This is a genomic window from Leptotrichia sp. HSP-342 (assembly GCF_041199995.1).
Classification (GTDB): Bacteria; Fusobacteriota; Fusobacteriia; order Fusobacteriales; family Leptotrichiaceae; genus Leptotrichia; species Leptotrichia mesophila.
Genome location: NZ_CP165646.1, coordinates 2,076,176 through 2,191,518 on the forward strand (window position 1 = coordinate 2,076,176; position 115,343 = coordinate 2,191,518).

The window sequence follows — 115,343 nt, forward strand, 5'->3', positions numbered from 1 at the left end:
AAAAAATGATATTAATCAAGAAGTAAAAAATGTAATAGGAAGTGGAGTTAAAATTTCATTTGAAAGAAGACAGCCATTTGTTGATGATTCTGGAGCAGGAATTGGAGCAGGGATAGTATACAATGCTTTAAAAGTCAAAGGAGATGGTATAAATAGCGGTTCAGGAAATTTAGTTTCCGTTCCAATTTATTTGACACTAGGATCAGGATTAGACAATGGAATTTATACTAAAGGTTCATTTGGTTTATCACTTTCAAGCGGAAACGTAAAATGGACTGATAAAAACGGTGGTCACGGAGAAATAAAAGCCGCTCCAGTTAGCGGATATGGTGCTATTAGTATCGGTGTTCAAAAAAATAGATTCTCAGCTGGAATAAGCGTTGCTTCAACACCAAAACTTAAAAGAAGCTATTCAAGTCCTACTAAAAACTACAGAGATAAATTTTCAGACGGTCTGATTTCACTAGAATTTGGTTATGCTCCTAGATATGAATAATAAAAAATTCTTTAATAAAATTACAAAAGTAAAAATTTTCAAAAATTAAATATTTATGCAATAAGGAGAATTTAGAATGAAAAAATTATTTTTAATGTTTATGTTATTAACGCCGCTTGCAATGGCATACGGAGAAAGAGAAGAAATTGTTGTAAGCCCTATTTATGGTAAACAAAAAAACAATAATGACAAAAATAGTCCTGTTAAAGGTGTTACAGGAAGTGGAGTTAAAATTTCATTTGAAGGAAAAGCTGGTATTGATGATAATGCTATAATGGGTTTAGGAATGGGAGTAATGTATAATTCTTTGAAAGTTAAAGGAAAAGATATAAATAATAATTCAGGAAATTTGTTTTCAGTTCCAATTTATTTTATGGTGGGAACAGGAACAGACAATGGAATCTATACTAAATTTTCATTTGGTTTATCAGTTGCAAATGGGAGTGTAAAATGGACTGATAAAAATGGTGGTAGCGGAAAAATAAAAGCTATGCCATTAAATGGATATGGAGCTATTGGTATTGGTGTTCAAAAAAATAAATTTTCGTTCGGAATAAATGGTATTGTAACACCAAGACTTAAAAGGCAATATTCTAGCCCTACTAAAAGATATAATGATAAATTCTCAGATAGTGTAGTTTCGCTAGAATTCGGATATCAACCTAATTATAAAGATTAAAAATTTTAATTTGAAAGGAAAAATTAAATGAACAACTTTGAAGAAAAATTAAGTAAATATGCAGAAGTAATTGTAAAAATTGGAGCAAATGTACAGAAAGGGCAGAAAGTCTGGGTAAACTGTACAACTGATGCTTTACCGTTAGTCTATAAGGTTACAGAATTAGCTTATCAAGTGGGAGCAAGTGATGTTCATGTTAAATTGACAGATGATAAATTATCAAGACTTCATGCTGAATATCAATCAAAAGAAGTCTATTCACACATTCCACAATGGGCAATTGACGAAAGAAATGATTATCTTGACAATAATGTCGTATTTATCCACATTTTAAGCAGTTCTCCAAATTTATTTGCTGGAATTGATGCTGAAAAGCTGGGAGCATTGACAAAAAATGCTGGAGAAGCCTATAAACATTACAGAACATGCATTATGACAGATATAAATTCATGGACAATTGCTAGCTATCCTTCAGCAGACTGGGCAAAACTTGTATTCCCAGATGAAGCAAATACTGACATTGCACAGGAAAAACTGCTTGATGCAATATTAAAGACTGTAAGAGTTGATAAAACTGATCCGGTTAAGGCTTGGGAAGAACATAGACAAAATTTGACTGAAAAAGCTGAATTTTTAAACAATAAAAACTTTATAGCACTTCATTATACTTCAAAAGGTACTGACTTGACAGTAGGACTTCCTAAAAATCACATTTGGGTAGCAGCTGGAAGTAAAAATGCGAAAGGGGCGGATTTCTTGCCAAATATGCCGACAGAAGAAGTATTTACAGCTGGAGATAGAGACCGTGTAGATGGTTATGTTTCAAATAAAAAGCCACTTTCTTATCAAGGGAATATCATTGATAACTTTAAATTAACTTTTAAAGATGGAAAAGTTGTGGATTTTGAAGCGGAGCAAGGATATGAGATTTTGAAGCAGCTGCTTGATACTGATGAAGGTTCGAGAAGAATTGGAGAAGTTGCCCTTGTGCCGAATGATTCCCCTATTTCTAACTCTGGGCTTCTTTATTACCAGACATTATTTGATGAAAACGCCTCAAACCATCTGGCATTGGGTGCAGCATACCCAACTACTCTAAAAGATGGTACAAAAATGACTGAAGAAGAACTTGAAAAAGCTCACATTAATCAGTCTATTTCCCACGTTGACTTTATGATTGGTGATGCGGAAATGGATATTGATGGAATTTTGGAAGATGGGACAAGAGTTCCTGTATTTAGAAAAGGGAATTGGGCATTTTAAAAATCATTTAAAATTAATGAAATTAACTGCCTTAAACTATTTATCCAGAATTTTAGGTACGCTTCAACTTTTTATAAAACTTTGAAATATTAAATGAATTTTGATATAATTTAAGTAATTATAAAAAAGCATTGGAGATTTAGCATGTTTTTAGATGAAAGACTAGAAAAAATACTGGAAATTTTAAAAAATGAGAAAAAAGTAAAAGTTACTGACTTAGCCAAGAAATTCAATGTTTCAGAAGTTATTATAAGGAAAAATCTGAAAAGATTGGAACAAGAAGGCAAGCTCAAAAGAACTCATGGAGGAGCAATTCTGCTACAGGAATTAGTTCACACAAGTACCCTTGAGGAAAGAATTATTAATAGAACAACAAATAAGGAAATTATTGCCAGAAAAATCATTGACAATATTACAGATGGGGAAACTGTATTTTTTGATATTACAAGTATAAATTACATCGCCGCCGAATATCTTGCAAATTCCTCAAAGGAAATGACCTTAATAACGAATATGCCCAGCATTACTACTCATTTTAATAAAAATTCAAAAATAGATATTATTATGATTGGTGGGGAGTATAATAAGGAAATCGGTGGAAATGTGGGGATCGAAGCGATTGATTACATAAAAAAATACAATGTTGACAAATCTTTCATCGGAAGTGCCGGAATCGATCTGGAAGCTGGAAAAGTAATGAATTTTGAAGCAAACGATGGAAATACAAAAAAAGAAATAATGAATATCTCCAAAAAGATTTTTCTTGCAACTGAATACCGAAAATTAGGAATTTTGGGAAATTATAAATTTAGTAATTTATCAAATTTTGATGTGTTTATTTGTGAAAAAGACAAAAAAGATTTTTTAGAAAATTACAAAAAATCATTTAATGAATTTGAAGTAAAAATTTTATAATTTATACTAAGCTCCATTGTATCTAGCTTAGAACCTCTATATACTATAAATTTTTATATATTAAAAAAGCCAAACTTGATAATCTGGCTTTTTTTAATATTTTCAAAATCTTTTCTGCAAATAATCAGTCATTTTTCTTACCAACTTATCATCTGTTTCCAAAATTTCAAACTCATCAAATTCTTTTAATCCCATATTTACATTCTGTTTTCTATATTTCATTTTACTTTGCTTAATTTTTTTTGCAGAAAAATGAAAATTAACTGCACCTGTAAAATCCGCTATTTCCTCAATATTTTCAATATTTAGTCCTGCCCCAACAAGTATTCTCGTTTTTTCATTATTCTTATTTGAAAGATCAACCAGTTCTTTTAGCAATTTTTTACCTTTTAGGCAATTTTGTGCCTGTCCAGATGTTAATATATTCTGAATTTTTAGTTCCTGCAGCTGATGAAATGCTTTTATTGGATTTTTACACACATCAAATGCCCTATGAAATGTTATTGGAATATTCTGAGCCTCATCTATAAATTTCTTCATATTATCCACATCAATCTCTCCATCTTTAGTTAAAACTCCTACAACTATTCCATTAACTCCCGCTTCTCTAAATATTTTTATTTCATTCCTTATAATATTTATATCATAGTCTGAATACAAAAAATCTCCAAATCTAGGACGTATTAATACATTTATTGGAATATCTACATTTTTTTTCACTTCTTTAAATAAACTTTTGGTAGGAGTAGTTCCCCCTATTATTAAGTTGCTGCAAAGTTCTAGTCTTGTTGCTCCACCTCTTTGGGCATTTATCGCTGATTTCACACTGTCTACACATATTTCAAGAGTATATTTTTTCATTTTTTCCATCTCCCTAAATAAATTTAATAGTTTGACTATTCTGCTCAAATTACAAGTTTTAATTTTAACAGTCCAATATATGAAAAAACATTAGAAAATACAGTTTATCAGTACTTCTAATGTCTATCCCATTATTATATTTTTTATAATCCTGCTCCAAATTCAAATCCTTTTCCAGAATATTTAAACTGTGCATTTTTTTCAGGGAATGGTGTTATTCCAAATTTAAGAGATACTACTGGATAATAGCCTAGCTTTTTGTTATTTGGCTTATCCCATTTCATTCCTGCTCCAATTTCCCATTCGATATTTTCAAAACGGTGGCTTAAAGTTGCCATTCCCAATGTCAGCTTATTAACTTTCTTAGCATACCACGAACTTTCATAGATTTCAGGATCAGAAGCTTTTTGTGCTCCATTCTGAACATATTGAAGTTTTCCACCAACCCACCAAGGCTTGTCAGGATCTCTTGAAAACATATATTTTCCTTCAAGTTCATGCTTTCTGAAATCAAATGTGCTGTTACGTGTCGGATTATTTCTATATATTCTATCAGGTCTTTCCATTATAAAGGCATATCTGATAAACATTTTTTCCAAATATCCAGCCTCAATCTTGAAGGATAAGTCATTAACTTTGTCAAATCCTTTCATTCCACTTGGATTAGCCGCATCAGATCCATCTATTTGCATGTCCATTCCAATTTGGAAATATTTTTTATGGCTTCTTAAATTCTGTAATTTTGTATTGAAATCATTCAGGCTGAACTTGTTTTGACGATAATTTTCCTCTTCGACATAACTTTTATATGCTTCCTCTTCTTCTCTGCTAAGAAAAAGTCTGTCGTCGCTATTGACAACTATTTTATCAATTGAAGATTTGTTGGCATTATTAATAGAAAATTCTTGAGTATTTGAATTTTTTACTAAGTTTATGTCCTTAATATGATTTTCAGATTCTATAATTTTATTTTCCTTTGTCTTTTCTTTTTTTTCTATATCTACTGCAAACTTCGGTTGAGCATTATTTTCATATCTGTACAGAAATCCTATTGTCGTATAGTCATTTCCACGAATATATCTATCATCAATAATATTTACCGGGGTATTATTCAAGTCTCTATATATCTTTTTACCAAATCCAAAATTTATCCTAAAATAATGATCTGATTCAAATTTTTTATTCTTCATCTTTGATGTATCATAAACAAATCCCAATCTATGATAATTTGTCTTCAATTTTAGTGCAGGATAACCAAAATTTGGATTATCTCCATAAATATCGTTTGCTTTGTTTACGAGATTTGTATATTCAAATCCCCATTCATTGTAGTTTATCCCAAATGTTCTTTCCTTCATGGATTCCTTGTAAACTTTCTGATTCCATCCAAGACTTGTGTTATGAGGGAATAATTGTTTATTCTTTTCTTCAAAACGATAAAGAAAGTTATCTCCTGCATCTGAAAGATACCCATATTGAATCTCTCTATTAAAATCCCTTATAGCCTTGAAGTTTTCAAATTCATATTCTTCATTATTAGCAAAATCAAAGCTTACAAATCTTTTATTTGCAATATCAGCCTTGAAGTAATTTCTGACATATCTATTTTTTAACCAGTTATCCTTAAAATGCCTATCATCTCTCATTGTCAAGTTATAATTAAACGTTACATTTCCTATATGATAATTGAAGTCATTTCTAAGTCCTAATGCGTTTGTAGGCACTTCTACAACATCAAATCCATTGTATGTTGCACTTCCTGCTGTTGTTTTCTGAAATGTAACAGTCGCATCATTTGTAACTTTTACGTCATATTTATTATTTTTCTTTGATGTATTGTCAAAAAATGTTGTAAATAGACGTGTATCCAGCGTAAAGATTCTTATTGAAGGACTTTGTCTTATGATTTCTCCGCTCGAATCCCTCGCTACCCTGTATCCTGTCTGAGAATCTAGATCCTCCACTTTCCGTCCATTAACAAATTCAGGTACCCCTAAGCTACTATAATCCCTGTTCTCAAATGCCATATTATATCCAATATATGAATTCTTAAACGGAATATCAATCCTATCATTCCCCACATTAAACTTTTGAAGCCTGTATTTTTCATAGATAATTTTCTTTGGACGGCGAATTGTTTCATTGTCTTGATAAACTTTGTATATTCTGCTCTCATCAGTAGTTAACGGATTCAAGAATAAAGTGTTGTAATTTTCGTTATCTCTAGTATAGTCATACTCGTATTCTTTTTTTCTTATATCAACTTTCTTTACTTGTACCCCAAAATACAAAGTATTTGTCAGATTCTGATATCTTGTTCTTGGCTGATAGCCAAAAAAATCACTTTCTCTGAATGGATAGTAATTTCCAAAAGTTAGTCCCCACTCTTCTCTTTTGTCATACGCGACATTCTGAACCCAGTGAATCGTTTTATCATCACCACGATCACGCATTCCAAGTAACTCTCCATATTCGTCCTTGTCAGAATCAAAATAATCAAATTTTATTTTCGGTCCTCTAAAATCAATTTCATAGTTACGTTTTTTTCTATATGAATTTAAATCTCCCACATATCCTGGGTTAATATCCCGAAAATCTTCATTATCAACTGTTATCGCAACATTATTGTTTCCATTTGTATATTTTATACTTTTATATAAATCAACATCTGTTCTACGCGGATCTAAATTGTCAGCATCCATAATTTGATCATTTATTTCGGTCAACGCTTTAAGCGCATGCTTGTCCTGCGTCCAGTAATATTTCGCATTCAATTCCCCATTCTGCCCGAGCTCCTGATTGATATTCAGATTCCAGAATCCAATTTGTTTGTACTTATCTACAAATTCAGTATAGTCATCCTTCAGATCGTTTCCATTAACAGCATACATCAAGTTTGTTGTAATATTTTGATAGTTTAAATCCCATATTCCGTATCCTACGTCATAAAATTTCCTGTCTTCTTTTTCTTTTTTAGGAGTATTTTTTACCTTGTGATTCCATTTAAAATCCCATTCCTTATGATGATTTCCAATTGGAACAACGAATCTGTTTATAAATATATTTCCTGAATTATTTCCCCAAAAGGCATAGTCGTTTGAAAATTTTATTGCCAATTTCTGCTTCGTACTTAGCTCAAAGTCCACAAATCCCTGTGCAAGCGGACCTAAATCATAATCAAATCCCATTATTCCAAAAAAGCCCCTATCACTGTCCATTCCAATATATGGAAATAATGTTGCTCTTTGAGTAGAAGGTTTTAGGGACGTCACATAATATGGTAGCTTAAGCCATGTCTTTCCTCCTGCGAAGATTCCAATATTTCTCGCAATAGCCTTTCTGTTGGGATATATTTCCAGCTCTTCTGCATTTATCTTGTAACTTGGATTTTCGTATGGACTCGTTGTAAACCATCCATTTTTTATAAAAACTGCCTTATTTCCCTCAGCTAGAGTCTCCTCGCCACCATAACGTAATTTTAGCTTAGCATCATAACTTTCTGAATTAAATATCTTAGCTAATTTTGTATCCATATCAAAAATAAGGTTATCAGCTTTTATAATTTGAGAACCTTGAGTAAATTCAACATTTCCAGATCCTGAGAGAATATTTTTGTTAGCAATCTTTTTCAGTCTATCTGCATTTATTGTAAAATCTCCATATTTTACGGTAACATTACCTTCGGTATTTATTTCTTCTGTTTCCAGATTTATTGTAGATTTTTGTGTTTCCAGTTCTATTACTTCTCCTGCAGCATCCAGTCTTCCGAGAAGTATTATACAAAACAGCAAAATAAACAATCTTTTATATCTCATTTTTTTCATTTTTTCAACAACCTTTTATATTTAATTATTGCTTGCTAAATTATATCACACTTTTATTCTTATAACAATTTATTTTAGGAAAGTATCACATCCATTAGTTTTTTAGTAATTTTAAACAAAACTACTCACTAAATACAAAAGTTATGATTGTTTTGCAAAGCTTTAAATACATGTAATTAAATAATCCAAAAATCAAAATCTTCGCTTATCTTGTCATATTTCTTGTCTTTACCTAATATATCTGCAAATTCCTTGAAATCTTCCCCTTTTTTTCTCAAATATTCTTCATTTCCAACAACTTCTTCTATTTTTTCCGAAATTCCGTGCCATGCTTTGTAAATATTAGGCATTATTTTAAGTCCTTCTTCCGTTATTTTTGTAAATGAATTCTTTCCAGATTTTTTTCTTTCTACATATCCTTTTGAAACAAGCTTGTCAACAAATCTTGTAACTGTTGAAGGTGCTATGGCAAGTGCTTCTGAAATTTGATTTACTGTAAGTCCATTTTCCTCTTCTTTCAAAATAATCATAAGAAAGCCATGTGTTGGATAAATATCCAATTTTTCGAATGATTCTTCCGCTATTTTGTTTACCATTCTAAACATTTTTGAAATTGTAAAATAAATACATTTTTGAATTTCCATCTTTCCATTGTTAATCATAAACATAATCACATCCTTATTTTTACTTTTTTATTTGTTTTTTTCCATATATTTTTCCCAATAGAATAGCCATGTCAATTTAACTATGATATACACAGGAATAGCAATGAATGCTCCCCCGATCCCAAATAACGCTCCTCCAATAAGAACTACCAAAAGTGTCGTAATTGGGTGCATTTTTACAGATTTTCCTGTCAGCCAGGGTTTTACTATATTCGCCTCTATTGTCTGAACAATCGTAATTAGTACTACTATCAGAATTACCAGCTTAAACGACTTTGTAAAAGCATACAATATTGCTGGAATAAGCCCAATAAACGGTCCAATAAACGGTATTACATTTCCAAACCCTACAATTATCGAAAAAAGCATACTATAATCCATTTTTAGAAAGTAAAATATAACAAATGACACAACTCCGACTATCATACTGTCAAGTGCCGTTACAAGAATGTATTTTCCAATAGTTTCATCCATATGCTTTATAAGGACTATCATGTCCTCCCTGTTCATATTACGTAAAATTCGTTTTACCCCATTTTCAATATTATCATAGCTGAAAATCAGCATTATAGTAAAAATAGGCGTCATAAATAATAAACTAAATGTACTGCTTATCAACGAAAAGCTTGAGCTTACAACTGTTATGGCATTAGATACAATTGCATCCTTAGAACTCATAAGCGAACTTCGTAAATCAATATTATTGCTTTCAAGAAAACCAAAAAAGTTGTTTTGCAGTTTTTCCTGATTTTTTAATAAAAAGTCTATAAGACTTGATATTTGTTTTGTAATTATTGGCACAATCGTCAAAACTATATAAAGAAAAACTATAAAAAATACTGATAATACTATTAAAATCGCAGTAGTTCGATTTAACTTGTATTTTTCTTTTTTATTTTTACTGGAAAGTTCATTGAACAATTTCATTTTTTTACTTCTTTCTTCATTGTCCACACCCATTTTTTCAATTTTTTCGAGCTCATCCAGTTTACTATTCTTTATAAAATTTTCATTTTTATCTTTTTTACTAATCATATCAATAAAAGGCATTAGACAGTACACTATTACAAACGACAAAATAAAGGGAAAAATGGTACTTGTAACCATTCGTATTGATTTTGCAAAATTATCATAAACCTTAAAAAACAATAAAAGTGCCCAAAGTGATAAAACCACAACAATTAGTACATTTCTTAGTTTTAATAATTTTTCTTCATCATAAAACTTCATTTGTTCTTCCTTTCTATTCGTTAATATTTATCCAAAGGACTTGTCACTTTTCTTATTAAACACAATATCAATCGGACACCCTTCAAATCCAAAATATTCTCTTAATTTATTCTCAATATATCTTTGATAAGAAAAATGTATTAATTCTGGATTGTTCGCAAAAAATGCAAATTTTGGCGGTGCCTGACTTACCTGTGTCGCATAATTTATTTTTACTGCCCGCCCTTTTCTTGTAGGTACTGGATTCTGTGCTATCATTTCTGCCAAGATCTGATTCAATAGTCCAGTTGATATCTTTTTATGGTATTCTTCATTGATAAATTTAGCCTGTTCTAGTATATTCAACGTCCTTTTCCCAGTCAATGCCGAAATTGTAACAATTGGAGCATAATCTAAAAATGCTAAGTCTGCTTTTATCAAAGCCGTAAATTCCTTCACACTGTTGTTATCCTTTTCAATCAAATCCCATTTGTTTACTGCAATAATAATCGGCTTTCTCTCCTCATAGATCATCCCTGCAATTCTTTTATCCTGATCTGTCAAAAGTTCTGTTGCATCTAGCATCAACACACACACATCTGCCCTTTTTATAGCTTTTATTGCACGTAACACACTGTAATATTCAATGTCATCTTCCACTTTGGATTTTCTACGGATTCCCGCTGTATCAATTAATGTATAAGTTTCTCCGTTATATCTCAAACTCGAGTCAATCGAATCTCTAGTCGTTCCGGCAATATCACTTACAATCGAACGTTCTTCATTTAAAAGCTTATTTACAAGTGAAGATTTTCCAGCATTTGGTCTTCCAAGAATTGCAATATTAAGTCCTTCTTCTGTCCTTTTTATTTTCTTATTCTCAAATTTATTAATTACAGCATCAAGCAAATCTCCCAAATTAGTCTTATGCTCCCCAGAAATTCCAATAACTTCTTCAAATCCTAGTCCATAAAATTCAAAAATATTTTCCTGGTCACGCATATAATTGTCAATCTTGTTTACAGCTACAACAACCTTTTTATCCTGCCTTCTAAGCACAGTTGCCACATCCTCGTCAAGCCCAGTAATCCCAGCTTTTCCATCTACCAGAAATATAATTACATCCGCCTCGTCAATTGCAACCTGTGCCTGCTGCTTAATTTTCCCCATCATAAAGTCTTCTGTACGTGGCTCAAGCCCTCCAGTATCTACCAAGATGAACTCTTTTCCGCTCCACTCCATCTCACGATAAAGCCTGTCTCTAGTAACTCCTGGCTCATCCTTCACGATAGACAGCCTGTCACCTACCAGCTTATTAAATAACGTTGATTTCCCCACATTAGGTCTACCAACAATCGCTACTGTATGTTTCATATTTTCCTCCAATTTTCTATTTATTTTTTCCCTTTAAATTATTAATTCAATTTTATTTAATTTTCCTAACTTTTATCAATCTCCTCTCAAATATATTCAAATAATTTTAGAAAAATTTGAATATACAATATATTTTATCATATTTTTTGTATTTTTATTAGTCTTTTTAGCTAAAATCCTTTAAAACTTATAAAAAATCACAGCTAACTTAATAACTGTGATTTTTACATTAAAAATATTTAGCCCAATATATAGCCCTTAAATAAAAGTCCTACGACAACTCCTAGTACACTTCCCCAAAATACTTCTATTGGAGTATGTCCCAGCAACTCCTTAAATTTTTCATTGATTATTTCTATTCCTTCGTGATGTTCAATTGCTTCTATAAGTGTATTCAAAGCTTTCGCATGTTTTCCAGCTTGCTGACGTACTCCTGTCGCATCATACAGGACAATTCCAGCAAATACCATGGAAATTGCAAATTCAATGGAATTAAGTCCCTTTAGTAAAGATACACCTGTTACAAGAGAAACAACTGTTGAAGCATGAGAACTCGGCATACCACCAGTCTGGATAAGCCTTGTCCATTGTGGTTTCTGTCCCTTGAACACAGGAAAAAAAACTTTATAGAACTGTGCCGAAAAGCATGAAATCGCCGCAACATCAAGAAGCCTATTTCCAAACAGTATTCCTCCACTCATTTATTTTTTCCTCTCTGTTTTCTTTCTATTTTTTAGTCTTATTTTTTTTAAACTCATTAAATTCAGGAGTAACTTTTGCATCCTTTTTATTTTTAGGCTTAAAAAATATCAGTACTTTTCCTATTTTATCTACAAAAACTGATTTTGTTTTCTGAGCAATTTCATCTCCCATTTCCCTGTCAAATTCAATCGATGAATTTTGCAATATTTTTACTTTTATCAATTCTCTTTTTTTCACAACTTCTGCAATTGACTTTAGTACATTTTCATCAATTCCATCCTTTCCAATTCTTACAATTGGATCCAAGTTATGTGCCAATTTCTTTAAAAAAGCTCTCTCTTTACTTGAAAGCTGTATCATTCTAAACCTCCATTATAATTGGTAAAATAATAGGCTCTCTATCTGTTTCTTTATTTAGGAACTCTCCTATTTTCGCTCTTATTCTCTGTTTAATCTTACCAATCTCTTTTATTCCTTCATTTTCCATGCTGCTAAGTTCCATCTTAATCAGCTCTTTTGTTTCTGATAATAAGCTTTCTGCATCTTTATTATACACAAAACCACGTGTTACAAGCTCAACTTGTTTATTAAACTTACCATTTCTATATTGAGAAATCGAAATAATAACTATTCCGTCATCTGCCAGATTTTGTCTATCTTTCAACACAGCATTCCCAATATCCCCAATTCCAAATCCATCGATAAATGTTGCACCACTAGGTACTTTTCCTGCTGTTCTGAATTTAGTTTTCGACAATTCCAGTTTTGCTCCATTCTCTGATAAAATAACATTTTTTTCAGGTACTCCTACTGCAACTGCCAATTCCTTATGTTTTTTTATCATTGCATATTCTCCATGTACAGGAAGGAAAAATTTAGGTTTTACTAGATTTAACATAAGTTTCTGTTCTTCCTGGCATCCATGTCCTGATACGTGTATTCCAATTCCTTTTTCAAATACAACATCTGCATTACGTTTCATAAGCTGATTTATATTTTTTGTTGCCGCTTTTTCATTTCCAGGAATAGGCGTTGCCGAAATTACAACTGTATCCCCTTCCCTTAGTGAAATATATTTGTGCGTTCCATTTGCAATTCTTGAAAGCGCAGCAAGAGGCTCCCCTTGTGTTCCAGTACACAAAATAAGCACTCTGTCAGCTGGATAAGTTTCAACTTTATCAATATCAATCATTATATCTTTCGGTATTTTTAAATATCCAAGATTTGAACAGATTTCAAAGATTTTTACCATGCTTCTTCCGTCGATTGCAATTTTTCTTCCATGTTTTAATGCAATATTTACGATTTGCTGTAATCTATGCACATGTGAAGCAAATGCAGCTAAAATAATTCTTCCATCAGCCTTTGCAAATTCATCTTTCAAGCTTTCCCCAACTGTTCTTTCTGATGGTGTAAATCCAGGAATTTGTGCATTTGTACTATCTGATAGCAATAAATCTACACCTTCTTCACCTAACTGAGCCAATCTTCCAAAATCAAATCCTTCTCCATCAACGGGCGTTAAGTCTACCTTAAAATCTCCAGAATGTAAAATTGTTGCTGCCGGAGTCTTTATACAAATTGCATAACAGTCTGCAATACTGTGTGTTACACTTATAAATTCAACTGTAAAATATTTTGAGACTTTTAAGATTGTTCTCCCACTAATTACTTTTTCTTTCGGTAATTTTGCATCTTTTTTCTCAAATTTTGCTTTTGCAAGAGCAAGTGTTAATCTTCCACCATACATCGGTATATTTTCTGTCCCTAATTTTTGGTAAAAATAAGGGATTGCTCCTATATGATCTTCATGTCCATGTGTCAAAAGTAAGCCTTTTATTTTGTGTCTGTTTGATTCTAGATATGAAAAATCTGGAATTATGACATCTATCCCCAAATGCTCATCTTCTGGAAAAGTGAGCCCTGCATCCACTACAATAATTTCATCTTTATATTGAAAAGCTGTCATATTTTTTCCAACTTCCTCAATACCTCCAAGTGGAATTACATACATCTTTTCTTCTTTTCCATCCACTTCCTTGTCTATATGTCTATTCCTGTCGTTTACTCTTGGAATATAACGTATTTCATTTTTTTCATCTAAATGTCTTCGATTCGTGCTTTTTCTTCTAAATCTTTTCATTCCAGATTTTATTTTATTAATCTCTTCTTTTTTAGAAAAGTTTCTTTTAAAAGTTTGACTTCCGAACTCATTTTTTTCTTTTTCTGACATTTAGTAAACACCTCCTTATTTTTATTTTATCTTTTTACCAAATTTTTATTATTTGCTTGCTGTTTTTTCTTTTCTTCTTCTTGCTTTTTCTGCATTTCTGCTTGAGCTTTTTTTATAACGTATTTATCTCTGTATTTCAATATAAATTTAAGAGCCATGTTTCCAGAAGCTACTCCTCCATATCCTCCACCTTCAACTATTGATACAAATACAATTTCTGGATTGTCTGACGGAAAATACCCTGCTATCCACGAATGATGATCCTTAAATCCTGAATTCTGTGCTGTACCCGTTTTTGCAGAAACTGGATATCCTTCAATTTTTAATAGCTTTACAGTTCCTCCATAACCACTTACAGGTAGTTTTAAGGCATTTTGCAATAATTTTAGATTTTTTGCACTTACATTCAACTTTCTTTGAATTTTTGGCATATTATTTTCAACTTTTCCAGTATAGCTTACAAATCTATCAATAAGTGTGGGTTTTAGCTGAACTCCATTATTTGCAATTGCCTGATATGCTGAAGCTATCTGTATTGGCGTAACTAGAACATATCCTTGCCCAATTGACATGTTTATCAAATCTCCCGGCAGCCATTTTTGATCCTGTTTTTTCTTAAATCTATTTTTCTTCCATTCAGGACTCGGTAAAGTACCGACCATTTCTCCAGGAATATCAATCCCTGTTTTAGCTCCTATTCCAAATTCCTTTGCATATTTTACGATATTTTTTACTCCAGCCTTTTGAGAAAATACATAATAATACGTATTTACAGATTGCTCAATAGATTTTGCAAAATTAGTAACTCCATTTCCTGATTTATGTGAATCTCTAAAAATAAGATTTCCATATCTGTACTGTCCTGTCGAAGTTACAGTTTCAGTTGGAGAAATTCCAGATTCCAGTATTCCCATCCCAGTAATCGCCTTGAAAGTTGATCCTGGTGGATAAAGTCCTGCGATACCTTTATTTACAAGAGGTTTTGCCTTTGAATTTACAAGTTCATTCCATTGATTGTCAGGTATTCTTGAACTTAAAAGATTTAGACTGATTTCTGGATTACTTACAAATGCAATAATTTTCCCAGTTTTAGCTTCCATTGCGATAAATGCTCCACTTTTTCCTTCAAAAGCTTCTGTCATATATTTCTGAAGCTCCATGTCAATAGAAAGATAAATATTTTTTCCTGCAACGCTCTCACTTGTTTCCACTTGTCTTATAACATTTCCTTTAGCATCAACTTCTACATTTTCTTTCCCGTCCTGCCCCTTCATTTCTTTGTCATAAGAACGTTCCACACCTTTTTTACCAATTAGGTCGCTATTTCTGTAGCCATCCTTTTTCAGCTGCTCGTATTCCTTTTCACTAATTGGTTTTACATATCCAATAACATGTGAAGCAAGTGAATCTTCTGGATAAAATCTTTTATTATATTCAACAATATCAATTCTGTCATTATCAATCTTTTCAATTGCTCTTAATGCCACTTGCTTATCCAAATCTTCAATAACAAGTATCTTTTTATCCGTTCCCATTCTCTGCTGCTTAAAGAATCTATCTATTAAATAATCTACTGGATAAGCTGTTAGCTGGCTTATCTTGTTTATATCAAATATTGTCTCTCTAATACGTTTAGCAACTGCAGGACGTTCGCTAGAAAGTCTTGCATCAATTTCTTGTACTGTTTTCATATTCTTCACTTCATTTAGAAGTGCCAAATCTTTTGGTTCCAGAGTATGAGTATGTGAATGTATCAGTTGGTAACCTGTGGTATTTTTGGCAAGAAGTTTTCCTTCCCTATCATAGATTTCTCCACGTGTTGCTTTTATTATATTTGTTCTAATTCTATTTTGTAACGCTTGTTCTGCATATTGTGAAGCATTTAATATCTGCAATGAAAACAGTTGTATCACCATAATTAAAAAAACTATTCCCACAAGAATGAGAAAGGCGACAAACCGTATGCTTTTTTCTTCTTTATCTAATTCTCTCATAATTTTCCTCTTCATATTTTATTGCATTTTTTCCTCAATTAAACACCTTAAAATACACCATTTAAATAAGACTGTGCCTATTCCCCAACATTTTCATCAATTTCAATATTTTTATCATTTACCCCATTGTAAAAATCATCCAATCTGTAATATTCTCTTGCATCCTTACTAAATACGCTAATAATCAAATCCCCAGCATCAATTAAAACCCAGTTTGCCTCATCAAGTCCTTCCACACTTTTCACATTCTCAAGGCTTTTCTTTATATCAGTTGCTATTGCCTCAATATTTCTAGAAGAACTCCCAGTACATAAAATTGAATAATCAAAAAACGGAGATTTCCCTCTCATATCATATACCTTTATATCCTGTGCTTTCTTATCTTCCATAATATTAATTATCTCTTGAACTTCTTTTTCATAATTATTACTTATTTCACTCATTCTAAAAATTTCCTTTCTTTATTATATTATTTTTATTTATTAAATCTATTTCAATTTTTTATTTTAAAATTTTTTAATTCATCAAAATTTCACAAAAAAATTATTACGATACCACTACTAAGGTATATTATATTATATATTTGACTAATTTTCAATTTATTTCTCAATTTTTAGAAAAATAAAAAATTATATATAAAAATTGGCAATAATACCACACACCACAATTGCCGCAGTTTCTGCTCTTAAAATACGTTTTCCTAGGCTAATTTCTATTGCCTTGTTTTCTTTTAAAAAATTAACTTCCTCTTGGGTAATCCCACCTTCTGGACCAATTATGTATAAAATATTTTTATCTTCTTTTTTTATTATTTCTGACAAAGGTTTTGATTCATCGCTATTTTCATAAGCAAAGATTATTTTATCGTATTTAGAATATTCGATTTCTACAAGTTTTTTCACAGGCGTAATTTCAGTAAATTTTATTCCTCTGCACTGTTTTAGTGTTTCCCTTACAACTACGTCCCATTTTTCTTTTTTTTCATTAATTTTTACAACAACTCGTTCTGTCTTTAAAGGAATTATCTTATTTACACCGATTTCCGTCAGTTTCTGTATTGCCAGATTCATTTTATCATTTTTCAAAATTCCCATTGCAACATCAATATTTACATTTAAAGAGTAGCTGTCTTCTTTTTTTTCCGATATTTTTACAGCAACTTCCTTTTTTGAGATTTCAATAATTTTTGTAAAATATTCATATTCACCATTAATTATCCGTAATTCATCGCCTATATTTAGACGATAAACATTTTGGATATGATTGCAGTCTGATTTATCTTTTATCAGAATCTTTCCATTATTTTCATCAATATTTTCTTTTTCCGCTATTACTGTCAACAACAGTTTTTCACCTCATTTTTTTTACTTTTTATCATATTTTAACCCTATCTACATAAAAATTTTAAAGATTTGAGCAGGCAAAAATAATCATAATTTTTAAGTCTTGTTTCAAAATAATATTATCACATTTTATTCTTTTTCACTAAATATTTTTTCAATTCCTAAATGCTTATAGCCAAATTCGGTTACAACTCTACCACGTGGTGTTCTTTTTATAAACCCTATTTTTACCAAATATGGCTCATAAACTTCTTCTATCGTTCGTCTGTCTTCCCCAAGTAAAAGTGACAATGTTTCAATTCCAACAGGCCCTCCATTATACACATTTATAATTGAAAGCAGGATATTTCTATCTAATTCATCAAGTCCGTTATCGTCTACTCCCAAAAGCCTCAAAATACCATCAACGCTTTCTTTTTCCAAAACACCCGAACCTTCCACCAATGCAAAGTCTCTTGCTCTTTTTAAAAGCCTGTTTGCAATTCTAGGAGTTCCTCGGCTTCTTTTGGCGATTTCCGTAATTCCTTCTTCATCATACGAAATATTAAGAATATTTGCTCCTCTTCGTATAATTTCTTTCAATTCTTCTAATTGATAGTACTCCATTCTATGAGTAACTCCAAATCTGTCTCTAAGCGGTGTACTTAACTGTCCCGCCCTTGTTGTCGCACCGATTAGCGTAAATTGTGACAATTCTACACGAATACTTCTTGCAGACGGCCCTTTCCCGATAAGAATATCCAGTTCCCCATCTTCCATTGCAGGATACAAAATTTCCTCTACCGATGTATTCAATCTATGAATCTCATCAATAAACAAAATATCATTTTCCTCCAAAGAAGTCAAAATAGCCGCTAAATCTCCCGCTTTCTCCAGTACAGGCCCTGTCGTTATCTTCAAGTTCACTCCCATTTCTGTGGCAATAACTCCTGCAAGCGTAGTTTTTCCCAATCCTGGAGGCCCATACAATAAAATATGATCAAGCGATTCATTCCTCATTTTAGCAGCTTTTATAAATATATTCATTTTTTCTTTCAAATCTTGCTGGCCAATATATTCCTTAAAAGTTTTTGGCCGTAAACTTCTTTGAATATTGTCCTCCCCTAATTCCTTTGGTTCCAATATTCTTTCCTCATTCATTCCTTCTCCTCAATATTTTTCTTTTATTCATCTAAACTTTCTCTATTTCATAAATTAATTCTTTAAATACTCTAGTTTAGTTATTTTTATTTAAATTTTATAAAAAGAATTCTTGTTAATAGATATTTTTTCTATATTTTACATGTTATTTCTTTTCTAAATTACAAGGATATATCCTTTTTTTCACAATAATGATTAATTTAATACGATTAACTAGTTATAACCTAATACTAATGACAAAAGTTCCACGAACTCTCCCTGCTTCTCGAATTTTAATCTTATAACAAAAATTTTTATGATTATTAAAATAATAAATTTATCTATTGAATCTTTATCAAAATAATTGTTATGATTAAACATAAAGTGTCGTGATTTTTTGGAAATAAAAATTACTGTTTGAGCGAAGCGAGTTTAATTTTTATTTTCAGAAAATGCTTAGACGAGCCGGGATTGCAAAGGGGATGGCGACTGTTCCCCTTTGCTTTATAAAAAAGAAATAATAAAAAAATCATAGAAAAAACATTTATTAACCAAAATACTCTAAAATAAAATTTTAAAATATTCTTTATATCTGTTTTAATAATAACATTATAAAAAACTGAAATAATGCAATTATTCCTCCTAATACCCCACCGATAATCTCAATATGTTTCAATTCATTTTTAGACACAGACAAAATAATTTTTTCCATTTCTTCTAATGAAAAATTTTTCATTTTTTCAAGCATAATTTCTTTAAAATTTATTTTGTCTTCTGCGATTTTTATTATTTCTTCCACTATTTCCTCTTTATTTTCCAAAATGGACTTTTTAAAGTATGATTTTATTTTTTCAATTAACGAATCATTTAAAAACATCTTTAATAGCGGATTTTTTTCTAACACACTATTTTTAAGCTTTTCTCCTATGACTTTATCAAGCAGTTTATCTAAAACATCATCATTAATAATATTGCTATCTTTTAACTTTGCTGTAATATGCTCTACTGAAATTAGTTCTTTTTCAATTGTTTCAGCGAGATTTTCTGATATTCTGTCCCTATTTTTAGGGATTAGTCCCTGTATTTTAAAAAACAGCAGGTTTACTTCCTTATAAGGTCTAAATAACAATTTTATTGCCAGATAATTCGTAAACCATCCTATAAGAGTTCCAACAAAAACCATTATAGCCAGCTGTATTAATAAATTTCCCAATTTTTCCTCCATATTTATAACTATGAATAATTTTACAGTAATTTATTTAAAATTGATATCAAAAGTTATAATTTTTATTCAAACTATAGATTTTCTCAATTTTATTAATTTATTTTTTAAAGTTAAAATTAACCAACTATTGCTTTTCCATATTCCTTGCATTTCTCAATTTTTTCATCGTCATCAACAGCCAGATGAATTATAAGACCATCATTTACAGTAGAAAATCCTTCATTTATCATTTCTTCACGCCAAGTTTCCATCCAACCACCTTGTCCCCAGTCATAAGAGCCGAAAAGCCCAACTGTTTTCCCGATAATCTGTTCTTTTATCCCTTCAAAGAATTCAACCATTTCTGGTGCAATTTCTTCTGCACCGACAGCAGGCGATCCAAATGCTACAAAATCAGCATTGATTGCACTTTCGTCAGCTTCTTCTACATTTATCAATTTTACATCAGCTCCAGCATTTTCTGCTCCTTCACCAATGTATTTTGCCATATCTGCAGTATTTCCAGTACCTGTGTAATAAATTATATTTAATGTTGCCATTGTTTTCCTTTCTTTGATTGTAAATTATTGTAAAGCCAAACCCTGAAGTTTGGCTATCTGTATTTTTATTTTGTTAATCTATAAGTATCTCTTGCAATTACAAGCTCTTCTGCTGTTTCAATCTTGTAAATTTTAACTAATGAATTTTTTGTTGATAACTCTACATTTCCTGGTAATCTTTGTGCATTTTTTTCTTCATCAAGTTCGATTCCAAAGTATGAAAGCGATTCACATATATGTTTTTTCACTCCAACTGAATTTTCTCCAATTCCACCAGTAAAGGCAATTGCATCAACACCATTCATTGCTGCAACATAAGCTCCAATATAAAGTTGTATTCTATAGCAGAACATTTCATAAGCCAATTGAGCCTTTTCATTTCCGTTTCTTCTTGCTGTATCTAAATCACGAAAATCTGAACTTTCTCCAAATATTCCTAAAATCCCAGACTGTTTATTCATTCTATTGTTCATTTCATCCAAAGAGAGTTCTCTTTTTCTCATAACATAAATAACAGAGGCTGGATCTACATCTCCTGTTCTTGTTCCCATCATAACTCCTGCAAGCGGTGTCATTCCCATTGATGTATCTACGACTTTACCATTTTGAACTGCTGAAATGCTTGCTCCATTTCCAAGGTGACAAACTATAATTTTAGAATCTTCTTTTCCTAACATTTCTCTTGCCACTTCACTTACATATCTGTGAGAAGTCCCATGAAATCCATATTTTCTAACTTTCAAGTCAGTATAGTCTTCATAAGGATATGGATACATATACGCTTTTCCTGGCATTGTTTGATGGAAAGCCGTGTCAAATACAACCACGTTCTTTTTACCGGGAAGCAATTTTTGGACAACTTTTATTCCCATTATATGTGCTGGATTATGTAAAGGTGCAAGCGGTGCTATTTCCTCAAGGTTTTTTATAACTTCGTCATCTACAATTACAGATTTTTCATAGTATTCTCCACCGTGGACAATTCTATGTCCTATTGAATCTATTTCATCCACGCTTGAAATTACCCCTATTTTCTCATCTTGAAGCGTTTTTAGAATCAATTCTACCGCAACTGTATGGTTTTCCATCGGAACTTCCATTTTATCAATTTTTTCTCCAGTAAGCAGATTTTTATAACTGAAAATAGGATTTGCAATTCCTATTCTTTCACAATTTCCTTTAGCTAATGACTGCTCATTTGTCATGTCAATAAGTTCAAATTTTGCTGATGAACTCCCACAATTTATTACCAAAATTTTCATAAATTTCCCTCCAAATTTTTTGTTTGTATTTTTATTTATGTTTTACATTTCTGATTCAACAGCAGTAATTGCAACAACTTCTACAATATCTTCCACGCTACATCCTCTTGAAAGATCGTGAACTGGACGTGCCAATCCTTGAATTAAAGGCCCTAATGCTTTTGCCTTAGCCAATCTCTGTGTTAATTTATAACCGATATTTCCTGAATCTAAGTCAGGGAAAATCAATACATTTGCCTGTCCTGCCACTTTTGATCCAGGTGCTTTTGCAGCAGCCACTTCTGGCACAATCGCAGCATCAAGCTGTAATTCTCCATCAAAGTCAAAATCAACATTTCTAACTTTTAAAATTTCGATAGCTTCTCTAACTTTGCTTACAGACACTCCGTCTGCACTCCCTTTTGTAGAAAATGACAGAAATGCCACTTTAGGTTCTTTTATTCCAGCAGTAAATCTAGCTTTTTCTGCTGCAGAAATAGCAATATCAGCAAGCTGCATAGCAGTAGGACTAGGTATTACCCCACCATCTGAATACACAAGAGTACCATTATCTCCAAACTCAAGCGTATCTGTTATCATAATGAACGAACTTGATACTGTCTTTAGCCCTTCCTTTGGTCCAATTATGTGAATTGCCGCTCTTAGGACATGAGCTGTTGGCGAAGATGAACCTGCTACCATTCCATCCACTCTTCCTTGATGTACAAGCATTGCCGCAAAATATCTTGGATCCGACATAAGTGTTGCTTTTGCAGTTTCTAACGTCATACCTTTTTTTTCTCTTCTTTTTCTCAAAAGTTCTGACATAGCATCAATTGTTGCACACGAATCAGGATTATAGAAAATCGCTCCTTCCAATGAAACTCCCAGTTCAGCCGCTTTTTCCTTTAACTTTTTCTCATCTCCAACCAGTGCTATTTTTGCAATTCCTTCATTAATGATTTTTTCTGTCGCCCGCAAAACTCTTTCATCTTCTGTTTCAGGTAAAATGATTGTCTTGTTCAGTTTTTTTGCTTTTTCTTTTAATTCATTTGCTAATGTGTTCATAATTTCCTCTCCTTTTCAATTTTCTTTTTTTTATTAATCAAACATAGCTTCAACAAATTCCTTTGTATCAAATTCCCGCAAATCCTCTATTCCTTCTCCGACACCTATAAATTTAATCGGTTTTTTCAGCTCTTCTGTAATTGGGAAAATAATCCCTCCTTTTGCTGTTCCGTCAAATTTTGTCAAGATAATTCCTGTCAAATCTACGATTTCATTAAATATTCTAGCCTGTTCCAATCCATTCTGCCCAGTTGTGCTATCAATCACAAGCAAAGTTTCAAAGTCCGTTTCTCCAGACTGTTCACGTATAATTTTGTTTATTTTTTCAAGCTCCTTCATCAAATCACGTTTATTGTGGAGTCTTCCAGCTGTATCCAGTATCGCCACATCAAATCCACGATTTTTAGCAGTTTTTACTGTATCAAAAATTACAGCCGCAGGATCGCTCCCATGTGCCTGTTTTACAACTTCCACTCCAGTCCGTTTTCCCCATTCCTCAACTTGCTCAATCGCAGCGGCTCTAAATGTATCTCCAGCCCCAATGATAACCTTTTTCCCGCTATCCTTCAATTTTTTTGCAATTTTACCAATGGAAGTAGTCTTCCCAACACCATTTACTCCAACAACCAAAAGGATATTAAGTTTTCCATCCTGTAATTTTAATTTTGTGCTGCTTTCATCATTGTAAATAAGTTTTGCTTTAAGCAATTCCTTTAGTTCATCGTAAATTTGCTCCGACGTTTTCAGTTTTTTTCGTGAAACTGATTTTTCCAGCTCCTCCACAAGCTGCATTGTCATATTCATTCCAATATCTGACTGAATAAGCAACTCTTCCAGCTCCTCGTACAAATCGTCATCTATCGCTTTACCCAAAAGCATTTCCTTCAGTTTTCCAAAAAATCCTTTTTTTGGAGTTGCCAGCCTATCTTTTAAAGGCTTTAATTTAAGTTTGCTTTTTGTTTTTTCATCTGATGTTTCTTCTATTTTTTCTATTTTTGTACCTTCATTTTTTTCTTTTCCAATTTCAAAGCTTTTTTCATTATTTTCAGTTTTTTTAACATTTTTCCCTAAGATTTCTTCAGCTGTTTCTTTTATTTCCTTTTCAGTTTCAGCCTTAATTTTATCTATTTCACTTTGACTATCCTCAATTTCTTTTTCTATTTGGTTTTCCAAAGTGTCCTTCTGTTCTTCATCTTTTTTCTTTTTTCCAAATTTAAAAAAATTTTTCAGCATTATTTTTTATCCCTTTCCGCTTGTGATTTTTCCAGATAATCTGGTTTCAGATTAAAAATATCAGTCTTTCTTATCACACCAGCATTTTCCAAATTTTTATCTAAAAGCATCTGCACAAATGTCATCGTATTAATTGCTAAATTCTTATCTTCAAATATTTTTACACAATTTCCCAATTTATCCAATATTTTAGCCTTATAATTAAAAACTGCATCTCCAATTAGATAAACTTTTTTATTATTTTCCTTATTTTCTATTATTTCCTCAATTACATTGTCAAGTTTTGCAACTTCATAATTTTTTATTAATTTCAATTTATTTTCACTTAAAGTTTCATAACCCGCACAATAAATCTTTTCCTTTCGTGAATCAATCATAGAATATATTTTCACATCTTCATCATTTCTCAAACTTATTTTCAAATTATAATACCCTTGAAATCCAAGTGCATCCAACTCATTCACCTCATAAAAATTCACATTTCGTCCAAAAAAAAGACCCTTTACAACTGAAATTGCTATTCTAACACCCGTAAATGAACCAGGTCCTATCGAAACAATTACATTTTCAATTTCATCTAGCTTTTTCCCTGTCCATTTCAAAAGGCTGTCAATCTGCTCCAAAATCGTAGTAGAATGTGTTTTTGCCATTTCCACATGTATTTCCCCCAGCAGTTTATCTTTTTCATAAAGCGACAATCCAGCCAGCTTAGTTGTAGTCGTTATCGCAAATATCAACATATTTTTCTCCATTTTTCAATTTTCTTCACTTTTACAATAAAACTTCTTTAAAATCAAATCCAATAATTAATATTCCGCTCAAAAACTAATTTCACTTAATCCAGTAATCAATTTAGTATAAAATCCAAATATTAAAAACTAAATTATTCTATTTCAAAATCTATTTTTTTATCATTTTTAAGTGTATAAACAGAAACTTCACGAGCCGTATCAGAATAATGATTTATCTCAACAAACACCGCATCCTCAGGCATTTCATCCAAAATCTTGTCCGCCCACTCAATAATCACAACACTCCCATCTTCCCCAATATAATCCTCAAACCCAATCTCATAAATCTCCTCAGAATCATTAATCCTATACACATCAAAATGATACACAGGCATATCTCCAGAACTATACTCAATAACATAAGTAAATGTTGGACTTTTCACATTCTCTGTAACATTGTAACATTCACAAATCTTCTTAGTAAACGTAGTCTTCCCCGCTCCCAAATCTCCAATAAGTCCTAGACAGCCTCCATTTTTTAATTTTTCTGCTAAATTTTTGGCTAATTTATCTATCTCATTAAATGTTAATATCTTATTTTTCATAATTTTTCTCATTTCTAAATATCAATTAAATTCTATTTTTATACTAAAGTCCATTTAAATAACGAATTTATTAAAAACTTTTCTAATTAAAGGATACAAACCTAATATTTTCAAATAATTAAAATATAATTTTCATTTTTTTTATATAGTCTAATTTAGCTAATCTGTCGGAGCATTTTTCTGTGCTGACAAAACTGTTTGAGCATAGCGAGTTTTTTGTCAGTGCAGGAAAATGTCGTAGACTAGCCATAGGTTATTGCGTAGCAATCTTGCCATAATTTTAATTATCAGGATAAACCTTTATTGCAAGATAAGGTTTTGCGGCAATGAGCAATCCTACAAAAATAAAAAAGAAAAAACATAGTAATATGAAAAATATCTATTAATCAAAATATAAAAATAATTTAGTTGAATGATTATAAATTAGTTATTAAACAACCTTATTATAAAAATTTATTTTTATTTTTAAATGAAATTTAGTATTAAATAAAAATATATTTCAATAACAAATATTTCTTCTATAATTTTTAAATTTTTTTATTTTTTATACACTTCAATAATTTTATTAATAATTTCAGTTGTGGAAATATTATCCACGAAGGATAAAATCTTTACTTCTCCGCCATTTTTTTCAACAACTTTTGTTTCTGGCAAGTCTTCTTTTTTGTAATCTCCGCCTTTTACGTGAATATCTGGCTTTAAAATATCCAGCAGTTTTTCTGGTGTTTTTTCATTAAAAATTACTGTATAGTCTACAAATTTTGTACCCAAAAGTACAAAAGCTCTATTTGTTTCACTATTTATCGGTCTTTTATCTCCTTTGTTCACTTTAACTGAAGCATCGCTATTTACACCGACAACCAAAATATCGCCTAAATTTCTGGCTTCCTCCAGATAAGTCAAATGCCCAACATGTAAAATATCAAAAACTCCATTAGTAAAAACTACCTTTTTTCCAGCCTTCTGCAATCTCACTATTTCATCTCTCGTTTCATCAACAGTCAGCAAATTATCTTTAAAACTTTTTTCCAATTTTCTCTCCAATATATTTATCTATTCTATTTATAATTATAATGTTTTTAATTCATAATTTACTCAATCCCTAAGTTTATTTAATTTTAAAAAGGTTCGAGCATACATCAAATTATACCACATTTTTTCCAAAAAAAGAAAATTTTTCTATTTTTTTTCAACTTTTATTTTTTCAAATTTCAACAATTGTATTTTATTATTTTTTGGATATTTCAATTAATAAATGTTTTTTCTGTTTTATTTTCGTAGGATTGTTCATTGTCGCAAAACCTTATCTTGCAGTAAAGGTTTGTATCCTTTATTAAAAAAGTTTGTAATATACTCAAACCTATTTTAAATTAAACTGCTAAAATTATATAAATTTATGGTTTGAGTAAAATAGTCATAGCTTTTGAGTTTAATTTTAAATAAGTTTTACTATAATTTCGTTATTTAAATGAACTTTAGTATACGCATATTCTCACAATTTTTTTATCAAAAAAGAAAAAGAAGCATAAGCTTACTGCTTTTACTTCTCTTAAATTTTAAAATTTTATTATTAGTACCTCTTTATCGAAATATTTTTATAAAACATTTTTGAGTTTTATTACAAGTATAACCTATATTCTCATAAAATTTATGTGCTTCTGAACGATGAGAAGCCGAATTTAATCTAATGAAATTAATATTATTGTTTAAAGCATACTCTTCAACAAAAACCATCAGTTTTTTTCCTATACCCTTGCCTTGAAAATTGGAACTTACTGCTAATCCTAATATATTTAATCCAATATCACTGTATAAACTTTCATACATCTCTGCATGAACAAAACCAACAACCTTACTTGTTTTTTTATCTTCATATACTGCGATAATATGATGTTCATAATCAATAGATAATTTTTCAATTTGCGTCTTGACAGTCTTAATACCAACATTATATCCTAACTCATCTTTACAAATTTCTTGTATATCCTTCGCATCTAGTATATTAATCTCTCTTATCACACTTTTACCTCTATAACTTCTAATTTTTCATATTTACTTTTTTCTATAATAAATACTTCAACTTTAGTATCATTTTATATACATTTATTTAGAGAAATCCGTTATCAGCATTTTCACTTCAATTTTATCTTCAAGCTCCACATCCATAATGTATCCCCATAGTATATTTGTTTGGTCTGCTCCAAATTTTTCATTTATAATCATAGTTATTTCCTGTAAATCCGTTAATCCAATGTCTGGTCCTGCTGTAATGCTTAACAGTATCTTTCTCGCTTTTGGAATATTTTTTGTAAAAGGGCTGTTTGTTATTTGTTCTGTAGCAAGTTTTACCTTATCCTGACCTTCACCTTTACCAAATGCTGTTATGCCTTCCCCTGAATTTCTTAGCATTATTTTTACATCATCAAAATCAAGATTCACTATCCCTTGTTTTTTTATTAGATTTGTTATAAATTCTATATTTTTTATAAAAATTTTATCTCTTTTTTCAAATAATTTATCAAAAGTTGCACTAGAATCTGCTTTCATTAATTTTTTAAGAGGCAAAACTATAACAGTATCAGAAACTTCTTCTAATTTCTTGATTTCTTCAGCTTCTCCATTTGAATTAATTGATGTAGCAACTACAATCACTGTCAATATTCCCATTGTTTTTGCAACTTCTGAAACAATGCAGGCTATTTCGTTATTCTTCTTTTCCGACATTTCTGTCAAAATAAATACTAAATCTGTATTTTTGAATGTACTCTGCACTTTTTCACTTAAATCTTCAGAAGCCAATATTTTTGATCCTACATTCAGTTTATCCAAATTCCCTTGATTTGCATCAATTCCCACAAATTCAACTTCCGCAATCTCTTTTTTCATCATCTTATTCAAGACATCATTTCCCACCGTACCAATTCCAATAACTTTTATTCCAACACCGTCCATATTTTTCTCCTTTATATATAAAGTTTTCTTTTTCCAGATTTTAACATATTTTTACCAAATACATTCTATATATATTTCTACAGAGAATTCCTCCCACCTACCCATCTATGAAAAAGATATATTTTATTTAAGGGATGGAATGGAGGATGGACGTAAAAAAATAAAATCATATAAATCTTGTTTAGAAGAATTAAGAGAAAGTACAGGATATAACGAACACATGAAGCTAGGTAATAAGATTGTTGCTAAAACCTTTGATGAAATAATAAAAGTTTTAGCTGATGTTATGGTATTGAATGCAGAAGATACAGTCACAATAAATCAAACAAAATTACCAGCATATGTTGTTCAAGAGAGATTTAGAGAATTAGATTCTTTGCATATGGAGTATCTTGTAAATGCTTTATCAGAGAACGAATCGAAAATAAGAAATGTAAGAGCTTTTATTTTAACGGCAGCATATAATGCGCCAAGCAATATGGATGCCTATTATACAGCACTTGTTAGTTATGATATGAGGGTAGGAGGTTACTGATGATAAATGAAGAAATTTCTAATAGAGTAGTTAACATTGAAGTTAATGTATTAAAGGCAACTTATCAAGAAATCTTAAGCCAAGTAAAGAAGTTACAACAGAGATCAAAACAACATGGTGGCTTAGATAAACTTATCAAGGCGGAGGGAAATGAAGTAAAACTCAAAGATATGGTTAAGAAAGGTCAGCTTGAAGAAATCAATGTTAAAGATGGTGAATTAAAAGAACTAAAAAAAGAATTGAATAAACATGGTGTTAAATTCTCAGTGATGCAAGATAAGGAAACAGGTACACATGCTGTATTCTTCCAAGCAAAAGATACAAAAGTTATGAATAAAGCTTTTCAAAATGTGCTTTCAAATATTGAAAAGAAAGAGAAAAATAAGGAGTCAATTCATAAAAACATAGAGAAATTTAAAGAGATGGCTAAGAATACTATTTCTAGAGATAAAGTCAAGAATAAACAAAAGGAGCAGGGCCTATGATAGATAAGATACTAAAGGACATCAAATGCTTATTTAAGGTGCAAGATAAGGCAAAGTTTTTCAAGCAGAACATTCCCTATCTTGCATTTTTCTATGTTGGTAATATTTTTTCTCACCATGTAAGAGCATATACTGGTGGCGATGTGATAGACAAAATCTTTCAGGGAATATTAGAGCTTAACACCATGAGCTTTATTCCGAGTATTCATCCAACTGATATTTTAATGGGCGTGGGAGTAGCTGCTTTAATTAAGTTTGTTGTCTATACCAAAGGTAAAAATGCAAAAAAGTTTAGGCAAGGTAAAGAGTATGGATCAGCAAGATGGGGAACGACAAAAGATATTTAGAGTGGTTTATAATAAAGTAATGAATGGACATATTCCCAAATACGAGGCTTCCTTAAAATATTAAATTTTATCCATACTGACCACTCAAGCCATGTGGAGACGGTAGTATTATTGTCAAGAAAATAGAATAACAAGCTATAAAACTGTCGAAATAGGTGGCTTTTAGGATTTTAAAAGAAATCAGTTCTATAATAAATTAAAAATCGTGTTGGTAGAAAAATCGTCTACTTCTACCAACATGATTTTACAAAGAGCCAGTACTTACATCTCTTTTTCTCCTGTAAAACTATTGTATCTTGATACTTTAAGGAGTTTCAATCATTCGATCTGTTAACCGTTATTTTTTGGATCTAAACTTAATAACATAGCATTAATGGCGACGATGACTGTTGACACAGACATTAGGATTGCTCCTAATGCAGGGCTTAATGTGATACCAATAGGAGCTAAAATTCCTGCAGCTAGAGGGATAGCTATAAAGTTATAACCAGCTCCCCAAAATAGGTTTTGTTTCATTTTACGAGTTGTTTTGTGTGCTAATTCAATGAATGATTCAATATCTCCTGGATCGGATTGAGTCAATATGACATCAGCTGAATCCAACGCAACTTGAGTTCCAGCACCTATAGCTATACCAACATCTGCTAAGGCAAGAGAAGGAGCATCATTTACACCATCACCTACCATGATAACTTTCTTTCCTTCATCTTTAAGTGTTTTAACTAACTCATATTTGTCTTGTGGAGATTGATTTGATCTATATTCAATCCCTAAATCTACTGCCGCGCCTTGAGCCGCTTTTTCATTATCACCTGTTGCCATAATTGGTCGAATATTGTTCTTTTTAAGAGCTTTAATTAACTCTTTACTCGTTGGTTTTAATTCGTCCCCTAAAGCTACAGCACCAATGGCATCATCGTTTTCTACTAAGACACTAAGAGTTGCTCCTTTTGGAGTATCCATATCAAGATTACGTCCATAGGCTTTTTGACTGATTAATTGGTAACGGTGCCCACCTGCTTTACCCTCTACTCCAGAACCGGAAATCACATCAATCGAATCAAAAGATGCTGGACGTATATTTTGCTGCTCGGCGAAACTTATAATTGATTGAGCAATTGGGTGGCTAGATCCTCCTTCAATACCTGCCAATAAGGCAATGATTTCCTCTTTTGTATATTTGTCATTAAGAAGTTTTACATCTAATACTTTAAATTCACCAGTTGTTAAAGTACCCGTTTTATCTAAAATCATCACATCTGCATCTTGAGCTATTTCTAAGGCTTGGCGGTCTTTTACTAGTAAGCCACGGCTAGCTCCTAAGCTTGTGCTACGGGCGGTTACCAATGGAATAGCCAGACCCAATGCGTGCGGACAAGCAATAACTAATGTAGTAATAGTAAATATAACTGCCGTTGGGATATCTCCAATAATCATCCACACTACAAAAGCAATTAGCGCGACAATAACAGCAATATAGAAGAGCCACCCTGCAACCTTTTGCGCAATACTTTCTGCCCTGGAAGGCTGACTTTGAGCTTGGCTAATTAAAGTCTGTACTTGAGAGATAAAGGATTGATCACCTGTCTCAAGCACTTTAATATAAAGTACCCCTTCTCCATTTGTTGAGCCCCCTATTACTTCATCGCCAGGGCCTTTTTTAACTGCTTTTGATTCTCCAGTCAAAAGAGCTTCATTTAAACGTGATTCGCCACGCTCGATAATCCCGTCTGCTGGCACATTTTCTCCGGCTTGAACACGAATTAAATCACCTACCTTTAAGTCAGCAACTGGTCGTGTTTCAATTGAATCGTCTTCTAATACAACGTGAGCATCTTTCGGCACTAACTTAGCCAATTCTGCTTGTGCGTCTCCTGCTTCTCCAATAGCTTTCATCTCAATCCAGTGACCTAATAGCATGATTAATAGTAATGAAGCAAATTCAAAGAAAAAGTCCATCACGTGTTCACCCGTTACGTAGGTAATGATCACAGCATAAATACTGTATAAATATGAAACACTTAAACCTAAAGAAACGAGTGCCATCATTCCAGGTTTTTTTTGTTTAAATTCGTCAACTGCACCTTGATAGAATGGACGTCCACCATAAATAATTAATATAGTAGATAAAATAGCTACTACAATATCAGAATATGGAAAAGTAAACTGGAATGGTAGTTCAAATCCATGCAAAGGGACTAAGAGCATAATAATGATTCCTAGTGGCAATGACTTTAAGAAAAGTTCCTTAAAGCTTCCGTGATGATGGTGGGCATGCCCACTGTGCCCGCTATGATCATGCCCAGCATGATGTTCTTGATTTTTATCCTTATGGTCTCCATGTTCATCTGTGATTCCATGCTCGTGTTTTAACTTATCCATGTCGTCATAATCATGGTGATTATGAGACGAATATCTGTTGTCATTATTCATTTTAAATTCCTCCTTATACTTAATGATGATGTAAATGACATTCGCATTGTCCTTCTGGACAATTGCAATCCACTTCTTCTAATGCGAAAGATTTTTTCATCTCTAATATTTTTTCTAGTCGATCTATATCATCGAAGCTTAAAACATGATCTTCAATGATGCTTCCTATTACATTTCCGACTTTCTTATTGCAAATACGGTTAAAAATATCTTCTACATAATCCCTTACAGCTTCTTTCTCTTCAATATTGGCAGTGTAAATAAACTTTCTACCTTCTTGCTCTGTATTTAGTACGCCTTTTTCAACTAATCGACCTAAGATCGTTTTGATAGTGGATTGTGTTCAATCCATTTTTTCTTTCAATACGGAAATGATTTTTTTACTAGTTACTCGATCATTTGCCCAAACTACACGCATGACTTCCCATTCTGCATCTGTAATATGAGTATTAAATTCTATTGTACTCATTCTCCTTTCCCCTAATTGTCTACAGATGTAAACGAACATGCTCAAAATAAGTATACCATTGTAAACGAATTGTGTCAAGTCTTTTTAATAAATGTAAGCAACGCTTATAGCTTTTTATCTCTCCACTTCTTTTCCATAATAATTTTCATAGTTTTTCCTATATTGAACAAGGTTAGAAAATTGTTCTTTATTTAAAGGGGCTGTCTCAAAATGGTTAAAATTTTGAGTTCAGCTTCTATTTTTTTGTTCAAATTAAAAGCTCTCTAAATTTTTTACAGTTATCTGATTAGAATTTTTTCTAATCAAAGAAAAATTGCACTAAAAAATTAGAGAACCTTATCTTTCTTAAAACTTAGTTAATAGCTAATTTATGAAGTTTCATGCCTTCACGTCCTTGAACTTTTTTATGAACATATTTTCTTAAATTATATCCAATAGCAAATAGTAAAACTTCAACTTTAGTTTTAGATCTTTCACGGTATTTAAAACGTTTAAAGTTCATGTTCTGTTTTAACACTCCAAATGCCCCTTCAACCTGAATACTCCTATTCACTCTAAGCATTATTCCTTTTTCTGTTGCTATATTTTCCTGTGACTGTTTTCTAAATCTTAAAAAATTATCTGCTACATAAAGTTTTTTGTTATGAGATGTACTTTTACATTTTACTGCAAAAGGGCATCCTTCACAGTTATTGCATTCATATACTTTCTTTTCTGATATATATCCACTTCTATTTTTTTGTTTTGACGTATACTTAAACTCAAGTTTTTGATTATTTGCACACGTATATGTATCCGTTTCTTCATTAAATGACATGTTTTCCACCTTAGAAATATCATGTTTAAATTTTCGGGTTTTCTGCTTTTCATAATTTTGTGGCTTTATATATGGAGTATAATTATTATTAAAAAGATATTCATAGTTTTCTTCACTTTCATATCCTGCATCTGCAACAATATTTCTAAATTTTAAGTTTTTACTTTCCAATACTGATAAAAATGGAATAAGTGTTCTTACATCTGTAGGATTAGGAAACAAATCCAGGCCCACAATATATTCAGAATTTACGCCTATCTGTAAATTATATGCCGGTTTCAGCTGACCATTTTTCATGTAGTCTTCCTTCATTCTCATAAACGTTGCATCCTTATCTGTTTTAGAGTAACTGTTTCTATTACCACAAATTTTAAGATGCATACTATACTCATTTTCCTTTGCTATGTAGGAAGTTACAGTTTCGTAATCTCTCTGCTGTTGAGTTTTACGGACTCCCTTTCCATAAACAAATTCAATATTCTTATCTAAGATTTCTTTTTCCAGATGTTTTTCTATTTCATAGATATCGTTAAATTCAGTACTGTTATTTTCATTAAATGAATGCCAGAAATCATTTACCTTAATTTTTAATTTTTCATAAAATTTGTTAACTGCCTTCTTCCATACAAATGTATATCTATTTGCATTGGCTTCAATTTTCGTACCGTCAATAAATACATTTTCCAAATCAATTTCATTTAATTCGATTAATTTATTTATCAGCTGATAGAACAGATCTTCAATTTCTATTTTACAGCTGGAAATAAATCTGGCAACTGTGTTATGATCAGGGGCAGAGCTTCTCCTTAAGATCCACATGTAATTAATATTTTCCCTACAATTTTTCTCAATAGCTCTAGTAGTACTGACACTGTCAAACATGGCATATGCAATGATAAAAAACATTTTATCAGCTTCAATTTTATGCTTACGGCCTTTATTTTTAGAGTATGCTTGCATTAAATATCTATAGTCTAATCCCTCCAATAATTTGCTAATTACTCTAACAGGCGATGATTCAGAGATATTCACTCCAATATCCATAGGCAAAAACAATTGATAATTTGGAAAAAATGTAGTAGAATTAGTTGAATGGTTATTGTTTTTTGTCATAATTCAATTATACCATTTTGCCGAGATTTTATCTCGGTTTTTTCTTTTTTCAGAAAAAAAGAAGCTGAACTCAAAATTTTAACCATTTTGAGACAGCCCTTTGCATTTAAAGTTGCTTCATTTTAAGGTAGTGGAACACCTGTTTTTAAACTTTTTCTTTCAATGTAATTATATCATATCTAATTAATTAGTCAATTTTTTTCTTTTTTTATTTATAAATTTTTAAATTATTTTTATTAATTGCGAAAATCTGTTGCAATCAAATATACTTTTACACAGCTCCCTTTTTGTTCAAAATCTTCAGAATTTTCAAATTCAGTTTCTTCAAAGACTGTTCCCCATGCGAGAAATAAATCTGGATTTTCGGTACTTGTGGCTACTGCTGTGGCAATTTGGCTAATTTCTTCAAGCCGTATGTCATTTCCTGAGGTTATGTTCATTAGTATTTTTCCTGCACCTTTTATTGAACGTTCTAAAAGTGGGGTATTTAATGCCTGTTCTACCGCCTTCTTTGCTCTGTCCTCTCCATCTGCTTTTCCAAAACCTAATACTGTTTTGCCTGAATTTTGCAATATAGATTTAATGTCTGCAAAGTCCAAATTTACAATCCCCTGTTTTTTTATTAAGTCCAATATTCCCTTTACAATTGTTACAAAGGCTTTTTCTCCTTTTTCATAGATATTTGCAATTGGAAGATTTACGTATAAATCATTTAATCTTTGATATGGAATGACTATTATAGTATCCGCGAAATGTTTTAATCTTTCCTTTCCCTTTTTAGCAAGTTTTATCTTATTCCGGTTTTCAAAATCAAAAGGCTTTGACACTATTGCAACAGTTAGTATATTCATAGATTTTGCAATTTCTGCCACAGCTGGTGAAAGCAGAGTTCCTGTTTTTTCTCCCATTTCAGCTATTATAAACACCATATCTGCATTTTGAAATTCTTTTTCTGTTTGTTTTCTTAAATCCTCCATTGCTTCAAATGAAGTTATTGATGACACAAATATTTTTTTCGGAGCTTTTGAACTATCTAAATTCAACTTTTCCGTGTCTATCGCTATAAAGTCAGCTTTTACAATGTTATTTAATATCATTTTATTTATTACATTACTTCCTGTTTTTCCCAAAGCCACTATTTTTACTTTTACACCATTTAATGTGTTTTTCATATCAGTCCCCCGACCTCTGTGTTCCTACAAGTGATGTTACCCACTATTTTTCCTCCTAGATAATCTATATTTCAAGACACTATTTATTAATATTTTTCTTTAATCTGTTTATTAATCACAGTTCTTTAATATATCACAAGACCCTTTATTTTTTATTTTAAAAATATTGATTTTATATTTTAACTTAACACTTTTTTAAAATTATATCAAATTTGATTATTAAATAAACAAATATTATAAAATTATAGAAAAATATTACTATATTTCATTTTTTTTTATCAATTTTTGGGCTATACTATTCTTGTAGATACAAAAAATATTTAAATATAAATCGGGAGGCGGTTTTATGAAATCGAGAAGTCTACTATTATTTTTAATACTATCTTTAGCTTTATTTTCAGTAGTATTGTCAAATAAAAATAAAAATCGTAAAAACAGAAATGAAAATAAAACAAAAAAAGAAAATATGATTCAGGCAGGAAACGAAAACATCAGGGAAATCTATCTTGCTGGTGGCTGTTTCTGGGGACTTGAGGCATATATGGAAAGAATTGACGGGGTAAAGGATGCTACAGTTGGCTATGCGAATGGGAAAACTGAAAAAACGAGTTACAACATTGTCGCATCAACGGATCACGCAGAAACAGTTCACGTAAAATATGACGCAAACAAAATTTCTTTGAGCAAACTGCTTAAATATTATTTTCAAGTTGTAGATCCTACTAGCATTAATCAGCAGGGAAATGATAGAGGCAGACAATACAGAACAGGGATTTATTATACTAATCCTAAAGATAAAGAAATTATTTTACAGGAAATTGAAGAAGAGCAGAAAAAATATACAGATAAAATTCAAGTTGAAGTTCAGCCTTTGAAAAATTATATTCTCGCAGAAGAATACCATCAGGACTATTTAAGAAAAAATCCTAACGGATATTGCCACATTGATATTACTAAAGCAGATGAAGTTATCATTGATCCAAAAGATTATCCAAAACCAGGTGATGAAGAATTGAAAAAACGGCTTACTCCACTTCAATACAGCGTTACACAGAAAAAAAATACTGAACATTCTTTTTCAAATGAGTACTGGGACAATCATGAAGCTGGAATTTATGTGGATATAACGACAGGAGAGCCATTATTTTCTTCAAAGGATAAATATGATTCTGGCTGTGGCTGGCCAAGTTTTACAAAACCTATTTCAAAAGATGTCGTAACTTATGCAAATGATACAAGTTTTAATATGGTAAGGACAGAAGTGCTTAGTCGAAGTGGAAAAGCCCACTTGGGACACGTTTTTGATGATGGACCTAAAGACAAAGGCGGGCTTCGTTATTGCATAAACAGTGCTTCAATTAAATTTATCCCATTAAAAGATATGGAAAAAGAGCATTACGGATATTTAATAAAATTAGTTCAATAAAATGAACAAGATAGGAGATAACTTATGTTTAATCAGCCATTACTGGTAGGAAGCGTATTTTTAGGAGGGGTAGCAAGTTTTCTATCTCCATGCATTCTTCCAATCGTTCCTGTATATTTGGGAATTTTAAGCAAAGGAAAAAAAACTGTACTTAATACCTTTTTATTTATTTTAGGACTTTCACTTACTTTTGTAAGCATTGGCTTTAGTTTTAGTTTCCTTACGGGAATTTTCTTTAATGACACTATTAAAGTTTTGGCAGGAATAATTGTAATAATACTGGGATTACATCAGACAGGCATCTTAAAATTTAACTTTTTAGAAAAAAATAAATCTGTAAATTTGGATTTAATTGGGAAAAATTCTTCATTACAGGCTTTTTTGCTAGGACTGACATTTAGTCTAGGATGGACTCCATGTGTAGGCCCTATTCTTGCCTCAGTACTTACTCTTGCAGGAGAAAAAGGATCTGCAGTCTATGGAGGGTTAATGATGTTTATATACGTCTTAGGACTTGCCACTCCATTTGTTCTATTTTCCTTTTTCTCTCAGGAATTGCTAAAAAAAGTACGAGCTTTAAATCAATACACAAACTATTTTAAAATCTTTGGAGGATTTCTAATTATATTTATGGGAGTTTTGCTAATAATGAATAAGTTTTAATAATTTTATTTTTTAAAAATTATAATTTTTTAAATTTTATAAAACAATTAGTAATCAAAATAATTTAAAAAAATAATTACAAAAAATATTTTAAATTTGATATAATACAGAAAGGAAGTAATTTTTATGAAAAAATTAATTGTAGCAATTGCAACTTTATTAAGTTTTGGAGCGATTTCATTCGGAAATACACTGCAGGGAGTTCAGTTAAAGGACATTAATAATAAACCTGTTTCCCTTAACAAGTACAAAGGGAAAAAAATATATATTAAAATGTGGGCTTCATGGTGTCCTATCTGTCTTTCAGGATTAAGCGAAATTAATTCTTTAAGTGCAGATAAAAGTAAAAATTTTACAGTTATAACAATTGCTTCTCCAGGACAAAAAGGAGAAAAACCTACAGCCAAATTTATTCAGTGGTATAAAGGGCTTAATTACAAAAATACTACTGTATTGCTGGATGAAAAGGGGGAAGTGCTAAAAAGGGCAAAAGTTTTGGGATATCCTTCAAACATTATACTGGATGGGAACTTGAATATTGTTAAAACTTTGCCGGGACATCTGACAGCCGCACAAATCAAAGGAGCTGTTAAATAAGTGTATAGTATTTTAATAATTGATGATGAACCGATTATAAGAAGAGGTATTAAAACCTTTATTGATTTTGAAAAATATAAGATAAGTGATGTTTATGAGGCAGAAGATGGTAATTCTGCCTTTAAGACTTTTTCTGAAGTCTTGCCTGACCTTGTCTTGCTGGATATAAATATTCCCTTTAAAAATGGGCTAACTCTTGCCGAGGAGATGAAAGAGCTGAAAAGTGATGTTAAAATAGCCATTATTTCTGGATACGACTATTTTGAATATGCTCAAAAGGCTTTAAAAATCGGAGTTGAAGACTATATTTTAAAACCTGTTTCAAAGACAGATATAAATGAGATAATTTCAAAACTTATCTATAAGCTGGAAGAAGATAAAAAATATAACGAAGCAAGAAAAATTATTAACAAAATTAGCCAAGCTGAGAAATCTGATAAAAATATTTCTCATAGCAAGTATAAAGATATTTTAACAAAAAAAATTGAAGAAAAATACAGTGATGTTTCCTTTAACTTAAATTCTCTGGCGGACGAAATGAATTTGTCTTCTGGATATTTGAGTTCACTTTTTAAAAATTTGTTTGGTATTCCTTTTCAGGACTATTTGAATAATATGCGGATGGAAAAGGCAAAGCTGCTGCTTTTGACAACAGATCTGAAAAATTATCAAATTGGGGAGCTTGTAGGAATGGAAAACTTTAATTATTTCAATTCAAAATTTAAAAAAACTTTTGGAATGACGCCGAAAGAATTTAAGAAAAGTGTGCTGAAGAAACTATGAAATTAAAAAGAACTATGAAAAACTCGATGCTGCTTCAGCTGTTTTTTTATTATATTATTGGAAATCTTCTGTTTGTACTTTTTTTAAGCAGTATTTTTTACTATACTTCAAAATACATCATAATGAACAAGGAAATTGAGTATACTAACGAAAATGTTATAAGCACATCCCGTTATATTACACTCTATGCAGATAAATTGAAAAATATAATTAATCTCTTGTCTGTTGATGCCGATGTTAGAAATTTTTTAATATCAGGAAATGAAGATTCAAAAAAGAGCATTGAAAAAATGATTTATTCTATTCTTGATAGTAATAAAGGAATTAAAAATATTACTGTAATCGGGAAAAATGGTAACATTGTATCCAGTGACAAAAATAATGATATGAAAATATCAGAAAATATGATGAAGGAAAAATGGTATGTCGATGCTATAAATAATTCAGACATGCCAGTTTTTAATCCCAGCAGAAAAAATTCCACCTCCTCTATGAATTCAACTCTCTGGTTTCTTTCAATCAGTCGGGACATAAAAAATTCAAAGGGAGAAAATCTTGGTGTTATTGTTTTTGACATTAAATATGAAATTCTTGAAAGATATTTAAATTCCATTTCTTTTGGAAAACAAATCGACAATATTATAGTAGACAAAAACAACAATATTATTTACTACAAAGATGTGAAATGCTTTGCTGATAAAAAGTGCCTTGCAAAGTTTTCAGAAAAGAATAAAAATAAAGATACATATTTATATGAAACACAGATTGAAAATACAAACTGGAATTTAAGAAGCCTTGCAAACACAAATGACTTAGTTACCTTAAAGAAAAATTTTTCCCACATAGTTATCATTATTTTCCTAGTTTCATTAGCTTTTTCTTCCATTATTACATTTATCGTAATAACAAAGATTCTAAAGCCTTTAATAAAACTGGAAAATCATATGCAAAACTTTGAAAATAATCTACGGGAATTTCATTTAAGTGAAAAAACAGGCTATGAAATTCAGAACCTTGTAGAACATTTTAATGTAATGGTTGAAAAAATAAAATATTTGCGGGAATATGAAATAAAGGCTCTTCACAGCCAGATTAATCCACATTTTCTGTATAACACGCTAGATACTATCATTTGGATGGCAGAATTTGAAGACAATGAAAAAGTAATCAGCATTACAAAATCACTTGCAAACTATTTTAGGCTCTCCCTTAGCAACGGACACGAAAAAATACCGTTAAAAGATGAAATTATGCACACTAAAGAATATTTATTCATACAAAAGCAAAGATACGAAGACAAACTTTCCTATTTTTTCAACATAGAAGATGAAAGCCTTCTTTCCATCGAAGTTCCAAAAATCATAATCCAGCCAATTGTAGAAAACTCCATCTATCATGGAATAAAAAACCTTTCTGGAAACGGAATCATCACAATAGACGTTTACAGAGAAAACAGCACTGTCAATATCTCAGTCAAAGACAACGGAATAGGCTTCGAAAAAGCCAAACAGTTCAAAAAAAGCAAAACTGGCGGTGTAGGAACCCAAAATGTCGATAAAAGAATAAAATTCTATTATGGCAAAAATTATGGCGTATTTATAAATAAAGACAACAAAACCAAAGGAGCAGAAGTAATTATAAAAATTCCTTTTAAATCAAGTTTATAATGTATTCTCCTACTAAACTTCATTTAAAAAATAACAATAAAATTGTATAATGGAGATGATAAATATGAAGAAGTCGTTTTTGATTGTAATTTGCTCTAACTACAATAAGTTGCTAACTTTTTAGTCCTTCAAGATGGGCAGAACATGAGAAAGATAGAGCAAGAAGCGGAAGAAGGTGTTATAGAAATATCTTTTTGTGAAGATGGAAATGGAAATAGTTATTAATAAATCATTATGTGAAGAAGTGGAATTTTTGAGATTCTGCTTCTTTTTGCTTTGGAAGAAGAAAAATTATTATTATACTAAACTTCGTTTAAATAAGAAATTTATTACAAACTTTTCCAATATAATAATAAAAACCTAGTATTTCAAAATAATTAAAATATAATTTTTTCTTTTAATAAACCGACGGAGCTTTTATTTGTTCAGCTACGACTGTTTGACGACTGCAAGGAGGAGTTTCGGAGGTAGACAAATAAAAGTCGGAGTCTAGCCATAGGTGTTGCGTAGCAATCTTGCCATACATTTTAATTCTCAGGATAAACTTTTACTGCAAGATAAGGATTTGCGGCAATGAGCAATCCTACAAAAATAAAAAAGAAAAAACATAGTAATATGGAAAAATATTTATTAATCAAAAAATACCCTAATTGTTTTAATTAGAGCATTTTCCTAAAAAATCCATTTTACTATTTTGTTCCAAATATTCTATCTCCTGCATCTCCCAATCCTGGATAGATATACGCATTTTCATTAAGTCCATCATCAATTGCCGCAATGTATAAGTCAACATCGGGATGTTTTTCAGTAAATTTCTTTATTCCTTCAGGAGCACCAATGATACAAAGCACAGTTATATTTTTTACGCCTTTTTCTTTCAAATAATCAAGTGTGTAAATCATTGAACCACCTGTTGCAAGCATTGGATCTACTACGAAAACTTGGCTCTCGACAACGTTTGTGGGCATTTTTGCGTAATAGTAGACTGGCTCTAAGGTTTCTTCGTTTCTGTAAACTCCCAGATGACCTACTTTTGCATTTGGAAGAAGCTGCAATATTCCATCTATCATTCCAAGTCCTGCTCTTAGGATGGGAACTAATGTTATTGGTTTATCCAGAACTTTTGTAGTGGTTTTCTGAATAGGAGTTTCTGTTTCAATCTCCTTGAGCGGCAAATGTTTTGTTGCTTCATAAACCATAAGTCCCGCTATTTCGTTTAAGCTTTCCCTAAAAAGTTTAGTATCTGTATGTTTATTTCTCAAATTTGAAAGTTTATGTTCAATTAGTGGATGTTTCAATTCAAAAACTGCCATTAATAATCACTCCGTTCTTTTTTATACTCAAACTATTTTTTTTAAATTCATATTTTTTACAAAATAATATCGTCTACTGGTAAAAGTGCCGCTCCCATTGAAATTGACTTTCCTAAATCGATTTTCATAATTTTAATAAGCCGCATAATTTCATTTGCCTGCTCATCTTCCAGATATGTTACAAGAACGCTGTCAGTCCCTGGCCAGACGTGGCTGTTAAAATGTTTTAATGTTTTGCTCCAACGGCTGTAAACTTGTGGAATTATTGTATATTGCTCAATTCCATATTCACGCATTTCCTCTTTTATTTTATCCATAAAGTAAGAATCAAAATATATTTCTACCCTCTTCAAGAAAACACCTCCTTTTCTTTAAAGTTTATTATTATTTATTTTGCGATCTTTCAGCCATTTTTTTAGCTTTTCTTGCTTCTTCTTTTGCTTTTTGTTTTTTTTCTTTTCTTTCCTCAACTATGGAATAAGCCACGGGTATAAAGAATAATGTCAGCAATGTACAGAATGAAAGTCCAAACATTACTGCTACCGCCATTCCTTGATAATAACCCGAACTTCCCTTGCTTGAAAATACCATTGGAATCCATCCAAGCACCGTTGTAAGCGTTGTCATAAGTATCGGACGAAGCCGTGAACCTGCCGCTTCCACAAGGGCCTCACGAATTTCCATCCCTTTTTGTCGCAAACTTGATACAAAATCCAGTAATACAATCGCATTATTAACCGCCATACCAAACAGCATTAGAATACCAATCATAACAAACATGCTCAGCTGTATTCTTGTTACAGCCAGTCCAAACATTACTCCAATCATCGACAACGGCAATGCCAACATCATTATTAGCGGTAAAACAAATGATTCCAGCTGTATTGCCAAGACAACATAAATAAGTGCTACCGAAAGGATAAGGGCATTCATAATTTCTCCACCCATTTCCTGCTGACTTTGGGCATTTCCTGCTGGAGCTATTTTATATCCTGATGCAGGATTTGTCTTTTTAAATGATTCATTTACAAATTTTGCCGCATCATTCAGACCTTTTGATTTATCAAGATTTGCTCCTACTGTTACAATTTGAGCACCATTGTAAGTTTCTATTGAAGCCGCACCTTCCACCTGTTTCATTGTGGCGATGTCTCCTAATCTTACAAATTGTCCTCCATTTGTTTTTATCATTATATTCAGTATTTTGTCAAGTGAATTTTTATACTGCTCTTCAAATTCCATATAAACTTTTAATGTTTCTGTATTTTCAGTAATTTCTATCGGATCTACTCCTAAGACAGTTTGATTTAGCATTCTAGTTATATCTGTAACACTTAGCCCATAACTTTCAGCCTTTACTCTGTTTACTTCAAGTTGTGCCTGAGGGTATCCACCTTCTGATGATGATTTTACATCTTTAAACCATGTCTGTTGTTTCATATCTGCCATAATCGCATTGGCAATTCTGTTGATTTCTTCAGCATTATCCCCTTCCACTTGGAATGAATAATCTTTTGAAACAGAACGTCCTCCAGCTTTTGACGGAGAAACAGCAATTGTAACATTTGGAATATCGCTCATTTTTTGACGCATTCTTTCCATAGCCTTCATGGTGTCTTTTTTTACATCGACATTGACTATTGCCGCCTGAGCATTTACTATAGTAGTATAATTTTTTGTAGCAGGATCTTCTTTTACAATCTGTTCCATCTGCTTAGAAATTTCGTGTGCCACTTCTACATCTAGTCCTGTAGACAGCTGTGCAACTACCGAATACTCATCGTTGTCAATTGTTGGGAAAAATCCTGTTTTTACAGTTTTTCCAAGTCCAAAAACAACTACAAAAAATAGTACAATTACTCCGATTATAACTGCTTTTCTATATTCCAAAGCCTGCTTTACAAGCTCTTTATATTTATCTCTAAACGCATTAAATCTATGTGCTTTCCCTGCCGCTCCTGATATTTTTTCAATATTTAAGAAAAGGCTTGATGCCATTGGAATAAACAGCATTGCTACAACAATCGAAGTTGACAGCGCGAACATCATTGAGAGCGAAATTCCTGCAAACACTTCCTTTGCAAAACCTGGAAATAATACAATTGGCAAGAATACGCAAACTGATGTTGCCGTTGAAGCGATCATTGGAACTATTACTTCATTTGTTCCACGTACCGCCGCAACAAGTGCTGGCTCTTTATTAATCTGAATATGATCAAATATGTTATCTAGCGTAACAACCGCATTATCAACCAGCGATCCTATCGCAAGTGCAAGACCCATAAGTGAAATTAAGTTTAGTGAGATTCCTTGTGTATTTAAAAGGAAGAAAGTAAAGGCAGCAGATATTGGAATTGACATTCCAACCACAAGCGAGGCTCTTAAATCCTTTAGAAACACCAATAAGACAATTACTGTTATTACTAATGCCTGTAAACCATTATTTGTTACATTGGAAATCGCATCTTTTACCCTTATACTGTTATCAACTATTATTTCATACTTTGAACCCGATGGAAATAACGGTTTCATATTTTCCAATTCTTTTTTTGCAATATTTGCAATTTCAACTAGATTTCCATCTTTACTTTTTTGAATTACAACAGAAACCATATCTTGCCCATCATATTTAGAATAAGAAGTTTTATCTTTTGTTCCATATTCAACATTTGCAACATCGCTTAATCTTATTGTCTGATTATTATTGTTTGAAATAATAATATTCTGTATTTGATCCAGCTGCTTTAATTCACCATCAACCCTTAAGATAAATTCTTTTGATCCGTCTTTTACTGTTCCTCCTGGTACAATTGTATGAGCCGCCTTAATTTTAGAATATATTTCACTTGGAGATAAATTGTATGCCTGCAATCTATATGGATCTAGCCTTACCTTTATCTGTCTTGTAGCATTACCAAATACTGATATGTTTCCAACTCCTCTGTTTCTTTTAAGCCTTGGTTCTAGTGTTTCCTCTATAAATGAAGTAATTATCGCCTGATCTGCTCCTCTTATCGCAATCATCATCGCCATATCCGAATTTCCACCAGAAGTATTTAATTTTGAAACTACTGGATCATTGGCATCAGAGGGCAAATCCTGTTTTATTTTATCAATTTCAGATTGAATCTGTACTTGCTTTATATCCGTATCTGTACCAAAGTTAAATTCTATCATTACACTTGAACTTCCATAAGTTGAACTTGTAGAAATATTTTTAATACCGTCAACATTAAGTGCCGCATCTTCTATCTTTTTTGAAATCTGAGTCTTAACATCCTCAGAAGCTGCTCCAGTCCACGTTGTATTAACAGCTACCAGCGGAAAATTAAAATCTGGTATCAATTCCTGCTTCATTGACCGCATTGCTACAACACCTGAAAAGACCATAAATACTAATATCATTGTTGTAGAAACAACTCTTTTCGTTGCAAAATCTGCTATTGTCATTTTTTTCTCCTTAATTTTATTTTTGCTTCTGTTTTTATAAATACAGTCAAACAAATCTAGAAAAATTAAACTTTCAAAATCTGTCTGACTGATTATAAAAAATATTAATTTCGTCATCAATAGTAAAAATTATTGCACTTTTCTAACTGCTTCATTAGATTGCACAACATTTTGTCCGTCTACTATTAATTCTACTCCACTTGTTAATCCATTTCCTGTAACTGCTGCATAATCCTGATTTTGATTTGTAATTTTTATAGGAATAGCAATAGCCTTACCATTTTGAACTATATAAACAACTTGCTCTACCCCTCTTACAACAATGGCTTTTTTAGGGATAATTATTCCGTTTTCAGCACCAGTATCTATACTTGCTGTTCCATACATTCCACTTTTTAGCCTTCTATCTGGATTAGGAATTTTAATTTTTACAGTAAATTGTCTTGTTGCACTGCTTGCTGCGGCAGAGACTTCATAAACTGTTCCTACCAGTTCTTCCCCTTGAAGTTCGTCAACTTTTACTTTTGCCTGTGTCCCTACATGGATTTTATTTATTACTTCTGGTGAAACTCCCACTTCCAGTTGCATTTCCGATTCATTTACTACAGTAAATAAAGCACTTCCTGCTGAAGTTTGCTGATGAAGTTCCAAATTCATATTTGAAATTGTTCCTGTTGTATTTGTTTTTATTACGGATTTTCTATTTGTGTCATTTGCTGTATCCAATTCTGCCCGTGCTGATGTCAAGCTGTTTCTTGAAGCATTTAAATTCGCTCTTGCTGAATCATAATTAGTTTTTGCGCTTAAATACTCTGTTTCAGTTACTAGCCTTTTGTTATAAAGCATACTGTACTTCTCATAATTAATTCTTGCTTCTTCCAATGCCGCTGCGGCTGAATTGATATTTGACGAAGCTGTATTCACGTTTGAAGCTGCACTTCTTACATTTGATCTTGCTGCCTGATTGTCAATTGACACTATTACCTGACCAGCATTTACACTATCCCCATTTTTTGCATTTATGACAACTATCTCTCCTGATGAAGTCGCTGTATACGGTACTTCCTCAATTCCCTTCAAAGTACCGCTTGCTGTATATCCTAAAGAAATTGAGTTTTGTCCAATAACTTGCACTTTTACAGGTCTTGCATTGACAACTTCTGCTTTTTTCTTTTTCCCGCAAGATATAGTAAACATAGTAAGTATCGCTAGTCCTATTATAATTTTTTTATTATATAATTTCATTTTTTATATTTCCTCCTGTTTTCAAATGTATTTTGTAATATTCTAGATATTCACTTAAATTAATCTAAAAATGCTCCGTATTGTGACACAAGATAATAATACTTAAGTTTTGAAGTCGCATAATTTACACGGCTTTGTCTCAATTTTGCCTCTGCATCAAGTAAATTATTCATTGTTATTAAGTTATAGCTATATCTTTCCTTTTCCAGTTCATAAGTTTCTTCTGCACTTTCCACAGCCACCTTCAATGCTTCCAAACTTTTTTCAAGCGCTTGCAGCTGATAATATGTTTTTCTCATATTTGCCCTTACCTGATCCAATGTTTGTTCAGATTTTACTTCCGCAATTTCCTCTGTTTTTTTAGCATATTTTACATCTTCTTTTCTTTTCCCCCAGTCAAATATATCCCAGCTAAAAGTTACTCCTGCAGCCGATGAAAAATCTCTAACTCTAAATACGTCCTTTAATCTGTTTGCAGAATTTAATGATCCATAATTTATAGTTCCATTAATTGTCGGATAAAAACTAGATTTTTCTAATTTTGTATTTTTTCTGCTTATATCAATTTGTTTTTGTGCAATTTTATATTCTGTATTCTGTGTTGTCAATTTCTCCATATCCTTTTTCAAATCAATGTTTTTTGTAAAATTATCTTCCACTCCAAAAGGTACAATTTCAATATTGCTTGGATTTGATATTCCTATCAATATTCCCAATGATTCCTTCGCAATTTCAATATTTCCCTGCTGCTGGACAATCTGAGCTTCCATATCTTTCACACTTCTTTCAGCTTCCCTGTATTCAGGCTTTGTGACCATTCTCAAGTTATACTTTTCAGTTTGAATCTTATAATTTTCATCCAAAGCTTCCTTAGACTTTTGCAGTACTCCAAGAGTGCTTATTGCCTCGTACACATCTATATATGCCTGCACCGTACTTAAAACTGTCTCTTTTTTTGTCTTTTCGAGCTTTAGTTCTGCTAGTTTCAGGTTATCTTTACTTATCTCATTTCCCATCTTTAATTTCCCGCCAGTAAAAAGTGGTTGAGAAAGAGACAGATACTGCTGATATGACTCTCCTGTTCTTTTCAATATTACATCCTTAAAATGAGTATTTGCTGAAGCATTGTAGCTTACTTTGAAAAATCTCTGTTTCCAACTTTTATTCACATCAATCTGCTCCCTATCAACTTCCATCATCCCAATCTTTATATCCTTGTTATTTTTTACCGCCATTTCTGCCGCTTCCTGAATTGTTATTTTTTGTGCAAAATTTGGAATTGACATCAATAGGAGCAGTACAGTTACTACTACTTTGTTTCCATTTTTTTTCATTTTCTGTTTTTCCTCCCTGAACCTATTTTAATGCATTATTTATAAATTTTATTATTTCCTTCAACGAATTTTCGACTTTTCTTGTATTTTGGATATTAATCAGGTCATCATCTTTCATCTTTTCCAAATTTTTCAAGACAAATTCATCATATAAAAATTCCTCTATTGAAATTAATATAAATTCTGATATAACATCTGTATTATATTTATTGCCATTTTTACTGTTAAATTTTTCAACAATATTTATTTTTATAAAATCAGTTGATTTTTCCTGCAGTTCTTGAAAGAATATCCTTAATTTTGGATCAATTAAATATTTCTCAACTGCTCTTAGCTTCATATTATTCAAAATTTTAACAGCATAATTCATTTTAGCTTTTACGTAATCTTCTAAAACCTTTTCTGGAACTTGATCAACATTTATATTTTCAAGATTTTCAATTATTTCCTTTTTTATTTTTTCTAAAACTTCGTAAAGCAGCTCTTCCTTAGTTGCAAAATATGTATAAAAACTCCCTTTAGATATTCCTAGATCTTTCGTAATGTCTTCCACCTTAGTTTCCTCATATCCATTTTTTGCAAATAGTTCCCATGCTTTATCTATTATCTTTTTTCTTTTCTGACTTCTTGCACTCTTCTTCTTTTCCAAGCGTCTCCCACCTAACAAATAAAATTGACCTGTAAGTCATTTTTATATAATATACTGTTTTTTCTATTTTGTCAATCATTTTTGCTCTAAAAAATAAATTAAAATTTTTCAATAAAAAAAACATAAATTTGTTTTCCTTGAAAATTAAAAACAGGGATAAAATTTTCTATCCCTGCCTTCTTTAATTCTTAAATTTATTTTTTAAATCTAATACAAATTTTGTCAAATCTTCTGTAAATGCTTCTGCGTTAGCTTTTACCTTTTCTGAAAAATCAGCTAAATTTTCTTTTACTTCTTTTGACTTGCTTTCAAATTTTTCTTTTAATTCCTTATATTCGATATCTGTTTTTAGTTTTGATTCATATTCTTTTGCAAATTCTAAATCTTTCTGAACAACTTTGGCATCTTTTCGAAGGATTGTTTCAGGATTGTATTTATTCAAAAAATTATCCAGTTCTGTATTCCCTGATTCGGAAGTTAACAAAATCAATGCATAATGGTTATTTACAAGGTGTTTTGAAACATCTTCAAATATGCTTATTATTTTCTTGTCAGCCTTTTCACCTTGACTTTCGCCTATCATAGCTCCTACTGCTCCACCAAAAATAACTCCCAACGGACCTCCGATAATTCCAATAAGACCTCCAAGAAGCCCTCCGTTTAAAAATCCTATATTTCCATTTGCATTTACTTCGAATCCATCCTTGAAACCCAGCTTATCGTCTTCCTTTCTTACAACTGCAGCCTGAGTAATTACATAATTTTCCCCTGAATATTTTGTCTTTATGTCAGCCAGAACCTCAAATGCGCTTAGCTGATTTTCAAATGTTGCTAATAAAACATTATTTTCCATGGCAACTCTCCTTTATTTTTTAAATTGACTAATTATAGTCCTAAAAAAATAGTTTTTATTTTGCCAGTACTTATTTTTTACTTTTAAAAAATAAATTTACTCCCATAATTCCTGCAATAACAAATCCTAATAATCCCAATCCAGAAATTCCAAATATTTTTGGAGGAATGTTTGCTAGAGCTAGTATTGATGAACCCACAAATATTGATGAAATAATAATTGCTAGTACTAATTGCTCAAAAGTCTTTTGAAATTTCTCAAAACCAATTATTTCGTGCTTATGTTTTAATTCATTTTTTTGAATTTTTTCCAAAATATTTTTTAAATCTGTAGGTAAAGTTAGCCAGTTATCAGAAAATGTTTCCAATTTTTCTGTTCCCTTTTTAAAAATATTTACTGGATTCATCCGCTCTCTTGCTATTTTATCCATATATGGCCGCATAATTCCCGTTATATTAAGACTTGGATCCAAATGCCGTCCAATTCCTTCAATTTGACCAATTCCCTTTATTAACAGATAAATATCTTCAGAAAGCAGAATTTGGTTATCGCTGAATATTTTCCTTGCCTTTTCAAAAATCGTAACAATATCTATACTTTCCAATGAATTTCCGTCCACCATCTCAATCAATCCGTAAAGTTCACGTTCAAACTTTCTTTCATCTGCAACTTCAAATTTTATTGCCAGCTTACGTATAATTTCAATCATTTTTTTTACATCTTTTTTCAATGAATAAATAATCACATTTATTAAAAGTTCTCGCTCATTTGGATAAAGTCTTCCCATTGCACCAAAATCAATAAATACAATTTGCCCATTTTCCTTTATAAAAATATTGCCAGGATGAGGGTCAGCATGAAAAAATCCGTGTTTTAAAAACTGTACCAAATACAAATCAAGTCCAGTTCTTGCAACTTCTTCAGGTTTTTTCCCTATTTCTACTATTTTTTCCTTATCAGTAATTTTAAAGCCTTCTATCATTTCCATTGTAAGAATATGGTTATTGGAAAGATGTTTATATACGATTGGAACGTGAATTCTCTCGTCCCCTTTAAAATTATTTGCAAAACGCTCTATATTACGAAGCTCGTTACTAAGTGAAAGCTCCTCATTGAGCATTTTTTCAAAACTTTCCACAACATCTGCAATATTCATTTTTTTCATTTCTTCATAATAATTTTCCAAAGCTTTTGCAAGATTTTTCATAATTTCCAAATCTGCTTCAATTACAGGCTTTATATTTTCTCTTTGAATCTTTACAACAACTTTTTCCCCATTTTTTAATTTTCCTCTAAACACCTGCCCTATTGAAGCTGATGCCATTGGTTCTTCCTCTATTTCAGAAAAATAATCATCTACTTCTATTCCAAGTTCGAGATTCATTTTTTTTCTTACATCTACTTCTTCAATCTCCACATTATCTTGTAATTTTTGAAGCTGTAAAAGCATCTCTTCAGGCAAAATATCTTTTCGATTACTTAACATTTGCCCAAATTTTACATATACAGGCCCCATTTCCTCAATCGCCATTCTTATTCTTTCATAAAAAGTACAGGCATTTATTTCATCAATCTTGTCGCTGTATTTCCTTTTTATATTTCTAGGAATATACTTTTCCAAGTCTCCCCTTTTAAATAGTTCATCAAACCCATATTGAGCAATTACTGAAGAAAGCTTTACAAGCCTTTTTGTCTTCTGTATAAAATCTGCCATCTAATTTATTCTCCTCTTTATTGAAAATACTTGGTAACATCAAAAAATACAATAACCAACATCAAAACAAGTAAAAATATCATTCCAATCATATGTATTTTTTCTTCTATTTTTTTATTTACTTTTATTCCAAAAAATTCAGGAATGACAAATATCAGCCTTCCCCCGTCAAGCGCTGGAATTGGAAGCAAGTTCATAATTCCAATATTTATGGAAATTAATACAAATACTCCAAGCATAGCAAAAATCCCTCCTTGCCCATAAGCCTCGCCAACTATCTTAGGAAGTCCTACAGGCCCTGTCATTTCCTTCATTGCCACTTTTCCTGTTATAAGCATTCTCACACCATCAAGTGTTATTTTAAAATAATCTCCAAACATAGAAAAACTAATTTTTACTCTTTCTCCAATTGTTGATTTTTGGCTTAAAAGATGTACTCCAAGTATGTTTCCTTTTACTTCCTCGTTATAAGTTAATTTTACATTTTCAGTAATTTCCTTATTATCTCTCAAGATTTTTAGAGCTATATCTTCATTTTTATAATTTTTACTAATTTCTCCAATTCTTTTTGTCATTTCACTCCAATTGGATATATTTTTACCATTAATTGCCAAAATCTTATCATTTACCTTCAATCTTCCATTTACTTTTGAACTTTGCTCAACTCCTCCAACTATAGCTTGAGAATATTTAGGCGGCAGCACTCCTGCTACTGAAAGAATTATAAACAATACTGCCAATGCAGAGATAAAGTTCATCACAACTCCCGCAATCAGCACAACAAATCTGCTAAACGGCGACTTGGCAAAAAATCCATTTTTTTGAATATTTTCCTGTCTCTTTAATTCCTTTTCTACAACCTTGCTAAGCCTTCTTTCTACTTCATCAATAAATTTTTCATCTTCAATTTCATTATCTTTGTTACCTGTTTCATTTTTCAATTCCTCAATAATCTCATCCATTTTTTCCTTCTTAAATACTTCCAAATCGAACCTTTCATGCTGCATTCCCTCAATATTAACAAATCCTCCTAAAGGCAAAATTCTGATTGAATAAGTCGTCTCATTCTTTTTTAACGAAAAAATCTTTGGCCCCATTCCAATCGCAAATTCAGTAACAGGCATCCCAAAATATTTAGCTGTTGCGAAATGCCCCAATTCATGCAAAAATATAATTAATCCCAAAATTACTATTGTAAAAACCATTCCCATTTATCTATTCTCCTAATTTTCTTTTTTTTATATTTATTTCAAACTATTTTAATTGATAATTTCTTTTTCACTTTATGAATTTATTAAAAAATACTGCTTTAAATGAGAAAACATCTCAAAAAAAGCAGCTAAATTTCAAAACTTAACTTAATATCCTCAATATTTAATTATAATAAATTGCTGTCTCTTGACTCTTCTCCCAATGAGGCATCAATATCTTCATAGTCAATTCCAACTGGAATAGAAGTTAAAACTTTGTCAGTAACCTTTGATAGATGAGCGTTCATTGCATACGCCGCTCCACTTACAAAATCTATTACTCTTTGTCCCACTTCATATTCTAAAAATTCCAAGCTGAATGTTACAACTTTATTTTCTTTTATTGCATCTGCGATTAATCTTGAATCTTCAAAAACTTTCGGTCTTATAATCGAAACATAGCTTACTTTAGACGATGGCATCTTTACAATTTCCTCCTTTTTTCCTACGCCAAAAAGACTTCCTATTCCTTTTTTTTCTTCTGGCTGTTTTTCCTGTTCCACACGATTTACTGTTGCTTTTTGCTGAACTTTAGACTGCTGATTTTGTTGCGGCTGTTCTACTGTCACTTCTTTTTTCATCATTTGACAATTCTTCAGATAACTCATCTTCATCATCTTCAATATCATCACCAAAAAACTCCATTAATTTTCTTTTAAGTCCCAAAGCATAACCTCCTATTCAAATAATTTACTTCCTATCCTAATTATTGTCGCACCATTTTTTAATGCTTCAATATAATCATTCGACATTCCCATAGAAAGCTCGGTAATGTAATTATATTTTTTTTGATACTCTTCCTTTAGCTCTCTCATCTTTAAAAAATAACTGTTTATTTCCTGCTGTGAAGCTTCATATGGAGCCATTGTCATAAAACCTTCTATTTTTACGTTACTCATAGAAAAATATTTTTCACTATCTTTTTTAAAGTCTTCAATATAAATTCCTGTTTTGGATTCTTCCTTTGAAACATTGATTTGAATTAATCCGTTTATAACTCTATTATTCTCAATAGCTTTTTTATTTATTTCTTCTAAAAGTTCATAAGAATCAATCGAATGTATTAAATTCACACTATTAATTATATACTTTATTTTATTTTTTTGCAACCTTCCAATAAAATCCCATTTGATATTTTTATATTTTTCATCTGAAAATTCATTTAGCTTATCTCGATAAAGCTGAGCCCGATTTTCACCAAAATAATCATAACCCATATCAATTATAGCCTTATGCTTTTCCACATCAAAATATTTACTAACAAACAAAATTTTTACTTTTTCAGGATACGGTGAATATTTTTTTATATCTTCAAAAATTTTATTATAATTTTGCTGAATTTTTATATTATCAAGTTCCATTCCTGCTCCTTTTGACTTGCTACATATTTTACAATAACACTATTATAACCTTTTTTTCAAATAAATTCAACAAATACATCATTTGCGAGTAACATTCCTCTTTTTGTTAATCTAAGCCTTATTTCATAAGCATTTTTTACAATATTTCCATCTAAATCTTCATTATTTTTAACTTTATTTTTTATTTCTTTTTCTTTTGTTACGATATTTTTTTCAGTTTTTCTGGTATTTTTATCTAAAAATTCAACTTTTCTCACAACAAATTTTTCAAGTAGTCCATTTTTTATAAGTTTTTCAACTTTCTCATCCTCAGAATATTCAATTCCCTCTTGAATTAATCTTAGCCCCAGCATTTTCTTCAATTTTTCACTTTCGATTTCATCTACAATTTCAATTGTATTTTCATCAATTGGCAAATTTCCACTATCAATCAAATCATAATATTTCTTAAATGTTCTTACATTACTATGCCTATTTCCACTGTAATAGCTAGCAGCACTCATTCCTACACCAACAAACTTTACATTTCTCCAATATTTCAAATTGTGTCTTCCACTATTTTTCTGTTTTTTCTTAATTATTTCAAAATCTTCCAAATTTTTCAATATTTCTTCATTATTCTTAATTTCTGAAAAATTTTGAAAACCTATTTTATTTTCTGAATCACAATTTTCACTGATATTTTTATTTTGCTCAAAATTCCCATCAATCCGTGCAAAATTTGATATTTCGTAATGACAATACCTATTTTCATTAAAAAACTCAATAATCATCTCATACATCTGAGCTTCTACATCCTGATCAATTTCCGACAGAATCCCCTTTTGCAATTTACTCCAGAAAACAGTCCCTTCCTCCCAGATAAGCGAGTAAATTGACACATTTTCAGGCTTTAATTCTTTCAAAATATTCAAATCCTTCTGCAAATCCTCAATACTTTGATTAGGAATTCCAAACATCAAATCCACAGTTATATTCTCAAATCCAGCTTCTCTAGCCATTTTATAGACATTTATCGCATCTTCTGAACTATGCTGTCTTCCAATAAATTTCAAAACGTGATTCTGAAAGCTCTGTATCCCAATACTCAGCCTATTTATCCCAATTTCCCGAATTTCCTTCAATTTTTCCAAAGTCATATCCGTTGGATTTAATTCCAAAGTAATTTCGGCATTTTCACTCCACTCCAGTTCATCCATTATTTCTCTTATCATCTCAACTGGCAGTAATGACGGCGTTCCTCCACCAAAATAAATCGTATCATACTTATATTTGGGATACATTCTCATTTCCCTAATCAAATAATCTACATATTTTCTATATTCTTTCTCCATATTAATATACGTACAAAAATCACAATATCCGCATTTTTTGTCACAAAATGGGATATGAATATATATCGCATCAATATTTTTCTCTTTTATTTTTTCCATACTTTATTCTTTCCACAAATTCTCTCTAAAAATTTTATTATTTTTTTTATTACAAAATATCTATAGCTTTCTAATAAAAAAGATCAGAAAAACTAAACTTTTGTCAAAAAATTAAACATTTAGTTTAAGTAATCTTCTGATCTCTTTAAAAAATTATAATCCTAAAAATTTTGAAAATTCTTCCATTGTTTTATCAAGTTTTGCTTTTACATTTTCATTTGAATCTGCATTTACACTAAAATAGAATTTGATTTTTGGCTCTGTTCCAGATGGACGGGCTGTAATGTAAGTATCGTCTTCCAGAACAAATTGTAAAACGTTTTCTTTTGGTAATTTTATTTCAGTTTCTGCTCCTGTTTCCAAGTTGTATTCTTTGTGTGAAAAGAAATCACGTTTAATTTTAATCTTTTTACCAATCAGTTCGTCTTTTACGTTTTCTCTCAAATTAGTCATAAGAGCAGCCATTTGTTCAATTCCATCTTTTCCTTTAAGGGTTACAGATTTTATTCCTTCTAGATAATATCCAAATTCTTTATATAATTTTTGTAATTCTTCGTAAATTGAACTTCCGATTGAATCATAGTAAGCAGCCATTTCAGCGATTACCATTGAAGTTACTAGTGCATCCTTATCTCTTGCATGTGTTCCGATCAAATATCCGTAACTTTCCTCAAATCCAAATAAATATGTTCCATCCAATTCCTTATTTTCAAATTGTCTAATTTTTTCTCCAATATATTTAAATCCTGTCAATGTTTTCATAACTCCAACATTTTTTGAAGGTGCAACTACATCAATCATCGGTGTAGAAACAACTGTTGTTATAACTTTTGCATTTGCAGGAATGTCTTTCTTATTATTTAGAAGATATTGCAGTAACAATAATCCAACTTGGTTTCCATTTGGATAATACCATTCATTTTTATCATCTTTTACAGCAATACCAATTCTATCTGCATCGGGATCATTTGCCATAACTATTTTTGCCCCAATTTCATCAGCTAATTTTACTCCAAGCTTAAATGCCGCTTTTTCTTCAGGATTTGCATAAGTTACAGTTGGAAAGTTCCCGTCTGGCTCAATTTGTTCCTTCACAACTTCAAAATTATACCCAAAATCAGATAAAATACGTTTCATTGGACGTCCACCAGTTCCATGAAGTGGAGTGTAAACTATTTTAAAGTTTTCTTTTCCCGGAATATTTGTTTTTAAAGTTTGTGTTTTTATTGCATCTAAATAATCATCATCAATTTTTCCATCCAATTGAATAATTAATCCTTTTTCTCTTCCTTCTGCTTCAGAAATTACTTTAATTTCTTCAAGAGTCTGAATTTTATTAACTTCAGCAACAATCGCAGGTGCATGAGGATCTACAACTTGAGCTCCATCATCCCAGTAAACCTTGTATCCGTTATATTCCACAGGGTTATGTGACGCAGTTACGACAATCCCAGCCATAGTACCTTTATATCTTACTCCAAATGACAATTCAGGCGTAGAACGCAAGTCTTCATAAATATATGCCTTAATTCCGTTAGCAGCCATAACTCTTGCAGTATTCAATGCATATTCCCTTGAACCAATTCTACAGTCGTGAGCAATTATAATTCCTTTTTCTTTTGCCAATTTTTCATCGAATTTCAGCATATAATTTGCAAGCCCTTGAGTTGCTTTTCTAATTACATATTTATTAATTCTGTTAGTTCCAATCCCACGAACACCTCTAATTCCACCAGTTCCAAAGCTCAAATCTTTAAAAAATCTGTCTTCGATTTCCTTTTCATTTCCAGCTAAACTTCTTAATTCTTCCTTGTCTTTTTCATCAACAGCTTCTGAATTTAACCAGTATTCATATTTTTTCATATATTCCATGGTATGCCTCCTAAAAATTTTATTTAAACAATTTTAACTTCTATTATTTTTGTAGTTTATTTTAAACTAAATATCTCCAAAAATTTTTCTATTCTATATTAATTTTACCACATTTATTTAATTTAACAAATATCAAAATCAAAAAAATTACAATTTTTTTACTAAAATTAAAACCAGCACAAAAAACATCACAATGATATTCACAACAAACGGTAAAAAAGGATTAAAATTTAATAAATGCCCTGAAAGAAGTGAACCAATTGCAGTTCCAAGAGAACCTACTGCAGAAGCAACTCCCAATATTTTCCCTTGATTTTCTTTATATCTCTGAGCAATAATAGTATTTCCAAGAGAACGTACAATTTCATAAGTCATCGTATAAACAGCCATCAAAAGATATGGAGTTACACCTAATTTAACTCTAAATAAAATCACTGCCATCAATATTATTCCAACAAAAATCAAAAATTTATAGATACTTTTTTCCTTAAATTTTTTCAGTAGTTTTCCCAGCAAAAATGCAGTTCCAAAAAAAGCAAGTAATGACGAACACATAACAAAAGTTCCAATCGTATCAGAAGAAACTTTTTCATAAAATTTCAAAAAATAGTTTAAAGCGCTTCCATAAGAATAAATTCCTATTCCTGAAAGTAAAATTATAAGACAGAAGAACTTGGAATACCCGTCTAACTCCTTAATATATCTAAAGGTTGCAAATGGATTTAAGTCCTTTTTACTTCTTTCTTCCAAATCATCATTCTTTTTCACAATTTCCTTCATTATCAGTAAAATAATTATCGAAACAATGCTTCCACCGATAAATTGTAGTGCAAAGGATGTTCTCGGATCATTCGTAGCAGTTGCAGCATATCCTCCTATTTTCTGCCCAATTGCTCCACCAATTACAGTTGCAGAACTTACTTTTGCAATATTTTTTGCTTTCTCGCCTTTTTCAGAAAGCTGACTCACATATCCAAATGCCACAGCATATGTTCCTCCAGATGCAAATCCCGAAATCATACGTGCCAAAAATATAAACGGTACATTTGTCCCAAACCCAAAAATAAGCTGTGACATCCCATAACAAATTGGCATAAAGACAAATATCCTCTTCATCCCAACTCTATCCGCTAAGGCCCCCAAATAAGGCGAAGAAATAAACATCGCTGTACTCATAAATGCCAGAAGTTCCCCCGAAATACTCTTTTTCCACCCTCTCACTTCAATTAGTGCAGGTGTAGCAGGATGCCCTAAATTATAAACAATAATACATAAAAACATTAATATTATCATCTTATTAATATTTTTCTTCTTTTCAAATTTCTCATTTTTTTTCATTTATTTCTCCCTTAAATTTTCCAAAAAAAAAATCAATAAAAATTATTTATTGATTTTCTATTTTTAAATATTTTTAAAACTTACTAGTCTGATATTCTTCCAAATTCATCAGCTGGTTTTTGTATAGCTTTTACTATTTGAATAACACATATTACAAATTCAACTAAAAGAATTATACCACCGATAAAAAGAAAAGCTGTTAACATTCCTATTATTCCTGCTATTAAAAAATATATTCCTTCTTGTTTTCTTCCTGCATAAAATGCATGAATTCCAAAACATCCTAAAAACCAAGCTAATAAGCAATAAATTGCTTTATTGTATTTAGGATTTCCATTTGCTGCATTTTCAGGTAAATTAGTTTCTGACATAACGTATCCTCCTTTAAATTTATTTATATGTTATAATTTTTTACTAGAATAATCCTGGAATACTTACTCCACCAGTAACTACTTCCATTTCTTTTTCAGCCATTTCTTCAGCTTTATCCAAGATTTCGTTTACTGCATTTATAATTAAATCTGAAACAATAGTTGCGTCATTTTCTTCAATTGCATCTTTTAACACATCTAATGAAATTGATAAATCTACAATTTTTTTCTGTCCATTTGCTTTTACAGTAATTCCTCCACCAGCAACAGATGTTTCTACAAATTTATCTTTTAATCCTTCTTGAATTTTTAACATTTCTTGTTGCATTACTTGAGCTTGTTTGATTATATCCTGTTGATTTCCACCAGATTTATTTCCTGCTCCTTTTATTTTTCTAACCATAGTTGATAATTCCTCCTACGAATTATAATTTAATATTTATAACAATTTTTATTTTTATAAAAAAAAATGGTGGAGAGAGAAGGATTCGAACCTTCGAAGGCTGAGCCGGCAGATTTACAGTCTGATCCCTTTGGCCACTCGGGAACCTCTCCACAACATTCTAAATTTTAAATAGTGGTGCCGCTTGTCGGACTCGAACCAACCACCTACTGATTACAAGTCAGTTGCTCTACCAGATGAGCTAAAGCGGCATTAAATGGCGGAAGTGACGAGACTCGAACTCGCGACATCTTGCGTGACAGGCAAGCACTCTAACCAACTGAGCTACACCTCCATAATGGTGGTCACAATTGGGATCGAACCAATGACCCCCTGCTTGTAAGGCAGGTGCTCTCCCAGCTGAGCTATGCGACCATAAATATTCACCATTTAATATTTTAATTATTTAATTTTATATTTGGTACGGCCTAGGGGGATCGAACCCCTGTTACCGGGATGAAAACCCGAGGTCCTAACCACTAGACGAAGGCCGCACATCCATTCCCTTATTTGTTATTACTACTAACAGACAAGAAATATAATATCATATTTGATTTTATTTGTCAACAACTTTTTCAAAAAAAATTATTTTCTTTCAAAATTAGCTATTTTTTACACTTTTATTACAATGATTTTCTGTAAGCTATTTAATTCCTTTTCAATTTCATCATTTGCTGATATTTTCATTGTTACCCTATTTGAATAATTTTTTTCCAATATTTCTATTCCGAAATTTTGACTATTTCCATTTAAAAATACCTCCATTTCTGAAGTATATTCATAGTCATAATCTAAAATGAAAATGGATTTTTCCACATATTCTGTAATTTCTGCCTCAGTGACAGCTAATTTCGCAGTTTTTGCATAATTTCTTATAAGTCCGCCTGCCCCCAGCTTTATTCCTCCAAAATATCTTGTTGCAACTATTGCCACATTATACACGTCTAAAATGTTAAGTATTTCCGCCATTGGTTTTCCCGCTGTATTGCTTGGTTCTCCATCATCATTGTACTTAAAATATTCCTGTCCATTTTCCATTACTCTGTAAAGTGGGACATTGTGAGTTGCATTTGGATGCATTTTTTTTATTGAATCAATAAACTTTTCAGCTTCAGCTACTGTCGAAACTGGCTTAATGTAGCCAATAAATTTTGATTTTTTTTCTTCAAATTCAATTATTGTTTCTTTTTTTACTGTTTTCAAGCTTCTCCTCCTTTCGTTCTATAAATTTAAAGATATTATTATGTTATCATAAAAATAAAACTCAGACAACCTATTTTTGCAATTAAGTTCATCTGAGTTTCTATAATTTCTTATTGAGTTACTGGCTGTATCTGCACATATCCTTCCAACTGCTTAAATTTATTTGTACTTGCGAATTTCTTTTGTATTCTCTTATAATCGGCATCTGTCAGATTTTTAGCTTCTACTCCATCAGAATACATACTTTTCATAAATATTGCCACTTCAACCATGCCAAATACTTCCGTATCAGCTTTTTTATTATCTTCCAATGCTTTTTCGGAAACTTTTGCATTTTCAATATCATTTACATAATCATCAACAAGGCTGATTTTGTCTCCCGTTTTCCAATATCTTTCAGCCGTTTTCCGAAAATTACTCAAAACTTGTGCATATTCCTGACTGTTTAATTCTTTTGTATTATTTTTTACAGCAGCCGTTTTTTTAACATTTTGATTTTTCCCAGCTCCATTCATTGTCCTTGCATTTCCAATATAGCTCATACTCATCAAAAGTAATGCTATTCCAATTAATTTTTTACTTTTTTTCATTTTTACCAATTCTCCTTTTTATTTTAACATTTTACTATTTTATAATAATTCCGAATTCTAAATTACACTATTGAATATCCTTTTATTTCGCTTAATATTTTAGTTTTAATTCTGACTCTTATACAGCAGTAATTAGCTTTTTATATGATTTTTATTTTGAGTCTTCCCAGCCTTCTCTTTTTCCTTTTTTCTCTCATTTTCTAAAACTTCATCCAGCAGCTTAATTACTCTTGTGTTTTCAAAGTCTTTCCGATATTTTGCTATTACGTTATCATCAGCAACGGAAAGCATTTGGGCAACTGCAAGATACAATGCCAACTCTGACTGTTCGTTAAAATAAACGTCCTCATAGCTCACATCTTTTGTTGAAACATTATCAAGATAATATTTTACAGCATTTTCTATCCCATAGTTCATCATATTTTTTGCAATTTTTACTTCTGCAATTTTTAGCTTAAATCCTCTTATATAATCATCTGGAATACCAAACTCCTTCTGATTTTTTGCTATTTTAAAATAGTTAATTATACGTTGATATTTGTTAATTTCATCTTTTTGGCTCTCTAAAGTTTCTTTTCCATTATCCAAAATTTCTTTTACATTCTGAATATAAGTTCGGCTATCGTCAATTTCTTCCTCTTCAGTCTGAGAATTATCTGCATCGTCCTTATTCTGGATTATACCTTTCTTATCATCGTATGAAAATCCACCAGGCAAGTCATTTACTTCACTTGTATCCTTATCTTCCTCTCCTGTAAAAAATTCACCCAATGTATCAATAAACATTACCATATCCAAATTATTTTCCAGCATATCTATTAATTCCATTGCAACTGAACCTTTATAACGTTTCTTCAGAAGATTATAATACAATTTTGCATTTTTTTCATCGCCTTTTAACTTATAGTATGTAAATTCATTAGATAATTTATCAAACGGTTTTGAATACGGAGCAATTTTATCCATATACTCTCTCGCCTTTTTAAAATCCTTTTTTTCACCCACCATATAAGCTCCAACAAGAACTGCTCCTAATGTTTCATTTCTCTCATCTTTTTCATAAATTTCCTTCAACTTTAAAAAATTTTCATTTTCTTGTCCATCTTCATTAAAGAAGTTTTTCTCATCTCTGATGTCATACTGGAATTTTATTGTTTCATCAATAACATCCTGTCTTATTCCAATTTTTGAAAGCCTGTCCTGTATCAGTTCCGCTCTTGTATATGCTGATAATTCAGTATTAAGGGTAAAAAATAACGGCAACGATAATGATACAAATAATCTTTTCATAAATTCCTCCTATTCTTAATTTACCATTTTTGACAAAAAATCCTTGTCTTTTTCAGTTTCTTTCTGAATTTTTTTCGCAATCCACGTATCTTCCAGCTTCGCTCCATTGCTTATTTTTAACAAATCTTCCTTTATTTCTTCGTTCATTATTACAACGTTGAAATAAAGTATCACTTCAGCTCGAAGATTATAATTCCGTATTTCTTCACTAACATCATCATTTACGACATTATCCAAATATTCTGCAACAGCCTGTTTTACTTCTCCCTTATCAAAGTTGCTACGTATCTTATTCAGATAGTAAGTCAGCTTCATGAGATAATATTCCTCATCAGAAACTCCAACTTTTTTTCTTTCGTTTTCATTTTTAAGTAATTTTAGGATTTTTTCTGTCAACATCTGCTTTTCATTAAAATCTCTTGCAACAAAAATTTTTGACAACGCTATTATAACTGGATTATTATATTTTTTAGGAATTTCATCCATATATTTTTCAAAATTTGACATATCTCCCTTATCTAGAGCGTACATCATTTTTGAAAAAGTTTTTTCGTATTCATAAGGTGTATACTTTACAAATAAGTCAAGATATTTTTTATAATCTCCACTTATTTTAGATTCAAAAATAGTAATTAGAGCTTGAGCAGCTATATAGTTTCTCTCATCCTTCTGAAGAAGTTTTTCAAGTTTTGCCACTCTTTCACGAATAATTTTTTCATCATTTTCAAAATATTCTGTATCTCGAATTTCATAATCCAAAGCTATTGTTTCATCAATTAAAGCCTGCTTTATACCAAGCTTTGATAAAGTTTCCTGAATTTTTTCCTTTTGTGTAAATCCGTACATCTCAAAATTTATTGCAAAAAATATTCCTAAAATCAAAAATAATTTTTTCATCTTTACCACATCCTTAAATTTTGATAAAAACATTTTTTCTAATATTTAAACTCATCTCCTAAATTACATTACTATATTATATCCTATATTTTTGATTTTTAAAATATTTTTTTGAATTTTCTTATAATTTTTCAAAAAATTAAACTAATATCTATTCCTACAAGTTTCAAAAAAAAATCCACAATCACTAAGAAACCTTGTGTTAAACGAGATCCACTCAAATAAACAATTACAAATATGATCAAAATTCCATATCTTTCAATTTTATTATAAAACTCTCTAATTTTATTTCCCGAAAAAGAATAAACTATTCTACCTCCATCAAGCGGAGTTATTGGTATTAAGTTGAACAGTCCAAGCAAAAGGTTTATTACATAAACATAAATCATGACTGTCATAAAAATATTATCCATATCCAGGTATTTACTACCTAGTTTTAAAAATACAAGTGAAATTCCTGCAAGAATAAAGTTTACTACTATTCCAGCAACTGCAACACAGAATAGTCCTAGCCGATGCGGTCTTAAATTATAAAAATTAACTGGAACAGGCTTTGCCCATCCTACCAAAAATTTGAATCCGCTCAAAAGTATAAGAACTGGTAGAATTATTCCTGTCAAATCAATATGTTTAAGAGGATTTAGGGTAATTCTTCCTTCTCTTTTGGCAGTATCATCACCAAATTTATATGCCACATATCCGTGCGCCACTTCGTGAAGAGTCATTGATATTACAAATACCAAAAGTGAAATTATCATATCCCTTGAAATTTCTACCACAAAAAAAATCCTTGCAATAAAATAAATAATAATAGCAGCAATAATCCCCAGTTTTATTTCTGAATATTGGGGATTTAAAACCTTAAACCTGTCATAATAATTTTTTACTATTTTCACAAAACTTCCTTTCCAAAATCGCAGGCCTTTCGTCCAATTCCTGCCACATTTCTCTTTTACTCCTCTTCAATCCCCGCTTTCGCATCTTTTTTCCAAAACGATATACCAATTTTTAGTTTATGTATTCCAGACTTTTTCATGCTTTCTTTTATTTATATTTAAAAGTCTCTTTTATATCAACTGATAAATACTTCTTATTCTCAATTCTCCTGACTTTTTTCAAATTCATAACCCAAGTTTATTTTTATTTAAGCTAATTATACCAAATTTCATAAAAAATAACAAAGAATTTTAAAAAAAATAAATAAAAAATATATGGAGTACCAAAATTGATACTCCAACTAACCTTTTTTATTACATTTTTGTTTTTACTATTTTTTGAACATTCCAGTAACTTTATCTGCTAATCCCTTAGCTCCTTCTACTGTCTTGTCTAATGCTTCTTCTGCTCCTTTTTTAACATCTTGAACAATTTTGTTATTTGCAGCTTTTTCTGCTAAATCTTTTGCTCCTTCTACTGTTTTGTCTAGAACATCTTCAGTTCCTTTTTTAATATTTTGAGCAACTTCACTTTCTGCAAATTCTTTTGTTTTATCAGCGGCTTTATCAGCTAAGTCCTTTGCTCCATCTACTGTTTTTTTAAGAGCATCTTCTGCTCCTTTTTTCAAATCATCAAAATTCATAATTCTTTCCTCCATTTTTATTATTATTTATAATTATTAACTAATTATCCTATTCCACAGTTACTGATTTTGCCAAGTTTCTTGGTTTATCAACATCATTTCCTTTTAATTTTGATAAATAATATGCCAATAACTGATGAATTACGATTGTAGGAAATCCCGCATAGTCATCTTCTACATTTGGAATATAGAACACTTCATCAGCCACTTCTTCTACAACTGTATTTCCTTCTTTCGCAATCGCAATAACATAAGCTCCTCTTGAGGTAACTTCTTTTATATTTGATACTGATTTTTCAAACAAGTCCGACTGTGTAACATTTACAACAACTGGCACTCCATCTGTAATTAGTGCTATAGTTCCGTGTTTTAATTCTCCAGAGGCAAAAGCTTCTGAATGAATATATGAAATTTCTTTAGATTTTAATGCACCTTCTACAGCAATTACATAGTCAAGCCCACGTCCAAGATAGAACATGCTTTCATTATCTTTAATCTTATCTGCAACATCTTTTATTTTTTCATTATATTCCAGCATTTTCTGAATGCTTTGTTCCACTTCATATAATTTCTTAATGTTCTCAGTAGCTTCATCTTTTGTAATTTTTCCAAATTTATATGCAAAGTCTATTGCCATCAAGTATAAAATAACCATCTGAGTTGTATACGCCTTTGTAGAGGCAACAGCAATTTCAGGCCCTGCCCAAGTGTAAATAACATGATCTGCTTCCCTTGCTATCGAAGAACCAACTACGTTTGTAATTGCAACAACTCTTGCTCCATGTCTTTTTGCCTCTTTCATAGCTTCAAGCGTATCTAAAGTTTCTCCAGACTGGCTTAACACAATAACTAAAGCGTTATCATTAATTACAGGATTTCTATATCTAAATTCTGATGCAATGTCGACATCCACACGGATTCTTGTTTTTTTCTCAATAATATACTTTCCAACAAGCCCAGCATGGTAAGCGGTTCCACAAGCTACAATATAAATATCATTAATTCCTTCCAAATATTCCTTTGTAAGCCCTGCATCATCAAAATTAATGTTATAATTTTCGTCAACTCTGCTGTTCAAAGTTTTTATAAGCACTTCTGGCTGTTCAAAAATTTCTTTTTCCATAAAATACTCATATCCACCTTTAGAAGCAGCTTCCAAATCCCACTCAATATGAGTTATGTCTCTTTTTATCTCATTCCCGTCTACATCCATAATTTTTACAGAGTCTTTTTTTATTTCCACAATTTCATTATTTTCAATCAAGTATACATCTCTAGTATATTTCAAAATTGCAGGAATATCTGACGCAATAAAGTTTTCTCCATCTCCAAGCCCTACAATAAGTGGACTTTCCTTTCTTGCCGCAATAATTCTGTCAGGCTCGTTTACAGACATAATTCCAAGTGCATACGCACCTTTTATAACTTTTAACAATTTCTTTACTGTTTCAAGCAAGTCTCCTGTATAAAGTTCATCTAGCAAATGTGCCACAACTTCTGTATCAGTTTCTGATTTAAACTCATACCCTTTTGCAACTAAATCTTTTTTTAGTTCCAGATAATTTTCAATAATTCCGTTATGAACAACAACTAATGTTTTATCCTTGTTAAAATGAGGATGTGAATTTTCATCAGATGGCTTACCATGTGTTGCCCATCTTGTATGCCCTATCGCAACTGTCCCTAAAAGCGGATGTTTTTCTAGTTCATCAGCTAGATTCTGCAATCTTCCCACTTTTTTTACAATCTCAAATTTCTCATTTCCAGTATTAACAGCAATTCCAGCTGAATCATATCCTCTGTACTCCAACTTTTCTAACCCGTCAATAACAAATTCCTGAGCATTTTTAGCTCCAATGTAACCTACAATTCCACACATAATTTTCTCCTTCAATAATATAAAATTACTAGAAAATGCTACTATAATACCTTTGTAACTCCAATTACTCAGAATTTTTGTGTATCATTAAGGTTGTAACCACCTAAAGAGCATCCGCCGATAATTCGATAACTCTTTTCCCTCGTCTCCTTTTAAAGCAATATTTTTCCTAATTAATTATCCCAAAAGGACTGGCGCTTTTCAACTTTTATTTTCTAGTTCAAATGATTATATCAAATTTTTTATATTTTTTCAATATGTGAAACTTATTTTTGATTGGGCTGTATACAGTATATTGTTTAATTTAAGTACAATAATTGAATGTATAAGAAGCAAGGAAAGAGCATGTAAATCTTCTTATTCCCTGCTTTTTTTCTTTATAAAGAAGTTAAGTAGTCAACTAATTCTTTTTCAATTTGTGCATTAAACTTTCCAATTCGGAAGTTGTATTTAATATCCTCAAAGCTTTCTGGATTTTCTTCCATTTCCTTTTTTACCACAGCTGGAAATTCATTCCAAAAAGTATTGTATTTTCCATCAACATACGAAATCAATGTAGGTATTTTAATTCTTTCATCTGTATCTGGAAAAAATTCTTTGGCAGTTTCCCTTGAACGATAGTCAATTTTTATTTTATTGTTCAAGTCACTGAATTTTTTTAGGAAAGGGACAGTTGCACGGCAATCTGGGCAGTAAACCTGTGCTACTGCAATAATTATAATATCTTTGTCTATATTTTTGATAGCTTTTTCAGTTTCTTCAGATAAAGAAATTTTTTCTATAATTCTTAATTGCTTTTTATCTTCTTCTGCCTCAGTTACTTCAAATTTTAAATAATCTTCAAATGTTCCCATATTTTTCACCTCACAAATTTATTTTTATTCCTTTTAGTATTGTATCATTATTGTATGAATTTTTGCAAGTTTTTAAAATTTTAATTCAAATTTTTGGTGGAATGTGTTAAAATCAATATAGGAGGAAATTTTATTATGTATAAAGCTGTTGTAAGTGATTTAGATGGAACACTTTTAAATGAAGAGCATAAAGTTAGTTCATTTACGAAAGAAACAATTGAATTATTACTAAAAAAAGGAATAAAATTTTATATTGCAACTGGACGTGGGTACACTGGTGCAAAAGAGATAATGGATGAAATTGGCTTTAAAATACCACTAATTACATCAAATGGCGCTAGAATCATAGATGAAAATGGTTTAGAAATTTACATCAACAATATTGAGCAAAAATACGTGGATAAAATTTTTTCAATTGACTATAAATCATTTGACAAGGGAATAATTTTAAATGGATTCTCAGGCAATCATTGGTACGTAACAGAAGATGCCAGGGACTATTTTTATGCTCAAAAGCCAAATAGAAAGCAATATCCGGAGCAGATTGAATGGGAGAACTTTGAAAAACTTGCCTTTACAAAAATATTTTTTTTAGGCAAGCACGAAAAACTGCTGGAAATAGAAAAGGAAGTCCGGAAGATAACAAACGGAGGAGTCAATATAGTATTTGTAAATGAAAAAAGTCTGGAAATTTTTTCCAAAGACTGTGATAAAGCTGTTGCAGCAGAATTTTTATTAAAAAGAGATGGACTGACATTACAAGAGGCTGTTTCATTTGGAGATGGATTTAATGACTATGATTTAATAACTCAAACTGGATTAGGGTTTGCAATGAAAAATTCGATTTATTTATTGCTTGAGAAATTGACAGATACAGAAGTTATCGAAAGTAATACAAATGATGGAATGGCTAAGAAAGTAAGGGAAATTTTTAATCTTTAAAAAAGTATTTTATGAATAAATAAGAGAGGGAAGGTAAATAATGAACAAAGTAGCATTAGTTGTAGATGATACATCTTATATTAGGGAAGATATAAAAGATATTTTAGAGGAACAAGGATACAAGGTATTTGAAGCAGGTGATGGACTGGAAGCTGTGGAAATGTATAAAAAAGTAAATCCTGCAATCGTAACAATGGATATAAACATGCCAAGAATGCATGGATTAAAAGCCACACAAGTCATCACGGATTTTGACAAGGATGCCAAAATTATGATTTGTAGCACAATGGTTATGTTCCCAAATTATATGAAAATGGGAAAAGAAGCTGGAGCAAAGGCATTTTTATCAAAGCCTTTTGATGAAGATGAATTTATGAATGAATTTTCAAAATTATTTTTATAGTTTGTTTTTTTGTCTTTATAAATTTTTAAATATAATAATTTTTTATTTGTTTTAGTATTTATAGAAAATGGTTTAGTAAAATAAAATATGTAAACTTAGAAAAGGAGAAAAAATCAAATGTTTAAGGCTGTTGTAACTGATTTGGACGGAACACTTTTAAATGGAGAGCATAAAGTAAGTGAATTTACTAGGAAAACAGTAAAACTGCTGTTAAAAAAAGGAATTAAGTTTTATATTGCAACTGGAAGAAATTATTTAGGAGCAAAGGAGGCTATGGACGAGCTTGATGTACAAGTCCCTTTGATTACTTCACATGGATCTGTTGCTTTTGATGAAAACGGAAATGAGATTTTTTCAAATAAACTTAAAAGAGAATATTTGGATAAAGTTCTGAATATTGATTATAAGTCATTTGGGAAAGATATTATTATAACTGGATATGCCGGACCAAACTGGTTTGTTACAGAAAATTTGAGGGAATATTTTTATAACAAGAAGCCTGACAGAACTAGATACCCTCAGCAGATTACTTCTGAAGAATTTAAAAAACAAGACTTTACAAAAATCTTTTTCCTTGGAGAAGATCATGATGAATTACTGGAACTGGAAAATGAAATAAAAAGAGTAATTGGTGAGGAAAATATAAGTCTTTTATTTGCAAATGAAGGAAGTCTAGAGGTTTTTCCTGCAGATTGTAACAAAGCCAAAGCGGCAGAAGTGCTGCTGGAAAGAGATGGATTGACATTGAAGGATGCTGTTTCATTTGGGGACGGACTGAATGACTATGACTTGATAACTCAAACAGGGCTTGGATTTGCAATGGAAAATTCGATTTATTTATTGCTTGAAAAATTAACAGACACAGAAATTATTGCAAGCAATGCAAATGATGGAATGGCCAAAAAAGTTCGAGAGATATTTGATTTATAAGATTGAAGAAAGAAGGAAAACTTATGTATAAAGCAGTTATTAGTGATTTGGATGGAACTTTGCTAAGCAGAGGTCATCATGTTACAAAATTTACTAAAAATGTAATAAAGGAAATAATAAAAAAAGGAGTAAATTTTTATATTGCCTCAGGCAGAAGTTATGATCAAATTGGATATGTGACTGAACAGCTTGAAGTAAAGATTCCAGTTATAGCAGCAAATGGTGCAAGAATTTTTGATGCAGATGGAAATATGATATATGAAAAAGGATTGTCAAGTAAAGCAGCAACAGCAATATTGGCGCTTGATTACGAGAATATTGCAGAAGGTTCACACCTAAACATTTTTTCAGGAAATGACTGGATTATTACCAAAGGAACGGCTCAAAAAGTGTATGACAGAATTCCAAGAGATGTAAAAGTTGACTTTAAGGAAGTTCCAAAAAATGAATTAAAAAATTTGGATATATTAAAAATATTCTACATTGGAGATCATGAGCAACTTACAAACTTAGAAAAAGCCATCTTGAAAATAACAGATGATGTAAATGTTATCTTTGTAAGTGATTACTGTATGGAAGTTATGGCAAAAGGTGCAAATAAAGGAGCGGCGGCAAAATTCTTGTTAGAAAGGGAAGGCTTGGAACTAAAGGATGCAGTAGCCTTTGGTGATGGTGAGAATGATTTTGAAATGCTTACAATGGTTGGAAAAGGCTATGCAATGGGAAATTCCATCGACAGGCTAAGAAAACTGTTACCAAAAGATTTTGAATTTGTTAGAGAAAATACGGAAGATGGAGAAGCTGTGAAATTACAGGAGCTGTTTTTGGAAAGAGCAAAAAATCTTTAATTTTACAGAAAAAAGATTAAATTAGTATAGAAATAGTATTTATTTGATAAAAAAGTTCTAAAAAAATTTCGAAATAATCGTTATTATAATAAATAGTAGCGATTATTTTTTTATTATTTTGGCACAACCAAAACGATATTTCCTATTGACTGTGCCATTAGTGTTTTTCTAATTTTTAGTAGAAATCGCATCTACATCATATTGTTTTTCTAGCTCAATTTGAGAATTATTCTTTAAGTCATAATAAGCTGCAACACCTATCATAGCAGCATTATCAGTGCAATATTCCATTTTTGGAAAATAAACTTCTATTTGATTACCTTCATTAGTTTGAATATTTTTAAATTCCGAAAATTTTTCACGAAGTCTTCTATTTGCTGAAACACCACCTGCGACAAGTATCGTTTTCACATCTTTTTCCTTTACAGCTATCAATATTTTATCATATAAGACATTTACAATAATTTCCTGAAGAGATTTTGCAATATCTTCTTTTGAAATAGGATTACCTTTCATCTTTTGATTATTTACATAATTAGTTATAAAAGTCTTTATTCCACTAAAACTGAAGTTGTAGCCGTTAATTTTTGGTTTTTTTATTTTTAAAATATCTTCTCCATTTACTGATAGTCTATCAATATGTGGCCCTCCTGGATATTCTAATCCCAATATTCTTGCAATTTTATCATAAGTTTCTCCAACAGCATCGTCCAATGTTTCACCAAGTAAATCAGTAATTATTTTTCCATTTTCTTCGTAAATATAATACAAGTTTGTATGTCCGCCTGATACAACTAGTGATATTGCAGGTAATTTTACATCGTTATCAATAAAACTTGAGAAAATATGTCCATTAATGTGATTTACTGGAAGTAGCGGAATATTGTTGGCATAACTCAAGGATTTTGCGAACATCAAGCCTACAAGCAGGGAACCGATAAGTCCAGGAGTATTTGTTACAGCGATGTAATCGATATCGCTTAATTGACAATTTGCTTTTTCCAGAGCTTCAGTAAATACTGGTAAAATATTTTCAATGTGATGCCGTGAGGCAATTTCAGGAACTACCCCTCCAAATTCCTTATGAATATCAATCTGAGTGGAAATAATATTGCTTAAAATCTTTTTTCCATCTTCTACAACTGCAACGGAAGTTTCATCACAGGATGTTTCAAATGCAAGTATTTTCATGGTTTTCTCTCTTTCTTCTTTTTGTTTTTCATTTTTCTCTTCAATTTTTAATTGTCATATTCCTTAACAATTTTGTTAAATACAGTTTCTACAGAAATTCCAGCCATACAATCTGCATATTTCTTAGGAAATTTGTCATCTCCATAAAGTGAATGTGGCGGACAGTTTGGATTATTTAGTAAAAATGTACTTTTTTCAAAGGAAAATAATTTTGGATCAGTTGGTCCAAAAAATACAAAAGTTTTGACTTTTACGGCTCTAGCTATATGGAAAGGGCCTGAATCGTTTACAATTGATGCTTTGGCATATTTTAGTAATATTCCACTTTCTTTAAAAGAGATTTTTCCACACAAATCAATCACTCGTCCATCTCCATCAGCTTTTACAACATTCGCATCTTCTTTTCCACCAATCACAAAAATTCTTAACTTTTCATTATTTTTTACAAATTTACTTTCATTTTTGAGAAACTTTTTTGCCAGTTCATCATAATAAGGCCACTTTTTTGTAAATTTAGAAGCTCCTGGAGCCAACACAAAATAACTTCCGTCTTTCAAATCATATTTTTGTACAAATTCTTCTTCTATTTTTTTATCAACATAAAATTCCAGATTATCTCCAAATCCATTTTTCATATTTTTATCAGAAAAACTTATTCCCAGTTTTTTTAATGCTGTAAAATAACTTTCAACAATTGTACAATCTGCGTTATATGTAATAAGTTTCGCTTTTACAAGTATAGTTTTCCACCATTTTCTTTTTTTATATCGGCAATACTGAGTGTGTCTATTTTCAAGGATTTTTCCAATAATTCTAGAAAGAAATTTAGAATGTAAATCAATAACGTAGTCATAATTCTCTATTTTCAGCTTATTTATAATATCTTTTATATAATTTCTATCCTTGCTTTTTCTTTTATCAAAAATCACCAAATTTCTAATTTCGGGATTCAATGAAATTGCCCCAGAAAAAGTATTATAAACTATAAAATCTATCACAGCCTCTGGATACTTCTCTTTAATTGCCCTTATCACTGGAGTTGTAAGAACCACATCTCCAAATGAACTAAATCTTATTATTAATATTTTCATATTTTTCCTTTTCTAAATAAGAATATTATTTTACTCATTTCATTTAATAAAACAAACACAAGATTTGAGTAAAATAACTTTGTATTTTAAGTTTGACTTTATTTATATTTTATAATTTAAACCTACTATTAGTCAAGCATTTTTCAACATATTTTTATGTTAAATCAATTAATTTTAATTTTTAAATAATACAGTCGATAACATTGCAAATTTAAGTTTCAAAATAATATAATTGTAAAACAAAAAAATACAGTCAATAAATCAACTGTATTTCAAAAATTTTTAAACTAATTTATTAAAAGTCTGAATAATTGGAGCACTTTCACACATTTCTACTAATAATGGTACAATTCTAGTAAAATGTCGGCTTGCATTATGCTGCTCAATAGCTTCATTAGATTCCCATTCCTCAACAAAAACCAAATGATTTTCTTTTTCGGTATTTTGTTGTAGATGGTATGAAATACATCCTTTTTCCTTACGGCTTTCCTCTATAAGTTCATTACAAAGACTTATAAAATTAGATAATTTATCATTTTTCACTTTAAAACTTGCTAATATATGAATCATAAATTAATCTCCTTTCTAGGTATATTTTATAAAAAAAAATACCTACATCAATTGTAAGCATAATATAATTAATATAATGGTGCCTAGAAGAAGATTCGAACTTCCGACCCTACGGGTATGAACCGTATGCTCTAGCCAACTGAGCTATCTAGGCATTTGGTGGCGGGAGCTGGATTTGAACCAACGACCTTCGGGTTATGAGCCCGACGAGCTACCATGCTGCTCTATCCCGCGACAATGAAAGTTTGTTATTAAATGGTGCCTCGGGCCGGACTTGAACCGGCACGGGATAAATTCCCACAGGATTTTAAGTCCTGTGCGTCTACCGATTTCGCCACCAAGGCTTATTTTACTTAAAAAGTAAACTTACGAATAATATTATATAGTATTTTCCTCTATTTGTCAACTCTTTTTTTCGTAATACTCTTTTTACTCAAAAAACAAGAATTATTAAGTCATTTTACTAATAATAATTTATTTTTTTATATAAATAATTAATCAAAATAATTTAGACATATATAAAATAGAAAAAGTTTAATTAAACTGTAAAAAAAACTATTGCGATATCTAGATTATTACTAGATATTGCAATAGCTATTCCTTTATTAATTTTTAATTAATAGATTATCTTGTATTTGTTTCTCCATCTATCTGAATTAATACACTTTGAATATTTGGAAAGTTTTTTAATATTGTATTTGTCACAGCCTGAGAAAATCCATTATATAATTCGGCATCTTTTTTTAAATTAGCAAATGATGCATTTAATTTCACAACTGTTGTATTTACATTATCAATTCTAAGATTATATGCGCTTCTAAATTTCATATCCTCTGTAATATAATTGGAATTTCTTATGATTCCGTTTATAAAATCACCTTCTATAAGGTTCATTTGTCGTGGTACTGTAATTTCCCTCTCGTTAACTGTCCTTGTTGCAGGATCATATACAAAAATAGAAATTTTATTCTGCGTTTCTTCTTCCTGTGTTGTTTCCTGCACCAAATTCTTATCTACATCTACATGAATTTTGCTTTTATGCTCGTTATCATAACGATTTATTGCAACTACTGCAACTGTTATTAAAAAAAGTAATGTTACTAAAAAATTACTGTTTAAAAGACCTTTTTTCTTTTTAGGTTTTTTCTCTTTTGTTTTTTTTTGCATAAATTTCTCCTATGCTATTTTGCATTATTTAAAATATTTTCTTATTGCATTACCAATAGCACTTGCTGCACTTTCTTGACCTTCTGGTGTCAAGTAGTGTGATAAATCAGAATAATTATTCATAAATCCTAATTCCACAAGTATTGATGGTGAATTACTTCCACGAAGTACTGCAAAGTTTGCTCCAAATACTCCTCTTCTTCTTAACCCTGTTGTATTAATAAGATTATCTAGTACAGTTTCAGCTATAGCTTGACTTGTTTTTTGATTTTTTCTATAAAAAATATCATTTAAGATAAAGTCTGAAAATGGCACATCTCCATAACTTCCATCAACTCTATTTTCAAATTTTGCTACTTGTGCGGCATAGCTTCCTTGATCTTTTTTGCTATAGTAGAATACTTCTGTTCCATTTGCTGACGAACTTGAACTTGAGTTCAAGTGGATACTTACAAAAAAGTCTGCATTTGCATCATTTCCGATTTTTGCTCTTGTATCTAATGGTACAAAAAAGTCTGAATTTCTTGTTATAATAACATTAAAATCTTGTCTTAGATTATTAGCTAGTCTTGTTGCTACTTGTAACGCTATATCTTTTTCATTGTAACCATTTCCTCTTGCTCCCGAATCATGTCCACCATGTCCAGGATCTACAACAATCGTATACTTTTTATTTCCAGTGGGAGTATAAGTATTTGACTGTCTTTGTGTTTGCGTTTGTGCTGTTTGTGTATTAGCAGTTGATTGACTTTGTGTTGTTGTATTATATCTTGATGTTTGTGAATTATTATTTCTTGATGCTGTTTTTCCGCCATCTAACGTTACTTGAAATTGTCCAGTTCTACTTACAACCTGATAAGTTACAGATGGTTTTAAGTAAACGTAAACAACAACCATTCCATTTCTTTGAGTTGTATAAACTTTGCTTATATACTGGTCATTTTGATTAATAAATGCCTGAACATTGCTTTCCATTTCACTGTTTGGAAAACTTAGCATTAAAATATCTTCATTTCCTAGTTTTGTAACTGATGCATTTGGCATAATTTGCTTATTTTCTCTAAATGTTCCTATAACTTTTCCATTATTGTATGATATATTTTTCAAAGTATCAGAAAATGTAATCGCACTCACAAAAAGTAACAGTAATAACAATATTCTTTTCATTTTTTTCCTCCTATTTTTTTATTATAATATCTAATACCAATTTTATTTTTTTTCGATTTTGTCTACTGCAGACTTTAGAACTGTCATTCTAGCATTCTTATCTATTTTCATTTCTACAGTTTCTGTTAAAATATTTACAATAGTTCCCTGTATACCTCCAACTGTCGTTATTTTATCTCCGACTTTCAAATTTTCCAGCAATTCAGCTTTTTGTTTTTTCTTTTTCTTGTTCGCAAAATATGTTGGTAAAATTAATATTGCCATAAATGCTACATAAATTAATATTACCCCAATTGAATTTTTATCCATTTTTACTTTGTATAATTAAACTTATACTTTCCTCCTTCTTTAATTTTAAAATCAATTTTAATTATAACATAATTTAAGATATGTTTCAATTTTTTAAAAAATTATTTTTTTCATACTAAACTTTATTTAAATAACAAATTTATTACAAACTTTTTTAATAAAAAATATAAACCTAATATTTAAATGAAAAATAGTATTATATGTATTTTTCCTTCATTTGTATAAAATATTTACTATTAATAATCTTACTTATACCAAATTCATTTAAAAATAAAAATGACTATCTCAAAAAATTAATTTCAAGACAGCCATTTCGTGATTAAAATGAAAAAATTATTTTTAGTTAACTAAATTAATTTAGTCAATTAAGTTAGTTATTATAGTTATTATTTTTCTGAAATTGCATCTACTCCTGGCAATACTTTTCCTTCCAAGTATTCAAGCGATGCTCCTCCTCCAGTTGAAATATGTGAGAATTTGTCAGCAAATCCTAATTGGATAGCTGCTGCTGCTGAATCTCCACCACCGATGATTGTCTTAGCTCCAGATAATTCTGCGATTGCTTTACATACACCGATTGTCCCTTTTGCGAAGTTCTCCATTTCAAATACTCCCATTGGTCCGTTCCATACTACTGTTTTTGCACCAACTAGAGCATCTGAGAATAATTTAATAGATGCTTCTCCTATATCTAATCCCATCCATCCATCTTCGATAGCGTCTACAGAAACTGTTTTAAATTCTGTATCATTTTTAAATTCTTTTGCTACAACTGTATCAATTGGCAATAACAATTCAACATTTTTTTCTTTAGCTTTTTTAATCAATGAAGCGGCTAATTCCACTTTATCAGTTTCTAATAATGAAGAACCTGTGTTTTTACCTTCAGCTTTTAAGAAAGTGAACATCATTCCTCCACCAATAATTACTTTATCAGCTTTGTCTAATAAGTTTTCTATTACACCAATTTTATCAGAAACTTTTGCTCCACCTAAAATAGCAACTAATGGTCTTTCAGGATTGTCAACTGCTCCACCGATAAATTCAATTTCTTTTTCTACAAGGAATCCTACTGCAGACTCTTTTATATTTGAAGCAATTCCTACATTTGAAGCGTGTGCTCTATGTGCAGTTCCGAATGCGTCATTTACGAATACATCTCCAAGTGATGCCCAGTATTTACCTAATTCAGGATCATTTTTAGATTCTTTTTTACCGTCCAAATCTTCAAATCTAGTATTTTCAAACATTAAGATTTCTCCGTCTTTTAACTCAGCAACTGCTGACTCTAATGCTGCTCCTCTTGTTTCAGGCACGAATTTAACTGGTTTTCCTAGAACTTCTTCCAATCTTTTTGCAACTGGCGCTAAAGTTTTTGATGCTTTATCAGCTTCTTCTTTTACTTTCCCTAGGTGAGAGAATGCAATTACTTTTCCACCATTTTCCAAAATGTATTTTAAAGTTGGAAGTGCTGCTGTAATTCTATTATCATTTGTAATAACTCCATCTTTTATTGGTACATTGAAATCAACTCTTACTAATACTTTTTTACCTTTTACATCTAAATCTTTTAAAGTTTTTTTAGCCATTCGGTTATATCCTCCTAAAATTTATCATAATATCTTTTCTTCCTAACTGAATTATACCACTCTTTAAACTCATTTTCAAGTTATTTAATCATAAAGATTAAAGAAAATTTTTATGTCCTAGATATTTGTCATCACTAAGATTTTCAATAGGTATGTTTAGTATAAATCTTAGATATTTCTTTAACAGTAGATTTTTTTCAATTAAAATGATAAAATATATTATAAACAAATTTGAGAATATTCAACCGCTTCAAAATCAAACTGTAAAAATCAGAATATATTTACTGCTTAAGGGAAAAACAGTATAGTTTTTTGAGTTTGGTTTCAAAGCGGATTTTGTATGTCTAAAATTTTTTATCCTTAATACCCGAGTTAAGATAAACTCCATAGTATGAGATTTAACTTAGGAAAAGATTTTGGCATTACAATAAAAATTCTTAAAAAAGAGGAGAGGAGAGTAAAAAATGTATAAAATATTTAAAGATGTGGAGTACAAAACACTTAAAGAGGGAAAAAGTTTTAAGATAAAAGGCATCGAATATGATTCACGCAAAATTGAAAAAGATTTTATTTTCGTAGCAATGACAGGAAGCATCGTGGATGGACATGACTTTATTCAGAAAGCCATTAATAACGGTGCAAAAATGATTATTTCCGAAAAAGATACTGACACAGGGCAATACAAAAATATTGATGATGTAACTTTCATACAAGTTGAAAATATACGAAAAAAGCTTGGAATAATCGCTTCAAACTACTATAGCTATCCGCAAAATAAAATAAAAATCATTGGAATTACAGGAACAAACGGAAAAACTACATCAAGTTTTGTTCTTGAAAATATCTTGGAAAAAACTGCTAGAATAGGGACAACTGGAAATCGTATTCTTGATGAAGAATTTGAAACAGTAAATACAACTCCCGAATCGCTTGAGTTAATAAAGTTGATTGACAAAAGTGTAAAAAGTGGAGCTGACTACTTCATAATGGAAGTAAGTTCGCATGCCCTTGAAATTGGACGTGTTGACATGTTAAAATTTGATTCTGTAATTTTTACAAACTTAACTCAAGATCATTTGGACTTTCACAAGACAATGGAAAACTATTTTAATGCTAAGAAAAAAATATTTTCAATGCTAAGAAATGATAAAAATCATAACGGTATCGGAGTAATCAATATTGATGATGAACACGGGGCAAATATTTATTCTGAAAAAAATGGAAAAAACTATATTTCAATAAGTGTAAAAGATGAAAATGCTGATATATGGGGAGATATTCTGAATTATACAAATAATGGAATGAAAGTAAAAATAAATCTTAGAAATTTTCTTGAAAAATTTGGAAAAAATCTGAAAAATACACAAGAAGTATACAGAATTGAAATAGACTTAGTTGGAGAATATAACTTGTATAACCTTCTTGGCTGTGTAGCTTCAGTACTATCGCTAGGAATAGAGATGGATACAATTACCAGAAAGCTGGAAACTATGCCAGCAGTTCCTGGAAGATTTGAAACAATAAAGAATGATTTAGATGTAAGGATTGTAGTGGACTTTGCGCATACTGATGATGGTCTTCTGAATGTTGGAAAGACTCTAAAACAGATTACTGATAACCGTGTAATTACAGTATTTGGTGCAGGTGGTGACAGAGATCATGAAAAACGTCCAAAAATGGCACAAGCCGCTACGAAATTCAGCGATTTCATTATCTTAACTTCAGATAATCCACGTACAGAAAATCCTACAAAAATTCTAGCAGACATAGAAAAAGGGCTTATAGGTGAAAAATTCCCTTTTGACAAATACCTTATCATCGCTGACAGAGAAAAGGCTATAAAATATGCAACAAGAATGCTTGAAAAAGGCGATAGTCTCCTAATTGCTGGAAAAGGACATGAAACATATCAGATAGTCGGAACTGAAAAAATTTATTTTGATGATAGAGAGGTTGTAAAGGAAGCGCTGGAAAGCAAAATATAAAGAGGCTAATGCCTCTTTTTTCTCTAAAATCATATCTATTGAATGTCGTATAGATATTAAAAAAAATCAATTTTAATTTCCGACTTTATTTTTCCTCCTTTTTTCCCATGTACTATAACCAGATCCATTTTTTTATATCTATTTATTTCAATTGAGAGAATGTTCATATTATTTTCATAAATGTATTTGAATACATCATTTAACCTACTATTTGGAACAATTACAAAAAATTCTCCATGATTGTTCAAAAGTCTTCGAATTTCTTTAAAAAGTTCTTCCAATGTGAGTAAAATTTCATATTTACTAATGCACTCTGATTTGTTTTTAGATAATTTTCCAGAATTAATTTTTTTATATGGCGGATTTGAAAAAATAAAATCATATTTCCCATTAATATTTTTTATATTCTTATTTAATGGGATTATTTTTTTATTCAAATTATTTATTTCAATATTTTTTTCTAATATTTCATACACATCTTTCTGTACCTCAACTGCAATAATTTTCTCCAACACATCAATTTCTGAAATTAATAGACTCATTATTCCCTGTCCTGCTCCTATTTCTAAAATTACGCTTTTTTTATTCTTCAAATTTTTATTTTTTTTACTAAAGTATTTTCTTAAAAAATTAGATAGTAACAAGGCATCTTCTGTTATTTTTAACCCCTTTTCCTCTATAACTATCTTTTTATCAACACTTTCCAGAATTTCAATATATCCCATCTTCTTAACTCCTTTTTAAAAAAAATAAAAACTGCCCCAAATATTTTTATACTTGAAACAGTTTCTGAAAACATATTTATTTAAATTTATAAAAAACCAAATTTTTTTATCAAACTATAAATTGAAAAAATTTTAGAATGTATTTTATAAAATTTCTAATTCCTTGTCTGCATATTCATGTGCCAGTTCCAGCCTTACACGTTCTTTCGAATTTTCAAATGTTGCCTGTGTAAATGGTATTTCGGATGTTTTTGTTATCAGATAGTATCCTGAAGCATCATTTCTTTCAAGAATTCCATTTTTTTTCAGCGCAAATATCTGGTTCATCAGTTCATCGTTTTTTCCAATTCCTGGAATTGCATCTGATTTAACCATTTTTGTGAATCTTTCTTTTACGCTAAATTTATATTTATCTTGTTTTTCTACTGTGCTCCACGTAACTTTTCCACTTTCAATTTCTGCTTTCAGCTCATTAACTTTTTTAATAATTTTTTGTTTTGAAGCTTCAGAAATAGTTGGTGTTATTAGAATATGGCTAACTTTTGCAACATTTTCGTTATTTGCATCTTTACTTTGAATATATATAATATGGTATCCAAATTGAGTTTTTATTGGTCCAACAATGTCTCCTGCCTTCCCGCTCTTAACCGCATTTGCAAATTCAGGTACAAGTTGTGAAAGATCGGCTGTTTCTCCTAAACTTCCACCGTTGTTTGCTGATCCTGGATCTTTTGAAAATTCTTTTGCTTTAGCTGCAAAGTTATCTTTATTTGTTGTTTTCATTATATCTTGAGCTTGTTTCTTGGCTGTTTCAAAATCTCCATCTCCTGCCTGATATTCTTCTCCAATTACATAACCGCCTATACTGTTAGGAATATTGTAGTTATTTTTATTCGCATTAAATTTTGCCTGCAATGCAGCTTCATCAGGCTTATACGTATCAATCAAGTAATTATAATATTTTTGTGAATAATCTCTTAGCTGCTCCACGCCTGTTAGTTCCGGATCGGCTTTTATTCCTGCCGCCTTTGCCTTGTTAGAAATTTTTACAAATTTATCAAGATTTGTCTTCAATGTTGCTTTTAGTTCGTTTACAGCCTTATCTGAGTATCCTTGCTGAGTCTGTGAAACAAGATTTACCAACTGCTCATTTACAGCTTCATTTGTATATTTGTAATCTCCATTTTGCGCTACAGCTGCTGTCATATTGGCATACATTTTTTCAAATTTCTTGTCCTTAAATGCAATTTTAGTTTTTTCCTTAGCCTTTGCAATGTATGAATTTAGAATCATGATATTCTTATCTTGTGTCATATTTTCCTTAATTTCTTCCTTCACATCTTCAAAGTCCCTATTTAAAAAAGCTCTAGAATATTTATTTCTCTCATATGCTTTTTTAATTTCTTCATCTGTAACTTTGTCATTTGAAAATATCTTTTCTCTCATTTTCCCAATTATCTTTTCGTCTTTTATCGCCTTTTTAAAAGAAGTTATGTTATAACCTCTTTTTCTTAAGTGATCAGAAAATTCTTTTCTGTTCATTTGAGACTGTTTCTGATAATTGTCAAATTCCTTGTTTATTTCAGATCCACTTACTTTTATTCCTAAATTATGAGCTGATGAAAGTAGCACTTCCTTATTAATCATAAGCTGTAAAACATACTCATCTATAATATTATCAGGAATATTCTTTATATTTTCCGTACTTACTCCAGCTTGTGACAATTGTTGTATCTTCTGCTGATTTATTTCATTAAGCTGAGACTTTAGTCCATAGTTCTCCCTGTCAAAATCATCACGGTAAATTTTTGTTCCATTGACTGTCGCAATCACTTCCCTGTGGTTCATAGCTCCAAATACGTTATTTTTTAGGAACAATATACCTGTTACAAGCATTGATATTCCAAATATTCCTATCATAACTGCAGAAATAATTTGAATTGCTTTCTTGTGAGTTCTAAATAATCCCATTATCTGTCTTCCTTTCCTTTTTCTTTAGTCATTTAAGTATTATAGCATACAATACACTATTTTTCTATTATTTTTTAAATAAGAATCACGTAAATTTTCGGAAAAATTTCTTTTAGACTGATTTTAGTATTCTTTGCACTTTCTCTTCATCAATTTCTGATATTTTTCTAACTAGCTTAGGATTATCAAAATGCTCATTAATAGCCTTTTCAAACCAAGTCACACCAATCCATTTTCCAAATTTATACCCTGAATTTTCAAAATATGCAGCCTTTTTAAATCCAAAGTAGTTGTGTAATTTCTCGCTGTTTTCATTAGGATAAGTTACAAGTCCATAAACATTTACAACATTCTGCAACTTCAATATTTCAATCAAAATTTTATATAACTTTTTCCCAATTCCATTTCCATAAAATTTTTCATCAGTATAGACAGAAAGTTCCGTATCCCACTGATAAGCTGCCCTAGTCCAAATTTTATAAGCGTAGGCATAACCAGCAATCTTATTTCCACATTCACAGACAATATACGGATATTTCTCTGAAACTTCTTTTATTCTGCCTTTAAATTCCTCAACTGAAGGCACTTCATATTCAAATGTAATAGTGGTATTTTCAATATACGGTTTATAAATTTTTAAAATTTTTTCAGCATCTTCTTCAGTTGCAAATCTAAAAATTAAATTTTCTTTTTTTATTTTCATCTTTTCACCTTCACATATCTGTTTTTCATCATTATAGTAAATCTATTTAAAATCTAGAATAAAAATATATAAAAAAACAATGGATTAAGATACAGCCTAATCTTTTACTCTTAATTTTAAACTAGAATTACTATAATAGAAATACTATTAACTTTTTTCAATATACACTTTAAATTTGTAAAAACTTTTTAATTAAAAACAGTTTTAGCCCTATTTTAAAGGTTAAAACTGTTCAAAAAAATATTTAGATAGGGACGTCAAAGTCCTTATATCTGTTTATTCTGTTAAATAATTCTTCACATAAAATGGCATACCCGTGAGGAATCGAACCCCAAGCCTTCTGATCCGAAGTCAGACGCTCTATCCAGTTGAGCTACGGATACACAAAAAAGTAAGTTATAAAAAACTTACTTTGCTAATACTTTTAAAATTTTAGGGCTTAATGTTTCTTTGTTCTTTAACAAGATTTTTTTTACTTGGTCGTTATTTTTCCCTTTTAAAGTTTTCATAGCTTTTGTACAAACTCTTACTCTAACTTCTTCGTTGTTAATAGTTAGAAGCATTGTTTGTAAATTTGGCCTCCAAATTCTTTTTGTAGCTCTGTGAGAGTGACTTACTCTATTTCCATGGCTTACTGTTTTTCCAAAAACTTCACATCTTTGCATCTTTATTCACCTCTACTAAAATATTTTAGTAGTTCTCCTTTCATCTTTATTTTTTTACAGTCATTTACTGTTTTTTATTATAATATATTAACTTAACTCTTTTAAAAAAATCGTTATTCAGTTAAAATTATTTTTACATATCGAAACTTATTTTATCATATTTTATGAATTTTTACAAGTTATTATCCATATTTTTTACTTTATTTCATAAATTTTCCTTATTTTTGAAAAAATTTCTTTAGATTTGGTGGAAAATAATTCGGTCCTTTTATTACCTTTCCATCTTCACGATAAATTGGATTTCCGTTTTCATCCAGCTTGCTAAGGTTACTTCGATGAATCTCCTCAAATACATCCTCAATAACATCCTGCATCCCATGCTCAATTATTGTCCCACAAAGAATATAAAGCATATCTCCAAGAGCATCTGCAACTTCCACAACATCTCCTCTTTTAGCCGCTTCTAAATATTCCTCATTCTCTTCCTTCATCAAATCAAATCTCAATTTTTCTAGTCCATTTTCTAATTTTCCAATTGGTTTGTCAGAATTTCCAAGTTTATAAATTCTGTGAAATTCTTCAACACATTCTATTTTTCTTTTCATTATTATATCCTTTCTTAAAATTTATTTCTAAATATTTAAATTTTCTATTCTTAAATCCTAAATTACTTTATTACATAATTATTTTCTTTTTTATAATTTTTAGTTTTTTTACGCAAAGGTATCAGACGTCATACCCCTTATTTCGCAATAATATCTATTATAACGTATTTAACTGGTATCACTTAATAAATGTAGCGAAAGTTCTACGAACTACTCCAGATTTATCTAAATCTTTCTTATAAAGAAAAAATATAAAACATAAAAATATCTATTAATAAATTACTAGCCTATTTTATTATTAACATCATCAAAAAATACATAGTCAAAGCTTTTACAATATCTGAATACAATATAATTGCTGAAAAGAATCTTGTTTTTTCCAAAATTTCAGTATTGCCTTCTTCTACTTTTTCTAATATCTTAGTTTGTATATTTTTTATGTCTTTTTTTATTAACAAAACTGCCAATATCAGTGTTAGTAAAAACATTATTCCTGCAACAATGGCTTTTTGCTTAAAAAAAAATGTAAATTCACTATAAAAAATTGCAAGAATTAAGCCCATTATTAACGACAGGACTGTTAAGGCGGATTTCATATTCTTTTTTTGTTTATTTATTAATATTTTTGGTAAAATGAATAAAAACAGAATTTCTAAAATAAATAAAATTATAAAGAATATTCCTTTTACATCTGGCACCTTTAATTTTCTTAATGACTGAATTATGTTATCCAATTCAAAAATCATATAGTTTTTTAATATCATACACAGCAAAATTGAAATAGCAATTCCTGAAAATACCCATATTCTGCTTGCTAAAATTTCTTCATTTATAAATTTTTTTACTTCCTTGACTGTTTCGGCATCTATTTTATTTTCTATTTTCCTGTTACTTTTCAAATTTTTCCCCTTTAATAAATAGAATAAGAGTTATTTTGAGATTGCATTAACAATTTTAATATTGGTAATCCCAAAATAACCCTTTATATTTTTTATTAAATTATTTTTTTATCTTTTTCTTCCTAAAATTCTTACAAGACTCAAGAATAAGTTTACAAAATCCAAATATAATTCCAAAGCACCAACAATTTCAATTTTGTTAAGAATATCTGAGTCTTCATGAACTGCACAGGCGATAATATTATTTCTTATTCTGTTTACATCAACTGCAATATAAATTGTAAAAATGATTACCCCTAATACTGACACAAATAAATCAATTGCACTATTTCCTAAAAACATATTTACTACACTTACTAAGATCATTGCTATTATTCCAGCTGTAAGCAATGGCACAAATCTAGTCAAGTTTTCCTTAGTAAAATATCCATAAATTGCTAAAACTACAAAGATTGACAATGTTCCTAAAAATGCTGATCCGATTACATCTGGAGCATATCTGAGCCCAATAACCGAGAACGTCAATCCGCTCAATGCCGAATATATTAAAAATATAAGTTTTAAGACACTCGAATTTGCTGTATAAACTAAAGCTGAAAAGGCTAAAACTGCAACAACTTCTAAAATAAGAAATATCCAGTATTTCTCTACTATCATAAATGCAACAGAATTTCCATTATTTACTCCATTATAAACCATAAAACCAATACCACCAGTTATAAGAAGCCCTATTACCATCCACATCATACTTCCACGCACTTTTGAAATTATAAGTCTGTTTAAATCATCATAAGTCATTGACATTTGTCCGTTATATTTGTTGTAATCATCGTTATTATGATTGTAAGTTTCCAATTCATCATAATCATTTTTCATAAAAATCACCTCATTAGTTTAGTCTTTTTCATTTCTTCAATCATTTTAATAACTTGAACAGCTTAATCCAAAATTCTATATCCAAGCTATCATCTATTATAATATTATAACTTTTTTACTTTTAAAAAGACTTTTATTTACCAGTTAAATTACTTAATCTTATTTTTTATTTTGAAAACGGAACAAAAGATTCCTGTTTTAAAGTTTGGATAATTTCTTCAACTGATACGTTTTTACTGTCTTGTGAACCAAATCTTCTTACGTTTACTTCGTTGTTTGCAACTTCATTTTTACCAATTATTAGTTGAACTGGTATTTTTTGGTCTCCGTTTGCTTCTCTGATTTTGTATCCAATTTTTTCTACTCTTGTATCAAGTTCCACTCTGATTCCTGCATCTTGAAGTTTTGTAAACAATTCTTTTGCAAAAGGTACCTGTTCGTCAGAAATTGTCAGGATTCTTGCTTGTACTGGCGCTAACCAAGTTGGGAATGCTCCTGCATAATGTTCGATCAAAATTCCGATAAATCTTTCCAAACTTCCATACATTGCCCTGTGAATCATTACAGGCTCGTGTTTTTCACCATCTGCACCTATATAGCTCATTTCAAATCTTGCTGGAAGATTAAAGTCTAACTGGATTGTTCCACATTGCCAAATTCTTCCGATTGAGTCTTTCATCTTAAAGTCGATTTTTGGTCCGTAGAATGCTCCATCTCCAGGATTTAGCTTGTAATTAATTCCTTTATGTTCCAAAGCTGATTTCAAGTTTGCTTCAGCCATTTCCCATATTTCGTCTGAACCTATTGCTTTATCAGGTTTTGTTGACAATTCAATGTGGTATTCAAATCCAAACACAGTATAAAATTTATCATATAAATCAATAATTTCGATAATTTGTTCCTCAATTTGCTCCTTCGTACAGAAAACGTGGGCATCATCCTGTGTAAATGCTCTAACTCTCATAAGCCCGTGTAAAGCTCCACTAAATTCGTGTCTATGAACAAGTCCCATTTCTCCATATTTCAATGGTAAATCCTTGTATGAATGCAAGTTATTCTTGTAGGCAATTATTGAACCCGGACAGTTCATAGGCTTTATTGCATATTCTTTTTCATCAATTGTTGATGTATACATATTTTCACGGTAATTGAACCAGTGTCCAGAAATTTCCCACAATTCCTTATCTAGCATAATTGGAGTTTTTATTTCCTGATAACCTCTTTTTTTATGCTCAACTCTCCAGATTTCCTGCAATTTATTAAATAATTCCACACCTTTTGGCATAAAGAAAGGAAATCCAGGTCCATGCTCGTCTACAAAGAACAAGTCAAGCTGTTTTCCTAATTTTCTGTGGTCTCTCTTTTCAGCTTCTTCCATCATTGTCAAATAGTCATCCAGCTCTTTTTTTGTTGCAAAAGCTACTCCGTAAATTCTTTGAAGCATTTTATTGTTTGAATCTCCACGCCAGTAAGCTCCTGCTGTTGACATTAGCTTAAATGCTTTTAGGTAGCCAGTCGATGGAATGTGTGTTCCACGGCATAAGTCTATAAATTCACCTTGCTGATAAATGCTAACTTTATCTGCACCCAAGTCTTCAATTATCTCAACTTTGTAAGTTTCACCTTTTTCAGCAAAGAATTTTTTTGCTTCTTCGGCAGTCATTTCACTTCTTTTAAATTCATAATTCTCTTTTACAATTTTTGTCATTTCCTCTTCAATTTTTGCTAAATCTTCTTCAGTAAACGGTTTTTCAGGGTCAAAATCATAAAAAAATCCATTTTCAATAACAGGCCCTATCGTAACCTTTGTATTTGGGAAAAGTCTTTGCACAGCCTGAGCCATAATATGTGCCGCGCTGTGTCTTATAATTTCTATCCCTTTTTCACTTGTATTAGTAATTATTTCAATTGTTCCAGATTTGTCAATAATATGAGATGGATCAACTTGCACACCGTCAATTATCGCCCCAACGGTTGCCTTCCCAAGACTGCTCCCAATACTTTTTGCAAATTCTACAACAGTCATCGGATTTTCCAACTGTCTTTTACTACCATCAGGCAAAATCATTTCTATCATTTCGATTCCTTCTTTCTCTCTTTTGTCAAATAAAATTAGGCTCTAGTTAGCCTAATCGCATAATTATTTATTATAGTATAATTCTTATTTTTTTTCAACCTAAAAATTTAAAACGTCTCCAAAAATTTGCATTTCAGAACAACCAAGCAACTATATTCAAAAAACAATAAAAAATGAGCAAGAATTGAAATTTTATTCTCACTCAAAAGTTATTTTTATTAAATATCACTTTTCAATATTGGGGTGGTCTATATCTTTAACTTCTAATTAATAATTCAAACGTTAACGTTTTAATCCACTTCGATATTGGGGTGGTCTATATCAGAAATCAATCTTTCTCTGTTAGGAGATAAATGTTTTAGTCCCCTTCGATATTGGGGTGGTCTATATCATAAAATTTATCATCAGCTTAAAGTTTTATATAGTTTTAGTCCCCTTCGATATTGGGGTGGTCTATATCTGTAGAATTTAGTCCATGGAATTTTGGATTGTTTTAGTCCCCTTCGATATTGGGGTGGTCTATATCAATCCATGCTATCCAGCAGCTGATCCACCATGTTTTAGTCCCCTTCGATATTGGGGTGGTCTATATCCCATCCTAAATTCTTACTGATGAGATATTTATTTCTAATTTTTCTATTTTTGTCTTTATTAATGATATAGAACCACCTTATACTATTATACCACATTTTTTGATTTTTCAAAATTCTAATATTTTATTTTGTGAAATTTTTTCTCCCATTGTCACTTCTCCTGCGAGCACCTTCATTTTTTGAAACTGCTCTTCTGTCAGTATAATGGAACGAATTGAGGAATTTTCTGGAGCGAGCATTGATAACTGTTTTTCTGCCAGTTCGATTTTTTCTTTTGTTTTTGACCTTATTATATATACCGATTTTTGAAGCTGATAATATCCTTTTTCTATCAATTTTTTCCTAAAAGTCCTATATTCAAATATCTCAACATCTGTCTGCATAGGAAAATCATACATAAGCAGACCAAAATACTCAATACTCATAGTCCATCACGCTCAATGTCGGAATTATCACTTCTTCATCTTTTACAAAATAATTTCTTATGCTATCCAAATAATAGTCTACCGCTTGGAAAAAATCATATTTCTTATCATTAAATAATACCTTCTGCTGTGCTACAAGAAGTATTTTTTGTCTTATCTCCTTACTTAATTTCACTTCATTCAAAATATCCTTGTACATATAAACAAGATAATCCACCATAGGACGAAAAACTTCTATTATATCATCAGAAAAATTATAAGCATTAAACTGTGACTTATGATGTAATCCCAGACTCGGATGAAACCCTTTTGCTACAATCTTTGACGATATTATAGCTCTTAAAATCATATATCCATAATTAAGTGCGGAATTCACACCATCTTCATCAAATCTTTTAAAACTATTGCTATACAATTCCTGAAAATATATCCTTGAAGCTATTGCTTCCTGATGTTCTGCACTCACATCATCTTTTTTCAAGTTTTCCTTATATGTTTTCAGTCTTTCAATGGAAACATCACTTTTTTCAAGATACTCTAACAATGCTCTTTGATTTTCAATCTTATTCTCCACTATCCTGCTCCACAATTTTTCCTTTTTCTCTTTTTTCCACTCAATCTGTTCATTTATTCGTAAAGTCACTTGAAAATGATTAAATAATCCCAGCGAATGAATTTCAGGCTGATGTCTCTCATTGCAAATAATAATCGGAATATTATTTTCCACCAGCCTCAACTGTAAAATCGCACTAATCTTGCAATGACAATTTTCAATAACTATCGCAGATATATCATTCAAAGAAATCTTATTTTTCTCATCATTATTATCTTCATCAATCATTACAAGCTGATTATTCGATATTGATAAATCATCAGCCTTTGTTATGTGAATTATATTGGACATTTTTCTTCAGACTCCTTATTTTTTATATTCAAATAATTTTTTAAAAAACTCAACATACTTTTCATGAATTAGTTTTATTTCTGGATACTTTAAATGTTTTTTAGGAATTATATTTTCACTTAATTTCAATTTTTTATCTGTTTTACAATAAAAAACAACTGGTCCTCCATCTTTTCTAACAATTTGATATTTCTCAAAGATATTATTAATAACATTTTGAACATCTCGTTGATATTTTAAATTGTAATCAAAGATATCATAAAAATCATTTAACAATTCTAACAAAGACTTATTAGTTTTCTGGAAATAATTAAAATGTGCTATTTCATTTCTAAAATTCTTAATACTCTTATATTCTTTAAATTTATATTCTTTGAAATTTTTCTTGTTTTCATATTCCTTTATTTTATATATTTTACAATCTCTTTCTACTTTATATGCCCAACTCAAATAATGACTATAAATATCATTTATAAAATCATACCCTTTTTTTAATCCATCTCCATAAATCATATTTTTATAGTAATAAAATAATTGTTTATTATTATTAATTTCCTTAATTTCCTTAACTTCATCAATATTATTATTTTCCTCAGAAGAAATATATTCATCAACCTTTCTCTGATTTTCTTCTTTTTCATTATATAATTCTTCATATTTTTCTATATTTTCTTTACATAATTTAATATCATCATTCAAATTAAAAAATCCTTCAAAAAATTTAAATGTTCCATTTCTTTTTGCCTGTTCAATACCATATAAAACAATCCAACTGCTGTTTTCATCATTTCCTGATTTATAAAGAGGTTGATTTATTACTTCCTGATTTTTATTTTTTATTTTTATTTCGATATCTTTTATATCTTTTTTTTCAATATCTTTACCGTACATTATTGAAATATCTTCATCATAACTTTCTAAATAATGCTTTTGTATTAACCTTTCCTTATGTTCTAACATTACTTTCAAAATATATAAAATCTTTCTTAATTCTTCTGTATAAAGTTTATTTTTTTCTGGTTTATATTTTGAAACATTTTTTTCTCTAAATTGAATAAATTTCTTTATATCATGAATTAAGTTAGATATTTCTTTTAAATCCAAAAATTGTGCAAGCGATATAAAAACATAAGAATCATTAGAATATGTTATATTTTTATTCATTTTTTGTTTTAAAATTTTCAACAATTTATTTTTATCATTCTCGTCTAATTTTTCTTTTTTCTTATATTCTGATAAATTATCTAATATCCAATTTAATTTTTTATTCGTTAAGAATTCACTAAATTGAACTACTATAAACTCTATCCACTCCTTATTCATTTGTGAAAGCCTGTTATTCAACATTCCTTCTCTCTGAATATTTCTATATAATATTTCAATATTTTTATTATTAACAGCTTTATTGTCAGTAATGTAACTATATGAAATTTTTTTTACTTTTATTTTATTTCTATATAAATTTAAATACTTAGATATATTATTTTTATCATTTTCTATTTCATATTGGAAATAGTAATAATAAATAGTTTGCAATAAATATTTTCTTGCTCCGTTTTGTCTATCATCTATATTCTCTAATTTACACATTCTTTTATATATTTTATGAAATTTTGGAAATAAATAATCTATAGTATTATTTTCTTTAAAATTAAAATTCTTAACTACTTCCATTATCTTCACTCCAAAATCTCTGTAAATATTAAACACATTATTTGATTCATATTTTTCAATAAAATAATCGGGTATCTTTTCTAATATATCTTCAAAATAACTTCGAATTTTTTCTTTATTATACATTTCCCATTTTTCATTATCTTTATTATCTTCATGTATTTTAACTATTGTATCTTTTTCTTTAATACTTATAGACTTTTTCACATTAGATCCTAATAATTGTGATGGATGTAGTATTTTTTGCCTAAATTCCTGTATAAATAAAACCATTCCTTTTAACAATTCTATATCTTTTTTGATTTCAGGATATACACTATATAATATCTCAAAAGAACAATAAGGTAACAACTCTATTGTTACATTATACCCAGCTAATATATCAGGATTCTTAATATTTTTTTTATTCATTTTTTTACTTGTAGTTCTTGTATCTAACAATATATTTAACGTATATCCCACTTTCGATACTGCTGTAGATAACTTATTCAAAAATGTTTCTTCAGCTTTCAAAATTTCTAAATCATCACTTGATTCTATATTTGGATTTTGAAATTTCATTTCAAAAATTTTATAACTATTAATTTTATTTATAATTGATTTTTTCAATTTTTTCATTACTTCATTTGAATCAAAAATCTCTTTTATTCTCTTTCCTAAATTTTCAAAATCTACATTTTCTTTTTGTTGTAGTTCTAAACATTTTCTATATCTTCCTTTTATATAATTATGAATCATACTTAAAATATATTTTTCTTTATTTTCTAGTTCTTCCTCCACATTAACATTATTTTTATAATGTTCTTTTATTTTTACTATAATTTCAGACATTTTATCCTTATTTTCTTTTTTACTATCTACAAAAGAAAATTCTAAATTTGATATTTCATCACATAACTTATCTATTTTATAATTTTTTTTAATAAGTTCTTCTATTTCTCTTTCCAATTCTTCTTTACTTTTATCTTCTAATTCTTTGATTGCTTCTTCTTTATAATCTTTTTGATAATACTTTTTTAAATCATATTTACTATAATCTCCTAATTTTAATCTTCTTTGTAAAGTTTCTCTTTTTTCAGAATCAGAGGCAATACTTTCATCATTATGTCCTAAAAGTTTAGAATATTTTTCTTTTTGAGACATATTAGAATATATTTTAAATATTTCTTTACAATATTTTTCTCCATCATGAGAAAACCAGTTTTCTAGTTCTTTTTCATTTTCAAACTTTTGTTTTACTATTTGCTGAATAAATTCCAACAAAACATTACTTCTCTTTTTATTAAAAGAAATAGTCAAAAGTTTATCAGTTTCTAACCCATTTTCCTGCTGCTTAAATACTTCTTTTAGATTTTTTATATCTTCAAATTTTATTTCTTTCTGAAATATTTCATATACTTTTTCATCAGTATAGTCTAAATATTCCAATTTAAATATTTTATTACAAATATTAAAAATTATATTGTTGAAATTCTTAGCTTCTTTAAGTCTTTTTTTCATAATTTCTCTTTCATCTTTGTAAAAATTTCTACAAATTTTTTCCTTTTCTACATCTTTTCCCTGTTCTTTTACAATAATTGATTTTTTAAAAATTTTATAGCATTTTTCTTCAAATTTTTCATATTCTTCTTCGGTATAATCTTTTATAATAATACAATTATTTTTTATATTTCTTTTCATTTTATTAACTTTAAAGATAAATTGTTCCATAGAACCAAGAAATTTGGCTTTATTATTTGAGAGTATTCTATAATAAGTTTCTGTTATATCTATATCTACATTATCATTTTCATTAACATATTTTACTTCTCCATCACTAACAATTCTTTTTAAAATAATTCTCTTTTTATTTTCATCCCAATCTCTCGCTATTTTCGTTATTCTATACTTTCCTGTTCCCATTCCAATCTCCTCATTTCTACTTTAATCTAATTAAATATTTTTAAATTCAATTCAATTTACATCTTTCTAATCAAAAATACAATTTTCCATTTTTAGTATACCACATCAATATTAAATTTCAAAAAAATAAGGAACCATTAAATATAGCTCCTTATCTCTATTTACTCATAATCTGCATCTATCCTAACTTTTCGCAAAATCATCCCTTCCTTAGCTTTTAAATCCAATTTAATTTTTCCAGCCGGACTTGTTCTGAATATTCTGCCTTCTGTTACCAAGTCAATAAATCTTTCATCTTGATAATTTGTCTCAAATTCCACGTTTTCCCAACTGTTAAATGAATTATTTATTACAATAATAATTGAATGATCCTCAATTACTCTTTCGTATGCAATTATATCTCTTTCATTGTCAGCAAACACTTCTCTAAACTTACCATAAACAAGTGTTTTATTTTCAAGACGAATTTTTATTAACTTTTTATACCATTCAAATAAATCACGGTCGACTTTTTGTTGATAAACTTCATTTTGATTAATGTGAGACGGATTTTTTTCATCATCATATAAAAATTCATTCCATAACATCGGCTTTCGACAATATGGATCTGTTGCTCCCCACATTCCTACTTCATCACCATAAAACAGCATTGGTGCTCCAATATAAGTCATTTGGAATATTGAAATTAATTTTAGTATATCTTTTGGTTTGATTGGACTATTTCGCCAATCTATTGTTGTATTTGGATGATAATTTGAAGCTAAATCTGGACGAATCCCGTTATATCCTTTTTCCAGCTGTTTTCCTTCCTCCAGATTTCTTCCAAGCACATCATTTACAATTCTTGAATAAAGCCTGTCAGTATCATGCGAACCGTTTAAGTTCTGACTCGCCTGTAACGCCTGATACGGATACCAAGTTCTTTTTTCTCGAAGTTCGTTGAAAAAGTCTTATGCCTTTAATTTATACCTTACACCACCTTCACGGCTTTGATTTATAAAGAAACCAATGACTGTTTTTAACCATTCATAGTTCATTACAGTGTCAAATTTATTTCCACCATTAATATCTCCTGCAGCATTTCCCCAAAGTTCAGCAGTTATGTATGAATCTTTCTTGCTGCCCTTTACAACTTCACGCCATTCATTCCAGAAATTCTGATTTTCAAGACAATTTGGCACATCTAGTCGCCATCCGTCAATCCCGTCATCCTCCATCCAGTTTTCACTTTCTTTTCCGTCAGGCCCATACATCCATTTTCTTGTAATATTGAAAATATATTCCTTGTACTCCTGATTAAATGTGTTAAATTCAGGAAGCGAATCAAATCCTGCCCAAGCGTTATAAGCAGTTCTCTTTCTATTTGCAATTAAAGTTTCAAATGCCTGTTCTTCATTCATTTCATCTGTTATTGGGACATGTTCTCCAAAATCTGTAAATTTATACCAGTCCTTGTATTTAGAATTTTCTCCATCCGCAAGCACCATATTAAATGTCCAGTGTTCACTGCTACTATGATTGAAAACCCCATCAAATATTACACGGATACCATTTTTATGAAATTCCTTTATCAAATCTACCATTATCAAATCTGATTCTGTCCAAACCCAAGTTGATGGGTCTTCTGTTTCCCCATATCCATTTCTCCCCCGATTTTCACCATTCAGGCTTACTTCCAGAAGTTTTAGCTCACTGCTTGTCGAAGCCTTGTTTCCAAGTACATCCACATACGACTTATTCCCATATTTGTTATTTTTATTAATTTCCACACCATGAGTTTTTCCACTTGTCTTTATTGTTCCAAAGTCTGGTGAAATATGTCTAAAGTCATTTGCCCCATATTTATGGTTTTGATATGAGAAAAATACTGGATTTAGCCATACTGCATTAATTCCCAATTCCTTCATGTATGGTATTTTTTCTTTTATTCCCTGTAAATCTCCACCATACATTCTAGCATATTTCAAGCTGTAGTCAATTTCACGCTCACCTAGTTTTTCCCAAATTACCTGTTCTCTAAAGTCAGCAGTCCATCTGTTTCTATCAAACTGACTAAGTACATTGTTGCTTTTTTCCCATTTATATTCTTCTACAAAATTTTGTTCGTGAAGTCTATTTGGCTTAAATGCTTCTGGTCCAAATTCATTAAAAATTGGATCATTATAATGATTTCCATTGTAAAATCTGTCTGGAAAAATATTGTACCAGATTGCCTCTTTTGCCCAGTTTGGCACATCAAATAACTGTATATCCTTAGAAGTCGTATTCACAATTAATCTCTTTGGTTTGCTATAGCTCAATGTTTTTCCGTTAAAATATGCTCTTGAGCCATTATCTTCAAGAATAAAATAATACAAAAGCTTTTTGGCTTCTTTACCAAAATTTATTATCCTTTCAAAATAATCAAATCCATTTGTCTTATCCTGATATCTTTCCAATTCATAAATCATCTCATAATTATCTTCTTCATGTAAAACAACACTAATATAGGCTCGTTCCACATCGTTCATCTGAGTTCTTATTTTAAATTCATATTCACTATCCGACAATTTATTAAAATATTGCAAACTGTTATAATTATGCACTATCGCCTTCAAATCAGTATTTTTATCAATTGCTTCATACACAAATTTTCCAGTTCCAAAATCTCCTTGAGGAAACAATGCTCCATTTTCTCCGATAACCAGTTTTCTATTTTCATTTTGAGGATACCATTTTCCATCAATCAGATATTTATATTCATAAACTCCCTCTGGCGAAGCAAGTACTACTTTATAGTTTGTTCCTTCAAAATGATGGATAGGTTCTGTATCAGGCTTCCAGTTATTAAAGTTACCTGCAATTTCAACTTTATCCGCCTTTTCCAATCCAAAATCAGCGATATCCAAGTTCATTCTGTAAAATTTCATTTTAGTTAATGAAAATATCTTTTTTGAGGGAAAGTATTCTACATAAATATCTATTCCTTTTTGAAATCCAGTTATTGATTTTGGTGGCAAGTTTTCATCCACTACTGCCTCAAATCTTTTTGCAAAAGGTGCTGTATGACTATAAGTCACACCACTTATTGCTCCACTTTCCTCATTCTTTATTTCAAAAAAATAACTTCCTGATTCGACATTTCCCCATTTGTATATAAAATTTTCCCAATTTTGTTTTAAATTTTCTTCCTTATAGAATTTATTATCTTTATAAATTATAATTTTATAGCCCATTTTTTCTCCTAATTATCTACTCTCCCTAATTTAACTCAAAAAATACTTTATATGCTCTGTATGTTTCATATAAATCTGCTTTTGATGAGATTTCAAATAAAGAGTGCATTGATAAAAGTGCAGGCCCTGCATCTATCGTTCTGATTCCGTAGTAAGCCAAGAACTTAGCAACAGTTCCTCCACCACCTTCATCTACTTTTCCAAAACCACCCGACTGATATTTAATCTTATTTTTGTCAAATATTTGTCTTATTTCCTGAATAAATTCTGCATCGGCATCGTTTGCCATAACTTTTCCACGACTTCCTGTATATTTTGCAAATGCCAGTCCATAAGATAATCTTGCCACGTTTTCCACATCATGAACTGACTTAAATACAGGATTTAACGCAGCCGTAACATCTGATGACAATGCTTTTGAGTTCCATAAAGTTTCCCTCAATATCTGATCATTGTAATTTTTTTCTGTAAGTGACAGCATTTTTCCAACAACATATTCAGGCAATGTTGATTTCAAGCTTGTAGAACCTTCACTTCCAATTTCTTCTTTATCTGTCAAATAAATCATAACAGTTTTTTCAGTTTTCTTAATATCAAACAAGGCTCTAAGCGAAGTATATGCACAAATTCTGTCATCTTGACCATATCCTCCAATCATGCTCTTATCAAGCCCCACATCCCGCAATTTTCCAGCTGGTACAACTTCCAGCTCCGCTGTAAAGAAATCATCTTCTTCTATTCCATAATCTTTTTTCAATTTATCAAGCACAAACTGCTTTATTTTTTTATTTACATTTTCATCATCTAAAGGCATATTTCCAAATAATAATTTTAGTTCTTCACCTTTAATAACATCTCTTGCTTTTCTCTCATCCTGCACATTATAAGACAAATGTGGTAATATATCAGGCATACTGAATACAGGCTCGTCATCTTTTTCTCCAATAGAAAGTGTTACTTTTTCTCCATTTTTTAAGAAAACAACACCATGTAATGCAAGCGGAGTTGCAGCCCATTGATATTTTTTAATTCCACCATAATAATGCGTGTTTAATAGTGCAAATTCTTCTTCTTCCATTATCGGATTTGGCTTCAAATCCAGTCTTGGTGAATCCACATGGGAGACAATCATATTGATTCCGCTTTTTATATCATTTCCAACAATTACTGCAATGATATTTTTATTTCTATTGTTAAAATAAATTTTATCCCCTTTTTTCAATTCACTTTTTTCATTAATATTGACAAAGCCATTTTTTTTAAGTTCCTTTTCTGTCAAATCCACAAATTCTCTCTCAGTTTTGGCAGAATCCAAATATTTTTTATAATCCTCAGCAAAGTCAAAAATCACTTTCTTTTGCTCATCTGTATAATTTTTCCACAAATTCTCTTTTGTCATTTTCTACATCCTTTCCAAAACCCACAACACATACAACAAAAGATGGCTACTTGAAAAATGTTCCAAATCAGCCACCTTCTTTCCAAACCAAATTAATTTTTCAATTTATATAAATTTATTAAAATTTACTAGAATTTTTCAAAATTGAACTATATGAATCATGATGTAAGGTATTTTAGAAATATCTCGGTTGAAATACTATTTAACTTCATTCAATTTTTTTTCCAATTCTTTTCCAGCTTCTTCATATCCAGGTTTTCCTAATAACGCAAACATATTTTTCTTATATGCTTCCACTCCTGGCTGATCAAATGGATTTACACCTAAAAGGTATCCACTTACCCCACATGCTTTTTCAAAGAAATAGAATGTATATCCTAAATGATAAGGAGTAGCTTCAGGAATGTTTACACCTAAATTAGGTACATCTCCGTCAATATGTGCCAAAATTACTCCATCAGTTGCTTTTTTATTTACGTAATCCAATGTTTTTCCAGCAATAAAGTTTAATCCGTCAAGGTTATCCTTGTCACTTTCAATGACAAATTCCACTTCTGGTTTTCCAATAGAAACTACTGTTTCAAAGAATAATCTTTTTCCTTCCTGAATATATTGACCCAACGAATGCAAGTCTGCTGAAAAGTCTGCCGAAGTTGGATACAATCCTTTTCCATCTTTTCCTTCAGATTCTCCAAATAATTGTTTCCACCATTCTGCCAAATAATGAACTCTTGGCTCATAATTTACCATTAATTCCAAGTCTTTTCCTTTTCTATGTAAAATATTTCTTACAGCCGCATATTGTAAAGCCTGATTTTCGTCCATGTTTTTATTTGCAAAGTCATTCATCGCATCTTTTGCTCCAGCCATTAATTCATCAATATTAATTCCAGCCGCCGCAATTGGTAAAAGTCCTACTGCAGTCAATACAGAAAATCTTCCTCCAACATTGTCAGGTACAACAAAAGTTTCATATCCTTCAGCTGTAGCAAGTGTCTTTAATGCTCCTTTTTCCTTATCTGTTGTAGCATATATTCTTTTTGCAGCTTCTTCTTTTCCATATTTTTCTTCCAGCATTTTTTTGAACACTCTAAATGCAATGGCAGGTTCAGTTGTAGTTCCAGATTTTGAAATTACATTTACTGAAAAATCCCTGTCTCCAACTACTTCTATTAAATGTTGTAAATAAACACCGCTCATATTTGTTCCTGCAAAGTAAATTTCAGGAGTTTTTCTTTTATCTTTTGGCAAGTTATTGTAAAAGCTATGTGATAAAAATTCAATTGCAGCCTTTGCCCCTAAATACGAGCCTCCAATTCCGATTACAACTAAAACTTCTGAATCATTTTTAATTTTTTCAGCCGCTTTTTTTATTCTAGCAAATTCATCTTTATCATAGTTTTCAGGCAAGTCAATCCATCCTAAAAAATCATTTCCTGCTCCACTTTTTGAAGTCAGTACTTCATCTGCCAATTCTACATACGGTTTAATCTGTTTCAATTCATTTTCATTAAAAAAATTTTTTGCAAATTGATAATTAAAATTCAATTTCATTTTCTTTTGTCTCCTTAATATATTTTATTCCCTAGATTTCTTTAAAATCAAGAAATCTCTATTATTCCACACATAGTAATACAACTTTAAAATCGAATAATAATACAACAAAACTACTTAAAAACCAAATTTACAAATTATAAATAATAATTATATTTAGTTTTAAAGTGATTTTTTATTAAACTATTTTTTCAACTAAAGTATAACAAAAAAAGCACTTTTTTTCAAATTTTTCTAACATATTTTTAGATTTTTAAAAATTTTTTCTAAAAATTTTAAATTTTATTACATAAATCTTTTTAAATTTAGGAATATCTCTATTTTAGATACTCTAAAATTTTCTAAATTTCAATCAAAGAAAAATAATTACAATTTTAAAATTAAATTCTAAGTCTTTCAAACCTTGTTTTAAAGTAATTTTATAAAACTTCTATATTTATATAAAAAACTTTTTATTCATAAATTGCAATATTAATTGCAACATTTTACCAATTTTTTTTTCAAAGGTATTGATTTTCTAAAAAATTTTTGCTATAATAAATTTGTTAATATTAATATTATTAATCTTTTCATATATCACAACCGAAGAATTAATTGGTCATAAAATACAGTCCGTCAATACCAAATGGACTGTTTTTTATTTATAAATTTCTATACTCTATTCAAATAGCAAGTTTTTTTTAATTCCTAACAATATTAAATGATTTAACTAAAATAAAAGCTAGTGCTTTATTCTCAACCTTTTTAAATAAATATTTTTTAATTTTCATATACATTTCTACTATTTCCCCCTATTACTTATAGTATCACACAAAAAATACATTTCTAAACATCATTTTAAAAATAAAAACAAACTTTGTAACGAAAAAAATCAATTTTCTCTTTTTATTCATTTCAAAAAAACACCCAAACTTTCCGAAGTAAAATTCTCTAGTTCAGGTGCATTTTTTAAAATTTAATCAAAATTATTAAAATATTAATGGCAATAATACTGCAATAATAGCCATTAAAGCAGGTAAACCCTGCACTAAAAATATTTTTTTAGAAACTGTGACAGTACCATAAATAGCCGCACAGATAATACAAATCAGGAAGAAAACTGCAATTTGAAATTGAAATTCTCCACTTTCGATTAAACTCCACACTAATCCTGTGGCAAGAAAACCGTTGTACAGCCCTTGATTTGCCATCATTTTTTTTACACGTTCATCTTTTAAAAAGTCTATTTCCAGTCCAAAGTTTCTTTGAACAGTTTCACTTTCATTAAGATACATTTCAAGGATTAATATATAATAATGCTCTAATGCCACAAATAATATTAATATGAATGCCAGTATGCTCAAAATAATTCTCTCCCTTCTTTATATTTTCATGTTCTTTTTTTAGTTTAATCTCTTACACTTAAAATTACAGGCTTCCCATCAATAATAGCAAGGCTGTGTTCGTATTGGGCTGAACGTTTTCCATCTTTGGTAACTGCAGTCCACATATCCGATAGAACTTTTACTTTATAAGTACCGACATTTACCATCGGTTCAACTGTGATTACCATTCCATCTTCAATTTTAGCTCCTGTTCCAGCTTTTCCATAATTTGGAATAATTGGGTCTTCGTGCATTTCCTTTCCTACTCCATGTCCTGCAAAATCTCTTACAAGCGAGAATCCAAAGCTCTCTACATATTCCTGAATAGCATGCCCAATATCTCCAATTCTGTTTCCGGCACGTGCCACTTCAATCCCGATATCTCTTGCCTTTTCAGTAACTTCCATAAGCTTTTTAGAAGTTTCATCAATTTCTCCTACAGCATAAGTAATTGCAGCATCACCAAAATATCCATCAAGTACTGTAACCGTATCAACTGTCAGAATATCCCCTTCCTTTAGTATTTGCTTTTTGCTAGGAATACCGTGTACTACGACTTCGTTTACAGAAATACAAGTTGCGGCTGGATAAGGAGGATATGGATGTCCTACATCGTAACCCTTAGTTCCTGGAATTGCTCCTTGACTTCTAATGTAGTCTTCAGCGATTTGGTCCAGTTCGTATGTGCTGATTCCAGCTTTTATGTGTTTTGGTAATACATCTTCAAAAAGTCTTGCGATTATTTCATTAGCTTTTTTTATTTTTTTTATTTCATCCAATGTTTTATAAATTATCATTTTTTGTACTTCTTCTTTCTAAATTTCTTTTTTATTTTTTTAGTATATATATTTGACAATTTAATACTTTTTTACAAAAAATCTTGTACTTTTGCAAATAAAATTTTATTAATTATCAAATAATATCAAATAAGTTTAGTAATATTACTCTAAAATCAAATTCAATCTTAAATAATTTGAAATTATTTACTATTTTTCCAAGATATCAATTATATCTTTTGTAATTTCTTCCAGTTTTTTTGCACCATCTACACTGTAAACTTTATTTTGTTTTTTGTAAAAATCCAATACTGGTGCTGTTTGTTCGTTGTAAACTGCAAGTCTTTTTTTCACTGTTTCTTCATTATCATCTGCCCTTTGTTCCAAATCTTCTGGATTTTCATCAACTGGCGGATTATATTTTATGTGATAAATTTTACCAGTCTTTTTCGATACTCTTCTTCCTGTGATTCTTTCAATAATTTCTTCATCGCTAACTTCAAGTGCGATTACTTTTTCAATTTCTCTGTTTGATTTTTCCAAAATTTTGTCAAGTTCTTCAGCTTGAGCTACTGTTCTTGGAAATCCATCCAAAATAAATCCTTTTTTACAGTCATCTTCCTGCAATCTTGCTTCTACAAGCCCATTTACAATGTCATCAGAAACCAATTTCCCTTCATCCATCAATTTTTTGGCTTCCATTCCTAGTGGAGTCTTGTTTGCAATTGCAGCTCTCAAAATGTCCCCTGTTGAAATTTGAGGAATTTCATATTTTTGAATTAATTCCTTTGCTTGAGTTCCTTTTCCTGCTCCAGGTGCTCCAAATAACACTATATTCATAATTATTTATCCGATATTTAAAATTAAATATCGCTCCTTTCCAAATTTATTTTTTCACATCTAATTTTAACATTTTAAAAGCCATTTTTCAATTTTCTTTTTTAAATTTTCAAAAAAATAACCAAAAAAGAAAAAAAACTGAATTTAATCAGTTTTTTCTGCTAAAGAACTATTTAGCTAATTTAAGTTAGAGTGGGTAGTAAACCCATGTATATTTTACCACATTTATAAATTTTATCAATACCTTTTTTTAATTTTTTATTTTTTCTTAAATTTCCATTTTTTCGTATTTTTTTAAATAATCCTTCAATTCTTCTAAAATATCATTCCCCATTCCTTCTTTTTCTGTTTCTATGTTAATGCACAAAAGCGGTTCATGTAGCGACACTCTGATTAAAAACCAGCTTTTTTGACCCACATTTACTCTTACACCTTCATAGTTAGGACTTTCTAGGCTCCAATCTTCTTTTTTTTCAGCATATTCTCTAAAGTTTTCCACAATTTTTTCTCCACAAGCCCGAAAATCTTTATCTTTTATAGGAATTCTTATTTCTATTTCCTCAACAGGCTCAGGCAGCTTATTCAAAACATCTGTAAATTCAACCCCTTTTTCCCTGCTCTCTACAAGCTGAATCAAAAGCCTTGCAGCCATGTATGCTCCATCATCAAGAAAATAATTTTCTTTAAATGCGGCATGTCCTGACGTTTCTATAGCAAGAGGAGAATACTTTCCTTCATTATTCAGTCTTATAGATTCGTTTATTACGTTCTTGTATCCTCGCTGGAATCTGTGGTGAATCCCGCCACGGTTTTCTATAAATTCTTTTAGCCCTGCCGATGTAATCGAATCTGTTACAATTGTCCCGCCAGAATGTTCTTTTAACAATATTTCACTAAGCAATGCGATAAGGTTATTTCTGTTAATTTCACGTCCATTCTTATCTATAAAAGCGCTTCTATCTCCATCTGCATCAAATATTATTCCAAAATCTGCATTATTATCAAGAACTGCTTTTTTTATTGATTCTATCGCTTCTTTTTCTTCAGGATTCGGAATATGATTTGGAAAGTTACCATCAGGATTTAAAAATTGGCTTCCAGCAGTATCTCCACCTAGAACTTCTATTACCTTTTCAGCAAAAAATCCCGCAGCTCCATTTCCTGCATCTATCACTATCCGTAGGTTTTTTAGAGGCTTGTCCCCTTTCCCAATTTTATTTTTTATTAGTTCGCATATATATGAAGCATAGTCATCTGCTAGATTTTTTACAATTTCTAAACCTTTTTCTTCTTTAATCAAATTTTCTTCTTGTTTTTCAGCCATTTCTAGAAATTCATTGACATCACTTTTTTGAAGCCCCCATTTTTCGTAAAAAATTTAATTCCGTTGTAGCAGCTCGGTAAATGGCTGGCAGTTATCATCATTGCGCCATCAGCTTTATAATCCTCAAATATTGTAGTCATAAATAGTGATGGTGTTATTGACATTCCGCAATCATATACATCAATTCCCATTTCCATCAAAGTTTTTCTTATAATTTCTGAAAATTTAGGTCCTGTATGCCTTGCATCGTGCCCAACTGCCACTTTAATCTTCCTGTTTTCACTCTTTGCTATTTCATCACATTTTTCAGTTATCCAAAGCCCAAATCCTTTTGCTATGAACTCAACTTTCTTTTCAGATAAATTAATGTCCTTATCCTCGTATTTTGAAACTATTCCCCGAATATCAGTCCCGCTTACCATATTTTTTAAATCCATAAAAATACCTCTCTTTTTAAGTAAAGCCATACCTATTCTCCTCATTTTGAAAATTGGTATGGCTTTTCTATTATTGTTCACTTAATTTACTATTTTAAATTATTCAGCACTGTTTGTGCAATATCCTTCGCTCTAAGCCCATAATTCGTAAGCATAGTCTCCCCATCTGCACTTTGTCCAAAAACATCCTGTATTCCATGTTTTACAACTTTTGTCGGATGAACTTCTGATAAATATTCTGAAACTGCACTTCCAAGTCCCCCAATTACAGAATGTTCTTCACTTGTTACAATAAATTTACATTCTTTTGCCGCTTTTAGAACTGTTTCTGTGTCTAACGGCTTTATCGTAGAAACATTTACCACTCTTGCTTTTACTCCTTTTTCTTCTAGTAATTTTGCTGCTTCAAGAGCTTCTGATACCATAAGACCAGTTGCTAATATTGCTACATCATTTCCTTCTCTCAAAGTTGCAGCTTTCCCTATTTCAAATTTATAGTTTTCATCAAATAATACTGGTATATTCAGTCTTCCAAGTCTTACATATACAGGCCCTTCATATTCAGCCACTGCAAAGACCATTTTTTCTGTTTCTACTGCATCTGCTGGCGATAGCACTACCATTCCTGGAATTGCACGCATTAATGCCACATCCTCAACTGACTGGTGCGAACCTCCATCTTCTCCTAACGAAACTCCTGCGTGAGTTGGACAAATTTTAACATTCAATTGTGGATATGCCACCGAGTTTCTAATCTGATCAAAAGCACGTCCCGCCGCAAAATGTGCAAAAGTTGAGGCAAACGGTATTTTCCCAGTCGTTGCAATACCTGCAGCTGTTCCAATCATATCAGCTTCTGCAATCCCAACATTTATATGTCTTTCTGGAAACTCTTTTTTAAAATATGCGGTCATTGTTGATTTTGACAAGTCTGCTTCCAGTACCACCACATCTTTATTTACTTTTCCCAATTTAACTAACGCTTCTCCATAAGCTACTCTAGTTGATTTTTTTCCATTCTCATATTCTCCTATTTTTTATTTCATTATTTTTAAAAACTTTCTCATACTATTCCACAAGCCAGGGTTAGTGCATAGCACTTTCGCCATTCTCTTTAATACACCATTATTTAAATATGTTAAAATAACTATTATTGCGAAATGAAGGGAAATGGCGTTTGATTTCCCTTGCTATTATTAACTCAATTCTTCCATTGCCTTCTTATATTCTTCATCATTTGGAGCAGCTCCGTGGAATCCAGCGTTATTTTCCATAAATGAAACACCTTTTTCTTTTACAGTGTTTGCAACTATTACTGTCGGCTGTCCTTTAACTGTTCTTGCTGTGTCAAAAGCATTTATGATTTCTTCATAATTGTGTCCGTCAATCTCGATTACATTCCATTTGAATGCCTTGAATTTTTCCCCAATCGGAGCGACATCCATTACATTCGAAACTTTTCCATCAATCTGTAAATTATTATAGTCAACTATCGCAACTAAATTGTCAAGCTTGTAATGTGCAGCTGTCATAGCCGCTTCCCAAACTTGCCCTTCCTGTAATTCTCCATCTCCTAAGATTGTATAAACTCTGTAGTCATTATTGTAAATTTTTGCACTCAAAGCCATTCCATTTGCTGTAGACAGTCCTTGCCCAAGTGAACCTGTTGACATTTCAACTCCAGCCAGTTTTTTCATGTCAGGATGCCCTTGAAGCAGAGAGTGCCATTTTCTAAGTGTTGGAATAAGATTTTTCCCTTCATATCCTAAAAATCCTTTTTCTATCAAAGCCGCATACAGTGCAGGAGCAGCATGACCTTTACTAAGAACTAATCTGTCTCTGTTTTCCATTTTTGGATTTTCTGGGTCGATGTTCATTTCCTTCCAGTAAAGCACAGCCAGAATATCAGCAATCGAAAGTGATCCTCCCGGATGTCCTGATTTTGCCCTGTAAATCATTTCAATAATATCTTTTCTAAGTTCTTTTGAAATTTTTTGAATTTCCTCAATTTTCATAAAAAGCCTCCTATAAATTAATGTTTTTATATTATACTCAAACCTATTTAAAATTAAACTACTAAAAATTATATTGATTTAGGGTTTGAGTAAAATAGTCATAGCCTTTTGAGTTTAGTTTTAAAGCAGTTTTACTATATAGTCAATTCACTTAAAAATTAGGATAAAAATTAGTTATTTTTATCAATTCCATATAAAAAGGGAGCAACCACCTAAAATGTGAAACTCCCTTCATTTTTACAAAAAGCGGTAACTATTTTTTATTTAGCAGTTCTATATACTGCTTGACCAGCTCTATTTTTTCTGAATTCATATCCATTAGATTCCTAACTATTTCTCCGATATTTATATCTGAAAATTCCTCTATTATCTCATTAGTAAGCTCCTTTTTCAAATCTGACATATCCTTATCTGTGTATCCTATTATTTTAAACAGTTTCAGATGATCTATCTTTAATATTTTAGCAATTTTTTTAAGTAGAAGAGGATTTGTCATATTATGCTTGCCTGATTCCAGATTAGATAAATAAGCTGGACTGATTTTTAGCATTTCTGCCATTTCTCTTAGTCCTATATTTTTTTGTAGTCTTTTATTTTTTATATAATACCCTAATGCTTCCACAAGATTAGAGTTAGTTTTTATACTGTCATTTTCAGCCATTTTTTCACCTTATCAATTTATTCATATAGAAATATAATATCATAATTTTATGATTTTGTGAACTGCTGAAACTTTTTACTACACAACAAATGCGGTCTATAAATTATTTTTTCTTTTGTCCATAATAAGCATTAGCTCCATGTTTTCTCAAGAAATGCTTATCTAGTAACTCCTGTTGCATTGGCTTTATATCTTTGTTTACCATTTCAGTAAACATTGCCATTTTTGCCACTTCCTCCAGTACAACAGAATTATAAACAGCTTCATCAGGATTTTTTCCCCATGTAAAAGGTCCGTGACTATTTACAAGAACTCCTGGAATATATTGTGGATTTAGATTTCTTTTTTCAAAAGTTTCTATAATTACCGTTCCTGTTTCTTTTTCATATTCTCCTGTGATTTCCTCTTTTGTCATTTTTCTTGTACAAGGTATTGAGCCATAGAAATAATCAGCATTTGTTGTCCCGTATGCTGGAATATCCCTTCCGCTTTGAGCCCAAATTGTAGCATTTGTTGAATGAGTATGAACTATTCCTCCTATTGAAGGAAACTTTTTATAAAGCTCAATATGTGTAGGAGTATCTGATGAAGGATTTAAATCACCTTCTACAACATTTCCATCTAAATCAACTACTACCATATCATCTACTTTCATTGTTTCATAATCCACACCGCTAGGTTTTATAACAATCAGATTTTTTTCTCTGTCAATTCCGCTCACATTTCCCCAAGTAAACAATACTAGCCCTTTTTTTGGCAATTCTAAATTTGCCTTAAATACTTGCTCCTTTAATTTTTCCAGCATTAGATAAATCCACCTTCCTTCATTTTATCCAGCATCCATTGCTTTGCCTTTTTTACTTCCTCAATTGGATTATCTGATTTTTCAGTCCACATTTCTATTAAAAAAGGTCCTTTATAATTTAATTCTTTTAATTTTTTAAATACTTTTGGAAAATCTACACATCCTTCTCCAAAAGGAACTTCCTTAAATTTCCCTTCAAAAGTATCAGTTACTGCTAAAGTATCCTTTAAATGAATTCCTGTTATTTCTCCATTTTTTATTCCAAGTTCCAATTCCTTTAACGTGTCATTTTCAGGCCATGCTGTCAGATTTCCCACATCTGGATAAACCTTTAGCCATGGAGATTTAATTATATCCGCATATTCCATATATTTTGTAATGGAATTGATAAATGGGTGATCCATAATTTCTATTGATAGTGTTACGTTGTACGAAGATGCCCATTCTACTGCCTTTTTCAAATTTTCAGTAAAATATTTTTTAGTCTGCTCATTTCCTTTTTCATAATAAACATCATATCCAGCCATTTGAATCGTTCTAATTCCCATTTTATCTGCAAAAATTATTGCTTTTTGCATTAGTTCCATAGCCTTTTCCCTAGTTTTTTCATCCATGCTTCCCATAGGAAATCTTCTATGTCCGCTAAAGCACATTGACGGTATTCTAACTCCATTATCTATTAATGCCTTATGAATTTTGTTTATTTCATCATCGGACCAATCCAGTCTTGCAAGCCTTTCATCAGTTTCATCTATAGAAATTTCCACAAAATCATATCCGCATTCTTTAACAAGTTTTATTCTCTCAACCCAGTCAATATCTTTAGGAAGAGCCTTTTCATATATTCCTAAATTTAATTTATTAAGATTCTTCATATTATTCCTCTATTTCCAATATTTATCGATTTCTGTTTTAAATGCTCTGGCAGCTGCCGCAGGATCTTCTGCTTCAGTAATTCCACGCCCTGCAATAAATGTAAACACATCTACACCTTCAAATAATTTTAGTGTATCAGTATTAAGTCCACCTGTTACAGAAACTTTAAATCCCATTTCAATTAATTTTTTGACTTTATTCAAGTCCTTTTCTCCCCAAGTTTCTCCAGCCAGCAAGGCATCCCTGCTTTGATGGTAAATAGCCTGATTAATTCCTGCATCTAACCAAAGCTGAGCTTGTTCGTAAGTCCAGTCGCCATACAGTTCCACTTGAATTTCACCACGTTCTCCACGCTCTTCCTTTATAGCTTTTAAAGCTGCTTTCATTGTAGGAATTGTTGCAGAACAGATACATGTCATCCAGTCTGCTCCACGAACTGCATTATTTTTAGCAACTGTTCCCCCTGCGTCTGCACATTTTGTATCTGCCACTATTATTTTATCAGGAAATAAATTTCTCAAAACTTCAACTAGTTCACTTCCAACTTGCAACAGACAAACTGTTCCAGCCTCTATAACATCAACTTCTTCCCCAACTGATACTGCTGCTTTTATCGCACCTTTCAAATCCGAATGATCAAGTGCAACTTGTAATAATGGTTTTGCCATCACTCTTCCTCCATTTCATATTTATGCATTTTTTAAAATATACTCAAACTCTTTAAAAAATTATTTAAGAAAGAGTTTGAGCAATTTAAAGTGGTTTTTATATTTTATGCTTTTTCTTCTATCAAGTTATAAATATCTTCTGATGTTTTAGCCTCTCTTATTTTTTCAAAAACATCTTCATCATCAAAAAGCATTACAATTTGAGGTATTGCTTCTCCTGCATGAACTTCATCATTTTCAGCCGCCAGTCCAATTAATATGTCCACTTCCTGTCCGTCTGGAAATGATACTGGCTTTTTCAACGTAACAAGACTGAAAGAATTTTTATTAACTCCCATTTCAGGACGTTCATGTGGCATTGCCAATCCTGGAGCCAAAATGTAGAAAGGACCTAACTCCTTTGTTCTTTTTATTATATTTTCTATGTATTTTTCCTCTATCGAATTGCTTTCCAAAAGAGGTTTCATACACACTTTTATTGCTTCTTCCCAATTATTTGCCTCCTGCTGTAACACAACAGAATTATTTTCTTTCAAAGAATCCAGCAAATTCATAAAAAAATCTCCTTCCAACTTTTATCTTTTAAGCTATTCCAGCTTCTGTCAATTTACTTTCAAGCTCTTTTTCATCAAGTAAATTTAAAAGTCCAACTATTTTTGTATTTGGTCCACCTTTTAATTCAGGCGCAATATGAGTTGAAGCAATAACTAAGTCATAATTTGAAAGTCCTGATTTAGCTTCTCCTAGACTGCATGAATTTACATCTGCCTGTACTCCTAATTTTTGCAATACTTTTCCAACTTTTAACTTCATAATCATGCTTGTTCCCATTCCGCTTCCGCAAACTGCTAATACTTTAATCATTTATGATCACTTCTTTCTTTATTTTTTTATTAAAATTCTTAATTTTCTTCCAAATCTACAGTTCCTTCATAATACTGCTCTTTATTTTTAGATTTAGCATATTGAATTTGAGGAATTATTAGCATTGTAACAATTACTAGCACGTATCCTATTATTCCTAAATATTTCATTATAAATCCTTGTCCAAGCCACAGCGTGCTTTGATCTATATTTCCATGCCATCCTCCAAAATCAGATAATCCAAACAATATTACTGCCGCCGCTCCTAAGAATACTTGGAATACTCCTGATAATGCTGATAAAATAAATGCCGCCCTTGCACCGCCACGTTTATCTGCAAATACTGCGATTGTCGCATTGTCAAAGAATACTGGAACGAATCCTGTTATAATAAATATTGGAGATTTAAATATCAGTAACAGCGCTATTGAAATAAATTGAGCTACTGTTCCTACTAAAAATCCAAACAATACTGCACTTGGCGATCCAAATCCGTATGTTGCCGCACAGTCAACCGCTGGGAATGATCCTGGTAAAATTTTATTTGAGATTCCCTGGAATGACACTGTAAGTTCTGACACGAACATTCTAACACCTGTTTTCAATATTGTTAAATAAACTGCAAATGACAATGTTGTCGATATGACGTAAGTTCCGAACCACAGTTTTTTAGGATCGTATGCGCTTACTATATCTCCACCTTTTATAGATGTAAAATGGTTAGGTCCTAAAACTAGCATTATTCCGCCAAAGAATATCATCATTATTAACCCTGTTGAAATAATATCGTCATGCAGCATTGAAAGCCAATTTGGCAATTTCAGATCATCTAAACGTTTTTTAGGATTTCCCAATTTTGGCGCCAATTTATCAGCTACCCATACTGCGAACATTTGCTGATGCCCTATCGCAAATCCTGCATTTTCAGTCAATCTTTGAGTAGGCTCTACTGACAAGTTAGATCCTACAGCCCAGTAAATTCCAACAAATATACCGATTAACACTACTCCCGTAACATTTCTGAACTGCGGGAATAAAAAGAATAACATCCAAGTAGCTGTTTGTGCTTGCTGCTGCATAATATGCCCTGTTATGAACAATGTTCTAATTTTAGTTATTTTTCTAAATAATACCAGTAATATATTTAAAATAAATCCTATTAATAAAGCTGTCATAACCGAAGCTGTTGTCTGCCCTATTGTTTTTAGCGCAGCTTCCACTGCCTGTAACCCAAAATATGGATCAATAACCGCCGCTTTTAGCTGGAATTCTTTTCCCAGTGCTTCCAGTATAGGTCTAAAAGTTACAACTAGCCCTTTAGCCCCTACATTTAATATCATATATCCAACTGTCGCTTTAATAAATCCTCCGACTGCTTCATAGATTTTTTTCCCCATGAACAAGTATCCGAAGAAAACTAACAAACCTACAAAAAACTCAGGCTTTGTCAAAATATTTTGTGCAAACCACTTTCCAATTAACATTAAGAACTCCATGATTTTCTTCTCCTTCTAAACTGTAATTTCTATATTTAAATATTAGTTTTTGTGTGATATGATTTTTATAGCATTATTATAAGAATGATTTAAATGGCAAATCAGGTTCTATTGTAAATGCGTCTTCAAATCCTCTTCTGTACATATATTCCATATCATCTTTGTTATCAGGGAATACAAATTTCCCTCCAGGCTGCCATATATATGGTTTAAATTCATACTTCATTCTATCTTTTCTATAATTCCACAATAATGTTATTTCTTTCGGATCTGCCATAAAGTTAGACCAAATATCATGATGAAGCGGTATAACAACTTGTGTTCTCAATTCTTCAGCTACTCTTAGCACATCTGAAGAAGTTAATTTATCTGTCATTCCTCTTGGATTATCTCCATATCCTACAAATGCCACGTCTACTTTATTTTCATTTCCATGTTTTACAAAATAGTTTGAATGGTGTGAATCTCCTGCATTGTAAATATTTCCACCTGTTGTTTCAACTAAATAGTTTACTGCCATTTCATCCATATCAGGCGGTAAATTTCCTTTTAATGTTACATCTTCAGCAACTGTTAAAAGCATAGTTCTGTCAAATGATTCCAATGCTTTTATTTTTGCATCTTTTATTGTAATTTCATCTCCTGGTTTTACTTGTACCAGCCTATCTTCAGGCACTCCCCATTTTCTCCAAATTTCAATACATGTTTTTGGTCCTACGAATTTTGCTTCTGGACAATTTTTTACAACTGCCGCTGCAACATTTACATCTATATGATCACTATGTGAATGTGTTGCAAGCAATGCATCAAGACCTTCTATTGCAAAAGGATCTATAACACAAGGCGTAAGTCTTAAATTCGGCTGTAAAGCTACACATCCAACTGCTCTTTGATGTTGATGTTTAGGTTTCATTAATTTATTTTTTTGACTTCTTTTACCTGTTGCTACCCAGATGTCCATTGCAATATTCGCATTTCCTTCTGTTTTTATCCAAAGTCCCATGTTTCCAAGCCACCACATTGCTACAGTTTTTGGTTTTACTACTGTTTCAGCTATTTCCTCATTTAACCAAGTTCCCCATTCAGGAAATGTCCCCAAAATCCAAGATTCTCTTGTGATTTCATCTAATTTTGACATAATTGTCCCTCCTAAAAAAATGTTATTAAATTGTATATACTGTTTTCTTTTTGCTAACAATAGTATACCCCACATTTTTTTAAAGTCAATAGCAATTTCTAAAAAATTTTTTTAACAAAAAAAGCCGAGTTTCCTCGACTTGATATGTTAATTTTTTTATTTCTTTCCAAAAATTTTTATCGCACTTTCCAGATCAATGTGGCAATAGCCTCCAGGATTATTATCTAAATAACTCTGATGGTAATCCTCAGCTAAAATATAATGTTTCAATGGTCTTACTTCCACCTGTATTTCTCTTGAATATTTATTCTGTTCGCTGTCTACTTTTGATTTTATTGTTTCTAGATCCTTCTTATCAACATAATAAATTCCAGTTCGGTATTGACGACCTTCATCAAGCCCCTGTCTGTTAATGCTTGTAGGATCGATTATCGAAAAATAATAGTCCAGAAGTTTATTTAAGGAAATTATATTATTATCATATTTTATATGCACCGTTTCTGCATGATCTGTCATTTTCAAAATTTCATAGCTTGTATCAAGAGTCTGTCCATTGGCATATCCTACTGTTGTTTCAACAACACCCGGAGCCATCTTGAAAAATTTTTCTACTCCCCAGAAACATCCTCCAGCAAAATAAATTTCCTTAATATTTTCCATAAAATTGCACCTCCTCTAATCTATAGTAAAAATTACTTTAAAACCGAACTCAAAAATTATGATTCTACCCAGACCCCGAGATTATTTGATTTATCAGTTCTATTTTGAAGGGGGTTCAAGTTATATTTTAAGCAATTTAATATTTATACTGTCATAACCATACATTTTCATTATACAAGCTGATAAATAGAAATAATTTAATAATTTCTTTTAATTATATTATTTTTTTGTAAGTTTTTGTATAAACAATATTGAAAGGTAAATTTCTTATTTTTCCTTTAAAATAGCATCTTTCAACTGATTAAGAGCCTTTTCCAAAACTGCTCTAGGACAAGCGGCATTCAGCCTCATAAATCCTTCTAGCCCCTTCTGATAGACACGTCCTTCATTTAGTCCAAGTTTTGCTTTTGTAAGCATAAATTTTTCCAGCTGTTCTTGATTAAATCCAAATTTTTTACATAATTTTCGACAGTCTAGCCATACTAGATATGTTGCCTGTGGAATGTTTGGGGTAATTTCTGGAATATATTCCTTGAAAAAACTATTTAAAAATAAAATATTGTTTTCCAGATATTCCTTTAACTGCTTCAAATATTCTTCACCACCGTCAGAATATGCAGCAATTGTGGCAACCAAGTTAAAAGGATTGTTTCTATGAACTTCCAGATCTTTCCAGAATCTGTCAAATTTTGATTTTACATCTAAATTATTGAAAATAATTGTTGCACTTTGAAGTCCTGCAAGATTAAAAGCTTTTCCAGTCGAAGTGCAAGTTATTGTATTTTGTCTAATTTCTTCTGAAACGCTTGCCATCGGAATATGTTTATTGTCCCACAATGTCAAATCAGCATGAATTTCATCGGAAATTACAGGAACTTTATATTTTATGCATAAATTTCCAATTGCTTCCAGTTCATCACGAGTCCATACGTGCCCTAGGGGATTGTGAGGATTGCACAAAATAAATAATTTGGGATTTTCCTTTAATTTATTTTCCAAATCTTCTAAATCAAGTGAATATTCTCCGTTTTTTTCAATAAACCTGTTTTCAATGACAACTCTTGCATTGTCTTCATTAATATCATAAAATTCTGAATAAACAGGTGTCTGAATTAATATTTTATCACCTTTTTCAGAAAAAATCTGAACTAATGCCCCAAGGCTTGGTACAATTCCAATACTAAAACTAAGCAGTTCTTTTTTTGGTTCCCATCCAAATCTTCTTTTCTGCCAGTTTATAAACGACTCAAAATATTCATCTGGACGGTAAACATAACCAAAAATTCCGTGCTGAACTTTTTTTTCAAGAGCGTCAATTATAGGCTGTGCTGTCCTAAAATCCATA

General features: G+C 30.7%; 104 protein-coding genes, 9 tRNA genes, 3 pseudogenes and 1 CRISPR repeat array (2 of these 117 running past the window's edge). Of the genes and pseudogenes, 17 read left to right on the top strand and 99 right to left on the bottom strand.

What is annotated here, in order from left to right:
• From AB8B23_RS10355 to AB8B23_RS10370, 4 genes are all read left to right on the top strand, one after another.
• Positions 1 to 496, top strand: partial view of a hypothetical protein gene (locus AB8B23_RS10355; protein ID WP_369712673.1) — the 3' portion only. The gene continues 107 nt to the left of window position 1, outside the view; the window shows 496 of its 603 coding nt (coding positions 108-603); its start codon lies off the left edge, out of view; the stop codon is at positions 494 to 496.
• Between the two features lie 76 nt (positions 497 to 572).
• Positions 573 to 1,175, top strand: a complete 603-nt coding sequence (locus AB8B23_RS10360; protein WP_021743669.1) for a hypothetical protein — start codon at positions 573 to 575, stop codon at positions 1,173 to 1,175.
• A 27-nt stretch (positions 1,176 to 1,202) separates the two neighbouring features.
• Positions 1,203 to 2,438 (top strand): aminopeptidase, encoded by a 1,236-nt coding sequence (locus tag AB8B23_RS10365; protein WP_021743670.1) that lies wholly within the window; start codon positions 1,203 to 1,205, stop codon positions 2,436 to 2,438.
• Positions 2,439 to 2,582: 144 nt separating this feature from the next.
• On the top strand, positions 2,583 to 3,353 hold the full coding sequence (locus AB8B23_RS10370) for a DeoR/GlpR family DNA-binding transcription regulator (RefSeq protein ID WP_369712674.1): 771 nt from the start codon (positions 2,583 to 2,585) through the stop codon (positions 3,351 to 3,353).
• 102 nt (positions 3,354 to 3,455) lie between these two features.
• Here AB8B23_RS10370 and AB8B23_RS10375 read toward each other — a convergent pair whose 3' ends face one another.
• The 22 genes from AB8B23_RS10375 to AB8B23_RS10480 form a co-directional block, all read right to left on the bottom strand.
• Complete coding sequence (locus AB8B23_RS10375; RefSeq protein WP_369712675.1) at positions 3,456 to 4,214, bottom strand: copper homeostasis protein CutC; 759 nt, start codon at positions 4,212 to 4,214, stop codon at positions 3,456 to 3,458.
• 143 nt (positions 4,215 to 4,357) lie between these two features.
• Positions 4,358 to 8,038, bottom strand: coding sequence for an LPS-assembly protein LptD (locus tag AB8B23_RS10380; protein ID WP_369712676.1), 3,681 nt, complete (start codon positions 8,036 to 8,038; stop codon positions 4,358 to 4,360).
• A 176-nt stretch (positions 8,039 to 8,214) separates the two neighbouring features.
• Entirely contained in the window at positions 8,215 to 8,700 is a 486-nt protein-coding gene (locus AB8B23_RS10385) for a MarR family winged helix-turn-helix transcriptional regulator (RefSeq protein WP_039901114.1), read from the bottom strand.
• Positions 8,701 to 8,730: 30 nt separating this feature from the next.
• Entirely contained in the window at positions 8,731 to 9,933 is a 1,203-nt protein-coding gene (locus AB8B23_RS10390) for an AI-2E family transporter (protein ID WP_369712677.1), read from the bottom strand.
• Between the two features lie 27 nt (positions 9,934 to 9,960).
• Entirely contained in the window at positions 9,961 to 11,286 is a 1,326-nt protein-coding gene (der, locus tag AB8B23_RS10395) for a ribosome biogenesis GTPase Der (RefSeq protein ID WP_369712678.1), read from the bottom strand.
• A gap of 239 nt (positions 11,287 to 11,525) precedes the next feature.
• Positions 11,526 to 11,987, bottom strand: coding sequence for a divergent PAP2 family protein (locus tag AB8B23_RS10400; RefSeq protein ID WP_369712679.1), 462 nt, complete (start codon positions 11,985 to 11,987; stop codon positions 11,526 to 11,528).
• Positions 11,988 to 12,012: 25 nt separating this feature from the next.
• Positions 12,013 to 12,348, bottom strand: coding sequence for a ribosome assembly RNA-binding protein YhbY (gene yhbY / locus AB8B23_RS10405; protein WP_369712680.1), 336 nt, complete (start codon positions 12,346 to 12,348; stop codon positions 12,013 to 12,015).
• 1 nt (position 12,349) lies between these two features.
• Complete coding sequence (locus tag AB8B23_RS10410; RefSeq protein WP_369712681.1) at positions 12,350 to 14,221, bottom strand: ribonuclease J; 1,872 nt, start codon at positions 14,219 to 14,221, stop codon at positions 12,350 to 12,352.
• 26 nt (positions 14,222 to 14,247) lie between these two features.
• Entirely contained in the window at positions 14,248 to 16,215 is a 1,968-nt protein-coding gene (gene mrdA / locus AB8B23_RS10415; protein WP_369712682.1) for a penicillin-binding protein 2, read from the bottom strand.
• Positions 16,216 to 16,292: 77 nt separating this feature from the next.
• The gene (gene rsfS / locus AB8B23_RS10420) at positions 16,293 to 16,658 is read right to left on the bottom strand and encodes a ribosome silencing factor (protein WP_369712683.1); all 366 of its coding nucleotides are present in this window, start codon (positions 16,656 to 16,658) and stop codon (positions 16,293 to 16,295) included.
• A gap of 186 nt (positions 16,659 to 16,844) precedes the next feature.
• The gene (locus AB8B23_RS10425) at positions 16,845 to 17,558 is read right to left on the bottom strand and encodes an RsmE family RNA methyltransferase (RefSeq protein WP_369712684.1); all 714 of its coding nucleotides are present in this window, start codon (positions 17,556 to 17,558) and stop codon (positions 16,845 to 16,847) included.
• Between the two features lie 129 nt (positions 17,559 to 17,687).
• Complete coding sequence (gene ruvB, locus AB8B23_RS10430; protein WP_369712685.1) at positions 17,688 to 18,698, bottom strand: Holliday junction branch migration DNA helicase RuvB; 1,011 nt, start codon at positions 18,696 to 18,698, stop codon at positions 17,688 to 17,690.
• A gap of 565 nt (positions 18,699 to 19,263) precedes the next feature.
• Positions 19,264 to 19,890: a DUF445 domain-containing protein gene (locus AB8B23_RS10435; RefSeq protein WP_039901100.1), complete on the bottom strand. Its 627-nt coding sequence runs from the start codon at positions 19,888 to 19,890 to the stop codon at positions 19,264 to 19,266.
• A gap of 128 nt (positions 19,891 to 20,018) precedes the next feature.
• On the bottom strand, positions 20,019 to 20,441 hold the full coding sequence (locus AB8B23_RS10440; RefSeq protein WP_369712686.1) for a flavodoxin: 423 nt from the start codon (positions 20,439 to 20,441) through the stop codon (positions 20,019 to 20,021).
• 65 nt (positions 20,442 to 20,506) lie between these two features.
• Positions 20,507 to 21,703 carry an acetate/propionate family kinase gene (locus AB8B23_RS10445; RefSeq protein WP_369712687.1) on the bottom strand — a complete coding sequence of 399 codons (1,197 nt, stop codon included), beginning with the start codon at positions 21,701 to 21,703 and terminating at the stop codon, positions 20,507 to 20,509.
• 42 nt (positions 21,704 to 21,745) lie between these two features.
• The gene (gene pta, locus AB8B23_RS10450) at positions 21,746 to 22,750 is read right to left on the bottom strand and encodes a phosphate acetyltransferase (protein WP_369712688.1); all 1,005 of its coding nucleotides are present in this window, start codon (positions 22,748 to 22,750) and stop codon (positions 21,746 to 21,748) included.
• Positions 22,751 to 22,783: 33 nt separating this feature from the next.
• Positions 22,784 to 23,983 carry a signal recognition particle-docking protein FtsY gene (gene ftsY, locus AB8B23_RS10455; RefSeq protein WP_369712689.1) on the bottom strand — a complete coding sequence of 400 codons (1,200 nt, stop codon included), beginning with the start codon at positions 23,981 to 23,983 and terminating at the stop codon, positions 22,784 to 22,786.
• The gene (tsaB, locus tag AB8B23_RS10460; protein WP_369712690.1) at positions 23,983 to 24,735 is read right to left on the bottom strand and encodes a tRNA (adenosine(37)-N6)-threonylcarbamoyltransferase complex dimerization subunit type 1 TsaB; all 753 of its coding nucleotides are present in this window, start codon (positions 24,733 to 24,735) and stop codon (positions 23,983 to 23,985) included. The genes ftsY and tsaB overlap by 1 nt, the downstream gene beginning before the upstream one ends.
• 131 nt (positions 24,736 to 24,866) lie before the next feature.
• Complete coding sequence (gene tsaE / locus AB8B23_RS10465; RefSeq protein ID WP_369712691.1) at positions 24,867 to 25,319, bottom strand: tRNA (adenosine(37)-N6)-threonylcarbamoyltransferase complex ATPase subunit type 1 TsaE; 453 nt, start codon at positions 25,317 to 25,319, stop codon at positions 24,867 to 24,869.
• A 537-nt stretch (positions 25,320 to 25,856) separates the two neighbouring features.
• A complete protein-coding gene (gene rfaE2, locus AB8B23_RS10470) occupies positions 25,857 to 26,327 on the bottom strand; it encodes a D-glycero-beta-D-manno-heptose 1-phosphate adenylyltransferase (RefSeq protein WP_369713937.1) in 471 nt (156 codons plus the stop codon).
• Between the two features lie 573 nt (positions 26,328 to 26,900).
• Complete coding sequence (locus AB8B23_RS10475) at positions 26,901 to 27,338, bottom strand: GNAT family N-acetyltransferase (RefSeq protein WP_369712692.1); 438 nt, start codon at positions 27,336 to 27,338, stop codon at positions 26,901 to 26,903.
• Positions 27,339 to 27,422: 84 nt separating this feature from the next.
• Entirely contained in the window at positions 27,423 to 28,271 is an 849-nt protein-coding gene (locus AB8B23_RS10480) for a cell division protein FtsZ (RefSeq protein ID WP_369712693.1), read from the bottom strand.
• Between the two features lie 70 nt (positions 28,272 to 28,341).
• Here AB8B23_RS10480 and AB8B23_RS10485 point away from each other — a divergent pair.
• The 3 genes and pseudogenes from AB8B23_RS10485 to AB8B23_RS10495 all read left to right on the top strand — a co-directional run.
• Positions 28,342 to 28,806: pseudogene (locus AB8B23_RS10485) on the top strand (DUF6017 domain-containing protein); the annotation flags it as partial.
• The gene (locus AB8B23_RS10490) at positions 28,806 to 29,291 is read left to right on the top strand and encodes a PcfB family protein (protein WP_018451024.1); all 486 of its coding nucleotides are present in this window, start codon (positions 28,806 to 28,808) and stop codon (positions 29,289 to 29,291) included. The pseudogene AB8B23_RS10485 and the gene AB8B23_RS10490, both read left to right, overlap by 1 nt.
• Positions 29,288 to 29,635: pseudogene (locus AB8B23_RS10495) on the top strand (type IV secretory system conjugative DNA transfer family protein); the annotation flags it as partial. The gene AB8B23_RS10490 and the pseudogene AB8B23_RS10495, both read left to right, overlap by 4 nt.
• 333 nt (positions 29,636 to 29,968) lie before the next feature.
• Here AB8B23_RS10495 and AB8B23_RS10500 read toward each other — a convergent pair.
• The 4 genes and pseudogenes from AB8B23_RS10500 to AB8B23_RS10515 form a co-directional block, all read right to left on the bottom strand.
• Complete coding sequence (locus tag AB8B23_RS10500; RefSeq protein ID WP_018451026.1) at positions 29,969 to 32,071, bottom strand: heavy metal translocating P-type ATPase; 2,103 nt, start codon at positions 32,069 to 32,071, stop codon at positions 29,969 to 29,971.
• Between the two features lie 19 nt (positions 32,072 to 32,090).
• Positions 32,091 to 32,540, bottom strand: a pseudogene (locus tag AB8B23_RS10505) (CopY/TcrY family copper transport repressor).
• Positions 32,541 to 32,892: 352 nt separating this feature from the next.
• Positions 32,893 to 34,470 carry an IS1182 family transposase gene (locus AB8B23_RS10510; protein ID WP_369712694.1) on the bottom strand — a complete coding sequence of 526 codons (1,578 nt, stop codon included), beginning with the start codon at positions 34,468 to 34,470 and terminating at the stop codon, positions 32,893 to 32,895.
• Between the two features lie 236 nt (positions 34,471 to 34,706).
• Complete coding sequence (locus AB8B23_RS10515; protein ID WP_369712695.1) at positions 34,707 to 35,642, bottom strand: cell division protein FtsZ; 936 nt, start codon at positions 35,640 to 35,642, stop codon at positions 34,707 to 34,709.
• Positions 35,643 to 35,988: 346 nt separating this feature from the next.
• Between AB8B23_RS10515 and msrB the strand changes: the two genes are divergently transcribed.
• The 5 genes from msrB to AB8B23_RS10540 all read left to right on the top strand — a co-directional run bounded on the left by msrB (position 35,989) and on the right by AB8B23_RS10540 (position 40,778).
• On the top strand, positions 35,989 to 37,068 hold the full coding sequence (gene msrB, locus AB8B23_RS10520; RefSeq protein WP_369712696.1) for a peptide-methionine (R)-S-oxide reductase MsrB: 1,080 nt from the start codon (positions 35,989 to 35,991) through the stop codon (positions 37,066 to 37,068).
• A gap of 24 nt (positions 37,069 to 37,092) precedes the next feature.
• Positions 37,093 to 37,731: a cytochrome c biogenesis protein CcdA gene (locus AB8B23_RS10525; protein ID WP_369712697.1), complete on the top strand. Its 639-nt coding sequence runs from the start codon at positions 37,093 to 37,095 to the stop codon at positions 37,729 to 37,731.
• A gap of 126 nt (positions 37,732 to 37,857) precedes the next feature.
• Positions 37,858 to 38,328 carry a redoxin family protein gene (locus AB8B23_RS10530; protein WP_369712698.1) on the top strand — a complete coding sequence of 157 codons (471 nt, stop codon included), beginning with the start codon at positions 37,858 to 37,860 and terminating at the stop codon, positions 38,326 to 38,328.
• Positions 38,329 to 39,111 carry a response regulator transcription factor gene (locus tag AB8B23_RS10535; protein WP_369712699.1) on the top strand — a complete coding sequence of 261 codons (783 nt, stop codon included), beginning with the start codon at positions 38,329 to 38,331 and terminating at the stop codon, positions 39,109 to 39,111.
• The gene (locus AB8B23_RS10540; RefSeq protein WP_369712700.1) at positions 39,108 to 40,778 is read left to right on the top strand and encodes a sensor histidine kinase; all 1,671 of its coding nucleotides are present in this window, start codon (positions 39,108 to 39,110) and stop codon (positions 40,776 to 40,778) included. Before AB8B23_RS10535 ends, AB8B23_RS10540 begins: the two co-directional genes overlap by 4 nt.
• A gap of 689 nt (positions 40,779 to 41,467) precedes the next feature.
• Here the strand turns inward: AB8B23_RS10540 and upp are convergent.
• From upp to AB8B23_RS10690, 30 genes are all read right to left on the bottom strand, one after another.
• Positions 41,468 to 42,091: a uracil phosphoribosyltransferase gene (gene upp, locus AB8B23_RS10545; protein WP_060918116.1), complete on the bottom strand. Its 624-nt coding sequence runs from the start codon at positions 42,089 to 42,091 to the stop codon at positions 41,468 to 41,470.
• A 56-nt stretch (positions 42,092 to 42,147) separates the two neighbouring features.
• A complete protein-coding gene (locus AB8B23_RS10550; protein WP_039888995.1) occupies positions 42,148 to 42,444 on the bottom strand; it encodes a PG0541 family transporter-associated protein in 297 nt (98 codons plus the stop codon).
• A 31-nt stretch (positions 42,445 to 42,475) separates the two neighbouring features.
• Positions 42,476 to 45,541, bottom strand: a complete 3,066-nt coding sequence (locus AB8B23_RS10555; protein ID WP_369712701.1) for an efflux RND transporter permease subunit — start codon at positions 45,539 to 45,541, stop codon at positions 42,476 to 42,478.
• Positions 45,542 to 45,670: 129 nt separating this feature from the next.
• Complete coding sequence (locus AB8B23_RS10560; protein WP_369712702.1) at positions 45,671 to 46,786, bottom strand: efflux RND transporter periplasmic adaptor subunit; 1,116 nt, start codon at positions 46,784 to 46,786, stop codon at positions 45,671 to 45,673.
• Positions 46,787 to 46,845: 59 nt separating this feature from the next.
• On the bottom strand, positions 46,846 to 48,120 hold the full coding sequence (locus AB8B23_RS10565) for a TolC family protein (protein WP_369712703.1): 1,275 nt from the start codon (positions 48,118 to 48,120) through the stop codon (positions 46,846 to 46,848).
• Positions 48,121 to 48,142: 22 nt separating this feature from the next.
• A complete protein-coding gene (locus AB8B23_RS10570) occupies positions 48,143 to 48,769 on the bottom strand; it encodes a TetR/AcrR family transcriptional regulator (protein WP_369712704.1) in 627 nt (208 codons plus the stop codon).
• A gap of 181 nt (positions 48,770 to 48,950) precedes the next feature.
• Complete coding sequence (locus AB8B23_RS10575) at positions 48,951 to 49,622, bottom strand: DUF1269 domain-containing protein (RefSeq protein ID WP_369712705.1); 672 nt, start codon at positions 49,620 to 49,622, stop codon at positions 48,951 to 48,953.
• A 70-nt stretch (positions 49,623 to 49,692) separates the two neighbouring features.
• Positions 49,693 to 51,336 (bottom strand): ABC1 kinase family protein, encoded by a 1,644-nt coding sequence (locus AB8B23_RS10580; RefSeq protein WP_369712707.1) that lies wholly within the window; start codon positions 51,334 to 51,336, stop codon positions 49,693 to 49,695.
• A gap of 17 nt (positions 51,337 to 51,353) precedes the next feature.
• Positions 51,354 to 52,547 (bottom strand): M50 family metallopeptidase, encoded by a 1,194-nt coding sequence (locus AB8B23_RS10585; protein WP_369712708.1) that lies wholly within the window; start codon positions 52,545 to 52,547, stop codon positions 51,354 to 51,356.
• 167 nt (positions 52,548 to 52,714) lie between these two features.
• Entirely contained in the window at positions 52,715 to 53,170 is a 456-nt protein-coding gene (locus tag AB8B23_RS10590) for a cell division protein SepF (protein ID WP_369712710.1), read from the bottom strand.
• Entirely contained in the window at positions 53,118 to 53,252 is a 135-nt protein-coding gene (locus AB8B23_RS10595; protein WP_369712712.1) for a hypothetical protein, read from the bottom strand. The genes AB8B23_RS10590 and AB8B23_RS10595 overlap by 53 nt, the downstream gene beginning before the upstream one ends.
• Before the next feature lie 11 nt (positions 53,253 to 53,263).
• A complete protein-coding gene (locus AB8B23_RS10600) occupies positions 53,264 to 53,947 on the bottom strand; it encodes a YggS family pyridoxal phosphate-dependent enzyme (protein WP_369712713.1) in 684 nt (227 codons plus the stop codon).
• A 56-nt stretch (positions 53,948 to 54,003) separates the two neighbouring features.
• Positions 54,004 to 55,380 (bottom strand): radical SAM family heme chaperone HemW, encoded by a 1,377-nt coding sequence (hemW, locus tag AB8B23_RS10605; protein ID WP_369712715.1) that lies wholly within the window; start codon positions 55,378 to 55,380, stop codon positions 54,004 to 54,006.
• 153 nt (positions 55,381 to 55,533) lie between these two features.
• Positions 55,534 to 57,252 (bottom strand): phospho-sugar mutase, encoded by a 1,719-nt coding sequence (locus tag AB8B23_RS10610; RefSeq protein ID WP_369712717.1) that lies wholly within the window; start codon positions 57,250 to 57,252, stop codon positions 55,534 to 55,536.
• 147 nt (positions 57,253 to 57,399) lie between these two features.
• The gene (locus AB8B23_RS10615) at positions 57,400 to 58,590 is read right to left on the bottom strand and encodes an MFS transporter (protein ID WP_021743721.1); all 1,191 of its coding nucleotides are present in this window, start codon (positions 58,588 to 58,590) and stop codon (positions 57,400 to 57,402) included.
• 83 nt (positions 58,591 to 58,673) lie between these two features.
• The gene (locus AB8B23_RS10620; RefSeq protein WP_021743722.1) at positions 58,674 to 58,961 is read right to left on the bottom strand and encodes a TM2 domain-containing protein; all 288 of its coding nucleotides are present in this window, start codon (positions 58,959 to 58,961) and stop codon (positions 58,674 to 58,676) included.
• A gap of 43 nt (positions 58,962 to 59,004) precedes the next feature.
• A complete protein-coding gene (locus AB8B23_RS10625; protein WP_021743723.1) occupies positions 59,005 to 59,364 on the bottom strand; it encodes a YbaB/EbfC family nucleoid-associated protein in 360 nt (119 codons plus the stop codon).
• Positions 59,365 to 59,431: 67 nt separating this feature from the next.
• Positions 59,432 to 59,516, bottom strand: a tRNA-Tyr gene (locus tag AB8B23_RS10630).
• A 23-nt stretch (positions 59,517 to 59,539) separates the two neighbouring features.
• Positions 59,540 to 59,615 (bottom strand) — tRNA-Thr (locus AB8B23_RS10635).
• Between the two features lie 6 nt (positions 59,616 to 59,621).
• Positions 59,622 to 59,698: transfer RNA gene (locus AB8B23_RS10640), tRNA-Asp, on the bottom strand.
• A 4-nt stretch (positions 59,699 to 59,702) separates the two neighbouring features.
• Positions 59,703 to 59,778, bottom strand: a tRNA-Val gene (locus tag AB8B23_RS10645).
• A 44-nt stretch (positions 59,779 to 59,822) separates the two neighbouring features.
• Positions 59,823 to 59,897: transfer RNA gene (locus AB8B23_RS10650), tRNA-Glu, on the bottom strand.
• A 118-nt stretch (positions 59,898 to 60,015) separates the two neighbouring features.
• Positions 60,016 to 60,606, bottom strand: a complete 591-nt coding sequence (locus AB8B23_RS10655) for an IMPACT family protein (RefSeq protein ID WP_369712719.1) — start codon at positions 60,604 to 60,606, stop codon at positions 60,016 to 60,018.
• Between the two features lie 110 nt (positions 60,607 to 60,716).
• Positions 60,717 to 61,196 (bottom strand): hypothetical protein, encoded by a 480-nt coding sequence (locus tag AB8B23_RS10660; RefSeq protein WP_369712720.1) that lies wholly within the window; start codon positions 61,194 to 61,196, stop codon positions 60,717 to 60,719.
• Between the two features lie 132 nt (positions 61,197 to 61,328).
• Positions 61,329 to 62,486: a hypothetical protein gene (locus AB8B23_RS10665; protein WP_021744188.1), complete on the bottom strand. Its 1,158-nt coding sequence runs from the start codon at positions 62,484 to 62,486 to the stop codon at positions 61,329 to 61,331.
• Between the two features lie 15 nt (positions 62,487 to 62,501).
• Positions 62,502 to 63,383 (bottom strand): hypothetical protein, encoded by an 882-nt coding sequence (locus AB8B23_RS10670; RefSeq protein WP_369712722.1) that lies wholly within the window; start codon positions 63,381 to 63,383, stop codon positions 62,502 to 62,504.
• A gap of 131 nt (positions 63,384 to 63,514) precedes the next feature.
• The gene (locus tag AB8B23_RS10675) at positions 63,515 to 64,279 is read right to left on the bottom strand and encodes a site-2 protease family protein (RefSeq protein ID WP_021744190.1); all 765 of its coding nucleotides are present in this window, start codon (positions 64,277 to 64,279) and stop codon (positions 63,515 to 63,517) included.
• Positions 64,280 to 64,650: 371 nt separating this feature from the next.
• Positions 64,651 to 64,962 (bottom strand): hypothetical protein, encoded by a 312-nt coding sequence (locus tag AB8B23_RS10680; protein ID WP_369712724.1) that lies wholly within the window; start codon positions 64,960 to 64,962, stop codon positions 64,651 to 64,653.
• Between the two features lie 49 nt (positions 64,963 to 65,011).
• Positions 65,012 to 66,841: a glutamine--fructose-6-phosphate transaminase (isomerizing) gene (gene glmS / locus AB8B23_RS10685; RefSeq protein ID WP_369712726.1), complete on the bottom strand. Its 1,830-nt coding sequence runs from the start codon at positions 66,839 to 66,841 to the stop codon at positions 65,012 to 65,014.
• 377 nt (positions 66,842 to 67,218) lie between these two features.
• Complete coding sequence (locus AB8B23_RS10690; protein WP_369712727.1) at positions 67,219 to 67,695, bottom strand: thioredoxin family protein; 477 nt, start codon at positions 67,693 to 67,695, stop codon at positions 67,219 to 67,221.
• A 135-nt stretch (positions 67,696 to 67,830) separates the two neighbouring features.
• On the opposite strand from AB8B23_RS10690, the gene AB8B23_RS10695 reads away from it, so the two are divergent.
• The 4 genes from AB8B23_RS10695 to AB8B23_RS10710 all read left to right on the top strand — a co-directional run bounded on the left by AB8B23_RS10695 (position 67,831) and on the right by AB8B23_RS10710 (position 70,818).
• Positions 67,831 to 68,637, top strand: a complete 807-nt coding sequence (locus AB8B23_RS10695; RefSeq protein WP_369712729.1) for an HAD family hydrolase — start codon at positions 67,831 to 67,833, stop codon at positions 68,635 to 68,637.
• A 40-nt stretch (positions 68,638 to 68,677) separates the two neighbouring features.
• Positions 68,678 to 69,040: a response regulator gene (locus AB8B23_RS10700; protein WP_021744196.1), complete on the top strand. Its 363-nt coding sequence runs from the start codon at positions 68,678 to 68,680 to the stop codon at positions 69,038 to 69,040.
• A 117-nt stretch (positions 69,041 to 69,157) separates the two neighbouring features.
• The gene (locus tag AB8B23_RS10705) at positions 69,158 to 69,970 is read left to right on the top strand and encodes an HAD family hydrolase (RefSeq protein ID WP_369712730.1); all 813 of its coding nucleotides are present in this window, start codon (positions 69,158 to 69,160) and stop codon (positions 69,968 to 69,970) included.
• A gap of 23 nt (positions 69,971 to 69,993) precedes the next feature.
• Complete coding sequence (locus AB8B23_RS10710; protein ID WP_369712732.1) at positions 69,994 to 70,818, top strand: HAD family hydrolase; 825 nt, start codon at positions 69,994 to 69,996, stop codon at positions 70,816 to 70,818.
• 168 nt (positions 70,819 to 70,986) lie between these two features.
• On the opposite strand, the gene tsaD is transcribed toward AB8B23_RS10710, so the two are convergent.
• From tsaD to AB8B23_RS10760, 10 genes are all read right to left on the bottom strand, one after another.
• On the bottom strand, positions 70,987 to 72,009 hold the full coding sequence (gene tsaD / locus AB8B23_RS10715; protein WP_369712733.1) for a tRNA (adenosine(37)-N6)-threonylcarbamoyltransferase complex transferase subunit TsaD: 1,023 nt from the start codon (positions 72,007 to 72,009) through the stop codon (positions 70,987 to 70,989).
• 47 nt (positions 72,010 to 72,056) lie between these two features.
• Positions 72,057 to 73,100 carry a glycosyltransferase family 9 protein gene (locus tag AB8B23_RS10720; protein WP_369712735.1) on the bottom strand — a complete coding sequence of 348 codons (1,044 nt, stop codon included), beginning with the start codon at positions 73,098 to 73,100 and terminating at the stop codon, positions 72,057 to 72,059.
• 282 nt (positions 73,101 to 73,382) lie between these two features.
• Positions 73,383 to 73,670 (bottom strand): putative quinol monooxygenase, encoded by a 288-nt coding sequence (locus tag AB8B23_RS10725; protein ID WP_369712737.1) that lies wholly within the window; start codon positions 73,668 to 73,670, stop codon positions 73,383 to 73,385.
• Positions 73,671 to 73,747: 77 nt separating this feature from the next.
• Positions 73,748 to 73,824, bottom strand: a tRNA-Met gene (locus tag AB8B23_RS10730).
• A gap of 3 nt (positions 73,825 to 73,827) precedes the next feature.
• A tRNA-Met gene (locus AB8B23_RS10735) sits at positions 73,828 to 73,904 on the bottom strand.
• A gap of 22 nt (positions 73,905 to 73,926) precedes the next feature.
• A tRNA-Leu gene (locus tag AB8B23_RS10740) sits at positions 73,927 to 74,014 on the bottom strand.
• Positions 74,015 to 74,294: 280 nt separating this feature from the next.
• Complete coding sequence (locus AB8B23_RS10745; protein WP_369712738.1) at positions 74,295 to 74,837, bottom strand: GerMN domain-containing protein; 543 nt, start codon at positions 74,835 to 74,837, stop codon at positions 74,295 to 74,297.
• Positions 74,838 to 74,861: 24 nt separating this feature from the next.
• Positions 74,862 to 76,004 (bottom strand): N-acetylmuramoyl-L-alanine amidase family protein, encoded by a 1,143-nt coding sequence (locus tag AB8B23_RS10750; protein WP_369712739.1) that lies wholly within the window; start codon positions 76,002 to 76,004, stop codon positions 74,862 to 74,864.
• Between the two features lie 42 nt (positions 76,005 to 76,046).
• Positions 76,047 to 76,313 carry a preprotein translocase subunit YajC gene (yajC, locus tag AB8B23_RS10755; RefSeq protein WP_021744047.1) on the bottom strand — a complete coding sequence of 89 codons (267 nt, stop codon included), beginning with the start codon at positions 76,311 to 76,313 and terminating at the stop codon, positions 76,047 to 76,049.
• A 386-nt stretch (positions 76,314 to 76,699) separates the two neighbouring features.
• Positions 76,700 to 77,902 carry a phosphoglycerate kinase gene (locus AB8B23_RS10760; RefSeq protein ID WP_369712740.1) on the bottom strand — a complete coding sequence of 401 codons (1,203 nt, stop codon included), beginning with the start codon at positions 77,900 to 77,902 and terminating at the stop codon, positions 76,700 to 76,702.
• A 464-nt stretch (positions 77,903 to 78,366) separates the two neighbouring features.
• Here AB8B23_RS10760 and AB8B23_RS10765 point away from each other — a divergent pair, with 464 nt between their 5' ends.
• Positions 78,367 to 79,887 carry a UDP-N-acetylmuramoyl-L-alanyl-D-glutamate--2,6-diaminopimelate ligase gene (locus AB8B23_RS10765; RefSeq protein WP_369712741.1) on the top strand — a complete coding sequence of 507 codons (1,521 nt, stop codon included), beginning with the start codon at positions 78,367 to 78,369 and terminating at the stop codon, positions 79,885 to 79,887.
• Positions 79,888 to 79,943: 56 nt separating this feature from the next.
• Here the strand turns inward: AB8B23_RS10765 and AB8B23_RS10770 are convergent, their stop codons facing one another.
• The 33 genes from AB8B23_RS10770 to AB8B23_RS10930 form a co-directional block, all read right to left on the bottom strand.
• On the bottom strand, positions 79,944 to 80,612 hold the full coding sequence (locus AB8B23_RS10770; RefSeq protein ID WP_369712742.1) for a methyltransferase: 669 nt from the start codon (positions 80,610 to 80,612) through the stop codon (positions 79,944 to 79,946).
• A gap of 144 nt (positions 80,613 to 80,756) precedes the next feature.
• The gene (locus AB8B23_RS10775; RefSeq protein ID WP_369712743.1) at positions 80,757 to 82,583 is read right to left on the bottom strand and encodes a peptidylprolyl isomerase; all 1,827 of its coding nucleotides are present in this window, start codon (positions 82,581 to 82,583) and stop codon (positions 80,757 to 80,759) included.
• A gap of 112 nt (positions 82,584 to 82,695) precedes the next feature.
• A complete protein-coding gene (locus AB8B23_RS10780; protein WP_369712744.1) occupies positions 82,696 to 83,286 on the bottom strand; it encodes a GNAT family N-acetyltransferase in 591 nt (196 codons plus the stop codon).
• Between the two features lie 306 nt (positions 83,287 to 83,592).
• Positions 83,593 to 83,669 (bottom strand) — tRNA-Arg (locus AB8B23_RS10785).
• 24 nt (positions 83,670 to 83,693) lie between these two features.
• Positions 83,694 to 83,951, bottom strand: a complete 258-nt coding sequence (rpmB, locus tag AB8B23_RS10790) for a 50S ribosomal protein L28 (protein WP_021744054.1) — start codon at positions 83,949 to 83,951, stop codon at positions 83,694 to 83,696.
• Positions 83,952 to 84,169: 218 nt separating this feature from the next.
• Entirely contained in the window at positions 84,170 to 84,556 is a 387-nt protein-coding gene (locus AB8B23_RS10795) for a hypothetical protein (RefSeq protein ID WP_369712745.1), read from the bottom strand.
• A 287-nt stretch (positions 84,557 to 84,843) separates the two neighbouring features.
• Positions 84,844 to 85,455, bottom strand: coding sequence for a hypothetical protein (locus tag AB8B23_RS10800; RefSeq protein WP_369712746.1), 612 nt, complete (start codon positions 85,453 to 85,455; stop codon positions 84,844 to 84,846).
• Positions 85,456 to 85,563: 108 nt separating this feature from the next.
• On the bottom strand, positions 85,564 to 86,331 hold the full coding sequence (locus AB8B23_RS10805; protein ID WP_369712747.1) for a Bax inhibitor-1 family protein: 768 nt from the start codon (positions 86,329 to 86,331) through the stop codon (positions 85,564 to 85,566).
• Between the two features lie 166 nt (positions 86,332 to 86,497).
• Positions 86,498 to 88,408, bottom strand: coding sequence for a threonine--tRNA ligase (thrS, locus tag AB8B23_RS10810; protein ID WP_369712748.1), 1,911 nt, complete (start codon positions 88,406 to 88,408; stop codon positions 86,498 to 86,500).
• A gap of 287 nt (positions 88,409 to 88,695) precedes the next feature.
• Positions 88,696 to 89,001: a CRISPR direct-repeat array (repeat unit 36 nt; unit sequence GTTTTAGTCCCCTTCGATATTGGGGTGGTCTATATC).
• A gap of 107 nt (positions 89,002 to 89,108) precedes the next feature.
• Positions 89,109 to 89,426, bottom strand: a complete 318-nt coding sequence (cas2, locus tag AB8B23_RS10815; protein ID WP_369712749.1) for a CRISPR-associated endonuclease Cas2 — start codon at positions 89,424 to 89,426, stop codon at positions 89,109 to 89,111.
• The gene (gene cas1, locus AB8B23_RS10820; RefSeq protein WP_369712750.1) at positions 89,416 to 90,330 is read right to left on the bottom strand and encodes a type II CRISPR-associated endonuclease Cas1; all 915 of its coding nucleotides are present in this window, start codon (positions 90,328 to 90,330) and stop codon (positions 89,416 to 89,418) included. Before cas1 ends, cas2 begins: the two co-directional genes overlap by 11 nt.
• A gap of 15 nt (positions 90,331 to 90,345) precedes the next feature.
• A complete protein-coding gene (locus tag AB8B23_RS10825) occupies positions 90,346 to 93,906 on the bottom strand; it encodes a hypothetical protein (RefSeq protein ID WP_369712751.1) in 3,561 nt (1,186 codons plus the stop codon).
• A 161-nt stretch (positions 93,907 to 94,067) separates the two neighbouring features.
• Entirely contained in the window at positions 94,068 to 94,736 is a 669-nt protein-coding gene (locus AB8B23_RS10830; RefSeq protein WP_369712752.1) for an alpha-glucosidase C-terminal domain-containing protein, read from the bottom strand.
• 120 nt (positions 94,737 to 94,856) lie between these two features.
• Positions 94,857 to 97,121, bottom strand: coding sequence for an alpha amylase N-terminal ig-like domain-containing protein (locus AB8B23_RS10835; RefSeq protein WP_369712753.1), 2,265 nt, complete (start codon positions 97,119 to 97,121; stop codon positions 94,857 to 94,859).
• A 25-nt stretch (positions 97,122 to 97,146) separates the two neighbouring features.
• Complete coding sequence (locus AB8B23_RS10840; RefSeq protein ID WP_369712754.1) at positions 97,147 to 98,520, bottom strand: aminopeptidase; 1,374 nt, start codon at positions 98,518 to 98,520, stop codon at positions 97,147 to 97,149.
• A 198-nt stretch (positions 98,521 to 98,718) separates the two neighbouring features.
• Positions 98,719 to 100,074: a glucose-6-phosphate isomerase gene (locus tag AB8B23_RS10845; protein WP_369712755.1), complete on the bottom strand. Its 1,356-nt coding sequence runs from the start codon at positions 100,072 to 100,074 to the stop codon at positions 98,719 to 98,721.
• Positions 100,075 to 101,042: 968 nt separating this feature from the next.
• Entirely contained in the window at positions 101,043 to 101,417 is a 375-nt protein-coding gene (locus AB8B23_RS10850; RefSeq protein WP_039901235.1) for a DUF1304 domain-containing protein, read from the bottom strand.
• A gap of 44 nt (positions 101,418 to 101,461) precedes the next feature.
• A complete protein-coding gene (map, locus tag AB8B23_RS10855) occupies positions 101,462 to 102,235 on the bottom strand; it encodes a type I methionyl aminopeptidase (RefSeq protein ID WP_369712756.1) in 774 nt (257 codons plus the stop codon).
• A gap of 189 nt (positions 102,236 to 102,424) precedes the next feature.
• Positions 102,425 to 103,054 carry an adenylate kinase gene (locus AB8B23_RS10860; RefSeq protein WP_369712757.1) on the bottom strand — a complete coding sequence of 210 codons (630 nt, stop codon included), beginning with the start codon at positions 103,052 to 103,054 and terminating at the stop codon, positions 102,425 to 102,427.
• A gap of 268 nt (positions 103,055 to 103,322) precedes the next feature.
• On the bottom strand, positions 103,323 to 104,378 hold the full coding sequence (locus AB8B23_RS10865) for a hypothetical protein (protein WP_369712758.1): 1,056 nt from the start codon (positions 104,376 to 104,378) through the stop codon (positions 103,323 to 103,325).
• Positions 104,379 to 104,380: 2 nt separating this feature from the next.
• Positions 104,381 to 104,845, bottom strand: coding sequence for a hypothetical protein (locus AB8B23_RS10870; RefSeq protein ID WP_369712759.1), 465 nt, complete (start codon positions 104,843 to 104,845; stop codon positions 104,381 to 104,383).
• Between the two features lie 59 nt (positions 104,846 to 104,904).
• On the bottom strand, positions 104,905 to 105,786 hold the full coding sequence (locus tag AB8B23_RS10875; protein WP_369712760.1) for a transketolase family protein: 882 nt from the start codon (positions 105,784 to 105,786) through the stop codon (positions 104,905 to 104,907).
• A 225-nt stretch (positions 105,787 to 106,011) separates the two neighbouring features.
• Complete coding sequence (locus AB8B23_RS10880) at positions 106,012 to 106,830, bottom strand: transketolase (RefSeq protein WP_369712761.1); 819 nt, start codon at positions 106,828 to 106,830, stop codon at positions 106,012 to 106,014.
• Positions 106,831 to 107,083: 253 nt separating this feature from the next.
• On the bottom strand, positions 107,084 to 107,491 hold the full coding sequence (locus tag AB8B23_RS10885; protein WP_021744463.1) for a helix-turn-helix domain-containing protein: 408 nt from the start codon (positions 107,489 to 107,491) through the stop codon (positions 107,084 to 107,086).
• 103 nt (positions 107,492 to 107,594) lie between these two features.
• Complete coding sequence (araD, locus tag AB8B23_RS10890) at positions 107,595 to 108,296, bottom strand: L-ribulose-5-phosphate 4-epimerase (protein WP_369712762.1); 702 nt, start codon at positions 108,294 to 108,296, stop codon at positions 107,595 to 107,597.
• The gene (locus AB8B23_RS10895) at positions 108,296 to 109,171 is read right to left on the bottom strand and encodes an L-ribulose-5-phosphate 3-epimerase (protein ID WP_021744461.1); all 876 of its coding nucleotides are present in this window, start codon (positions 109,169 to 109,171) and stop codon (positions 108,296 to 108,298) included. The genes araD and AB8B23_RS10895 overlap by 1 nt, the downstream gene beginning before the upstream one ends.
• Positions 109,172 to 109,180: 9 nt before the next feature.
• Positions 109,181 to 109,840, bottom strand: coding sequence for a 3-keto-L-gulonate-6-phosphate decarboxylase UlaD (locus tag AB8B23_RS10900; RefSeq protein ID WP_369712763.1), 660 nt, complete (start codon positions 109,838 to 109,840; stop codon positions 109,181 to 109,183).
• Between the two features lie 104 nt (positions 109,841 to 109,944).
• Positions 109,945 to 110,394, bottom strand: coding sequence for a PTS sugar transporter subunit IIA (locus AB8B23_RS10905; protein ID WP_369712764.1), 450 nt, complete (start codon positions 110,392 to 110,394; stop codon positions 109,945 to 109,947).
• Between the two features lie 28 nt (positions 110,395 to 110,422).
• On the bottom strand, positions 110,423 to 110,704 hold the full coding sequence (locus AB8B23_RS10910) for a PTS sugar transporter subunit IIB (RefSeq protein WP_369712765.1): 282 nt from the start codon (positions 110,702 to 110,704) through the stop codon (positions 110,423 to 110,425).
• 38 nt (positions 110,705 to 110,742) lie between these two features.
• Positions 110,743 to 112,200 (bottom strand): PTS ascorbate transporter subunit IIC, encoded by a 1,458-nt coding sequence (locus AB8B23_RS10915; protein ID WP_369712766.1) that lies wholly within the window; start codon positions 112,198 to 112,200, stop codon positions 110,743 to 110,745.
• Between the two features lie 76 nt (positions 112,201 to 112,276).
• Positions 112,277 to 113,338: an L-ascorbate 6-phosphate lactonase gene (ulaG, locus tag AB8B23_RS10920; protein ID WP_369712767.1), complete on the bottom strand. Its 1,062-nt coding sequence runs from the start codon at positions 113,336 to 113,338 to the stop codon at positions 112,277 to 112,279.
• Between the two features lie 156 nt (positions 113,339 to 113,494).
• Positions 113,495 to 113,998 (bottom strand): peptide-methionine (S)-S-oxide reductase MsrA, encoded by a 504-nt coding sequence (gene msrA / locus AB8B23_RS10925; protein ID WP_021744454.1) that lies wholly within the window; start codon positions 113,996 to 113,998, stop codon positions 113,495 to 113,497.
• A gap of 267 nt (positions 113,999 to 114,265) precedes the next feature.
• Positions 114,266 to 115,343: the 3' portion of a MalY/PatB family protein gene (locus tag AB8B23_RS10930; protein WP_369712768.1), read on the bottom strand. Its footprint extends 113 nt past the window's final position; only the last 1,078 of its 1,191 coding nucleotides appear in the window; its start codon lies beyond the right edge, outside the window; it ends in the stop codon at positions 114,266 to 114,268.

Coding starts and splice junctions, on each gene's coding strand:
- AB8B23_RS10795 (WP_369712745.1), bottom strand. CDS start 84,556: ATGAAAAGAAAAATAGAATGTGTTGAAGAATTTCACAGAATTTATAAA.
- AB8B23_RS10390 (WP_369712677.1), bottom strand. CDS start 9,933: ATGAAGTTTTATGATGAAGAAAAATTATTAAAACTAAGAAATGTACTA.
- ftsY (WP_369712689.1), bottom strand. CDS start 23,983: ATGCTGAAAAATTTTTTTAAATTTGGAAAAAAGAAAAAAGATGAAGAA.
- AB8B23_RS10865 (WP_369712758.1), bottom strand. CDS start 104,378: ATGGCTGAAAAACAAGAAGAAAATTTGATTAAAGAAGAAAAAGGTTTA.
- msrA (WP_021744454.1), bottom strand. CDS start 113,998: ATGGAAAATATTAAGGAAATTTATTTTGCTGGAGGATGTTTCTGGGGA.
- AB8B23_RS10780 (WP_369712744.1), bottom strand. CDS start 83,286: ATGAAAATAAAAAAAGAAAATTTAATTTTTAGATTTGCAACTGAAGAA.
- AB8B23_RS10375 (WP_369712675.1), bottom strand. CDS start 4,214: ATGAAAAAATATACTCTTGAAATATGTGTAGACAGTGTGAAATCAGCG.
- AB8B23_RS10490 (WP_018451024.1), top strand. CDS start 28,806: ATGATAAATGAAGAAATTTCTAATAGAGTAGTTAACATTGAAGTTAAT.
- AB8B23_RS10905 (WP_369712764.1), bottom strand. CDS start 110,394: ATGAATTTGCTGGATTCTTTGAAAGAAAATAATTCTGTTGTGTTACAG.
- AB8B23_RS10690 (WP_369712727.1), bottom strand. CDS start 67,695: ATGGGAACATTTGAAGATTATTTAAAATTTGAAGTAACTGAGGCAGAA.
- rsfS (WP_369712683.1), bottom strand. CDS start 16,658: ATGAGTGAAATAAGTAATAATTATGAAAAAGAAGTTCAAGAGATAATT.
- AB8B23_RS10880 (WP_369712761.1), bottom strand. CDS start 106,830: ATGAAAATTGAGGAAATTCAAAAAATTTCAAAAGAACTTAGAAAAGAT.
- AB8B23_RS10480 (WP_369712693.1), bottom strand. CDS start 28,271: ATGGACGGTGTTGGAATAAAAGTTATTGGAATTGGTACGGTGGGAAAT.
- AB8B23_RS10410 (WP_369712681.1), bottom strand. CDS start 14,221: ATGTCAGAAAAAGAAAAAAATGAGTTCGGAAGTCAAACTTTTAAAAGA.
- ulaG (WP_369712767.1), bottom strand. CDS start 113,338: ATGTCAAAATTAGATGAAATCACAAGAGAATCTTGGATTTTGGGGACA.
- AB8B23_RS10805 (WP_369712747.1), bottom strand. CDS start 86,331: ATGAAAAATGATTATGATGAATTGGAAACTTACAATCATAATAACGAT.
- thrS (WP_369712748.1), bottom strand. CDS start 88,408: ATGATAGAAATGATTTTGCCTGATGGTAGTAAAAGACAGTTGGAAAAT.
- pta (WP_369712688.1), bottom strand. CDS start 22,750: ATGAACACATTAGCAAATGAATTAAAAGAAAAAGCAAAAAAACTGAAC.
- AB8B23_RS10445 (WP_369712687.1), bottom strand. CDS start 21,703: ATGAAAATTTTGGTAATAAATTGTGGGAGTTCATCAGCAAAATTTGAA.
- AB8B23_RS10775 (WP_369712743.1), bottom strand. CDS start 82,583: ATGGGATTATTTAGAACTCACAAGAAAGCAATTCAAATTATTTCTGCA.
- AB8B23_RS10610 (WP_369712717.1), bottom strand. CDS start 57,252: ATGGAATATATGAAAAAATATGAATACTGGTTAAATTCAGAAGCTGTT.
- AB8B23_RS10845 (WP_369712755.1), bottom strand. CDS start 100,074: ATGAAATTGAATTTTAATTATCAATTTGCAAAAAATTTTTTTAATGAA.
- AB8B23_RS10725 (WP_369712737.1), bottom strand. CDS start 73,670: ATGATTCATATATTAGCAAGTTTTAAAGTGAAAAATGATAAATTATCT.
- AB8B23_RS10565 (WP_369712703.1), bottom strand. CDS start 48,120: ATGAAAAAAAATGGAAACAAAGTAGTAGTAACTGTACTGCTCCTATTG.
- AB8B23_RS10365 (WP_021743670.1), top strand. CDS start 1,203: ATGAACAACTTTGAAGAAAAATTAAGTAAATATGCAGAAGTAATTGTA.
- AB8B23_RS10360 (WP_021743669.1), top strand. CDS start 573: ATGAAAAAATTATTTTTAATGTTTATGTTATTAACGCCGCTTGCAATG.
- AB8B23_RS10860 (WP_369712757.1), bottom strand. CDS start 103,054: ATGAATATAGTGTTATTTGGAGCACCTGGAGCAGGAAAAGGAACTCAA.
- AB8B23_RS10660 (WP_369712720.1), bottom strand. CDS start 61,196: ATGAAAAAAAGTAAAAAATTAATTGGAATAGCATTACTTTTGATGAGT.
- tsaB (WP_369712690.1), bottom strand. CDS start 24,735: ATGGAGAAAAATATGTTGATATTTGCGATAACGACTACAACTAAGCTG.
- yhbY (WP_369712680.1), bottom strand. CDS start 12,348: ATGATACAGCTTTCAAGTAAAGAGAGAGCTTTTTTAAAGAAATTGGCA.
- AB8B23_RS10370 (WP_369712674.1), top strand. CDS start 2,583: ATGTTTTTAGATGAAAGACTAGAAAAAATACTGGAAATTTTAAAAAAT.
- cas2 (WP_369712749.1), bottom strand. CDS start 89,426: ATGAGTATTGAGTATTTTGGTCTGCTTATGTATGATTTTCCTATGCAG.
- AB8B23_RS10515 (WP_369712695.1), bottom strand. CDS start 35,642: ATGAAAAACACATTAAATGGTGTAAAAGTAAAAATAGTGGCTTTGGGA.
- AB8B23_RS10700 (WP_021744196.1), top strand. CDS start 68,678: ATGAACAAAGTAGCATTAGTTGTAGATGATACATCTTATATTAGGGAA.
- AB8B23_RS10745 (WP_369712738.1), bottom strand. CDS start 74,837: ATGCAAAAAAAAACAAAAGAGAAAAAACCTAAAAAGAAAAAAGGTCTT.
- AB8B23_RS10885 (WP_021744463.1), bottom strand. CDS start 107,491: ATGGCTGAAAATGACAGTATAAAAACTAACTCTAATCTTGTGGAAGCA.
- AB8B23_RS10680 (WP_369712724.1), bottom strand. CDS start 64,962: ATGAATTTTGATGATTTGAAAAAAGGAGCAGAAGATGCTCTTAAAAAA.
- AB8B23_RS10380 (WP_369712676.1), bottom strand. CDS start 8,038: ATGAAAAAAATGAGATATAAAAGATTGTTTATTTTGCTGTTTTGTATA.
- AB8B23_RS10590 (WP_369712710.1), bottom strand. CDS start 53,170: ATGATGAAAAAAGAAGTGACAGTAGAACAGCCGCAACAAAATCAGCAG.
- mrdA (WP_369712682.1), bottom strand. CDS start 16,215: ATGAGAGAATTAGATAAAGAAGAAAAAAGCATACGGTTTGTCGCCTTT.
- AB8B23_RS10870 (WP_369712759.1), bottom strand. CDS start 104,845: ATGGCTTTACTTAAAAAGAGAGGTATTTTTATGGATTTAAAAAATATG.
- AB8B23_RS10530 (WP_369712698.1), top strand. CDS start 37,858: ATGAAAAAATTAATTGTAGCAATTGCAACTTTATTAAGTTTTGGAGCG.
- AB8B23_RS10840 (WP_369712754.1), bottom strand. CDS start 98,520: ATGACAAAAGAGAATTTGTGGAAAAATTATACAGATGAGCAAAAGAAA.
- AB8B23_RS10750 (WP_369712739.1), bottom strand. CDS start 76,004: ATGAAAAGAATATTGTTATTACTGTTACTTTTTGTGAGTGCGATTACA.
- AB8B23_RS10440 (WP_369712686.1), bottom strand. CDS start 20,441: ATGGCAACATTAAATATAATTTATTACACAGGTACTGGAAATACTGCA.
- AB8B23_RS10615 (WP_021743721.1), bottom strand. CDS start 58,590: ATGAAAAAAAATGAGAAATTTGAAAAGAAGAAAAATATTAATAAGATG.
- AB8B23_RS10760 (WP_369712740.1), bottom strand. CDS start 77,902: ATGGCTAAAAAAACTTTAAAAGATTTAGATGTAAAAGGTAAAAAAGTA.
- AB8B23_RS10385 (WP_039901114.1), bottom strand. CDS start 8,700: ATGATTAACAATGGAAAGATGGAAATTCAAAAATGTATTTATTTTACA.
- AB8B23_RS10665 (WP_021744188.1), bottom strand. CDS start 62,486: ATGAAAAGATTATTTGTATCATTATCGTTGCCGTTATTTTTTACCCTT.
- AB8B23_RS10560 (WP_369712702.1), bottom strand. CDS start 46,786: ATGAAATTATATAATAAAAAAATTATAATAGGACTAGCGATACTTACT.
- msrB (WP_369712696.1), top strand. CDS start 35,989: ATGAAATCGAGAAGTCTACTATTATTTTTAATACTATCTTTAGCTTTA.
- AB8B23_RS10915 (WP_369712766.1), bottom strand. CDS start 112,200: ATGGAGTTCTTAATGTTAATTGGAAAGTGGTTTGCACAAAATATTTTG.
- AB8B23_RS10540 (WP_369712700.1), top strand. CDS start 39,108: ATGAAATTAAAAAGAACTATGAAAAACTCGATGCTGCTTCAGCTGTTT.
- AB8B23_RS10705 (WP_369712730.1), top strand. CDS start 69,158: ATGTTTAAGGCTGTTGTAACTGATTTGGACGGAACACTTTTAAATGGA.
- AB8B23_RS10585 (WP_369712708.1), bottom strand. CDS start 52,547: ATGGGAATGGTTTTTACAATAGTAATTTTGGGATTAATTATATTTTTG.
- AB8B23_RS10910 (WP_369712765.1), bottom strand. CDS start 110,704: ATGATTAAAGTATTAGCAGTTTGCGGAAGCGGAATGGGAACAAGCATG.
- rpmB (WP_021744054.1), bottom strand. CDS start 83,951: ATGCAAAGATGTGAAGTTTTTGGAAAAACAGTAAGCCATGGAAATAGA.
- AB8B23_RS10620 (WP_021743722.1), bottom strand. CDS start 58,961: ATGTCAGAAACTAATTTACCTGAAAATGCAGCAAATGGAAATCCTAAA.
- upp (WP_060918116.1), bottom strand. CDS start 42,091: ATGGCAGTTTTTGAATTGAAACATCCACTAATTGAACATAAACTTTCA.
- map (WP_369712756.1), bottom strand. CDS start 102,235: ATGATAATTTATAAAACATTGGATGAAATAAAAAAAATAAAAAAAGCT.
- ruvB (WP_369712685.1), bottom strand. CDS start 18,698: ATGAATGAGGAAAGAATATTGGAACCAAAGGAATTAGGGGAGGACAAT.
- AB8B23_RS10825 (WP_369712751.1), bottom strand. CDS start 93,906: ATGGGAACAGGAAAGTATAGAATAACGAAAATAGCGAGAGATTGGGAT.
- der (WP_369712678.1), bottom strand. CDS start 11,286: ATGAAACATACAGTAGCGATTGTTGGTAGACCTAATGTGGGGAAATCA.
- AB8B23_RS10835 (WP_369712753.1), bottom strand. CDS start 97,121: ATGGGCTATAAAATTATAATTTATAAAGATAATAAATTCTATAAGGAA.
- AB8B23_RS10600 (WP_369712713.1), bottom strand. CDS start 53,947: ATGGAACTTGATAATATAAAAATTCAGCAAAATTATAATAAAATTTTT.
- AB8B23_RS10765 (WP_369712741.1), top strand. CDS start 78,367: ATGTATAAAATATTTAAAGATGTGGAGTACAAAACACTTAAAGAGGGA.
- AB8B23_RS10895 (WP_021744461.1), bottom strand. CDS start 109,171: ATGAAGAATCTTAATAAATTAAATTTAGGAATATATGAAAAGGCTCTT.
- AB8B23_RS10510 (WP_369712694.1), bottom strand. CDS start 34,470: ATGACAAAAAACAATAACCATTCAACTAATTCTACTACATTTTTTCCA.
- AB8B23_RS10500 (WP_018451026.1), bottom strand. CDS start 32,071: ATGAATAATGACAACAGATATTCGTCTCATAATCACCATGATTATGAC.
- AB8B23_RS10695 (WP_369712729.1), top strand. CDS start 67,831: ATGTATAAAGCTGTTGTAAGTGATTTAGATGGAACACTTTTAAATGAA.
- AB8B23_RS10710 (WP_369712732.1), top strand. CDS start 69,994: ATGTATAAAGCAGTTATTAGTGATTTGGATGGAACTTTGCTAAGCAGA.
- araD (WP_369712762.1), bottom strand. CDS start 108,296: ATGCTGGAAAAATTAAAGGAGCAAGTATTTAAGGCAAATTTAGAATTG.
- AB8B23_RS10900 (WP_369712763.1), bottom strand. CDS start 109,840: ATGGCAAAACCATTATTACAAGTTGCACTTGATCATTCGGATTTGAAA.
- AB8B23_RS10625 (WP_021743723.1), bottom strand. CDS start 59,364: ATGGTTAGAAAAATAAAAGGAGCAGGAAATAAATCTGGTGGAAATCAA.
- AB8B23_RS10580 (WP_369712707.1), bottom strand. CDS start 51,336: ATGGCAGATTTTATACAGAAGACAAAAAGGCTTGTAAAGCTTTCTTCA.
- AB8B23_RS10525 (WP_369712697.1), top strand. CDS start 37,093: ATGTTTAATCAGCCATTACTGGTAGGAAGCGTATTTTTAGGAGGGGTA.
- AB8B23_RS10720 (WP_369712735.1), bottom strand. CDS start 73,100: ATGAAAATATTAATAATAAGATTTAGTTCATTTGGAGATGTGGTTCTT.
- tsaD (WP_369712733.1), bottom strand. CDS start 72,009: ATGAAAATACTTGCATTTGAAACATCCTGTGATGAAACTTCCGTTGCA.
- tsaE (WP_369712691.1), bottom strand. CDS start 25,319: ATGAAAAATAAGATATTAACATTTAATGAGATAGATAAATTAGCCAAA.
- AB8B23_RS10555 (WP_369712701.1), bottom strand. CDS start 45,541: ATGACAATAGCAGATTTTGCAACGAAAAGAGTTGTTTCTACAACAATG.
- cas1 (WP_369712750.1), bottom strand. CDS start 90,330: ATGTCCAATATAATTCACATAACAAAGGCTGATGATTTATCAATATCG.
- AB8B23_RS10575 (WP_369712705.1), bottom strand. CDS start 49,622: ATGGAAAATAATGTTTTATTAGCAACATTTGAAAATCAGCTAAGCGCA.
- AB8B23_RS10670 (WP_369712722.1), bottom strand. CDS start 63,383: ATGAAAAAATTATTTTTGATTTTAGGAATATTTTTTGCAATAAATTTT.
- yajC (WP_021744047.1), bottom strand. CDS start 76,313: ATGGATAAAAATTCAATTGGGGTAATATTAATTTATGTAGCATTTATG.
- AB8B23_RS10770 (WP_369712742.1), bottom strand. CDS start 80,612: ATGGGATATATTGAAATTCTGGAAAGTGTTGATAAAAAGATAGTTATA.
- hemW (WP_369712715.1), bottom strand. CDS start 55,380: ATGGAAAAAATAAAAGAGAAAAATATTGATGCGATATATATTCATATC.
- glmS (WP_369712726.1), bottom strand. CDS start 66,841: ATGTGTGGAATTGTAGGTTACATTGGAGCTAAAAATGCTCAGGAATTT.
- AB8B23_RS10400 (WP_369712679.1), bottom strand. CDS start 11,987: ATGAGTGGAGGAATACTGTTTGGAAATAGGCTTCTTGATGTTGCGGCG.